At 71.6% G+C, this 115343-nt stretch carries 94 protein-coding genes, 5 tRNA genes and 3 pseudogenes (2 of these 102 cut by a window edge); 50 read left to right on the forward strand and 52 right to left on the reverse strand.

What is annotated here, in order from left to right; genetic code table 11:
- On the reverse strand, positions 1–1704 hold the 5' portion of the coding sequence (asnB, locus tag ABGB05_RS06940) for an asparagine synthase (glutamine-hydrolyzing) (protein WP_347652344.1). Its footprint begins 255 nt before the window's first position; 1704 of the gene's 1959 nt are visible here — the first part of the coding sequence; the start codon lies at positions 1702–1704; its stop codon lies beyond the left edge, outside the window.
- A 205-nt stretch (positions 1705–1909) separates the two neighbouring features.
- Between asnB and ABGB05_RS06945 the strand changes: the two genes are divergently transcribed.
- Positions 1910–3502, forward strand: a complete 1593-nt coding sequence (locus ABGB05_RS06945; protein WP_347652345.1) for an aminopeptidase P family protein — start codon at positions 1910–1912, stop codon at positions 3500–3502.
- Between the two features lie 80 nt (positions 3503–3582).
- Here the strand turns inward: ABGB05_RS06945 and ABGB05_RS06950 are convergent, their stop codons facing one another.
- Positions 3583–4566: a winged helix-turn-helix domain-containing protein gene (locus ABGB05_RS06950; protein WP_347652346.1), complete on the reverse strand. Its 984-nt coding sequence runs from the start codon at positions 4564–4566 to the stop codon at positions 3583–3585.
- Positions 4567–4824: 258 nt separating this feature from the next.
- Between ABGB05_RS06950 and ABGB05_RS06955 the strand changes: the two genes are divergently transcribed.
- The 4 genes from ABGB05_RS06955 (at position 4825) to ABGB05_RS06970 (ending at position 15506) form a co-directional block, all read left to right on the forward strand.
- The gene (locus ABGB05_RS06955) at positions 4825–6486 is read left to right on the forward strand and encodes an ABC transporter substrate-binding protein (RefSeq protein ID WP_347652347.1); all 1662 of its coding nucleotides are present in this window, start codon (positions 4825–4827) and stop codon (positions 6484–6486) included.
- A gap of 256 nt (positions 6487–6742) precedes the next feature.
- A complete protein-coding gene (locus tag ABGB05_RS06960) occupies positions 6743–13873 on the forward strand; it encodes an amino acid adenylation domain-containing protein (protein WP_347652348.1) in 7131 nt (2376 codons plus the stop codon).
- 73 nt (positions 13874–13946) lie between these two features.
- Positions 13947–15092 (forward strand): branched-chain amino acid aminotransferase, encoded by a 1146-nt coding sequence (locus ABGB05_RS06965; RefSeq protein ID WP_347652349.1) that lies wholly within the window; start codon positions 13947–13949, stop codon positions 15090–15092.
- A gap of 48 nt (positions 15093–15140) precedes the next feature.
- On the forward strand, positions 15141–15506 hold the full coding sequence (locus ABGB05_RS06970; RefSeq protein WP_347652350.1) for a nuclear transport factor 2 family protein: 366 nt from the start codon (positions 15141–15143) through the stop codon (positions 15504–15506).
- A gap of 143 nt (positions 15507–15649) precedes the next feature.
- Here the strand turns inward: ABGB05_RS06970 and ABGB05_RS06975 are convergent, their stop codons facing one another.
- Positions 15650–16864: a cytochrome P450 gene (locus tag ABGB05_RS06975; RefSeq protein ID WP_347652351.1), complete on the reverse strand. Its 1215-nt coding sequence runs from the start codon at positions 16862–16864 to the stop codon at positions 15650–15652.
- Positions 16861–18870 carry an amino acid adenylation domain-containing protein gene (locus ABGB05_RS06980; protein WP_347652352.1) on the reverse strand — a complete coding sequence of 670 codons (2010 nt, stop codon included), beginning with the start codon at positions 18868–18870 and terminating at the stop codon, positions 16861–16863. The genes ABGB05_RS06975 and ABGB05_RS06980 overlap by 4 nt, the downstream gene beginning before the upstream one ends.
- A 413-nt stretch (positions 18871–19283) precedes the next feature.
- On the opposite strand from ABGB05_RS06980, the gene ABGB05_RS06985 reads away from it, so the two are divergent.
- Complete coding sequence (locus ABGB05_RS06985; protein ID WP_347652353.1) at positions 19284–22418, forward strand: AMP-binding protein; 3135 nt, start codon at positions 19284–19286, stop codon at positions 22416–22418.
- A gap of 689 nt (positions 22419–23107) precedes the next feature.
- Here the strand turns inward: ABGB05_RS06985 and ABGB05_RS06990 are convergent.
- Together ABGB05_RS06990 and ABGB05_RS06995 are read right to left on the reverse strand one after the other, a co-directional pair.
- Positions 23108–25150 (reverse strand): Hsp70 family protein, encoded by a 2043-nt coding sequence (locus ABGB05_RS06990; RefSeq protein ID WP_347652354.1) that lies wholly within the window; start codon positions 25148–25150, stop codon positions 23108–23110.
- 56 nt (positions 25151–25206) lie between these two features.
- Positions 25207–26079, reverse strand: coding sequence for an alpha/beta hydrolase (locus ABGB05_RS06995; RefSeq protein WP_347652355.1), 873 nt, complete (start codon positions 26077–26079; stop codon positions 25207–25209).
- A gap of 119 nt (positions 26080–26198) precedes the next feature.
- On the opposite strand from ABGB05_RS06995, the gene ABGB05_RS07000 reads away from it, so the two are divergent.
- On the forward strand, positions 26199–26714 hold the full coding sequence (locus ABGB05_RS07000) for an NUDIX domain-containing protein (RefSeq protein WP_347652356.1): 516 nt from the start codon (positions 26199–26201) through the stop codon (positions 26712–26714).
- 12 nt (positions 26715–26726) lie between these two features.
- A complete protein-coding gene (locus ABGB05_RS07005; protein WP_347652357.1) occupies positions 26727–27731 on the forward strand; it encodes a GNAT family N-acetyltransferase in 1005 nt (334 codons plus the stop codon).
- A gap of 65 nt (positions 27732–27796) precedes the next feature.
- On the opposite strand, the gene ABGB05_RS07010 is transcribed toward ABGB05_RS07005, so the two are convergent.
- The 4 genes and pseudogenes from ABGB05_RS07010 to ABGB05_RS07025 form a co-directional block, all read right to left on the reverse strand.
- Positions 27797–28906: a winged helix DNA-binding domain-containing protein gene (locus ABGB05_RS07010; RefSeq protein WP_347652358.1), complete on the reverse strand. Its 1110-nt coding sequence runs from the start codon at positions 28904–28906 to the stop codon at positions 27797–27799.
- A 69-nt stretch (positions 28907–28975) separates the two neighbouring features.
- Positions 28976–31030: pseudogene (locus ABGB05_RS07015) on the reverse strand (alpha-1,6-glucosidase domain-containing protein); the annotation flags it as partial.
- 231 nt (positions 31031–31261) lie between these two features.
- Positions 31262–31963 (reverse strand): cellulose binding domain-containing protein, encoded by a 702-nt coding sequence (locus ABGB05_RS07020; protein ID WP_347652359.1) that lies wholly within the window; start codon positions 31961–31963, stop codon positions 31262–31264.
- Positions 31960–32604 (reverse strand): hypothetical protein, encoded by a 645-nt coding sequence (locus ABGB05_RS07025; RefSeq protein ID WP_347652360.1) that lies wholly within the window; start codon positions 32602–32604, stop codon positions 31960–31962. Before ABGB05_RS07025 ends, ABGB05_RS07020 begins: the two co-directional genes overlap by 4 nt.
- Positions 32605–32656: 52 nt before the next feature.
- Between ABGB05_RS07025 and ABGB05_RS07030 the strand changes: the two genes are divergently transcribed.
- The 4 genes from ABGB05_RS07030 (at position 32657) to ABGB05_RS07045 (ending at position 38012) form a co-directional block, all read left to right on the forward strand.
- On the forward strand, positions 32657–32827 hold the full coding sequence (locus ABGB05_RS07030) for a hypothetical protein (RefSeq protein ID WP_347652361.1): 171 nt from the start codon (positions 32657–32659) through the stop codon (positions 32825–32827).
- A 422-nt stretch (positions 32828–33249) separates the two neighbouring features.
- Positions 33250–36066, forward strand: a complete 2817-nt coding sequence (locus tag ABGB05_RS07035) for an aconitate hydratase (protein WP_347652452.1) — start codon at positions 33250–33252, stop codon at positions 36064–36066.
- A gap of 172 nt (positions 36067–36238) precedes the next feature.
- The gene (locus tag ABGB05_RS07040) at positions 36239–37147 is read left to right on the forward strand and encodes an NADP-dependent oxidoreductase (RefSeq protein WP_347652362.1); all 909 of its coding nucleotides are present in this window, start codon (positions 36239–36241) and stop codon (positions 37145–37147) included.
- 82 nt (positions 37148–37229) lie between these two features.
- On the forward strand, positions 37230–38012 hold the full coding sequence (locus ABGB05_RS07045) for a TIGR03089 family protein (RefSeq protein WP_347652363.1): 783 nt from the start codon (positions 37230–37232) through the stop codon (positions 38010–38012).
- A 166-nt stretch (positions 38013–38178) separates the two neighbouring features.
- Here the strand turns inward: ABGB05_RS07045 and ABGB05_RS07050 are convergent, their stop codons facing one another.
- Positions 38179–38823, reverse strand: a complete 645-nt coding sequence (locus ABGB05_RS07050) for a hypothetical protein (protein WP_347652364.1) — start codon at positions 38821–38823, stop codon at positions 38179–38181.
- Positions 38824–39214: 391 nt separating this feature from the next.
- Between ABGB05_RS07050 and ABGB05_RS07055 the strand changes: the two genes are divergently transcribed.
- Positions 39215–39460, forward strand: coding sequence for a DUF2630 family protein (locus ABGB05_RS07055; protein ID WP_347652365.1), 246 nt, complete (start codon positions 39215–39217; stop codon positions 39458–39460).
- Between the two features lie 6 nt (positions 39461–39466).
- Here the strand turns inward: ABGB05_RS07055 and ABGB05_RS07060 are convergent, their stop codons facing one another.
- From ABGB05_RS07060 to ABGB05_RS07070, 3 genes are all read right to left on the reverse strand, one after another.
- Positions 39467–40324, reverse strand: a complete 858-nt coding sequence (locus tag ABGB05_RS07060; RefSeq protein ID WP_347652453.1) for an RIO1 family regulatory kinase/ATPase — start codon at positions 40322–40324, stop codon at positions 39467–39469.
- Between the two features lie 339 nt (positions 40325–40663).
- Positions 40664–41308 (reverse strand): HAD-IA family hydrolase, encoded by a 645-nt coding sequence (locus tag ABGB05_RS07065; protein WP_347652366.1) that lies wholly within the window; start codon positions 41306–41308, stop codon positions 40664–40666.
- A gap of 82 nt (positions 41309–41390) precedes the next feature.
- Entirely contained in the window at positions 41391–42248 is an 858-nt protein-coding gene (locus ABGB05_RS07070; RefSeq protein WP_347652367.1) for a carbon-nitrogen hydrolase family protein, read from the reverse strand.
- Positions 42249–42335: 87 nt separating this feature from the next.
- On the opposite strand from ABGB05_RS07070, the gene ABGB05_RS07075 reads away from it, so the two are divergent.
- From ABGB05_RS07075 to mug, 6 genes are all read left to right on the forward strand, one after another.
- Positions 42336–42914, forward strand: coding sequence for a helix-turn-helix domain-containing protein (locus ABGB05_RS07075; RefSeq protein ID WP_347652368.1), 579 nt, complete (start codon positions 42336–42338; stop codon positions 42912–42914).
- A gap of 110 nt (positions 42915–43024) precedes the next feature.
- Positions 43025–43942 carry a TIGR04222 domain-containing membrane protein gene (locus ABGB05_RS07080; RefSeq protein ID WP_347652369.1) on the forward strand — a complete coding sequence of 306 codons (918 nt, stop codon included), beginning with the start codon at positions 43025–43027 and terminating at the stop codon, positions 43940–43942.
- Complete coding sequence (locus ABGB05_RS07085; protein ID WP_347652370.1) at positions 43939–44766, forward strand: DUF692 domain-containing protein; 828 nt, start codon at positions 43939–43941, stop codon at positions 44764–44766. The genes ABGB05_RS07080 and ABGB05_RS07085 overlap by 4 nt, the downstream gene beginning before the upstream one ends.
- A 9-nt stretch (positions 44767–44775) precedes the next feature.
- Positions 44776–45228: a hypothetical protein gene (locus tag ABGB05_RS07090; RefSeq protein WP_347652371.1), complete on the forward strand. Its 453-nt coding sequence runs from the start codon at positions 44776–44778 to the stop codon at positions 45226–45228.
- A gap of 38 nt (positions 45229–45266) precedes the next feature.
- Positions 45267–46028 (forward strand): SDR family oxidoreductase, encoded by a 762-nt coding sequence (locus ABGB05_RS07095; RefSeq protein ID WP_347652372.1) that lies wholly within the window; start codon positions 45267–45269, stop codon positions 46026–46028.
- Positions 46029–46326: 298 nt separating this feature from the next.
- Positions 46327–46896, forward strand: a complete 570-nt coding sequence (mug, locus tag ABGB05_RS07100) for a G/U mismatch-specific DNA glycosylase (protein WP_347652373.1) — start codon at positions 46327–46329, stop codon at positions 46894–46896.
- Here the strand turns inward: mug and ABGB05_RS07105 are convergent.
- The 3 genes from ABGB05_RS07105 to ABGB05_RS07115 all read right to left on the reverse strand — a co-directional run bounded on the left by ABGB05_RS07105 (position 46881) and on the right by ABGB05_RS07115 (position 50220).
- On the reverse strand, positions 46881–48836 hold the full coding sequence (locus ABGB05_RS07105) for an ABC transporter ATP-binding protein (protein ID WP_347652454.1): 1956 nt from the start codon (positions 48834–48836) through the stop codon (positions 46881–46883). The two genes, mug and ABGB05_RS07105, sit on opposite strands and share 16 nt — an antisense overlap.
- 336 nt (positions 48837–49172) lie before the next feature.
- The gene (locus ABGB05_RS07110; RefSeq protein ID WP_347652374.1) at positions 49173–49946 is read right to left on the reverse strand and encodes an enoyl-CoA hydratase/isomerase family protein; all 774 of its coding nucleotides are present in this window, start codon (positions 49944–49946) and stop codon (positions 49173–49175) included.
- Between the two features lie 46 nt (positions 49947–49992).
- Positions 49993–50220 carry a helix-turn-helix domain-containing protein gene (locus ABGB05_RS07115; RefSeq protein ID WP_007462679.1) on the reverse strand — a complete coding sequence of 76 codons (228 nt, stop codon included), beginning with the start codon at positions 50218–50220 and terminating at the stop codon, positions 49993–49995.
- 473 nt (positions 50221–50693) lie between these two features.
- Here ABGB05_RS07115 and ABGB05_RS07120 point away from each other — a divergent pair, with 473 nt between their 5' ends.
- Complete coding sequence (locus ABGB05_RS07120; RefSeq protein WP_347652375.1) at positions 50694–51290, forward strand: cadmium resistance transporter; 597 nt, start codon at positions 50694–50696, stop codon at positions 51288–51290.
- Between the two features lie 74 nt (positions 51291–51364).
- Here ABGB05_RS07120 and ABGB05_RS07125 read toward each other — a convergent pair whose 3' ends face one another.
- The gene (locus ABGB05_RS07125; RefSeq protein WP_347652376.1) at positions 51365–52969 is read right to left on the reverse strand and encodes an ABC-F family ATP-binding cassette domain-containing protein; all 1605 of its coding nucleotides are present in this window, start codon (positions 52967–52969) and stop codon (positions 51365–51367) included.
- Between the two features lie 204 nt (positions 52970–53173).
- Here ABGB05_RS07125 and ABGB05_RS07130 point away from each other — a divergent pair, with 204 nt between their 5' ends.
- Both ABGB05_RS07130 and ABGB05_RS07135 read left to right on the forward strand, forming a co-directional pair.
- Positions 53174–54082 (forward strand): neutral zinc metallopeptidase, encoded by a 909-nt coding sequence (locus tag ABGB05_RS07130; protein WP_347652377.1) that lies wholly within the window; start codon positions 53174–53176, stop codon positions 54080–54082.
- Positions 54079–54570, forward strand: coding sequence for a hypothetical protein (locus tag ABGB05_RS07135; protein WP_347652378.1), 492 nt, complete (start codon positions 54079–54081; stop codon positions 54568–54570). Before ABGB05_RS07130 ends, ABGB05_RS07135 begins: the two co-directional genes overlap by 4 nt.
- 80 nt (positions 54571–54650) lie before the next feature.
- Here the strand turns inward: ABGB05_RS07135 and ABGB05_RS07140 are convergent, their stop codons facing one another.
- Together ABGB05_RS07140 and ABGB05_RS07145 are read right to left on the reverse strand one after the other, a co-directional pair.
- Positions 54651–55298, reverse strand: coding sequence for an acVLRF1 family peptidyl-tRNA hydrolase (locus ABGB05_RS07140; RefSeq protein ID WP_347652379.1), 648 nt, complete (start codon positions 55296–55298; stop codon positions 54651–54653).
- Between the two features lie 92 nt (positions 55299–55390).
- A complete protein-coding gene (locus ABGB05_RS07145; RefSeq protein ID WP_347652380.1) occupies positions 55391–56020 on the reverse strand; it encodes a LysE family transporter in 630 nt (209 codons plus the stop codon).
- A 357-nt stretch (positions 56021–56377) separates the two neighbouring features.
- Between ABGB05_RS07145 and ABGB05_RS07150 the strand changes: the two genes are divergently transcribed.
- Positions 56378–59251: a penicillin acylase family protein gene (locus tag ABGB05_RS07150; protein ID WP_347652381.1), complete on the forward strand. Its 2874-nt coding sequence runs from the start codon at positions 56378–56380 to the stop codon at positions 59249–59251.
- Positions 59252–59313: 62 nt separating this feature from the next.
- On the opposite strand, the pseudogene ABGB05_RS07155 reads toward ABGB05_RS07150, so the two are convergent.
- The 8 genes and pseudogenes from ABGB05_RS07155 to ABGB05_RS07190 all read right to left on the reverse strand — a co-directional run.
- Positions 59314–59646 (reverse strand): annotated as a pseudogene (locus tag ABGB05_RS07155) (metal-sulfur cluster assembly factor); the annotation flags it as partial.
- Positions 59647–59684: 38 nt separating this feature from the next.
- Positions 59685–60173: a Fe-S cluster assembly sulfur transfer protein SufU gene (sufU, locus tag ABGB05_RS07160; protein ID WP_347652455.1), complete on the reverse strand. Its 489-nt coding sequence runs from the start codon at positions 60171–60173 to the stop codon at positions 59685–59687.
- Positions 60173–61477, reverse strand: a complete 1305-nt coding sequence (locus ABGB05_RS07165) for a cysteine desulfurase (RefSeq protein ID WP_347652382.1) — start codon at positions 61475–61477, stop codon at positions 60173–60175. The genes sufU and ABGB05_RS07165 overlap by 1 nt, the downstream gene beginning before the upstream one ends.
- 32 nt (positions 61478–61509) lie before the next feature.
- On the reverse strand, positions 61510–62283 hold the full coding sequence (gene sufC / locus ABGB05_RS07170; RefSeq protein ID WP_347652383.1) for a Fe-S cluster assembly ATPase SufC: 774 nt from the start codon (positions 62281–62283) through the stop codon (positions 61510–61512).
- A complete protein-coding gene (locus ABGB05_RS07175) occupies positions 62280–62609 on the reverse strand; it encodes a non-heme iron oxygenase ferredoxin subunit (protein ID WP_347652384.1) in 330 nt (109 codons plus the stop codon). Before ABGB05_RS07175 ends, sufC begins: the two co-directional genes overlap by 4 nt.
- Entirely contained in the window at positions 62609–63778 is a 1170-nt protein-coding gene (gene sufD / locus ABGB05_RS07180) for a Fe-S cluster assembly protein SufD (protein WP_347652385.1), read from the reverse strand. The genes ABGB05_RS07175 and sufD overlap by 1 nt, the downstream gene beginning before the upstream one ends.
- A 55-nt stretch (positions 63779–63833) precedes the next feature.
- Positions 63834–65264 (reverse strand): Fe-S cluster assembly protein SufB, encoded by a 1431-nt coding sequence (sufB, locus tag ABGB05_RS07185; RefSeq protein ID WP_347652386.1) that lies wholly within the window; start codon positions 65262–65264, stop codon positions 63834–63836.
- Positions 65261–65896: a metalloregulator ArsR/SmtB family transcription factor gene (locus ABGB05_RS07190; RefSeq protein ID WP_347652456.1), complete on the reverse strand. Its 636-nt coding sequence runs from the start codon at positions 65894–65896 to the stop codon at positions 65261–65263. The genes sufB and ABGB05_RS07190 overlap by 4 nt, the downstream gene beginning before the upstream one ends.
- Positions 65897–66132: 236 nt before the next feature.
- On the opposite strand from ABGB05_RS07190, the gene ABGB05_RS07195 reads away from it, so the two are divergent.
- Complete coding sequence (locus tag ABGB05_RS07195; RefSeq protein WP_347652387.1) at positions 66133–67083, forward strand: COX15/CtaA family protein; 951 nt, start codon at positions 66133–66135, stop codon at positions 67081–67083.
- A gap of 60 nt (positions 67084–67143) precedes the next feature.
- Here the strand turns inward: ABGB05_RS07195 and ABGB05_RS07200 are convergent, their stop codons facing one another.
- The 3 genes from ABGB05_RS07200 to ABGB05_RS07210 form a co-directional block, all read right to left on the reverse strand.
- Positions 67144–68055 (reverse strand): hypothetical protein, encoded by a 912-nt coding sequence (locus tag ABGB05_RS07200; RefSeq protein WP_347652457.1) that lies wholly within the window; start codon positions 68053–68055, stop codon positions 67144–67146.
- Positions 68055–68390, reverse strand: a complete 336-nt coding sequence (locus ABGB05_RS07205; RefSeq protein WP_347652388.1) for a hypothetical protein — start codon at positions 68388–68390, stop codon at positions 68055–68057. Before ABGB05_RS07205 ends, ABGB05_RS07200 begins: the two co-directional genes overlap by 1 nt.
- Positions 68391–68589: 199 nt before the next feature.
- Entirely contained in the window at positions 68590–69534 is a 945-nt protein-coding gene (locus ABGB05_RS07210) for a heme o synthase (protein WP_347652389.1), read from the reverse strand.
- Between the two features lie 259 nt (positions 69535–69793).
- Here ABGB05_RS07210 and tkt point away from each other — a divergent pair, with 259 nt between their 5' ends.
- The 6 genes from tkt to pgl are packed head-to-tail and all read left to right on the forward strand — an operon-like array spanning position 69794 to position 78089.
- Positions 69794–71932: a transketolase gene (gene tkt, locus ABGB05_RS07215; RefSeq protein WP_347652390.1), complete on the forward strand. Its 2139-nt coding sequence runs from the start codon at positions 69794–69796 to the stop codon at positions 71930–71932.
- A gap of 15 nt (positions 71933–71947) precedes the next feature.
- A complete protein-coding gene (gene tal, locus ABGB05_RS07220; RefSeq protein WP_347652391.1) occupies positions 71948–73129 on the forward strand; it encodes a transaldolase in 1182 nt (393 codons plus the stop codon).
- Positions 73126–74823 (forward strand): glucose-6-phosphate isomerase, encoded by a 1698-nt coding sequence (locus tag ABGB05_RS07225; RefSeq protein ID WP_347652392.1) that lies wholly within the window; start codon positions 73126–73128, stop codon positions 74821–74823. Before tal ends, ABGB05_RS07225 begins: the two co-directional genes overlap by 4 nt.
- Positions 74820–76334, forward strand: coding sequence for a glucose-6-phosphate dehydrogenase (gene zwf, locus ABGB05_RS07230; RefSeq protein ID WP_347652393.1), 1515 nt, complete (start codon positions 74820–74822; stop codon positions 76332–76334). Before ABGB05_RS07225 ends, zwf begins: the two co-directional genes overlap by 4 nt.
- 19 nt (positions 76335–76353) lie before the next feature.
- Positions 76354–77358 (forward strand): glucose-6-phosphate dehydrogenase assembly protein OpcA, encoded by a 1005-nt coding sequence (locus tag ABGB05_RS07235; RefSeq protein WP_347652394.1) that lies wholly within the window; start codon positions 76354–76356, stop codon positions 77356–77358.
- Positions 77355–78089, forward strand: coding sequence for a 6-phosphogluconolactonase (gene pgl / locus ABGB05_RS07240; RefSeq protein ID WP_347652395.1), 735 nt, complete (start codon positions 77355–77357; stop codon positions 78087–78089). Before ABGB05_RS07235 ends, pgl begins: the two co-directional genes overlap by 4 nt.
- Positions 78090–78097: 8 nt before the next feature.
- Here the strand turns inward: pgl and ABGB05_RS07245 are convergent, their stop codons facing one another.
- The 8 genes from ABGB05_RS07245 to rapZ form a co-directional block, all read right to left on the reverse strand.
- A complete protein-coding gene (locus tag ABGB05_RS07245; protein WP_347652396.1) occupies positions 78098–78442 on the reverse strand; it encodes an RNA polymerase-binding protein RbpA in 345 nt (114 codons plus the stop codon).
- 128 nt (positions 78443–78570) lie between these two features.
- Positions 78571–78825 carry a preprotein translocase subunit SecG gene (gene secG / locus ABGB05_RS07250; RefSeq protein WP_331211998.1) on the reverse strand — a complete coding sequence of 85 codons (255 nt, stop codon included), beginning with the start codon at positions 78823–78825 and terminating at the stop codon, positions 78571–78573.
- Between the two features lie 51 nt (positions 78826–78876).
- Positions 78877–79674: a triose-phosphate isomerase gene (gene tpiA, locus ABGB05_RS07255; protein ID WP_347652397.1), complete on the reverse strand. Its 798-nt coding sequence runs from the start codon at positions 79672–79674 to the stop codon at positions 78877–78879.
- On the reverse strand, positions 79674–80873 hold the full coding sequence (locus ABGB05_RS07260; protein WP_347652398.1) for a phosphoglycerate kinase: 1200 nt from the start codon (positions 80871–80873) through the stop codon (positions 79674–79676). The genes tpiA and ABGB05_RS07260 overlap by 1 nt, the downstream gene beginning before the upstream one ends.
- A 52-nt stretch (positions 80874–80925) precedes the next feature.
- Positions 80926–81930, reverse strand: a complete 1005-nt coding sequence (gap, locus tag ABGB05_RS07265) for a type I glyceraldehyde-3-phosphate dehydrogenase (protein WP_347652399.1) — start codon at positions 81928–81930, stop codon at positions 80926–80928.
- A gap of 245 nt (positions 81931–82175) precedes the next feature.
- Complete coding sequence (whiA, locus tag ABGB05_RS07270; protein WP_347652400.1) at positions 82176–83156, reverse strand: DNA-binding protein WhiA; 981 nt, start codon at positions 83154–83156, stop codon at positions 82176–82178.
- Between the two features lie 53 nt (positions 83157–83209).
- Positions 83210–84178, reverse strand: a complete 969-nt coding sequence (yvcK, locus tag ABGB05_RS07275; protein ID WP_347652401.1) for a uridine diphosphate-N-acetylglucosamine-binding protein YvcK — start codon at positions 84176–84178, stop codon at positions 83210–83212.
- A gap of 74 nt (positions 84179–84252) precedes the next feature.
- Positions 84253–85101 carry an RNase adapter RapZ gene (gene rapZ, locus ABGB05_RS07280; protein WP_347652458.1) on the reverse strand — a complete coding sequence of 283 codons (849 nt, stop codon included), beginning with the start codon at positions 85099–85101 and terminating at the stop codon, positions 84253–84255.
- A gap of 343 nt (positions 85102–85444) precedes the next feature.
- Between rapZ and ABGB05_RS07285 the strand changes: the two genes are divergently transcribed.
- The gene (locus ABGB05_RS07285) at positions 85445–86164 is read left to right on the forward strand and encodes a helix-turn-helix domain-containing protein (RefSeq protein ID WP_347652402.1); all 720 of its coding nucleotides are present in this window, start codon (positions 85445–85447) and stop codon (positions 86162–86164) included.
- Between the two features lie 50 nt (positions 86165–86214).
- Entirely contained in the window at positions 86215–87456 is a 1242-nt protein-coding gene (locus tag ABGB05_RS07290; protein WP_347652459.1) for an MFS transporter, read from the forward strand.
- Between the two features lie 108 nt (positions 87457–87564).
- Here ABGB05_RS07290 and ABGB05_RS07295 read toward each other — a convergent pair whose 3' ends face one another.
- Positions 87565–88215, reverse strand: coding sequence for a hypothetical protein (locus ABGB05_RS07295; RefSeq protein WP_347652403.1), 651 nt, complete (start codon positions 88213–88215; stop codon positions 87565–87567).
- A 453-nt stretch (positions 88216–88668) separates the two neighbouring features.
- Here ABGB05_RS07295 and ABGB05_RS07300 point away from each other — a divergent pair, with 453 nt between their 5' ends.
- Together ABGB05_RS07300 and ABGB05_RS07305 are read left to right on the forward strand one after the other, a co-directional pair.
- Positions 88669–88929 (forward strand): hypothetical protein, encoded by a 261-nt coding sequence (locus ABGB05_RS07300; protein ID WP_347652404.1) that lies wholly within the window; start codon positions 88669–88671, stop codon positions 88927–88929.
- A 52-nt stretch (positions 88930–88981) separates the two neighbouring features.
- The gene (locus ABGB05_RS07305; protein WP_347652405.1) at positions 88982–90268 is read left to right on the forward strand and encodes a DUF222 domain-containing protein; all 1287 of its coding nucleotides are present in this window, start codon (positions 88982–88984) and stop codon (positions 90266–90268) included.
- Between the two features lie 23 nt (positions 90269–90291).
- On the opposite strand, the gene uvrC is transcribed toward ABGB05_RS07305, so the two are convergent.
- The 4 genes and pseudogenes from uvrC to rsgA all read right to left on the reverse strand — a co-directional run bounded on the left by uvrC (position 90292) and on the right by rsgA (position 97163).
- Positions 90292–92217, reverse strand: coding sequence for an excinuclease ABC subunit UvrC (uvrC, locus tag ABGB05_RS07310; RefSeq protein ID WP_347652406.1), 1926 nt, complete (start codon positions 92215–92217; stop codon positions 90292–90294).
- Between the two features lie 94 nt (positions 92218–92311).
- Positions 92312–92797, reverse strand: coding sequence for a Rieske (2Fe-2S) protein (locus ABGB05_RS07315; RefSeq protein ID WP_347652407.1), 486 nt, complete (start codon positions 92795–92797; stop codon positions 92312–92314).
- 251 nt (positions 92798–93048) lie between these two features.
- Positions 93049–95979, reverse strand: a pseudogene (uvrA, locus tag ABGB05_RS07320) (excinuclease ABC subunit UvrA); the annotation flags it as partial.
- 107 nt (positions 95980–96086) lie between these two features.
- Positions 96087–97163, reverse strand: a complete 1077-nt coding sequence (gene rsgA, locus ABGB05_RS07325; RefSeq protein ID WP_347652408.1) for a ribosome small subunit-dependent GTPase A — start codon at positions 97161–97163, stop codon at positions 96087–96089.
- A 328-nt stretch (positions 97164–97491) separates the two neighbouring features.
- Here rsgA and ABGB05_RS07330 point away from each other — a divergent pair, with 328 nt between their 5' ends.
- The 11 genes from ABGB05_RS07330 (at position 97492) to ABGB05_RS07380 (ending at position 102565) form a co-directional block, all read left to right on the forward strand.
- Positions 97492–98148, forward strand: a complete 657-nt coding sequence (locus tag ABGB05_RS07330; RefSeq protein ID WP_347652409.1) for an MBL fold metallo-hydrolase — start codon at positions 97492–97494, stop codon at positions 98146–98148.
- A 119-nt stretch (positions 98149–98267) separates the two neighbouring features.
- Entirely contained in the window at positions 98268–98519 is a 252-nt protein-coding gene (locus ABGB05_RS07335; RefSeq protein ID WP_347652410.1) for a hypothetical protein, read from the forward strand.
- Between the two features lie 120 nt (positions 98520–98639).
- Entirely contained in the window at positions 98640–99188 is a 549-nt protein-coding gene (locus ABGB05_RS07340) for a hypothetical protein (RefSeq protein WP_347652411.1), read from the forward strand.
- A 23-nt stretch (positions 99189–99211) separates the two neighbouring features.
- Positions 99212–100018, forward strand: coding sequence for an alpha/beta hydrolase (locus tag ABGB05_RS07345; protein ID WP_347652412.1), 807 nt, complete (start codon positions 99212–99214; stop codon positions 100016–100018).
- A gap of 638 nt (positions 100019–100656) precedes the next feature.
- Positions 100657–100729, forward strand: a tRNA-Gly gene (locus tag ABGB05_RS07350).
- Positions 100730–100768: 39 nt separating this feature from the next.
- Positions 100769–101209, forward strand: a complete 441-nt coding sequence (locus tag ABGB05_RS07355) for an HNH endonuclease (protein ID WP_347652413.1) — start codon at positions 100769–100771, stop codon at positions 101207–101209.
- A gap of 36 nt (positions 101210–101245) precedes the next feature.
- Positions 101246–101317: transfer RNA gene (locus ABGB05_RS07360), tRNA-Gln, on the forward strand.
- Positions 101318–101321: 4 nt separating this feature from the next.
- Positions 101322–101394: transfer RNA gene (locus tag ABGB05_RS07365), tRNA-Leu, on the forward strand.
- Positions 101395–101472: 78 nt separating this feature from the next.
- Positions 101473–101545: transfer RNA gene (locus ABGB05_RS07370), tRNA-Leu, on the forward strand.
- A gap of 58 nt (positions 101546–101603) precedes the next feature.
- Positions 101604–101676: transfer RNA gene (locus tag ABGB05_RS07375), tRNA-Arg, on the forward strand.
- A gap of 142 nt (positions 101677–101818) precedes the next feature.
- Positions 101819–102565, forward strand: coding sequence for a hypothetical protein (locus tag ABGB05_RS07380; protein ID WP_347652414.1), 747 nt, complete (start codon positions 101819–101821; stop codon positions 102563–102565).
- A gap of 549 nt (positions 102566–103114) precedes the next feature.
- On the opposite strand, the gene ABGB05_RS07385 is transcribed toward ABGB05_RS07380, so the two are convergent.
- Both ABGB05_RS07385 and ABGB05_RS07390 read right to left on the reverse strand, forming a co-directional pair.
- Positions 103115–103390: a hypothetical protein gene (locus ABGB05_RS07385; protein ID WP_347652415.1), complete on the reverse strand. Its 276-nt coding sequence runs from the start codon at positions 103388–103390 to the stop codon at positions 103115–103117.
- Between the two features lie 83 nt (positions 103391–103473).
- Complete coding sequence (locus ABGB05_RS07390; RefSeq protein WP_347652416.1) at positions 103474–104085, reverse strand: VTT domain-containing protein; 612 nt, start codon at positions 104083–104085, stop codon at positions 103474–103476.
- Between the two features lie 228 nt (positions 104086–104313).
- On the opposite strand from ABGB05_RS07390, the gene ABGB05_RS07395 reads away from it, so the two are divergent.
- Positions 104314–104517, forward strand: coding sequence for a cold-shock protein (locus tag ABGB05_RS07395; protein ID WP_331218561.1), 204 nt, complete (start codon positions 104314–104316; stop codon positions 104515–104517).
- Positions 104518–104546: 29 nt separating this feature from the next.
- Here ABGB05_RS07395 and ABGB05_RS07400 read toward each other — a convergent pair whose 3' ends face one another.
- On the reverse strand, positions 104547–105845 hold the full coding sequence (locus tag ABGB05_RS07400) for an MFS transporter (RefSeq protein WP_347652417.1): 1299 nt from the start codon (positions 105843–105845) through the stop codon (positions 104547–104549).
- Complete coding sequence (locus tag ABGB05_RS07405) at positions 105842–106414, reverse strand: metalloregulator ArsR/SmtB family transcription factor (RefSeq protein WP_347652418.1); 573 nt, start codon at positions 106412–106414, stop codon at positions 105842–105844. The genes ABGB05_RS07400 and ABGB05_RS07405 overlap by 4 nt, the downstream gene beginning before the upstream one ends.
- Positions 106415–106580: 166 nt before the next feature.
- Between ABGB05_RS07405 and ABGB05_RS07410 the strand changes: the two genes are divergently transcribed.
- Positions 106581–107621, forward strand: a complete 1041-nt coding sequence (locus ABGB05_RS07410) for an NAD(P)-dependent oxidoreductase (protein ID WP_347652419.1) — start codon at positions 106581–106583, stop codon at positions 107619–107621.
- A gap of 141 nt (positions 107622–107762) precedes the next feature.
- Here the strand turns inward: ABGB05_RS07410 and ABGB05_RS07415 are convergent, their stop codons facing one another.
- From ABGB05_RS07415 to ABGB05_RS07425, 3 genes are all read right to left on the reverse strand, one after another.
- Positions 107763–108653, reverse strand: coding sequence for an N-acetylmuramoyl-L-alanine amidase (locus tag ABGB05_RS07415; protein WP_347652420.1), 891 nt, complete (start codon positions 108651–108653; stop codon positions 107763–107765).
- 151 nt (positions 108654–108804) lie between these two features.
- On the reverse strand, positions 108805–109662 hold the full coding sequence (locus ABGB05_RS07420) for a transglycosylase SLT domain-containing protein (protein ID WP_347652421.1): 858 nt from the start codon (positions 109660–109662) through the stop codon (positions 108805–108807).
- Between the two features lie 62 nt (positions 109663–109724).
- On the reverse strand, positions 109725–111155 hold the full coding sequence (locus tag ABGB05_RS07425) for a DedA family protein (protein WP_347652422.1): 1431 nt from the start codon (positions 111153–111155) through the stop codon (positions 109725–109727).
- Between the two features lie 135 nt (positions 111156–111290).
- Here ABGB05_RS07425 and typA point away from each other — a divergent pair, with 135 nt between their 5' ends.
- Both typA and ABGB05_RS07435 read left to right on the forward strand, forming a co-directional pair.
- Positions 111291–113159 (forward strand): translational GTPase TypA, encoded by a 1869-nt coding sequence (typA, locus tag ABGB05_RS07430; RefSeq protein WP_347652423.1) that lies wholly within the window; start codon positions 111291–111293, stop codon positions 113157–113159.
- Positions 113160–113175: 16 nt separating this feature from the next.
- On the forward strand, positions 113176–114015 hold the full coding sequence (locus tag ABGB05_RS07435) for a serine hydrolase (RefSeq protein ID WP_347652424.1): 840 nt from the start codon (positions 113176–113178) through the stop codon (positions 114013–114015).
- A gap of 56 nt (positions 114016–114071) precedes the next feature.
- Here the strand turns inward: ABGB05_RS07435 and ABGB05_RS07440 are convergent, their stop codons facing one another.
- Entirely contained in the window at positions 114072–114644 is a 573-nt protein-coding gene (locus tag ABGB05_RS07440) for a helix-turn-helix domain-containing protein (protein WP_347652425.1), read from the reverse strand.
- 242 nt (positions 114645–114886) lie between these two features.
- On the opposite strand from ABGB05_RS07440, the gene ABGB05_RS07445 reads away from it, so the two are divergent.
- Positions 114887–115343, forward strand: the 5' end (the start) of a protein-coding gene (locus ABGB05_RS07445; RefSeq protein ID WP_347652426.1) for an MMPL family transporter. 1724 nt of this gene lie beyond the right edge of the window; only the first 457 of its 2181 coding nucleotides appear in the window; it begins with the start codon at positions 114887–114889; its stop codon lies beyond the right edge, outside the window.

Below are 115343 nucleotides of genomic sequence, written 5' to 3' on the forward strand. Positions count from 1 at the left end.
CAGCCAGACCCGCGTCGGGGTCGGGAAGCCCAGCTTGCGCCGGTTCACGATGGCCGGCGGGACGACGCCGTTGAGCGCCTGCCGCATCGCGTACTTGGTGGCGTCGGAGCGCGGCGGCAGCTTCAGGTCCACCGGGATACCGGCGGCGACCTCGAAGACGTCCCGGTCCAGGAACGGCACCCGCACCTCCAGCGAGTGCGCCATCGAGATCCGGTCCGCCTTGACCAGGATGTCGCCACGCAGCCAGGTGTAGAGGTCGACGTACTGCATCTTGGTGACGTCGTCGAGTTCGGTGCACTCGGCGTAGATCGGCGCGGTGACGTCGGTGTAGCGCACCGAGGGGTCGTACCGGCGCAGCAGGTGCTGCTTCTCCTCCTCGGTGAACATCCGGGCGTTGCCGTAGTAGCGCTGCTCGATCGGGGTGGTGCCGCGCTCCAGGAAGCTCTTGCCCTTGACCCCCTGCGGGATCGCCTTGGAGACCGCCCGCAGGCCCTTCTGCACCCCGCCGGGCAGGCCGTTGACCGCGCCGAGCGAGAGCGGCTCCCGGTAGATGGTGTAACCGCCGAAGAACTCGTCCGCGCCCTCGCCGGAGAGGACCACCGTGACGTGCTCGGCGGCCTTCTTCGCCACGAAGTAGAGCGGCACCAGGGCCGGGTCGGCCACCGGGTCGTCCAGATGCCAGACGATTTTCGGCAGCGCGTTGATCATGTCGTACGGCCCGATCTTGGTCGGGATGGTGGTGACCCCGAGGTGCCGCGCGGAGTCCTGGGCCACCTCGATCTCCGAGTAGCCGGGCACGTCGTAGCCGACGGTGAAGGTCAGGATGTTCGGGTTGAAGTCCCGGGCCAGCGCCACCACCGCGGTCGAGTCGATACCGCTGGAGAGGAAGGCGCCGACCGGCACGTCGGCCCGCATGTGCATCCGGACGCTCTCCCGCAGCGTCTCCCGGATCTGGTGGTAGAGCCGCTCCGGCTCCGGCACCGGCGCGGGCCGGAAGACCGGCCGGTACCAGCGGCGGATCTCGATCTGCTGCCCCGGTGACCAGGTCAGGTACTCCCCCGACCCGATCCGGTTGATGCCCTGGTGCAGGGTGCCGGGCTCGGGCACGTACTGCAGGGTGAGGTAGTGCGACAGGTTGGCGTGGTCGACCCCGGCGTCGCCGTGGTGCGCCGACGGCGCGAACGGCAGCAGCGCCTTCTTCTCCGACGCCAGGTAGACCCCGTCCCGGGTCTGCAGGTAGTGCAGCGGCTTGATCCCGAAGTAGTCCCGGGCGCCGAAGGCCCGGCGGAGCTGCCGGTCCCAGATCACGAAGGCGAACATGCCCCGCAGCCGGTTGAGGACCTGTTCTCCCCAGTAGTGGAAGCCGGCGACGATCACCTCGCCGTCGCCCTGGGTGGCGAACTGCGCGCCGTAGTTGCGGGCCAGCTCCTCCCGCAGCTCGATGTAGTTGTAGATCTCGCCGTTGAAGGTCAGCAGGTAGCGGCCGTTCGCGTACGGCAGCGGCTCGTGGCTGAGCGCCACGTCGATGATCGACAGGCGCTTGTGCGCGAAAACGGCGTCGGTGTACCCGTCCGGGGTCGAAATCACCTCCACACCGGTCTCGTCCGGTCCTCGGTGGTGCAGGCATTCCAACGCGCCGGCCAGGGCGTCGCGGTGTGCGCCGGCGTTGCCGTGCGCGCTGAAGAAGGCCAGGAGTCCGCACATGGCGGTCATCTTTCCACGCGGGCCCCACGGGCGTGCCGGCACCGCCGGCACACGCGGCCCCCGTACGCCCATACGCCGACGGCCGCCCCGGCGCGGTACGGTCGCATCAGGCAGGGTGCGTGATCAACACCCCGACGCCGGGCTCGACCAGTCCGGGGCGGGTCGAGCGGCCGGGACACCCGGCCGGCAGCAGGGAGGAGCGGCGATGTCAGACGAGCGGACCGACATCACGTCGGAGCCGGCGCGGACCGAATCGGCGCAGTTCGGCTCAGCGCCGGCCCCGGTCGGCACGGCGCCGGCCGAGGAGGCGCAGACCTCGGCGGCGCAGACCGACACGGCGCGGACCGAGTCACACGACCCGGACTTCCCGGAGAAGTTCCTCGCCTTCATGCGGCAGGGCTGGCAGGACAGCACGCTGCCGGTCGGTCCGCGGCCCGAGGTACCGAACCACGCCAAGCGCCGGGCGGCGCTGTCGGCCGCGTTCTCCGGCGAGACGCTGGTGGTCCCGACCGGCCCGGAGAAGGTACGCGCCAACGACACCGGATACCCGTTCCGTCCCGGCAGCGACTTCGTCTACCTGACCGGTGACCACGACCCGGACAGTGTGCTGGTGATGCGGCCGAACGGTTCCGGGCACGACGCGGTGCTCTACATGCGCCCCCGGTCGTCCCGGGAGAACGACGAGTTCTTCCGCAGCCGGGACGGCGAACTCTGGGTCGGCCGCCGGCACACGCTGGCTGAGAAGGCCACCGAACTCGGCATCGAGACCCGGCCGCTGACCGAACTCGCCGACGCGCTGGCCGACTGCGCACCGGGTCGCACCCGGGTGCTGCGGGGCCTGGACCCGTCGGTCGACGGCGCCGTCCGGGCGTACGAGCCCCGGCAGGCCGACGGCGACCCGGCTGCCCGGCTCGGCCGGGACCGGGAACTCGCCGCGGTCATCTCCGAGCACAAGCTGGTCAAGGACGAGTGGGAGATCAGCCAGCTGCAGGAGGCGATCGACGCCACGGTACGCGGCTTCGAGGACGTCGCCCGGATCCTGCCCGCCGACCGGCCGGTCGCCGAACGGCTGCTGGAGGGCGTCTTCGGGCTGCGCGCCCGGCACGACGGCAACGACGTCGGCTACAGCTCGATCGTCGGGGCCGGCGAGCACGCCACGATCCTGCACTGGATCCGCAACACCGGCCACACCCGGCCGGGTGAGCTGCTGCTGATGGACATGGGGGTGGAGGGCCGGAACCTCTACACCGCCGACGTCACCCGGGTGGTCCCGGTCTCCGGCACCTTCAGCCCGCTGCAACGGCAGGTCTACGACATCGTGTACGCGTCGCAGCAGGCCGGGATCGACGTCATCCGGCCGGGCGTGACGTTCAAGGACGTGCACCGTACCTGCATGCGGGTGCTCGCCGAGGGCCTCGCCGACCTGGGGCTGCTGCCGGTCAGCGTGGACGAGGCGATGGACGAGCAGTCGATGCTCTACCGCCGGTGGACGCTGCACGGCTTCGGTCACATGCTCGGCCTGGACGTGCACGACTGCGCCAACGCCCGCAAGGAGCAGTACCGGGACGGCACCCTCGGCGAGGGCTACGTGCTGACCGTCGAGCCCGGGCTCTACTTCCAGCCCGAGGACGAACTCGTTCCGGCGGAACTGCGCGGCATCGGGATCCGGATCGAGGACGACGTACTGGTCACCGCGGACGGTGCGGTCAACCTGTCGGCGGGGCTGCCGCGTCGCGCCGACGAGGTCGAGGAGTGGCTGGACGCCCAGCGCGCCGCCGGCCCGCGACTGCCCGGCTGAGCCTGCCGTGCCGGCCGGTCGGGACCGTTCCCGGCCGGCCGCCCCGGTCCCGCACCAGGCCGACGGCCCGGGGTCACGGTTCAACGGCGGACCGGGGTCTCGTACCCGGTCAGCAGCGCCCGGGCCAGCGGGGTGAGTGTGTGGTGTGCGGCCCTGCCGTGCCGGGTGGTCCGGAGCAGTCCGGCGTCGCGCAGCACACTCGCGTGCTGTGACGCGGACGGGGTGCTGATCCCGGCCCGCCGGGCCAGGTCGGTGGTGTTCGCCCCGACCAGGGCGGCCCGCAGCACCGCGGCCCGGGACCGACCGAGCAGCGCGATGAGCGGGTCGGCGGCTTCCGGGGCGTACGCCGGGACGGGTGGCCCGCTCCGACGCGGCTCGTCGGGTCGGCCGCATCCCCCGGACCGGCCCCGCACCGGGTGGGCCTCCGCCGCCCGGCCGTTGCGCACCGCACGCGGGCGACGCACCGGGAAGACCACGACGGCCGGATCCGGCTGGTTGCCGACCCAGAGGTGGCGGGCGAAGACGGACGGCACCAGTACCAGTCCGGTGCCCTCCGGCCGAACGTCGAGGTCGACCGGGGACGCGACGGCGAGCACCGGGCTACGCCAGGCCGCCGACGGGTCGAGCAGACCCAGCAGGGTCTCCACCCCACCGGTGGCCAGCGACCGGCTCCGCTCGGCGACGTCGAGCCGGACGACCGACTCCCAGGCGGCGAGTTCACCGGCCACCCCGCGCTCGTAGTAGGCCCGGACGGCGGCCGCCCGGCTCCGGCAGGTCGAGTTCGTGACCAGCCACGTCAGCGCGCGCTCGAGGCTGGGCTCCTCGGGCAGCGGAGCGAGCAGGTGGGCGGTACCCGGGTCCGCACTGTTGCCGCGCCCGCCGAATCCGCCGTCCCGGGTCGGCCCCACCCGGCCGGGGCGCAGGTCACGCAGCAGCCGGGCCAGTTCCGGGTCGTCGACGACGGGTGCGGTGGCGAGGCTGACCAGGATCTCGTGCAGCGGCAGCGGGGCCGGGGCGAGCCGGGTCCGGGCGATGTCGTCGGGCCCCAACCAGATCCGGATCATCACCACCTCCACCTCGCGTCGACGCGGTCGCCGTTCCTGCCGGACGGCTGTCGCCCGGCGGTACCGTCGCGCTCTGATCACGAGACGCTGTCGCCCCGACCCCCAGTTGTCGGTCTCCCGGATGGTTTGGCCTCGGCCAAAAGCATTGCCGAACCGGGTCGACCGGCTCGTAACTGGTGGGACGTTGCCGCGCGAGGCGCGGCGCCGCCGCCGGCGCCCGCGGTCGCGTCGGCGGCGATCTGTGAAGGAGGCTGCCCCATGCCGGTATCCAGACGCCTGACCTCGAAGGGTCCGGGGCGACGCCCGGGCCGGGCCGTAGCGGTGGCGCTCGCCGTGGTCCTCGCCGCCACGGCGTGCAGCGACAGCGGTGACGATCCCACCGATCCGGGTGGCGGTACGGTCCGAATCGGACTTGTCGAGCCGCAGCACCTGCTGCCGGCGAACACCACCGAGAGCGCCGGCGCCCAGGTGCTCGCCGCGCTCTTCACCCCACTGGTCGAGTTCGACGCCGACCGGCGGCCGGTGGAGGTGGCCGCCGAGTCGATCGAGTCGACCGACAACGTCCTCTGGACGGTACGCCTGAAGCAGGGCTTCACCTTCCACAACGGCGAGCCGGTGACCGCCGACAGTTACCTCAACGCCTGGCACCACGCGGCGTACGGGCCGAACGGCAACGGCGGCTCGTACTTCTTCGAGAAGATCGCCGGGTACGACGACCTGCAGTCACCCGACCCGGACGGCGACGGGCCGCAACGGGCACCCGAACCGAAGGCCCGGAAGCTGACCGGGCTTCGCAAGATCGACGACCACACCTTCACCATCACGCTCTCGGGTTCGTTCGCCGAGTTCAAGTCGGTGCTCGGCTACCACGTCTTCGCCCCGCTGCCGAACGCCGCCTGGGCCTCCGACGGGGTGCTGAAGGAGGGCTTCGAGGAGGCGCTGATCGGCAACGGTCCGTTCCGGATGAAGGGCACCTGGCAGCACGACTCCCGGATCGAGGTGGAGCGGTACGAGGCGTACGCCGGGGCCAAGCCGAAGATCGGCGGGGTGGTGTTCCAGATCTACCAGCAGCTGCCCGCCGAGTACGCCGACCTGGTCGCCGGCAACCTCGACGTGGTACGACAGATCTCGACCGAGAACATCAGCAGCGCGCCGACCGATCTCGGCGACCGGTTCCGGCGCAGCCCGCTGTCGTCCTTCCAGTTCCTCGCCTTCCCGACGTTCCAGTCGGAGTTCGCCCGGCCCGAGGTGCGCAAGGCGATCTCGATGGCGATCGACCGCGACGAGATCGTCCGGACCATCTTCAAGGACACCCAGACGCCGGCCCGGTCCTTCGTCTCCCCGGCGGTGGCGGGCGCCCGGCCGGACACCTGTGGCGAGGCGTGCCAGTTCGATCCGGCCCGGGCGAAGGCGGCGTACCAGGCTGCGGGCGGTCCAGCACGCCTGCAGATCTCGTACAACGGCGACGGCGGCCACAAGGAGTGGATCGACGCGACCTGCAACCAGCTCCGCAACAACCTCGGGGTGGAGTGCCTCGGCACCGCCGAGCCGAGGTTCGCCGACCTGCTGACCAAACTGGAGGAGAAGACCCCGGTCGGGATGTTCCGGCTCGGCTGGTCGATGGACTATCCGTCGATGCAGAACTACCTCGGTCCGCTCTACACCACCAACGGGTCGTCGAACTACTACGGCTACAGCAACCCCGACTTCGACCGGCTGGTCGAGGAGGGCGTGGCCGCGCCGAACCAGACCGAGGCGATCACGAAGTACCAGCAGGCCGAGGAGATCCTCGTCCGGGACATGCCGGTGATCCCGCTGCGGTTCGGGCAGAACAACTACGGCCACTCCGCGCAGGTCCGCGACGTCGAGTTGGACCTGTTCGGCCAGGTCGACCTGCTGAAAATCGACATGACGGGGTAGTCGGGGCCGCGGCCCGTACGGCACAGGTCCGGGCGATGGCCGCTGACGGGAGCGTTGTCGTGCGTCGCCACCGGGTCCGGCCACCGGTGGCGGCGCCGCGTCACCGTCCTGTCCGGACGGTCTTTGCCTTCTCGTCAAGCTCGACTATCTATGCAATAGTGATCACGTCCGAGGAGAGCAACGGGGGCTTGACATGGACCGTCAGCGTGTGCTGCAAGCACGGCCGGATGTGCCGGAAACAGCTTCTCCAGAGACGGTGCCGGCCTCGGCCGCCCAACGGCGGATGGTCTTCTCCGAACGGTTGCACGGCGGCACCGGCACCTACCTCATACCGGTGGCCTGGCGGCTGGACGGCCCGTTGGACCTGGCGGGCCTGCGGTCCGCACTCGACCGTGCGGTGCACCGACACGACGCACTGCGGATGGCGTTACCCGACGACGGTCTGCACGTCGTGCTCCATCCGGCGAGACCGATCCCGCTGGTCGTCGAGGACATCAGCGGCCACGACGAGGCCGAGCGGCGACGCCTGGTCGACGACGCGCTGCTGCGCGAGGCGGAAACTCCGTTCGACCTGGCCAGGCCGCCCCTGGTTCGGGCCCGGGTCCTGCGGACCGGGCCGGAGGAGCACGTAATCGTGCTCACCGCGCACCATGCCATGGTGGACGGCCGCGGGCTGGAGGTCGTCCTCGCCGACCTCGGCGCCGAACAGACCCCGCGACCACTGACGCCGGCCCATGGCTTCGCCGGGCACCTGCGGTCGGCGCAGCAGCGCCCCGAGCCCGGCCGGGAGTTCTGGCGGGCCGAGTTGGCCGGCTCCTCCGGGGTGCTGGCGGTGCCGGTCGACCACCCCCGGCCACGGGTGCTGCCGGACACCGGCGCCACGCTGCGGCGTACGGTGCCGATCGGGTTGCGCCGGGCGGTGGCCGAGCTGGCCCGCACGGAACGCGGCACGGTGCCGATGGTGTGGCTCGCGCTCTACGCCCTGCTGCTGGCCCGCTGGACCGGCACCGACGACCTGGTCGTCGGGATGCCCGCCGAGAACCGCCCGGAGGACGCCGAGGACCTGGTCGGCATGTTCGTCTCGGTGCTGCCGCTCAGGATCCGGGTGGATCGCGGGGCGACCGTCCGCGAGCTGGTGCGGAGCGTCCGGAACACCTGCATACAGGCATACGGCGAGCAGGACGTCCCGCTCGAGGCGATCATCGAGGATCTGGGGCTCTCCCGCGACCTGAGCCGCGCCCCGCTGGTGCAGGTGATGTACACCCACCGGGCGCCCCATCCGCGGCTCGACCTCCCCGCCATCGTCGCCGTGCCGCTCGAGGTGCCACGGCGGTACGCCAAGCTGGACCTGACCCTGGAAACCTGCGACACCGCCACCGGCACCGAACTGCTGCTGGAGTACGCCTCGGCGATCTTCGCGCCCGAGTCGGTACGACGGCTGCTGGACAGCCTCGTCACGCTGGCCCGTAACGCGACCCGTGACCCGGACGTGGCCGTGGGCGACCTGCCGGTTCTCTCGCCCGAGCAGGAGGAGATGATCGGCTCCTGGCAGGGCGACACCGTGCCGATGGCCGCGGAGACCCTCGCCCGGGCGGTCGCGGACCAGGCCGGAAGCCGTCCCGACACGGTCGCGCTCGTCGACGGCACCGGCACGAGCACCGCCGGCGAGGTGCTGGCGGCGGCCGGGGCGTTGGCGGCGCGACTCCGGGCGGCGGGCGCCGGGCCGGGCCAACGGGTGGCGGTCTGCCTGCGACGCGGTCGGCCGCTACCGGTGGCACTGCTCGCCGTGGCGGCCAGCGGGGCGGCCTACGTACCACTGGATCCGGACCACCCGCCGGCGCGTACCCGGCTCGTGCTCGACGACAGCGCACCGGTGGCCGTCGTCACCGAGCCGGGGCTGCGGGACCGGCTCGGTGCCGGGACGGTGCCGGTGTTCGAGGTGACCGGGGCCGACCTGCGGTCGTCGACGGCCTCGTTCCCCCCGTGCCCGGCCGGCCCGGACGACCCGGTGTACGCCATCTACACCTCGGGATCGACCGGCCGCCCGAAGGGTGCGCTCAACAGTCACCGGGCGGTACTGAACCGGCTGCGCTGGGGAGTCTCGGCTCTCGGCATCGGGCCGGACGACGTACTGCTGCAGAAGACCCCGTTCTCGTTCGACGTCTCCGTGCCGGAACTCTTCACCCCGCTGCTGACCGGCGCCCGGCTCGTACTGGCCGAACCGGGCGCGCACCGGGACCCGGCACGGCTGGCCGCGCTGATCGCCGGGCACGGCGTCACCATCGTCCACTTCGTACCCTCCATGCTCGCCCCGTTCCTGGACGAGCCGGCGTCGGCGGACCTGCCGTCGCTGCGACACGTGATCTGCAGCGGCGAGGCACTCCCGGCCGGTCTCGCCCGACGGGTCGTCGACCGGTACCCCGGGGTCAGGCTGTGGAACCTGTTCGGCCCCACCGAGACGGCCATCGAGGTGACCGCCCACCAGTACGACCCGGACCGCGACTCGACAACCGTGCCGATGGGACGCCCGGTCTGGAACACCGTGGCGCACGTGCTCGACGAGCGGATGCGCCCGGTTCCGGTGGGCGGGGTGGGCGAACTGTGCATCGGCGGCATGCAGGTGGGGATGGGTTACCTCAATCGACCCGAACTCACCGCGGAACGGTTTTCCGGACACGACGGCGGGCGGGTGTACCGCACCGGCGACCGCGTCCGGTGGCGCGCGGACGGATCGCTGGAGTACCTGGGCCGGCTCGACGACCAGGTCAAGATCCGCGGTCAGCGGGTCGAACCCGGTGAGGTGACGGCGGCACTGCTGCGCCAACCGGGCGTGGCCGACGCGGCCGTGGTGGCCCGGACTGACGGCGACGGCCCACCCAGGCTGGTCGGATACGTGGTCCCCACCCCGGACGCGGACTGTGTGCCGGCCTCGCTGCAGGCCGCGCTCGCCGCCGAACTGCCCCCCGGGCACGTTCCCTCGGCGCTGGTCACCCTGGACGCGCTGCCGTTGATGCCGAACGGCAAACTTGACCGGATGGCGCTGCCGGCCCCGGCGCCCGTGTTCGCCACGGGTGAGCCGGTCCCGCCGGCCCCCGGTGCCGAACGGACCCTCGCCGACATCTGGGCCGACGTGCTGGGGCTGACCACTGTCGGCGCGACCGACAACTTCTTCCAACTGGGTGGGGACTCCATCCGGGCCTTGCAGGTGATCGGTCCCGCCCGGGCCGCCGGCCTGGGGCTGGACGTGCCACGCATGTTCAGCCACCCGACGGTACGCGGCCTCGCCGCGGTGGCGACCCGGCTGCGCCCGGCCGGGGCCGCCCCGGAATCGACGGCCGAGCCGACCGGCCCGGAAACCTTCGGGCTGCTGTGCGCCGGCGACCGGGCGAGGTTGCCGGACGGCCTCCAGGACGCCTACCCGGCGACCTACCTGCAGCGGGGCATGCTCTTCCACGGCTCGTACCGGCCGGGGGAATCCACATACCACGAGGTCTTCTCCGTCCGGGTCCGGCTGCCCTGGCAACCCGAGACGTTCGTGGCGGCGTCGCGGGACTGTCTCGCCACCCACCCGGTGCTGCGTACCTCCTTCGACCTGGCGACCTTCTCGGTGCCGATGCAGTTGGTCCACGCGGAGGTGACGGTGCCGGTCGAGCTGGCCGACCTGCGCGCACTGCCGGAGCCCGAGCGGGAGTCGTTCCTCGTCGAGCTGTTCGAGACGGAACGGCGTCGTCCCTTCGACTGGAGTCAGGCACCGCTGCTGCGGATACACCTGCACCGGTTACCGGACGAGCAGACCCAGCTCACCCTCAGCTTCCACCACGCCGTACTCGACGGCTGGAGCGCGTCGTCGCTGGTGGCGGAACTCGTGGACCGACACCTTGCGGCCTGTGACAACTCGCCCAGGGTGCTGCCCGACCCGGTCCAGCCGTTCCGCGACTACGTGGCCGCCGAACAGGCCGCCGCGGCCGATCCCGAGGCGGGGGCCTTCTGGGCGGACCTGCTGGCCGACACGACCGGCAGCCCGCTGCCCCGGTGGCGCCGGCCGTCGCCGGCCGGCGGTGAACGGGTGCGCCTGGTGCGGGTGGGCCTCGACCCGCAGGTGGCGGCGGGTCTCACCCGGGCCGCCGCCAGCATCGGGGTGCCGCTGAAGAGCGTGGTGGTGGAGGCACACGTCACGGCCGTCGCCCTGGCGACGGGCCGGACGGAGGTGGCGGTGGGGCTGGCGACCAACGGCCGCCCGGAGTCGCCCGGCGCCGAACGGACGCTGGGTCTGTTCCTCAACACCGTGCCGCTACCTCGTCGGCTGCGGCCGGGCACCTGGGCGGACCGGGTCCGCGCGACCTTCGACGCCGAACGCGCGATGCTGCCCCACCGGCGGCATCCGCTGGCGTTGATCCAGCGTGCCGGAGGCCGGCTGTTCGACACGTTGCTCAACTTCAACGACTTCCACGTGTACGAGCAGGTCCGGGCCGCCGGCCGGTTCGACCCGGTGGGCACGCCGTCGGTCTACGGGGAAACCGACCTGACACTCGTGGTGCACCTGGTCCGGGAGTTCGACGGCACCCTCGCCCTGCACGTGGCGAGCAACCGGGCAGAACTCTGCGACGAGCAGGCCGACGCCCTGGTCGACCTTCACCTGACCGTGCTCGCCGCGATCGCGGCCGACCCGTTCGCGCCGGCGGGGCCGGGCGTGCTGCTCCCGGCGCCCGAACGGAACCGGATACTGGCCCGGGGACGCCGGGGTGGCCCACCGGTCGCCGGTCTGACCGTCAACGCGCTGGTGACGGCCAGGGCCACGGTCACACCGGAGGCGGTGGCGATCCGTTCCGGGCACCGGCTGATCCGGTACGCCGAGTTGCAGACAGCCGCGACGACGCTGGCGGCGCGGTTCGCCGCGGCCGGGGTACGCCCCGGCGACCGGGTCGGACTGCTGCTGGAGCGCTCGCCCGAGTTCGTGGTGGCGGCGTTGGCCGTGCTGCACAGCGGAGCGGCGTACGTGCCGCTCGACCCGGCCTTCCCGCCGGCCCGGCTGCGGTTCATGGTCCGCGACTCGGGCGCCTCCCTGGTAGTCACCACGACCGCGCTGCACGACCTGCTGGACGGCACGCCGACCGACCTCCTGCTGCCGTTCGACGCCGACACCCCGGACACACCGGTGTCACCCGTCATCCCGCAGACGCCGGCTCCAGACGTGCTGGGCGCCACGCCGGGGTCGACGACGACCTGCCCGGACGCTGTCCGGACCGGCCCCGACGACCTGGCCTACCTGATGTACACGTCGGGTTCGACGGGGACGCCGAAGGCCGTCCGGGTGCCACACCGGGCGATCGTCCGTCTGGTGCACGGCAGCGACTTCGCGCCGCTGCGCCCCGGGGACGTGGTGGCCCAACTGTCGAACACCGCTTTCGACGCCGCCACCTTCGAGATCTGGGGTGCCCTGGTCAACGGCGCCGAGCTGACCATCGTCGACCGGGAGACCCTGCTCGCCCCGGACGCCCTGGCCGACGCGCTGAAGCGGCTCGGCGTCACCGCGATGTTCCTCACCACCGCCCTGTTCAACGAGACCGTACGGGTCCGGCCCGACGCCTTCGCCGGAGTCGGGACGGTCATCGTCGGCGGTGAGGCGCTCGACGCTCCGCTGGTCCGGACGGTGCTGGCCGGTGCGGCGCCGGGCCGGCTGCTCAACGGGTACGGCCCGACCGAGACCACCACGTTCGCGGCCTGGCACCACATCCGGCACCTCGATCCGGACGCGCCGTCGGTACCGATCGGCATCCCGATCGGCAACACCGACCTGTACGTCCTCGGCGACGGCCTCGACCCGGTGCCGGACGGCGCGGTGGGGGAACTCGTCGTCGGCGGCCCCGGCGTCGCCCTCGGGTACCACGAGCGGCCGGAGTTGGACGCCGAGCGTTTCGTCCCCGACCCGTGGCGGCCGGACGGGCTGCTCTACCGCACCGGTGACCTGGCCCGGTGGCGTCCGGACGGCACGTTGGAGTACCACGGCCGCCTCGACGACCAGGTGAAGATCCGGGGATTCCGGATCGAGCCGGGTGAGGCCGCGGCGGCGCTCTCGGCGCGCCCCGGGGTGGCGGCGGCCACGGTGCTGGTCCGCGAGGATCGACCGGGCGACCGGCGTCTGGTCGGCTACGTGGTCGCGGAACCGGGCGTGGACCCGGATCCGGTCGGGTTGCGGGAGGCGCTGCGGGAGACTCTTCCGCGCTACCTGGTGCCGGCCGCGATCGTGGTGCTGCCCGCCCTGCCGGTCACCGTCAACGGCAAGTTGGACCGTCGGGCGCTGCCCGCCCCACCGGCGGACTCCGGCGGTCCGGTGGTGGAGCCGCGCAACCCGGCGGAGGAGCGGGTCGCGGCGATCTGGGCGGAGACGCTCGGCGTCGAGCGGCTCGGCGTACACGACGACTTCTTCGATCTCGGCGGGCACTCGCTGCAGGTCGCCCGGGTGGTGGCCCGGATCGGCGCCGAGTGGGGGCTACGGCTGCCGATGTCGATCCTGGCCGAGCAGCCCACGGTGGCCACGCTGGCCGAGGAGCTGGTCCGACTCGCGGCGCGACGGGACGCGCAGCCCGACGTCCCCACCGTGCTCCGGCTGCAGTCGGGGCCGGAGTCCGGCGGCGGTGTGCCGGTGGTGCTGGTGCATCCGGTCGGCGGGACCTGTTTCCTGTACGGGGAACTGGCGAACGAGTTGGGCCGGGACCGACTGGTGCTGGGTCTGCAGGCACCGGGCGTGGAGGGCGAACGCGAGCCCTGCGACAGCATCGCCGCGTTGGCCGACTACCACGTGACCGCGCTGCTCGGACATCTGCCGGCCGGGCCGTTCGTGCTGGCCGGGTTGAGCATGGGCGGCAACATCGCCTACGAGATGGCCCGACTGCTCGCCGCCCGGGGCCGGCCGCCCGTGCTGGTCGCCCTGCTGGACAGCCCGGGCCCGGGGCAGGTGCCGAAACGCTTCGCCGACGACGCCGAACTCATGGCGGCCGCGTTCGCCGACGGAACGCCGGCCACCGCCGAGCTGCTGCGGACGATGCCACCCCGGCAACGACTGATCCACGTCCTGACGGCGGCCCGAGCCGCGGACCAGGTGCCGGCCGACTTCGACGTGTTGGACGTCGACACCGTCCTGGGGGTCTGGCGGGCCCACACCGCGGCGCTCTACGCCCACGTGCCGGGTCCGTACGACGGCGACGTGGTGTACTTCCGCGCCTCCGAGACCGTACCGCCCTATCCGCCGCACCCCGAGCTGCCGTGGCGGCGGCTGCTCGGCGACCGGATGCCGGTCGTGCCGGTGCCCGGAGACCATGTCGGCATGGTGACCGGCGATGGGGTCTCGGTGATCGTGAGCTGGTTCCGGCGCCACGTCGTCAGGTAGCGGACGGGCCCGGGCGGCAGGAGACCGGCCGGGCCCGTCTCCCGTAACGCCCTTACCCCGCGAGGTGATCACCATGTCCAACGGCGTGGAAACGGGAACGCCCGGCGCGGTCGTCGGGTGGGCCCGCGAGCAGAGCCCACCGGCGGTCGAGTTCGACGCGGGGTCCGACCTCGCCTTCGGCAACGCCTTCACACCCACCATGGTGTCGCTGCGCTGGACGGTGGAGCGCGGCTGGCACGACGGAACCGTCGGCCCACACCGCCCGATTCCCCTGCCGCCGAGCATGGTGGGCCTGCACTACGGCCAGGTGGTGTTCGAAGGGCTCAAGGCGTTCCGGACCCCGGACGGCGACGTGTCCGTGTTCCGGTTGACCGACCACGCCCGCCGGTTCGCCAGGTCGGCCGCCCGGCTCGCCATTCCGACCCTGCCGGAGGAACTGTTCGTCGCCGCGGTCGAGGAACTGGTCCGCGCCGACGCCGCCGCGCTGCCGAAACATCCCCGCCAGAGTCTCTACCTCCGGCCGATCGTGTTCGCCGACGATCCCTGCCTGGCGCTGCGGCCCGCCCGGTCGTACCGGTTCGTGCTGATCGCCTTCGTGACCGAGGAGTTCTTCGAGGGCAGCGAAGGCGTCTCGGTCTGGGCGTCCGACACGTACGTCCGCGCCGTCCCGGGTGGCGTCGGCGCCGCCAAGTTCGCCGGCAACTACGCCCCCGGTTACCTGGCCCAGGCGGAGGCCGCCGAGCATGGCTGTCAGCAGGTGCTCTGGCTCGACGCGGTCGAGCGACGCCGGGTCGAGGAGATGGGCGGCATGAACGTGTTCCTGGTCCAACACGGCCCGGCGGGAACCAGTCTGGTGACACCGCCGCTGAACGGGACCATCCTGGCCGGCGTCACCCGTGACTCGCTGCTGACCCTCGCCCGGAGGCTCGGGTTGCGCGGGGTCGAGCGGCCGATCGTGCTGGACGACTGGCGTACGTCGGCCGCCGAGGGTGTGACCCGGGAGGCGTTCGCGTGCGGAACCGCCGCGGTGCTGACACCGATCCGACAGGTGGTGACCAGGCAGGGCGCCTGGACGGCCGGCGCCGACCCGGATCATCCGGTCACCTCGATGCTGCGCCGTGCCCTCACCGGGATCCAACGCGGACCGGCCGACGACCCGTACGGCTGGCGGCACGTCATCAGGAGCGGTCAGGCGGGGACGGGGGTCGATCCACAGTGACTCGTCAACCAGATCGGTTGACGGTGCCAACGGGGAGAGTGGTGCCGAATGTCGCATGCCGAACGGTGGTCGGACCGGGTCCGACGCTATTACCAACTCGTCGACGAGGGTGACGTGCCGGGGCTCCTGCAGCTCTTCTCGCCCGACGTCGTCTACGAACGGCCAGGGTACGAGCCCATCCGGGGTCGGGCGGCGTTGGAGGACTTCTACCGCGACGTCCGCGTCATCGTCTCCGGCCGACACAGTCTCCGGAGTCTGGTCTGCGCAGACGAGGAGGTGGCGGTGCAGGGCGACTTCGCGGGCGTCCTGCGGGACGGTGACAACGTCCGGCTCCGCTTCGCGGACTTCTTCCAGGTGACCGCGGACGGCCTGTTCAGCCGCCGGAACACCTATTTTTTCCAGCCTCTGGTGTAGCTCGGCCGGGCCCACCTGGTCGGCGGCCCGGGCGGACGATCCTCCCGTCGCCGGCCGCCCGACCGGGTGCGGCGCGGTCCCGGCCGGAGGGGTGCCGCGGCGCGGACCGCGGCCCCCCTTCGCCCGGGTGGCGGCCGGCCGACTCAGCCGACCACCCGCACCGGCATCGACGTGACACCGAGGATGAAGTTCGACCGTAGCCGTTGCACGGGACCCGCGAACTCGAACCGGATTCCCCGCCGCACCAGCGGCCGAAACACGCTTGCCAGTTCCACCATCCCGACCGGCGCCCCGACGCAGCGGTGGATGCCGCTGCCGAAGGTGAGGTGCCGGTTGGGCGAGCGGGCGATGTCGAACCGGTCCGCCCAGGGGAACTGCCGCTCGTCCCGGTTGGCGGAGACGTTCCACAGGGTCACGGAATCACCAGCCCTGATCCGCTTGCCGCCGAGTTCCACGTCGCGGGTCGCGACCCGTTGCACGTAGGCGTTCATCGACGTCCAGCGCAGGATCTCCTCCATGGCCGGACCCAGCAGTTCCGGCTCGGCCAGCAGCCGTGCGTACTGGTCGGGGTTCTCGATCAGGGCGCAGATCCCGGCGCAGGTGGTGTACGAAGACGTCTCGTTGCCGCCGACGGCGACGTTCATGCAGTTGTAGAGGATGTCCTCCTCAGACAGGCGCCGGCCGTTGATCTCGGCCCGGAGCAGCATGCTGACCAGGTCGTCGCCCGGGCGGGCCCGCCGTTCCCGGACCAGTTCGGCGAAGAACTCGAAGATCTCGCTCTGGATCCAGGCCAGTCTGATCCGCTCGTCGTCGTCGGTGGCCACCAGCGCGGGATCCCGGAAGCCGATCATCCGGCGGGTCAGTGATACCAGTTCGAGCGCGTCGGAGTGGCCGATGTCCACCATCGTCATCAGCGCGCCGGCGGGCAGCTCCGGGGCGATCTCCGTGGCCAGGTCACCGCCGCCCCGCGTGAGCAGGTTGTCGAGTGCCTTGTCCACCAACGTGGCGACCTGCTGCTGGATCCGGTCGGCCATGGCGGGAGAGAACGCGGGATGCATCTGCTGGCGAAGCAGTCGCTGCCGGGGCAGGTCGCTGGCGACCAGCATCTTCCCGGCAGCGCTGTCGGTGCCGCTGCGGAAAGAGCCGCCGAGGATGGCGCCGCACGACGAACTGAACGTCGTGTGGTCACGATAGGCGTTCAGTACGTCGTCGTACCGGGTAAGCGCCCAGAAGCCCCCGCCGCTCATGGGATGCCAGTACACCGGATCGTTCTCGCGCAGCCAGGCGAGGACCTGGTGGTGTTCGTTGCGGACAAAAACGTCGAGGTCGGTCAGGTCCACAGTTGTCGCGTCGGTCATCGAACGTCCTCGGTCCGCGCTTCTCCCGAGCTGACCGACTCCTGCCGTTTACGGCCCATCACCGCGGCGAGCGCACCGAGGACACTGTTGTCGAGCAGGTCGCGGAACTCGAGGTTGATGTTCAGGTCGCGGCGGATCTTCCGCTGTGCCCGGAACGCGAGCAACGAGTGGCCGCCGAGGTCGAAGAAGTCGTCGGAGGTGCCCACCCGGTCGGCACCGAGGAGGTCCTCCCACAGCGCGGCCAGGTACCGCTCGGTCTCGGTCTGTGGCGGGTCATACCGCTGCGCACGGAGCCGGTGCTCCTCGAGTAGTTCGCCGAGCCGGCGCCAGTCCCGCTTGCCGTGGTCGTTGGCGGGGATCTCCGGCAGGATCAGGAAGGAACTGGGCACCATGTAGTCGGGCAGCAGCTCTTCGGCGTAGGTCCGCAGTTCGCTCGGCTTGACTGTCTCCTCCAGCACCACGAACGCGACCAGGTGCTTGTCCTGCCCCTCCCCCGCCGCCGTCACGGCGATCTCGCGGACAAGCCGGTGCCGGGACAACATCTGCTCCACCTCACCGGGCTCCACCCGGTATCCCCTGATCTTGACCTGGTCGTCGACCCGGCCGACGAACTCGAGCAGCCCGTCCGTGCGCTCCCGCACCAGGTCACCGGTGGCGTACATCCGGGCTCCGGCGGCACCGAACGGGTCCGGGAGGAACCGCTCCGCGGTCAGCGCCGGGAGACCGTGGTAGCCGAGTGCCACCCCGGCCCCGCCGATGTGCAACTCACCTGGTTCTCCCGGTGGCACCGGCGCGAGGGCGGCGTCGAGGACGTACACCTGCGCACCGGCCAACGCGGTGCCGATCGGCACCGAGGTGACGACGTCGGCGGCAGAGACGACCTCGTAACCGGTGCACGCCGTGGTGCCCTCGGTCGGGCCGTACAGGTTGACGAACCGGCCCTGGAACGCGCTGCCCAGCACGTCACGGGCGGCCGCGGGGAGCAGGACGTCGCCGCCGGTGTGCAGCACCCGCAACGGAGCGAACGCGTCGCGGTCCTCCTTGATGACCTGGTTGACCGCCATTGTCGGGACGAGCATCGCGGTGACGCGGCGCCTGCGCAGTTCGCGCTGCAGGTCGGCGGCGATCAGGTCCGTGATGGCCGGGAGCACCACGATCTCCGCACCGTGGGCGAAGCTGCACCAGGTCTCGAAGTGGAAGGCGTCGAACGAGAGGCTGGAGATCTGTCCGGTGCGGTCCCCCGGACCGAGCGGTGGGAGCGACGCGTTACGTCCGAACCCGACCAGGCCGCGGTGCCCGAGGACGACGCCCTTCGGGGTACCCGAGGAGCCGGATGTGAAGAGCATGCACGCCGGGTCGTCCGCCCGCACCGGCCGGCCGGGCCGCCGACTGTCGGCCTGCTCCGCGCCGGGATCGGACGGACCGCTGCGCCACTGCCACACCTCGGTCGCGAGCGGGGACAGCCGGTCACCCCAGCCCGGCTCCGTCAGTGTCAGCCGGGCGCCGCTGGTGGTGATCATGAGATCGCGGCGCTGGTCCGGATAGCGGGCGTCCACGGCCACGTAGACCGCACCGGCCTTGAGTATGCCGAGCATCGCCACGAACACGTCGACGCCCCGCTCCAGGTAGATTGCCACCCGGTCCCCGGCCCGTACGCCACGGGCGACCAGCTCCCCGGCCAGCGTGTCGGAGCGGTCGGCAAGCTCACGGTAGGTGAGCGACCGCGTGTCGTCGGTCACCGCCGGCCGTGCGCCGTGCCTGTCGACGGTGTCCGCGAACATCCGGACCAGGGTCTCCGGATCGTCCTCGGCGTCTTCGGGCCGGGAGTCCTGATCCGGCCTCGACTCAAGTGCCCGGATCCGGGCGTCGTCGAGGCACTCGGTACGCGAACCGAGGAATCCGGTGTCGTACCAGCCGGGCGGTGGGGAACTGCCCGCCGCCCAGAGGCTGACCTGGTCACGATCGTTGCGGACCAGGCGGAACGTGGGTTGGATCGAATTTTCCATCGACCGAGGTCCTCCATTGTGCTGCCCGGTGTCGAGGGTGAGGCCCGCACATCCGCGGTGGCGGCGGACGTCGTGGCACCAGCCGGACCGGCACGGTCGATGACCTCCGCGGGCGTGGGCCGAACTGGCCGGCTCCGGCACTGAGTCGATCTTAGGCACAACGGACCGTCCACGATGTCCCCGAGATCGAATTCCGTCGCGTCAGCCCGGCATCCACGTCCTCGCCGCCGACCCGTACCGAACCACCGGCCGTACCGAGCGGCCCTACGGCCGGCAGGGTGTGGAGGGGTTGCCGCGATCAACAAACGGCGGCAGACTCGGATCCCGGCCGCTGGTCGGAACGGCCTCGTGGCCGTCGATACGCCTGTCTGTGTGCGGTGTGCGCACTGTTGGAGCTGAACACGGTGGAGACGGTGGGAACGACGGCCGAGGTCCGGGACCAGGACCCGACATCAGCGGAGCTGGCGGTGCTGGCCGGAGCCCCGGCCGCGTACCCGTTCGGGTCCGCCGTACACGAGGTCTTCCTGAGGATCGCGGCCCGGTACCCCGACAGACCGGCGCTGGTCACCGGGGACCGGAGCGTCAGCTACGCCGCGCTGGCCGAGGCCGGTCGGCAGGCCGCCGCCGGACTCGCCGCGGCAGGGGTGACGCGCGGCGACGTGGTACCGGTGCTGCTACCCCGTTCGCCGGACCTGGTCGCGGTCCTGCTCGGCGTACTGATGCGCGGCGCGGCGTACGCGGTGTTCGACGTCCGCTGGCCGGACGAGCGGTCCGCAGCCCTGGCGACGGTCGTCGACGCCCGCACCGTCGTCGCACGGCGGCCCTTCGGCGACATGCCCACCTGGATTCCGCCCTCCGACCTGTTCGCACGCGTCGGAGCCGACGTCCAGGTCGTCACCGTGCCCGGCGACGCCGCCTGCTGCGTCTTCTTCACCTCGGGATCAACCGGCACACCCAAAGCGGTTCTCTCGCCGCACCGGGCGACCACCCGGCTCTTCGCACCGGGGGCGATGAACGGCGAGTTCGGCCCCACCGCACGAATGCCGCAGTGGGCACCGCTGCCCTGGGACGGCCTCACCCTCGAACTGTGGTCGATGCTGCTCACCGGCGGCACCTCGGCACTCTGCGAAGATCGGTTACCCACCACCGGGGTGCTGCGGCAACTCGTCGGCGACGGCGTCGACTCGCTGTGGCTCACCAGCTCCCTGTTCAACCTGATCGTGGACGAGGACGTCACCGCGTTCGCCGGTCTGCGTCGCCTGTGGACCGGCGGAGAGCGACTGTCGCCGACCCACGTGCGCCGCTTCCTCGGCGCGCATCCCGGCATCACGCTCGTCAACGGCTACGGACCGGCCGAGTCGTGCGTGTTCGTGACGACGCACGAGATCCACCGGGACGACTGCGACGACCCCGACGGGATACCGCTGGGCACGGCGGTCGCCGGGACCGTCGTCGTCATCCTCGACGGCGACCGGGTCTGCCGGGTCGACGAGGGCGGCGAGATCTGTGTGGCCGGCGACGGGCTGGCGATCGGTTACCTGGGCGACCGGGAACTCACCGACCGCCGGTTCGTCACGGTCGCGGTCGACGGTGTCGACCTGCGTCTGTACCGGACCGGCGACCGCGGCAAAATCGGCAGGGACGGCCTGCTGCGCTTCCTCGGACGAGAGGACCGCCAGGTCAAGGTCCGTGGCTTCCGGGTGGAACTCGGCGACGTGGAGACCCTGCTCCGCGCGGTCGACGGCGTCACGAGCGCGGTTGTCCTGCCGGACCGTGATCCCGCCGGCTCGTGTGTCGGCCTGACCGGTTACTACACCGCGGCCGCCGAGCAGACCCACGACCCGGACTCGGTACGGGCGGCCCTGCTCGCCCAGGTGCCCCGGTACCTCGTTCCCGACCGGCTGGTCGCGGTGCCGCACATCCCCGTCACGGCGAACGGCAAGGCCGACCACTCGGCGCTACGAAGCCTCGCCGGCGAGCGGACGGTCAACGAGGCCTCCGGGCCACCGTCGGACGAGACGCCGGATCCGGTGCTCGCCGAGGTGGTGGCGGTGGTGTCCGCGGTCAGCGGAGTCCCCTGTACGGCCGCAACCCCGCTCGACAACGGAACGCTGACCTCGCTGCAGGCGATGCGGGTCTGCATCAGACTCAACGAGCGGCTCGGCGTGTCGGTCCCGCCGGAACGGGTGTTCGCGGCGTCCACCGTCCGGCAGCTCGCCGAACAGCTGGGCGACGGCGATCCGGACCGGGTCGTGCCCGGGCCCCCGGCGGCCGGCGAGGAGGTGCTGTTGGCCGACACCCAGGTCGGCTTCCTGGTGGAGCACGAGATGCGCCCGGACAGCAAGGCCGGCCACTGCCTGATCGGCTGGCTGGTACGAGGGCCGTTCGAGACCCAGGTGTTCCGGGCCGCGATGGCTGACGTACAGGCACGACACGAAGCGCTCAGAGCCTGCTACGAGGCGGACCTCGAACCGTTCCTGACCCCCGTGGACGAGGTGCCGGTCGGCTTTCCCGAGCTGGGCACATTCACCGACCTCGCCGATGCCTGGGCCGCTGCCCGGGCGGATCTTCTGCGCCCGCTCGCCCTCGACACCGGCGAGGTGTGGCGGGGCAACCACGCACGCTTCGGCGACCAGCATCTCGTCTCGCTGGTGATCCACCACGTCGCCTACGACGGTTGGTCGGAGTCCGTGCTCGCCGACGACCTCTCCACCGCCTATGCCGACCGCCTGGCGGGGCGGGTACCCGCCTTTCGCACGTCCGCGCCACGGCTGGCCGAGGCGATCGCCGCACGACGGGCGGAGGCCACCCGTAAGGCCTCCTCGTCGGTCACCCGGGAGTACTGGGCCCGGCTGCTCCGTGACCTCCCCGAGCACCGGGCGCTCAAGGGGGCGGCCGAACTCGGCTCGCTCGCCGTGGCCGTACGCTCCTGCCGGTTGTCGGCCGAGACACTCGACGGTGTGGACCGGCTGGCCCGCGAACTCGGCATCGCCCGGTTCCCGGTGCTCGTCGCCGGGTTCGCCGCGGCGCTCGCCGACGCGCTCGGGCAGGAGGACTTCGGCATCGGGGTGCCGGTCTCGGTACGACGACACGCCAGCCAGGCCAACGTCGTCACGTGTCTCGTCGACACCGTCTGCCTGCGTCTGGGCGCACCACCGGCCGGGTCGGTACGGGAGTCCGCGTTGCGGGCACACCAGCAGATGACGGCCGGCCGGGGTGCGTACGCCCTTTCCTTCCCGGAGGTCGTCAGGGCGGTCAACCCGCCGCGTCAGCGCGGCCGGAACCCGCTGTTCAGGACGATGTTCGTGCTCCAGGACAACACCACACCGGTGCTCGCCCTGCCCGCGGCGGAGGTACACCTGCACCGTCCGGCCGTGCCGGAGCCGATGAGCGAGTTGCTTGTCGAGGTGTGGCCCGACGAGACGGGCGCCCGGCTGGACGCCACCTTCTACCCGGAGGCGCTGTCGGCGGACTCGGTGCTCACCACCTTCGCGGCGTACGAACGGATCCTGGCCCGGATCCGGCCTCCGGAGCCGACCGCGACGTAACGACGTCGACGGCGAGTGTCCACACCGGCGGGCCGCACCGCTGGCACAGCTCGTTCGAATCGAGCTGCCCGGCGCCGCGCGGTATCCGGACCTGAACGCCGCGTCGTTGGTGAACCGCCTGCTCAGCACCGCGACACCGCTGGCCGACAGAGAGGCGTCCGAGACGCGCGCCCTTCGTCGCTGTCGCCGCCGCCCCCCGCTCAGCCGCCCGGTCCGGTCGGCTGACCCTGCGGGCCCTTCGGCGTGAGCTGTTCCTCGGCCGCGGTCTCGTCGAACAAGAACGCCTCACCGGAGCGGACCACGGTGCCCTCCGGCTCGTCGGCGAGCCGCAGTCGCTCGTGCCGGATCGCCCCCCCTCGACCATCACCACCGCACCCCTGGACGCCGCGTGGTCGTGGTAGCCGGTGTCGTGCACGTCCGCCATCCAGGAGATCGCCCAGACGCCGAGGTGGTCGCTGGTGTGCACGTCGACGTACGTCCGCTCGCGGCTGGTCCGACGCAGGTCGTCCGTCCAGAGTTCGGGGCGACCCGCCACGGCGCCTTGCCGCAAACCTCGGTGGTCCCCTGAACCTGGCGACTGGTCCGGTCGGGAGTCCGCCGATCCAGGCAGGGGGTCGGCCGATCCAGGCATGGGTCGACCCGCCCCGGTCAGGGCTTCGGCCTGGCCGGTCAGAGGGTTGGCCGGCTGGTCAGGGCTTTGGCTGGTCGGCGTCCAGCGGCCGGTGTCGGGCGAGGGCTCCGGAGAGCCGTGGCAGGTCGCGGTTCGGGTCCCGGGTCAGCCGGGGCAGGTCGTCGATGACCAGCGCGCCGACTTCCGGGTGCCACAGCCACGCGTACGCCGGATCCTCGGCGAGCCGGGACCCGGGTGCGGGTACGGCGACCAGCGCCGGCGGCAGGCCGGGCCGGAGCGGTACAAGATCGATCCGGACGACCTCCGACCACGGCAGGTGATACAGGTGTTCCCGGTCCGGCTGGTATCCGATGCCGTCCGGGTCGACCCACAGCCGGGGGTACGGACGCACGGACCGCAGCAGCAGGGCGACCCCACCGGTGCCGAGGGCCAGCCCGAGCCCGCCGGCGATCCCGGCGACGCCACGCAGGGTTCTCTGGTCCTCCTGGTCGAGTCCGAAGAGGAGGCTGAGCGCGAGGTACCCGGCAGCCATGAACATCCCGGCCGCCCCGAGCGCGGTCAGCGGCGTACCGGCCACGGCGCTGCCGGGTCGAATCCGGACGAACCCGGAGCCGCTCCGGGGACGCCAGCGCAGCGCGGGTCGGAGCAGGAGCGCGATGGCCGTTCCGCCGAGGAGTCCGCCGACCACGCCGGTCAGGGTGCTGAGGGTGCACGGCGCGGTCACGATCGCCGCCAGCACAATGAAGGTGATCCAGAGCGCCCGGGGTACGGGTTGCGGCTCGACGGCCGGGAACGCCTGGCTGTGCGGGGGAACATTGGTCGGCGGCTGGGCCGGCCATCCGGGAGGTACCGGACTCTGCGGGACCGGACCGGGCGGCATCGCGCCGACCGGCAGCGGGGCGGCCTGCGCCCCGCTGACCGGCACCGCGCTGACCGGGTTCATGCCGACCGGCGGGCCGACGACCTGGTGCGTGCCGACCGGCGGGCCGACGACCGGCGAGGGTGACACGGCCGCCGCCGGAGCTGGCGACACCGGCCGGACCGCGTGCAGGGCGCCCTCGGCGACCACGATCTCCGGCTGCTCCAGCACGGTCGCCGCCACCCCGGTCACCTGGTGCAGGGTCGTGGCGGCGAGCGGCACCCGCGACGCACCGCCGACCAGGAACACCCCGGCCAGGTTGTCGGCGTCGACACCGGCCCGGGCCATCACCTGCCCGGTCAGCGTGGCGGCACGTTCCAGGTACGGGCGGGCGAGCGCCTCGAACTCCTCCCGGCTGACCGAGACCTCCCGGTCGACCACGGGCACGTACAGCCCGGCGTGGCTCTGCCGGGAGAGCATCTCCTTGGCGGTCCGGGCGTCCTCCCAGAAGGCCAGGAAGTGCCGACGGTCGGCCGGGTCGGTCGGCGCGGTGACCCGCTGCCACGCCTCCGGATGTCCGGGCCGGACGGCGGCGGCGACCCGCTCGACGACCAGCGCGTCGAGGTCCAGCCCGCCGAGGTCGGCAAGGCCGTCCACCTCACACACCTCAAAACCGTCGCCGGTACGGCGTACCACGCTGACGTCGAAGGTGCCGGCCCCGAGGTCGTAGACGACGAGCAGGTTTCCCGGCCGGACCGCGTGTCCGAGCACGGCGGTGAAGTAGCCGGCCGCCGCGACCGGCTCAGGCACCAGGGTCGGGGCGGGCAGTCCCGCCCGGACGGTCGCCTCGGTCAACACGTTCCGGCGTACCGCGCCCCATCCGGCGGGATAGCACACCACGACGTCGTCCGGCAGGTCGCCACCGGCCCGGACCGCCTCCTCGGCGATCCGGCGCAGCGTGGCGGCGACCGCGTCGCCGACCGGTACCCCACGGTCGGCGAGCAGCAGAGTGCCGTCGTCGATCCGCCGTTTCGGGTGCGGCTCGAACCGGGTCGGGTCGAGCCGGGCACTGTGCAACGCGTCCCGGCCGGGAAGCAGCTCGCCGTCCCCGGTCAGGAACACCGCCGACGGCAGCAGCGGCGACCCGTCGAAGAGCAGCGGCCGGTTACGGCCGTCCGGCCAGCGAAGCACCGCGACGGTGTTCGAGGAGCCGTAGTCGATTCCCAGTCGGTTGCCGGCCACTGCGGCAGTGTACGCACCACACGTACCACGCTCACCGGGTCGCCCGTCCCGGGCAGTCAGCAGGCGAAGACGACCCGGCGGAGCAGGAAGTCGGCGGTCAGCCGGGACACCTGCTCCGGCTGCTCGTCGAGCGCGAAGTGGCCCGCGTCGAGCAGGTGGATTTCGGCCTCCGGCGCGTCCCGGCGGTACGCCTCGGCCTCCTCGGTCTGGAACGAGGTGTCGTACCGTCCCCAGAGGACCAGCAACGGCGGCCGGTGCCGGCGCAGCCACTCCTGCCACCGTGGATAGCTCGCGACGTTGTTCCGATAGTCGTGGAAGAGGTCGAGCTGGATGTCGGCGATGCCGGGGCGGTGCAGGAACGCCAGCTCGTCGTCCCAGAGGTCCGGGTCGTACGCCTCGGGTCTGGGACTGGTGCCGACGTGCCGTTGCCGGGTGGCCGCCGGGGAGAGGAAGTTCTCCCGCAGTTCGGCCTCGTGCGCGGCCCGGTCCGCCCAGAAGGCCCGGCGGACCGCCCAGTTCGGGCCGAGCCCGACCTCGTGTGCGACCGCGTTCTGCACGACCAGCGCGGCGAGCCGCTCGGGGTGTGCGACCGCCAGCCGCATACCGATCGGCCCACCGTAGTCCTGGACGAAGAGGCTGTACGTCGACAGTCCGAGGATCTCGCTGAACCTGCCGACGACCTCGGCGAGATGGTCGAAGGTGTACGCGAAGTCGCGCGGGCTCGGCGCGTCGCTGTGCCCGAAGCCCGGATAGTCCGGGGCAACGAGGTGGAACCGGTCGGCGAGCCGGTGCAGCAGCGGTTCGAACATCCGGGACGAGGACGGGAAGCCGTGCAGGAGCAGCAGCGTCGGTGCCTCCGGGGACCCGGCCTCCCGGTAGAAGATCGAGATACCGTCGACGTCGGCCAACCGGTAGGTCGTACCGCTCATATCACCGTCCTCCCGGCGGCTTCCCCGCCCGCCGCCCGCTCGCGCCGGGACACCCGAGCCGGTGTCTACCCGTTGGCCGGCCGGACACACCCGCCGTCCGGGCGGGTTAGCCTGTTCCGGTGCCAGAGCCTGAACCGACGTACCGGCGCCGGTCCGCCCGGGTGCTGGTCCTCGACCGAGCCGGACACGTCCTGCTGCTGCGCTGCCGATTCGGCGACGGCGATCCCGGACCGGACGCCGCGCACTGCTGGCTGACGCCGGGCGGTGGGGTCGACGAGGGTGAGACGTTGGCCGAGGCCGCCGCCCGGGAACTGCACGAGGAGGTCGGCCTGCGGGTCGAACCGGGTGCGCTCGGCGACCCGGTCGCCTACACCACCGGGTACGCGAGGATGAGCTGGGCCGAAGGGATCTTCCGGGACGACTTCTTCCGGTACCGGGTCGACTCGCACCTGGTGGACACCGACCGGATGGAGGCGCTGGAACGCGGCTACCACGCCGGTCACCACTGGTGGAGCGTGGCGGAACTCGCCACCACCGACGAGGTCGTCTATCCACTCGAACTCGCCCCGCTGCTGGTCGAACTCTGCGCCGGACGGATCCCCGCCCAGCCCGTACGGCTGCCCTGGCACCACTGAGTGGAGATGGGAGTGAACGGCCGGCAGAGGGCCCAGGTCGACGTGCATCTGATCCTGCGCCGTAACAACAGGATCCTGCTCGGCGAGCGGGCCAACACCGGCTGGGCCGACGGCTGCTGGCACCTGCCGTCCGGGCACGGCGAGGCCGGCGAGTCACCCACGACGACGCTCGTCCGCGAAGCGGCCGAGGAGATCGGGATCCGCGTCAAGCCGTCGGAGGCCCGCTTCGTCCACCTGCTCCACCACCGGACCGACTCGCCGCGGATGGCACTTTTCTTCGAGGTCGTCCGCTGGGAGAACGAACCCGTCAACCGCGAGCCGGACAAGTGCACGGGATGGTTCTGGTTCCCGGTCGACGACCTGCCCACGCCGATGGTCCCGTACGGCCGGCAGGCGCTCGATCACTACCTCGCCGGCGAGCCGTACGCGGAACACGGCTGGCCGGACACTGAGCGGCGGCTGAATCCCGTCGCGCCGGCCGAGGTCGACGGGCAGCATGAGCACATGGCGCCGATCACCGTACGTCCGCTGGCCCCGGCCGACGTCGACGTGCTTCCTCCGGCGTTCGCCGAGGTGAACTGGCCCGGCAAGACCGCCGACCAGTATCGCCGCTACCTCGCCGAACAGGAGGCCGGCACCCGCTCGGTGCTGGTCGCGTCGGTGGACGACACCTTCGCCGGGTACCTGACCGTGGCCTGGCAGAGCGGTTACCGCCCGTTCCGGCTGGCCGGCATACCGGAGATCCAGGACCTGAACGTGCTGCCCCGGTTCCGCCGGCGCCGGGTCGCCTGGACCCTGATGGACCGGGCCGAGGAGCTGATCGCGGAGCGGAGTACCACCGCCGGGATCGGCGTCGGGCTGTACGTCAACTACTCCGCCGCCCACCTGATGTACCTGCGACGCGGTTACCTGCCGGACGGCCGGGGCGTGACGTACCGGGGCAGCGTCGTCCTGCCCGGAACCTCCGTTCGCGTCGACGACGATCTCGTACTCATGCTGGTCCGCCGCCTGGGTTAGACGGCGCCTGCGTTCGCCATGCCGCACGCGTCCGGCCGGACGCGGCGGTGGCCTGCCGGTCCCGCTCAGTCCGGCGACGCGGCGATCCGTACCCGCTGGCTGTCGCCGTCGGTGAGGAGCGACGCCAGGGCCTGCCCCTGCTCTGCCATGTCGTCGCGCTCGGTCCGGGAGAACGGCCGCAGCGGGGTGACGGTCACCGTGTCGGCCTCGACGGTCCAGGTCGCGGAGACCCGGCCGTCGACCAGGACCACCCGGGCACCGGCTACCGACAGGTAGCGGTCGGCGTCGTCGATGATCCGGGTCCGGTCGTGGTAGCCGAGGATCGAGTTGTCGAAGGCCGGCAGGAACCGTACCGGGGCGGGGGTGTCGGGGTCGGGGCGCGGCGCATCGGGCAGGTCCAGCAGCTCGCGGCCCCGCTCGTCGCGGAAGCTGACCAGTTCGTCGCGGATCGCGGCCACCACCGCCGGCAGTCCGGCGAGACCGGACCAGGCGCGCAGGTCGGCCACGGAGGCGGGGCCGAACGCGGCCAGGTAGCGCCGCGCCAGTGCCGCGCCGACCGGGTCGGCGCCGTCCGGGGCCGCCGGGTCGATCTCCCGCCCGAGCCACGAGGAGAGCATCCGGTACTTCGCGCCGCCCTTCGTCCGCCACAGCCCGCGCGGCGGGAGTTGCGCCACCGGGACGAGGGCGGCGAGCAGCAGCTCGCCCAGGGGCCGGGGTCCGGGTGCCGGCCAGCGTTCGGCCAGCTCCCGGGCGAGTTCTCCCATCGAACGGGGCTGGTGGTCGGCCAGCACCGCCCGGCCGGCCGCGGCGAGTTCGTCGAGGTCGACCCCGGCGAGCTCCTGGCGGTAGGTGCCGAGTACCCGCTGGCGCAGCATGCCGTCGTGGCGGGCCCGCCAGGCCAGGGCGTCGTCGGCGGTGACGAGGTGGACGGTACGTCGCATCAGGTGCAGCCGTACCACGCTCCGCCGGGTCAGCAGGTCGGAGAGCACCCGCGGGTCGAAGCCGCGCAACCGCGACCAGAGTCCGACGTACGGTTCCTGGGGTTCCTGCGCCTGCAGGCCGCACAGGTGCGCGACGGCGTCGAGGACGGGCAGGTCGGCGGGGTCGAGCAGGAACTGTCGGGCGAGGGTGGCGCGGTTGAGCGCCCGGTTGTCGAGCACGGTTGTCGTCGGCACCCGACAACTCTCGCGGAAGAAGCGGTCAGGTTCTGACCGCTCCTCCCGGGACGATGCGCGGATCGTGACTCAGTACGGCTCGACGTAGACGGCGATGCTGCGGGGTGGGACGGTGACCGTACCGGTCGCCCGGTCGAACGCGGCGGTCCGCAGCACCGGGTCGGCCGACTGCCGCAGCACCGGATGCAGGGACGTTGCGGTCCCACGCAGCCCCGGCACGGTCTGGGTTGCCGCCGCCGGGGTGGCGTTGACGACCACGGTCAGCGAGCGCCAGCGCCGGTCCAGTCCGGTTCCGTCCAGCCGCATCGTGATCACCCCCGGTGTCTCGTCCACTCCGGACAGCGGGAACGTCACCCGGCGCTGCACCTGCGCCCCGTCGGCCAGCCCGAAGACCGGTGACGACGCCCGGATCCGGAGCAGTTCCCGGTAGCGCGCGTCGGTCAGCTCGACCGCCGCGCAGTCCGGTGCGAGTCGGGGATCGGCGAGCAGTGGACGGGCGTACGGCCACTTGTCGGCGTTGTCGGTGGCCGGTGGCAGTCCGATCCCGAACCCGTTCCCGTCCGCGCAGTCCCAGCGGATCTGGTTGAACCAGTCCCCACTGTTGTACGAGTTCCGGTCCAGCGACTTCGACCGCAACCGCTCACTGCCGGAGGTCACGAAACCGGTCCCCTGACTCAGCACCGGCGTGCCGAGCGCGAGCACCTGCATCCGGGACCGGTCCTGCGCCGACGTCCCGGCCGGCAGCTTGTACGCCAGGGCGTCGTACAGGATCTCGTTGTCGTGCGCGTCGACGTAGCTGACCGCCTCACCGGGCGCGGCGGTGTAGCCGGCCGGTGCGCCGTTGTAGTCGACGTCGGCCCCGGTGACCGTCTCGCCGGACGACGCCACGAACCGGTACGACGCCAGGTTGCCGACCAGCCCGACCTTGATCTGGTCCTGCTGGTGCAGCAGCCGGGCCCGCTGCTGGTCGAGGGTGCCGTTGACCGGGTCGCCGTTCGGGTCGGTGAACAGCCCGGAGCCGAAGCCCTGCACCCTCGGGTTGGCGTCGACCTTGTAGGCCTTCGCCCACTCGACCACCGAGTCGACCACCAGCTTGCCCATCATCAGGTGCTCGGACGCGGTGTTGGCGCAGCAGGTCGAGGTGGCCAGGGTGCCGTCGTCGAGCAGCCGGTGGTAGTAGCCGGGGACGATCTGGTCCAGCACCGACTTCGGGTCGGTGCCGGCGGCCGACGTGTGGTTGTAGACCACGTCCAGCACCACCCGCAGCCCGGCCCCGTTCAACCCGGCCACCATCTGCCGGAACTCGGTCGTCCGGCGCTCCGGGTCGACCGCGTACCCGCCCTCCGGCACCGTGTGGTGCAGCGGGTCGTACCCCCAGTTGTAGCCGTCGGTGTCGCGGACCGTACCGACGCACTCCTGCTGGCGCGCGGAGTCCGGCCAGGTCGCAGGCCGGCACCGCCTGGTCGGCCCGGCGTTCCGGGATGGTGGCGAAGTCGAAGGTCGGCAGCAGGTGCAGGTGGGTGACCCCGGCGTCGGCCAGGCCACGTAGGTGACGCATGCCGGTGGTCGCCGGGTCGGTGAAGGCCAGGTAGGTGCCCCGGCGCTGCGCCGGCACCGAGGCGTCCGCGATCGAGAAGTCCCGGACCGAGACCTCCTGGATCTGGGTACGGCCGGCCGGCACCGCCGCCGGCTTGCGCAGCCCCGCCCAGCCGGGCGGCGCGGTCGCCGGGTCGGCGAGGTCGACGAGCCGGCTGTGCGTGGAGTCGACCGCCAGGGCCAGCGAGTACGGGTCGGTGACCGAGGCGGTGACGATCCGCTGCGCGGCCGGCTGCCACACCTCGACCCGGTACCGGTAGTACCTGCCGACCCAGTCCCGGTCGCCGCGTAGCGACCAGACCCCGGTCCGGTCGTCCCGGCGCATCGGCACCGTCGTCGTGGGGGTGCCGGTGGGCGCGTCGTACAGTTCCAGCGCCACGGTGCGGGCGGTCGGCGCCCAGAGCGCCAGGTCGGGTCGCCCGCCGTGGAGGGTCGGACCGAGCCGGGCCTGCGCCGCCGCGGAATACACCTCGTCGAGCACCCCGGGGATCTGCACGCCTCGATGCAAGACCTTGCAGCGCCAGCGCCCAGCATCCATCATCTTGCGCAAGCAAGCATCCATCGGCTGGTTCGGACCGCAGCGCCTGGCAGTGGGGCTGCGGCAGCAGGAGGCGGGGAGCGGCCCGGGGGCCGGGCGCGATGTCAGGAGCGCGAGGACCCGCGAGCCGAGCAGCCGGAGGCCGGGAACGACAGCCGGTGGCCCGGCGGCGCGGGACGCGGGGCGGCGGCCGACGCCGGCCGCCGCGACACGTGGGCGGCTCAGCTGATGCTGCAGGCCGCGCCGTTCACCGTGCAGACGGTGGGACGGGTCGTCCGGCCGTCGTGTTCGAACTGGACCCGCAGCGGCACCGTGCCACCGGCCGGCGCCGACTGGGTACCGGTGAAGACGTAGCTCTCCCCGGACCGGCGCAGCATCGGCTGCGGTGCCCCGTCCACCCAGAACGCCCGCAGCCGTCCCACCCCGGACGGGAAGCGCAGCTCGACGGCCCACGGCCGGGCCGAACTGGCCTGGTTGCGGATCCGCACCTCGGCCATGAACAGGTTCCGCCAGTCGTTCGTCACCCGGTAGTTGGCGGTGAGTTCACTCTGCTGCGGCGGAGGACCGGCGGGCGGCGAGGAGGTGGTCACCGGGCGCCCGGCCGGTGTGGTGGGGCGGGGCGCTCCGGTGCGGGACGGCGTCGCGCCGGCGCCGGTCGGGCGGGCGGTCGCCACCGGGGACCGGCTGGCCGGCCCGGTCGACGGGGTCAGGTCCGCCGACGCCTCGGCGGTGACCTCCGGAGTGGGGGTGTTGCCGGGCACGAACGGGAAGACCGGCTCGGGGGCGCTGGCCGGTCGCCGGTCACCGGTGAGGTAGCCGGTGGCGGCGACGAGCAGCACGATCATCACGAGTACGCCGGCCGAGACGACGATCCAGGGCGCCGCGGCGAACAGTCGCCAGCGGGGCGTCTGCGGGGCGCTCACCGGGCCGGGATCCGGACCGCGATCTCGTCACCAAGCCGTGCGCCGCGCGACAACTCCAGTTCGTCGCCGCTCCAGAACCGGCCGGGGTCGTACCAGCTCGCCCGGCGACCGGTCGGCAGCAGGCCCATCGCCTGGTACGTGACGGCCACCACCTCGGCGCAGTACGCCGTCTCCAGCGCGAGTTCCCTGGCCCGCTTCCCGCCTCCGGGAACCCGACCGCGCGCCCACCGCCAGGCGAGCTGTGCGGTGGACGGGAAGGGCGTGCCGTCCAGGCGGGCGATGGTACGCAGCACCCCGTTCTCCATCTCGTGATCGGCCGGTGGTTCCAGCTGGCGGAGCCAGGCCCGCTGACCGTACCGGACACCCCAGACCCGGACCGCATCCCGTAGGTCGTGCAGTTGCACACCCCGGTGATGGTTGCCGGACCACAGGTCCGGCAGTGATCGGCCGAGCTCGGCGTGCCACATTAGCGGTGGCAGGTCCTCGAGAACCACGGACATTCCGACATGGTTGACCGGACTGTTCGTGGTCAACTGGATCGCCCGATCCGGCACACTGCGGCCCCGGAAGACCCACACGTCGCCGGTCCGGGTCAGCTCGACCGCCTCGTCGAGGCTGAGTTCGCTCTTCTGCTCGCCCACTGCCCCACCTCGTACGCCCACCGTCTGTCGGCCCGGCGACTACCCTAGGCGGATGCGCTGGTGGAAGGTAATCGGTGTGGCGGGTTTTGTCGGGGTGGCCGCGACCGGGGTGGTGCTGGCCCGGGCCGAGCGGCGGCGCCGCGCCTACACCCCGGAGCAGATCCGGGATCGGCTCCAACAGCGGCACGCCCAGGCGTTGACCTCACCGTCCACTCTCGACTGACGAGGACTGCCGGCGGCGGAGGGTTCCCGGGCGGACACGCCGGTCCCGGGACGGGCGCGAGGACCTCGAGCCGGTTGCCGCGCGGGTCGTCGGTGCGGCACCGCCTCAGCCCGGGCAGCTCGTTGTTGCCCCAGCTGACCCGCGCCCCGCGTCGGTGAGCCGGGCCGCCAGTTCCGGAGGCTTGGCCGGCTCGGTCATTCCCAGCAGATCGCGGCCCACCAGCTGAGCCGAGGCTTGCGCGAATAGCAAGACGGACGTACGGTTTTATTGCAGCGACACTTTGGTAAGGGTTACCTGACCCGGGCCGGCCGGGAGTGGGTAGGAAAGACTTGGTCAAGGGCCGTCCGCCCCGCCCGCCGGTCGAGCGGGCCCGGCCGGACGGACCGCCCGGGTTGGCCGGTGTCGGCCGGGACGAAGACAGCGTGAAGGAGTACGACGTGGCGAGCCTCGACACCTTCGGTGCGAAGAGCCAGCTGCGCGTCGCAGACGCGAGCTACGAAATTTTCAGAATCAGCACGGTGGCCGGGCACGAACGCCTGCCGTACAGCCTCAAGATCCTGCTGGAGAACCTGCTCCGCACCGAGGACGGCGCGAACATCACCGCCGAGCACATCCGGCAGCTCGGCGCGTGGGACCCCACCGCCGACCCGAGCGTGGAGATCCAGTTCACCCCGGCCCGGGTCCTCATGCAGGACTTCACCGGCGTGCCCTGCGTGGTCGACCTGGCCACCATGCGCGAGGCGGTCCGTGACCTCGGCGGCGACCCGACCAAGGTCAACCCGCTCGCCCCGGCCGAACTGGTCATCGACCACTCGGTCATCGCCGACCTGTTCGGCCGCGAGGACGCCTTCGCCCGCAACGTCGAGCTGGAGTACGGCCGCAACCGCGAGCGCTACCAGTTCCTGCGCTGGGGCCAGACCGCGTTCAACGAGTTCAAGGTCGTACCGCCCGGCACCGGCATCGTGCACCAGGTCAACATCGAGTACCTGGCCCGGACGATCATGGCGCGGAAGGGACCCGACGGGAGCCAGACCGCGTACCCGGACACCGTGGTCGGCACCGACTCGCACACCACCATGGTCAACGGCCTCGGTGTGCTCGGCTGGGGCGTCGGCGGCATCGAGGCCGAGGCCGCGATGCTCGGCCAGCCGGTCAGCATGCTCATCCCCCGGGTCGTCGGTTTCAAGCTGCACGGCGAGATGCCGGCCGGCACCACCGCCACCGACCTGGTGCTGACCATCACCGAGATGCTCCGCCGGCACGGTGTGGTCGGCAAGTTCGTCGAGTTCTACGGCCCCGGCGTCAGCGCGGTGCCGCTGGCCAACCGGGCCACCATCGGCAACATGTCGCCCGAGTACGGCTCCACCGTCGCGATCTTCCCGATCGACGAGGAGACCGTCCGCTACCTCAAGCTGACCGGCCGCACCGAGCAGCAGGTGGCGCTGGTCGAGGCGTACGCCAAGGAACAGGGCCTCTGGCACGACCCGACGGCCGAGCCCGACTACAGCGAGCGACTCGAACTCGACCTGTCGACCATCGAGCCGTCGCTGGCCGGCCCGAAGCGCCCGCAGGACCGGGTGCCGCTGGGCAACGCCAAGACGCTGTTCCGCTCCGCCCTGATCGACTACGTCGGTGACGGCGCCACCGCGCACGGACCGGCCGACGAGGCGAGCGAGGAGTCCTTCCCGGCCAGCGACCCGCCGGCCAACGAGGTCAACGACCCGGCCGACGCGCCCCGCGAGCTGATCTCCGCCGCCACCGGCGCCAAGGGCCGGGCCAGCAACCCGGTCCGGGTCACCGGCGACGACGGCAACGAGTACGAGCTCGACCACGGCGCGGTGGTGATCGCCGCGATCACCTCCTGCACCAACACCTCGAACCCGCAGGTGATGATCGGCGCCGCCCTGCTCGCCCGCAACGCCGTCGAGCGCGGGCTGGCCCGCAAGCCGTGGGTGAAGACCACCCTGGCCCCGGGCTCGAAGGTGGTCATGGACTACTACGAGCGCGCCGGCCTCACCCCGTACCTGGAGAAGCTCGGCTTCCACCTGGTCGGCTACGGCTGCACCACCTGCATCGGCAACTCGGGCCCGCTGCCCGAGGCGGTCTCCGCGGCGGTCAACGAGCACGACCTCTCGGTGGTCTCGGTGCTCTCCGGCAACCGGAACTTCGAGGGCCGGATCAACCCGGACGTCAAGATGAACTACCTGGCCTCGCCGCCGCTGGTGGTGGCGTACGCGCTGGCCGGCACGATGGACATCGACCTGGCCAACGAGCCGCTCGACACCGGCGCCGACGGGCAGCCCGTCTACCTGCGGGACATCTGGCCCTCCTCGGCCGAGATCCAGGAAGTGATCAACGCCGCGATCGGCGCCACCGGCTTCGGCCAGGCGTACGCCGACGTCTTCGCCGGCGACCAGCAGTGGCAGTCGCTGCCGACGCCGACCGGGGACACCTTCGCCTGGGACGCCGAGTCGACGTACGTACGCAAGCCCCCGTACTTCGAGGGCATGCGGCGGGAGCCGCAGGCGGTCACCGACATCACCGGCGCCCGGGTGCTGGCGAAGCTCGGCGACTCGGTCACCACCGACCACATCTCGCCGGCCGGCTCGATCAAGGCCGACTCGCCGGCCGGGACGTACCTCGCCGAGCACGGCGTGGCCCGGCACGAGTTCAACTCGTACGGCTCGCGGCGCGGCAACCACGAGGTGATGATCCGGGGCACCTTCGCCAACATCCGGCTCCGCAACCAGCTCGTCCCCGGGGTCGAGGGTGGCTTCACGGTCAACCACCTGACCGGTGAGCAGACCTCGATCTACGACGCCTCGGTGGCGTACCAGGAGGCCGGCATCCCGCTGGTGATCCTGGCCGGCACCGAGTACGGCTCGGGATCGTCCCGGGACTGGGCGGCCAAGGGCACCATGCTGCTCGGCGTCCGGGCCGTGGTCGCCCAGTCGTACGAGCGGATCCACCGCTCGAACCTGATCGGGATGGGCGTGCTGCCGCTGCAGTTCCCGGCCGGCACCGACGCGGCGTCGCTGGGGCTGACCGGCACCGAGACGTTCTCGATCACCGGCGTGACCGCGCTCAACGACGGGCAGATCCCGCGCACCGTCTGCGTCACCACGGACACCGGGGTCGAGTTCGACGCGGTGGTCCGGATCGACACCCCCGGTGAGGCCGACTACTACCGGCACGGCGGCATCCTGCAGTACGTGCTGCGCAAGATGCTCACCAACTGAGTTCCGGCAACACACACCACCCGGGCCGGGGTCCCGGTCGCCGTTCGCGGCGACCCGGGGCCCCGGCCCGGCGCCGTCGTGCCGTCGGCCCCGTCCCACCGGGGGTTGACCTCAACCATGGTCGAGGAAGCAGACTCGGGCCGTACCGACCGACCATGGAGAGGACACCCGGATGCGCGCGGCAGGCTTCACCGAACCCGGCGGACCGGAGGTGCTCCGGCTGCTGGAACTACCCACCCCGGAACCGGGCAGCGGCGAGATCAGGGTCCGGATCCGGGCGGCGGGCGTGCAGCCGTACGACGCCCGGATCCGGGCCGGCTGGACGCCGCCCGGCGTCCCGCCGACCCTGCCGAGGATTCCGGGCAACGAGTTCGCCGGAGTAGTCGACCGGCTCGGGCCGGACGTCACCGACATCACCGTCGGCGCCGAGGTGCTGGGCTTCGGCAACCTCGGCGCGTACGCCGAGTACCTGGTGGTCCCGGCATCCCAGGTCACCGCCAAACCGCCGACGATGCCGTGGGAGGTCGCCGGCGGCTTCAGCGCCGGGGCGCAGACCGCACACATCGCCCTGGAGGCGCTGGATGTCGGTGCGGGCGACACGCTGCTGGTGCACGCGGCGGCCGGCGGGGTCGGCACGGTGGCCGTACAGCTCGCGGTGGCGGCCGGTGCGACCGTGCTCGGCACCGGCCGCGAGGAGAACCACGACTACCTGCGTACGCTCGGCGCGATCCCGGTGACGTACGGGCCGGGGCTGGTCGAGCGGGTCCGCCGGCTCACGCCGGACGTCACCGCCGCGCTGGACGGTGCGGGTGGTGAGGCACTGCGGGCCTCGCTCGACCTCGTCGCCGACCGGAAACGGATCCTCACCCTGGTCGAGCACGGCAGAGCCGAGGAGTTGGGCATCCGGGTCACCTCGAACCTCCGCTCCGCGCAGCGGTTGGCCGAACTGGTCGAGTTGCACCGGCAGGGTCGGCTCCTGATCCACGTCCGTCGTACGTTCCCCCTCGACCGGGCCGCCGAGGCGCACCGCGAACTGGAGACCCGGCACGGCCGGGGCAAACTGGTGATCGTCGTCGACTGATCGCATCCGGCCCCTGACCGGTGGGGTCGGGTCGGGCTCCCCGGCCGGTATCGTCGGTGCGTCGACAGGAAGGGGCTGGCCCGTGCGGCAGACCACCGGCCGGGTGAGCGGGGTGCCGGCGCTGTTCGCGTCCGCGTTGGCGGCGGCTCCGGCCCGGCCGCTGCTCACCTACTACGACGACGCGTCCGGTGAACGCACCGAACTCTCCGCCGAGGCGCTGGGCCGGTGGGTGGCCCGCACGGCGAACCTGCTCGTCCGGGGCTGCGGGCTGGGCATCGACGCGCGGGCGGCGGTGCTGTTGCCGCCACACTGGCAGACCGCCGCCGTGCTGCTCGGCACCTGGTCGGCCGGGGTGTCGGTGAGTTTCCACGGCACCGCGACCGCCGGGCTGCCCCGACTCGGGCCGGGCGTCGAGGAGCCGTTCGACGTCACGTACGCCGCCCTGGGCCGGATCGACGACTGGCTCGACCACGTCCCCGAGGCGACACACCGGTTCGTGCTGGGCTTCGCCCCGGACGCCGCGCCGCTGGCCGAGCCGCCGACCGGCTACCGGGACTACCTCACCGAGGTACGCGGGCACGACGCCAACCTGCACCCGTACGTGCCGCTCCACCCGGACGACGCGGCCAGTGTCGACGGCACCAGCTACGCCGAGTGGGGCCGGTTGGCCCGAGGGCTGGCGGAAGAGGTCTTCGACCTCAACCCCGGTGACCGGGTGCTGGTCGACGCGGCCGCTCACGAACATCCGGTGAAGTGGCTGCTGGCGCCGCTGGTCGCCGGCGCCACGATCGTGCTCTGCGCCAACCTCGACCCGGCGACCGTGCGCCGACGCGCCGAGGAGGAACGGGTTACCCGGGTGCTGTGAGGTCCACCGACCGACCGGCCGGCGCAGCGAGGTCTGACCACCGGGCGGTGGCGGAGGGGGCCGACGAACGGGCCGGCGAACGGGAGGTTTCTGGCCGGCCGGGGGATCCGAGCGGCGGGAACTGGGCGATGCCACGACCCGACGGCGGGTCTCCCCGGCCGGCGGGTCACCCGCCGAGTTCCGCGGCGCGGCGTCCGACCTCGGCGGGGGGCAGCACCTCACCGTCGAGCACCACGCCGACGAACGTCTCCAGCGGGATGTGTTCGAAGACCGGGGCGCCCAGTCGGGCGAACACCGGCTCGGGGACGAGCTTGAGCGCGGTGGTGACGACCAGGGTCGGCAGCCGCTCGGCCAACTCCCTGGTGCCCCGGATGTTGAGCACCGTGGTCGGTCCGATCGCGTCGGCGCCGGCCAGCGCGACCATCGGTTCACCGGTACGGAATCGGGCGGGGAGCTGCGCCAGCACCTGGGTCACGATCGAGCTGCTCGGGGCGGAGGTGACCGGTTCGCCCCGCTCGGCGACCCAACCGACGGTCGCCTTGACCGTGTTGTCCACCGCATGGTCGAGTTCCGCCCGGATCCGCCGCAGTGCCTCGGCCGGTTCGGCGGACCGGACGGCGTTCGCGATGTGCCACATCGGGGCGTAGCCCGGCAGCCGGGCGATCAGGTACCCGGTCGCCTGGTCCGCGGCGACCGGGTCGTGGACCAGTTCGAGCAGGCCCTGGATGACCAGTCGGGCCACGCCGGTGGCCCCTGCCGTGGTGACCGTCACGGCCTCCCGCAGCGGTGTCGGCAGCGTCGCTTCGTCCATGATGGTGGCTCTTTTCGTTCGGGATCCGGTCCCTGCGGGCAGGGCTGCTCCCCTGGCATCGAAGATGCCCTATCTGTGGGCTTTTCCGGCACCAGGACTGGTAGTTCATATCAAAAGACCAACCTTGTCGGCCGGGAATGACCAAATGGCAGCAGGACGGCGATCCGGTGACGGACAACGGGTCTGCCGTCGCGGTCGGTCGGCCCGGAACACCCCGGGTGCGCGCGGGTCGGCTACCGGGGGCGCCGGGAACCGGGACCGGCCCGGTTCCCGGGCCGAGCGCCGCACCGCCGGGCTGGGTGATCGCCGGCACGGCGGCGCTGGCCACGATGTTGTCGCGCGGTACGCCGTTGGTGGGCGAGCACCCTCACGCTGTGCCAGGATCTTGGACATGGACGACAGGACGATTCTCAGCCGGATCAACGAACTGGTCGACGAGGAGCACCAGCTGCGCTCGCACGCACAGCAGGTCGAGGCGACCTCCGAGGAGGAACGGACCCGACTGCGGGAACTCGAGGAGTCCCTCGACCAGTGCTGGGACCTGCTCCGCCGGCGCCGCGCGACCCGGCAGGCCGGTGGTGATCCGGACACCGCCGGGACGCGCAGCGTCAACGAGGTGGAGAAGTACCTGCAGTAGCGCCGGTCAGCGCAGTCCGGCCTCGCGGAGCAGGGACGCGGTCAGCGCCGCCGGGTCGGCCAGGTCGGCCGGCAGGCCCCGGGCCACGAACCAGGTCGACACCACCCGTACGTCCCGGGCCAGGAACTCGGGTCCGGTCGGGTTGGCCACCACGTCGACCACCTGTGGCAGGTCGATCAGCACCAGCCGGTCCCCGTGCACCAGCAGGTTGTACGGCGACAGGTCGCCGTGCGCCAGCCCGGCCCGGGCCAGTACGACCAGCGCGTCGACGAGTTGGTCCCAGAGCCGCCGCAGCAGGTCGGGTTCGGGCCGCAACGCCGCCAGCCGGGGTGCCGCCAGCCCCTCCTCGGCGTCTCCGACAAACTCCAGCATCAGCTCGGTGCCGAGCAGCTGGACCGGGTACGGCACCGCGATGCTGCCGAGTTTGTTGCCCAACTCCCACAGTTGGGAGAGCGCGGCGAACTCGGCGGCCGCCCACTGCCCGGCGATCATCTTGCGGCCGAACGCGGTCCGTCCCTCCATCGCCCGGTTCTCCCGGGACCGGCGTACCCGGCGTCCCTCCAGGTAACCGGCGTCCCGGTGGAAGAGCCGGTGCTCGGGCTCCCGGTAGCGCTTGACCGCGAGCAGACAGCTCCGGTCGGTGTCCGGGATCCCCCGCCGGACCAGGTGCACGTCCGCTTCCTTGCCGGTCTTGAGTACGCCCAGTTCGGTGTCGGTGGCGGCCAGTTCGGTGACCAGCCAGTCCGGGTACGGCGTCGGCCCGTGCACCGCCTGGTCCCAGCTGGACCACTGGTCGCCCTCGTCGGGCCGGTCCAGATCCGGGTCGACGGCGGCGATCGGAGCGGGCCGGGTCCGTTTCAGCAGAAGTGGTTCGTCGTCGTCGAAGCGCCGGGCGCGTCGACCGCCGCCGGAGCGGCCACCCCCACGACGGGCATGGGTGGCGTGATCGTCGTCGAAATCATGTACGGACACAGCAGGAATCCCTCGGTCGAGTAGGAAGAAGGCAGGCGGAAGCGCACGACAGTGACGGCCATTTCGCTCTCCTCCCTCCACTCGGCCGGAGCGGTGCCCCGGACACATCTCTGACGGGGACGATGATGGTCAGCCCACCGGAGGTTCGTCAACGGAATTAACCGGGCGGCGACGGGATCAGCCGGCACGGAGACCGTACGAGCCGACGGCGACAGCTGGCGAGGACCGGAATCAGCTGGCGAGGACCGCGGCGAGGGCCGGGATCAGCCCGTCGGCCGTCCGGGTGGGTGCGTACCGGCGCTCCATCCAGCGGCGACCTCGGTGCAGCCAGACACTGGGCAGACCCACCGCCGCCGCACCGCCGATGTCGGCCTCCGGGCTGTCGCCGACCATCCAGGCGCCGCGCAACCGCATCCGGACCCGTTCGGCGGCCAGCGCGAAGATCCGCGGGTTCGGTTTGCTCACCCCGGCCTCTTCGGAGATCACCCAGTCCGCGAGGTAGCGGTCCAGACCGGTCTCCCGGATCTTGCGCTCCTGCTGCCGGGTGGTGCCGTTGCTGATCGCCACCGGCACCCAGCCGGCGTCGTCGGCGATCCGCAGCGCGCACGCGATCAACGGGTCGAGCCGGGTGTTCTCCACCACCCCGTCGTACAGCGCCTCGACCAGGTCGATCGACGGGATCCTGAGCGCGTACCGGTCCCGGATGGCGTCGGCCACATCCCAGCGGTTGGTCAAGCCGTCCGCGTCCACCGAGAGTAGCCATTCGACGTCACTCTTCGGTGCCCCGATCTCGGCCAGGAAGCCCTCCGCCCAGTGTCGGAACGGGCCGGCCCGATCAAGCAGGGTGTTGTCCAGATCAAGGAGCAACAGCGGCACTCGCGAACAGTACGGGACATACCCCGTCGGGCAACAGTCCCAGCATGTAAACAACCGGGTTGCCCGAATAGACAGCAGGTGTTCAGGCGGTCAACAGGGCCCGCACGAGGCCCTGGTCAGGGCGTCGGTCGAGGAGCATCCGGTGGGCGTCCCGGACCCGTAGCAGTTCGGCCGGGTCGAGTCGAGCGACCACCACCGCCTCGCCCCGGTCGCCGGCCCGGCCCACGGTCCGTCCCTCCGGGTCGTGGACCGCGGCGCCCCCGTTGAACCGCCACGGCACCGCCCCGCCGACGGCGTTGGCGAAGACGACGTACATGGTGTTGTCCAGGGCCCGGGCCCGGTAGTAGAGGTCGCGGCGGTGCTCGGAGCCGACCAGGTAACCGCTCGGGCAGAGGTAGGCGTGCGCGCCGTCGGCCGCCGCCGCCCGTCCGTGCTCCGGGAAACACCCGTCATAACAGATGCCGAGCCCGAGCCGCCATCCGTCGACCACCAGGGTCGCGCCCCGGTCCCCCGGGGTGAACAGCGCGTTCTCGTCCGGCCCCCAGAGCTGCTGCTTGGCGTATCCGGCGCAGACCCGGCCGGTCCGGTCCACCACCAGCGCGGAACAGGTCCGCCGGCCGTCCGGGTGCCGGACCGCGGCGCCGACCACCACCACGGCACGGTGGTCTCGGGCCGCCGCGCGCAGCGGGTCGAGCCGGGGGTCGGCGATCCCGCCGTCGGAGTCGGCGGGGACGTGGGTGCCGTCCGGGTCGGCGGCCAGGGTCGGCGGGTGGTACGCCGGCAGGAACAGTTCGGGCAGGACCACCACCCGGGCGCCATCCCCGGTGGCCTGGCCGACCAGCCGGGCCGCGGTGCGGGCGTTGCCGGCGACGTCGCCGGGCACCGGCTCGGCCTGGACGGCGGCGACGTCCAGCGGGGCGGCGGGAGTGGGGTACGACACGGCGGCGATGATAGTCACCCGACGCCGAGGTAACCCAAGACGTACGTACGGATTGCATAGCGTGCCCGGGCCTGGCACGATCTACTGGTGCCCAGGGTAAGCCAGGACCAGCTCGACGCCCGTCGTCAGGAGATCCTCGGAGCGGCGCGGGCCTGCTTCGCCCGGCACGGCTACGAGGGCGCCACCGTGCGTCGCCTCGAGGAGGCCACCGGCCTCTCCCGGGGGGCGATCTTCCACCACTTCCGCGACAAGGACTCGCTCTTCCTCGCCGTCGCCGAGGACGACGCCGCCGCGATGGTCGAGACGGTGGCCCGCAACGGCCTCGTCCAGGTGATGCGCGACCTGCTCGACGACGCCACCTCGCCGGAGACCACCGGCTGGCTCGGCAGCCAACTGGAGGTGTCCCGTCGGCTGCGCACCGATCCCGCCTTCGCCCGCCGGTGGGCGGAACGCTCGGCGAGTCTCGCCGAGGCGACCCGGGAGCGGCTGGCCAGGCAGCGGGACGCCGGGGTGCTGCGCGACGACGTACCGATCGAGACGTTGGCCCGGTTCCTGGAGTTGGCGTACGACGGCCTCGTGCTGCAGCTGGCGATGGCCCGGCCGGCGGGCGACCTCGGCCCGGTCCTCGACCTGATCGAAGAGGCGGTACGCCGACCCGGTGCCTGAGCCGGACGTCCGGCGGTACGTCCCCGGCCAGCGCCCGGCGCCGGGTCGACGGGCTGGCGCGGCCGATCCACAATGGGCGGCACCCACCCCGTACGGCAGGAGCAACCGCGATGGACGTTCTCGGGCAACCCGACACCTGGGGCATCCCCGGGCCCACCTTCCTGGTGTTCTTCCTTTCGACCGCCGCGGTGCTCGTGGTCGGCACCCTGGTCCACCGGTCGGTACGGTTCGCCGGGCGCACCCCGTCCGACCTCGATCACCTGCATCCGGTCCAGGTCGCCTGGCTGAACGGCGGCGACTCGCTGGCGGTCTACACCGCGCTCGGCGCACTCCGCGCCGCCGGCGCGGTCGGCACCGGAGCCGACCGGCGACTGCACCGGACCGGGCCGTTGCCAACCGGCGCCAGCAGGTTGGAGTGGGCGGTGCACGAGGCGACCGGTCGACGGATCCGGGCCGGCCAGCTGACCGGTGACGGCGGTGTCCGGACGGCGCTGACCGACCTGCGGTCCGGGCTGGAACGGGACGGGCTGGCCCCGACGGCCGACGCCCGCCTGGCGGCGCGGACCGGGCCGTTGCTGCTGCTCGGCCTGGTCGCCCTCGGCGCGGTCCGACTCGGCGCGGGCCTGGCCGCCGACCGGCCGGTCGGTTTCCTGGTGCTCGCCCTCGCCTTCCTCCTCCCCACCAGTCTGGTGCTGCTGTTCATGGTGCCCCGGCAGACCCGGGCGGCGAAGACCGTGCTGCGCCAGATGCGTGTGCGCTACCAGCACCTCTCCCCCGTCAACTCTCCCGCCTACGCCACCTACGGGGTGGCCGGCGCCGCGATGGGTGTCGCCATCTTCGGCACCGCCGCGCTCTACGATCTCGACCCGGCCTTCGCCGCGCAGGCGGAGATCCAACGCACGGCGGCGTCCGGGGCTGGCGGGTCGGGCGACTCCGGCGGAGGCGGTGACTCCGGCGGTGGCTGCAGCGGCGGCAGCGGATGCGGCGGCGGCTGCGGCGGGGGCTGCGGCGGGGGCTGCGGCGGATGACCGGCGACGGGGCCACGACGTACGGGGTGGGCATCGGCTGGCGCCCGGAGATCTCCGGTTTTGTCGCCGACCTGCCCGGCCTGCGGTTCGTCGAGGTGATCGCCGAGTCCGTGGCCAGCACTGGGCCGCCGCCGGCCCTGGCCGAACTCCGCGACCGGGGGGTGGCCGTGGTACCGCACGGGGTGCGGCTCTCCCTCGGCGGCGCGGAGCCGGTCGAGCCGGACCGGGTCCGACACTTCGCCCAGGTGGCGCGACTGCTGGACGCGCCACTGGCCAGCGAACACATCGCGTTCGTCCGGGCCGGCGGGGTCGAGGCCGGACATCTGCTGCCGTTGCCGCGTACCCGGGAGGCGGTCGACGCGGTGGTCGCCAACGTCCGCCGGGTCCAGGCCGAACTGACCGTGCCGTTGGCCCTGGAGCCGATCGCCGCGCTCTTCGACTGGCCGGACGACGAACTGGACGAGGCGCAGTTCCTCACCGAGATCCTGGACCGTACCGGGGCGCTGCTGCTGCTCGACATCGCCAACGTCTACGCCAACGCCCGCAACCGGGGCAGCGACCCGCTGGCCCTGCTCGACCGGCTTCCGCTGGACCGGATCGGCTACGTACACGTCGCCGGGGGTGCCGCGCACGACGGGATCTACCACGACACGCACACCGACCCGGTCCCGGACGCGGTCCTCGACCTGGTCACCGACCTGTGCGCGCGGCACCGGCCACCGGCGCTGCTGCTGGAGCGCGACGGGCACTATCCGGAGGCGGCGGCGTTGCGCGGTGAACTCGACGCGATCGCCGAGGCGTCCGGTTATCCGGCGATCACCTGAGGAGGCGACGTGACCGGATCGTTGGCCGACCGGCAGGCCGCACTGGTGGCGACGCTGGTCGCCGGGGCACCGGTGCCGCCCGGCTTCGACGACCGGCTGGTCGGCGTCGCCCGCGCCGCGTTGCTGCGCAAACGGGCCGGCGAGACGGCCCGGCAGTGGCCGATGCTCGCCGCCGGCCTCGGTCACCGCTGGTTCCCGGTCTTCGCCGGCTGGGCCACCAGCCGCCCGACCCGGGGATCGCTGCGCGACGGGTGGGACCTGGCCCGCGGGCTGGTCGCCAAGGGGCAGCTGCCGACCGTGGCCGCCGAGGAACTCGCCGTCCGGGAGGCCAGCTGGCGGTACGACGGCAGCACGGCACCGCGCCGCCGCCGGTGGCCGGCGGTCCGGCGGGTCGACGGTGCCCTGGTCTGCCAGGTCGCCGGCCGGATCCGGGTGGTGCCCCTGCGCCGACGCCGAGGGTGAAGATCCACTGACCGGTGCCGGGGCATAGGATCACGCACATGGATCTCGGACTCGCGGACCGGGTGTACGTGTTGACCGGCGCGTCGAAGGGCCTCGGCTTCGCCACCGCCGAGTGTCTGGTCGCCGACGGCGCCCGGGTGGTGCTCTCGTCTCGGAACGAGGCGCAGGCGGTCGCCGCCGCGCGGCGGCTCGGCGGCGCCGACCGGGCGGTCGGGCTCGCCGCTGACCTGGCCGACCCGGAGACGGCGACCCGACTGGTCGGGACCGCCCTGGACCGGTTCGGTCGGCTCGACGGTGCGCTGGTCTCGGTCGGCGGGCCACCGAGGGGCAGCGCCGCCCAGGTGACCGACGCGCAGTGGCGGGACTGGTTCGAAACGATCTTCCTGGGTACGGTCCGGGTGGCCCGTACGGTGGCGACCACGCTGGACGGTGGCGGGGCCATCGGACTGGTGCTCTCCAGTTCGGTGCGGGCCCCGATCCCCGGACTCGGCATCTCCAACGGCCTCCGCCCCGGGCTGGCCGGCGTCGCGAAGGACCTGGCCGACGAGTACGGCCCGCGCGGCGTCCGGGTGGTCAGTCTGCTGCCGGGACGGATCCTCACCGACCGCAACCGGGAACTCTTCGCCGCCAGCGGAGACCCGGAACGGGCCCGGGCCGCCGCCGAGGCGGAGATCCCGCTGCGGCGGCTCGGCGAACCGGCGGAGTTCGGCCGGGTGGCGGCCTTCGCCCTCTCCCCCGCCGCCGGCTACCTGACCGGGGTCACGATCCCGGTCGACGGCGGCGCCCTACGCACCATCTGAGCCCGTCCCGGCCCGGGCCGGGGCCGCGGCCAGCATGACCGGGTAGCGTTGCCAGCCGTTGTGAAGGGAAGGCCATCAAGGTGACCAAGCTGATCCTGATCGTGGGCGGCGGCGTCTGCTGCCTGGCGGTGGTGTCGGCGGTGGCGCTGCTGGCGGTGTGGGCGGTCAGACGCGGCCGGCGGACGTGACCGGGGCGGCGCGGCAGCCCCGCCGCACCACAGCACCGGGCCGCGCGTCGTTGCCGCACCGTCCCCCGGCCGCACCTACGACCGTCGACGGGCCGACGTCCGGGAAGGCCGTGGCGCGGCCGACGATCGTGCGACCGACTCCGGCCGAGGTGGCCGCGGCGGCCGACCGGCTGCTGCCCGACCTGATCGCACCCGGTCTGCACGTACTGTTCTGCGGCATCAACCCGGGGCTCTACTCGGCGGCGACCGGCTGGCACTTCGCCCGCCCCGGCAACCGGTTCTGGCCGGCACTGCACCGTGGCGGCTTCACCCCTCGGCAGTTCGACCCGGCCGAGCAGACAGAACTGCTCGACCACGGCCTGGGCATCACGAACCTGGCGGCCCGGGCCAGCGCCCGGGCCGACGAGTTGACCCGCGACGAACTCGTCCGGGGCGGACGGGAACTCGTCGACAAGGTCGAACGGTACCGGCCACGCTGGGTCGCCGTGCTGGGCGTCACCGCGTACCGGGTCGCCTTCGATCGACGTACCGCCCGGCTGGGCCGGCAGCCGGAGTCGCTGGGTGGCGCCGCGTTGTGGGTGCTGCCGAACCCGAGCGGACTCAACGCCCATTTCACCGTGGACGGGCTGGCCGCCGCGTTCGCCGAACTCCGGGCCGAGGTCGCTCAGACCGGGTCGTAGTCGGGTCGGGGCATGGTGACGACCGGATCCGGGCCGACCGCGTCGGTGTACGGCGCCGGCGAGTCGGCGACCGCGAACTGGGTCCGGTACAGCTCGGCGTAGAGGCCGCCGACCGCGACCAGTTCGTCGTGCCGGCCACGTTCGACGATCCGTCCGCCGTCCAGCACCAGGATCTGGTCGGCGTCCCGGACGGTGGAGAGCCGGTGGGCGATGACCAGCGCGGTACGTCCCTGCAGGGCGACCGCGAGCGCCCGCTGCACCGCCGCCTCGGACTCGGAGTCCAGGTGCGCGGTCGCCTCGTCAAGGATGACGATCGACGGGGCCTTGAGCAGCAGTCGGGCGATCGCGATCCGCTGCTTCTCGCCGCCGGAGAACCGGTACCCGCGTTCGCCGACCATGGTGTCCAGCCCGTCCGGCAGCTCCCGGACCAGGTCCTCGACCTGTGCGCCGCGCAGCGCCGCCCAGAGTTCGTCGTCGGTGGCGTCCGGTTTGGCGTACCGGAGGTTCTCCGCGATCGTCTCGTGGAACAGGTGCGAGTCCTGGGTGACCACACCGATGGTGTCGCGCAGCGAGTCGAGGGTGGCGTCCCGGACGTCGACCCCGCCGACCCGGACCGCGCCGTCGGTGACGTCGTAGACCCGGGAGAGCAGCATCGACGTGGTCGACTTGCCGGCACCGGAGGGACCGACCAGGGCCACCATCTGCCCGGGCTCGACGGCGAACGAGACCCCGCGCAGCACCGGCTCGGAGACCGTCCGGTCCAGGGCGGCGACGTCCTCCAGGGAGGCGAGCGACACCTCGGCGGCGCTCGGGTAGCGGAACCGCACGTCGCGGAACTCCACCCGGCCGGCACCGTGGGGAATCCGGACCGCGTCCGGCTTCTCGGCGATGGACGGGGCGAGGTCGAGCACCTCGAAGACCCGGTCGAACGAGACGAGCGCGCTCATCACGTCCACCCGGACGTTGGAGAGCGCGGTCAGCGGCCCGTAGAGGCGGGTGAGCAGCAGGGCGAGGGTGACCACGGTGCCCGCGCTGACACTGCCCCGGACGGCCAGCCAGCCGCCGAGCCCGTACGTGAGGGCCTGGGCGAGCGACGCGACCAGCAGCATCGCGACGAAGAAGGTCCGGGAGTACATCGCGGACTGGATGCCGATGTCCCGGACCCGCTCGGCGCGGTCGGCGAAGCGCCGCGCCTCGACGTCGGGCCGGCCGAAGAGCTTGACCAGCAGCGCGCCGGAAACCCCGAACCGCTCGGTCATCGTGGCGTTCATCTTCGCGTCGAGGTCGTAGGACTCCCGGGTGATCTCCGCCAGCCGACGGCCGACCCGACGCGCCGGCACGATGAAGATCGGCAGCAGCACCAACGACAGCAGGGTTATCTGCCAGGAGAGGGTGAACATGACCCCGGCGGTGAGCACCAGCTGGATGATGTTGCTGACCACCCCGGAGAGCGTGGTGGTGAAGGCCCGCTGCGCGCCGAGTACGTCGTTGTTGAGCCGGCTGACCAGGGCACCGGTCTGGGTCCGGGTGAAGAACTGCAGCGGCATCCGCTGGACGTGGTCGTAGACCCGGGTCCGTAGGTTGAGGATGATCCCCTCGCCGATCCGGGCGGAGTACCAGCGTTGGGCCAGCGAGAGCAGCGCGTCGACGATCGCCAGGCCGGCGATGACCAGGGCGAGTTGGACGACCAGCCGGCCGGCGCCCGCGTCGCCCCCGGAGATGGCGTTGATCACGTCACCGGCCAGGACCGGCGTGGCGACCCCGATGACCGCGGCGAGCACCACGGTGATCAGGAACACAACGATGTCCCGGCGGTACGGGCGGGCGAACTCGACGATCCGCCGTACGCTGCGCCGGCTGACCCGGTGCGCCGTGACCTCGTCGCGGTTGCGCAACGAGCGCAGCATGCTCCAACCGCCCATGCTGCCACCGGACCCCATCGGGTTGACCACGCGCGACCTCCCAGTCTCCAACCTCTACGACAACCGGAGCGGCGGCGCGAATCTTCCCGAAAGATCCTTCCGCGCCGCCGGACCGTCGGCGTCGGCGTCGGCGTCGGATCGGCGTCGGATCGGCGTCGGCGTCGGATCGGCGAGGTTGCCGGGTCGGCTCGACCGGTCGTCAGGGCGGGCCCGGCCGGGTGGGCGTCGTCGGGCCGGCCGGGGCACCGACCCGGTCAGGGCCGACCCGGTCAGGGCCGCACACGATCGGGCTCCACCGGGGCGGGGCTGATCCGTTCGGAGCGGAACCGGCGTCACCGGCCGTCCGGTCCCAGCCTATTCGCCCAGCCCGGCAAGATCACGTATCCGGCGCGTCTGCGCCTCCCGCTCGGCCCGCTGCTGTGCGGCCGCGGTACGTCCGGTCGCGCCGGCCAACAGCGCCTTGATCTCCACCACCGCGTCGCGGTTGCCGGCCAGAACCGCCGCGGCCAGGTCGTGGACGGCCGCGTCGAGGTCGGCCCGGGGCACCACCACGGTCGCCAGGCCGAGCCCGACCGCCTCGGTGGCGTCGACCCGTCGGCCGGTGACACAGAGTTCCAGGGCGCGGGAGTACCCGAGCAGCTCCACCAGCCGTTGTGTGCCGGCGAGATCGGGGACGAGGCCGAGCATCACCTCGGCCATGGAAAACACCGCGTCGTCGGCGAGCACCCGAAGATCACACGCGAGGGCGAGTTGGAAACCCGCGCCGATGGCATGACCCTGCACCGCCGCGATCGAGATGAGGTCGGGGCGGTGCAGCCAGGTGAATCCGGCCTGGAATCCGGCGATCCGCTCCGCGCACTCTTCCGGTGCCAGGGTGGCGAGCTCGGCGAGTGCGCCGCCGGACGTCCCGTCCTCGCCGGCACCGGTCGCCACCGACAGGTCGAGCCCGGCGGAAAATGCCCGACCCTCACCCCGCACCACGACAACTCGTACGTCCCCCGGCAGCTCCCGGGAGAACTCACGCATCGCCCGCCACATCTCGGGCGTCTGCGCGTTGAGTACGTCGGGCCGGCACAACGTCATCGTCGCGACCGGCCCGTCGCAATTCAGTCGTACGCCAGCGGTCACGAATGATTCCGCGGGCGTTCGGCTCCGGACCAGGCTGCTGAGCGGGTCACGCCTTCTTCCGTCGACGTGCACCGCCACGCTGGCGAAGCTGTACACCAGACTCGGTGAGCACCCGGTGGATGAACCCGTAGGAACGGCCGGTCGAGGCCGCCAGGGCGCGGATGCTTTCGCCGGAGGTATACCGCTTGACCAGGTCCTTGGCGAGCGTCTGACGCTCGGCCCCGACGATCCGGCGACCCTTCTCAGTGCTGGTGGCTGTGCCAGTGGCTGCCATGTTGATTCCTCACGTCCCAGACTGTGCGGTTCGATACGGTCCCACCTATTAGACCGCCTCGAACGATCATGCGCTAGATATCAACTCTTCGCCAACCGACACGCACAGCAGTGTCAGTTTCCCGATTGAGTGATTGCGCCGACGGCGCGCTCCGGGCTGAGGTCGGGGTGTGGTTTCCACGCCCCTGCGCGGGTTTCGCGCGACGCCGTACAGGTTTCCCTCGGCCGCCTCCCAGTTTTCCGCCCACCAGCCATGTTCGGCAGCACCGCCGGTCCGGTTTTACCGGCCATCGGTTCGGTTCGGTGCGCCACAGGTCGGGATAACTTCCCCCGTCCGGAGAGTCGGGGTAACCAACCGTCGAGTTTCCGTGCCCACCCGGCAAGTTTCGCCACCAGCGGCGACTTTCCGAGGACCGCTCGGATTCAGTGCAGTGGATTCCGCAGAATGGTGATCCAGCCCCTAGGGTGTCGCATGTGGCGGATCAACTCGCGACGGCGGCGGGGGCCGCCGCCGTCTTCGCGGCCACCAACGTCGACGACATTGTCGTACTGACCGTGCTCTTCGTCGCCGCGCGTACCGCCGGACGGCCCCGGCCCTGGCAGATCGTCGTCGGTCAGTACGCGGGAATCGGCGTACTGGTCGGCGCCGGGCTGGCGGCGGGCGCCGGCCTGCTGGTCGTCCCCGAGCCGTGGACCGGGCTGCTCGGACTGCTGCCCCTGGCCCTCGGCGTACGGGCACTGCTGCGCCGCGACGAGGAGGGCCCACCGCAGCCGGTCACCGGCACCCTCGGCGTGGCCGCCGTGACGGTCGCCAACGGCGCCGACAACATCGCCGTCTACGCACCCGTCTTCCGGACCGTCGGTCCGGCCGACGCGGGCACGTACCTGCTGGTTTTTGTCGTCCTGGTCGGGGTCTGGTGCGCGGCGGCGGCCGCGCTGGGCGGACATCCCCGGGTGGTCCGGCTGGTCGGCCGGGCGGGCCGCTGGCTGGTCCCGGCACTGTTCATCACCATCGGCCTGGCCATCCTGGTGGGTTCCGGCGTCCTCGGCCGGCTCGTCGGCCTCGACTGACGGCCGGCGGTTCACCGGTCCGGCACGCCCGCGCGGGTCGGCACACCCGCGCGGGTCGGCGGCGGAGCGACCGGCTACGCCAGCTCGACCAGTTCGAGCAGGTCGTCGCTCCAGGCGTCCTCGTCGCCGTCCGGGAGCAGGATCGCGCGGTCCGGCTTGAGCGCCAACACCGCGCCCGGGTCGTGGGTGACCAGCACGATCGCCCCGGGATAGCGGGCGATGGCGTCCAGCACCTGCTCCCGGCTGACCGGGTCGAGGTTGTTCGTCGGCTCGTCCAGCAACAGGACGTTCGCTCCCGAACAGACCAGGGTGGCCAGGGCCAACCGGGTCTTCTCCCCACCGGAGAGCACCCCGGCCGGCTTGTTGACGTCGTCACCGGAGAAGAGGAAGGCGCCGAGGATCTTGCGCAGGTCGGTGTCGGACTGCTCGATCGCGGCGGCGCGCATGTTCTCCAACACCGTCCGGTCCACGTCCAGCGTCTCGTGCTCCTGGGCGTAGTAGCCCAACCGCAGCCCGTGCCCGGCGTGCACCTCGCCGGTGTCCGGGGCGAGCAGGCCACCGAGCATCCGCAGCAGCGTCGTCTTGCCGGCACCGTTGAGCCCCAGGATGGCCACCCGCGAACCGCGGTCCACCGCCACGTTGACGTCGGTGAAAATCTCCAGCGAGCCGTAGGACTTGGACAGGCCGGTCGCGGTCAGCGGGGTCTTGCCGCAGGGCGCGGGGCTGGGGAAGCGCACCTTGGCCACCCGGTCGGCGACCCGTACCTCCTCCAGGCCGGAGATCAGCTTCTCCGCCCGGCGGGCCATGTTCTGCGCGGCGACGGTCTTGGTGGCCTTGGCCCGCATCTTGTCGGCCTGCGCCATCAGGGCGCCGGCCTTCTTCTCCGCGTTGGCCCGTTCCCGGCGACGGCGGCGCTCGTCGGTCTCGCGCGCCTCCAGGTAGGCCTTCCAGCCCAGGTTGTACACGTCGACCACGGACCGGGTGGCGTCGAGGAACCAGACCTTGTTGACCACCGACTCCAGCAGCGCACCGTCGTGGGAGATCACGATCAGGCCGCCCTTGTGGTTGGCGAGGAAGCCCCGCAGCCAGGTGATCGAGTCGGCGTCGAGGTGGTTGGTCGGTTCGTCGAGCAGCAGGATGCCACCGCCGTTCTCGCCGGCGTCCCGGAACAGGATCCGGGCCAGCTCGATGCGCCGGCGCTGACCGCCGGAGAGGGTGCCGATGGTCTGCGCCAGCGCGCGGTCCGGCAGGCCGAGGTTGGCGCAGATCCGGGCGGCCTCGGCCTCGGCCGCGTACCCGCCCAGGGCGGCGAACTGGTCCTCCAGCGCACCGTAGCGGCGAACCAGCTTCTCGTCGGCGTCCGCGGCGAGCCGCTCCTCGAGCTCCTTCATCTGGGCCATCAGCACGTCCAGACCGCGCGCCGAGAGCACCCGGTCGCGGCCGGTCACCTCCAGGTCACCGGTGCGCGGGTCCTGCGGCAGATAGCCGATGGCGCTGCGCCGGTCGATCTGCCCGGCGTACGGCTGGCCCTCGCCGGCCAGCACCTTGAGCGTCGTGGTCTTGCCGGCACCGTTGCGGCCGACCAGGCCGATCCGGTCGCCGGGCTGGACCCGCAGGGTGGTGTCGGAGAGCAGGATCCGGGCGCCGGCACGGAGTTCCAGACCGCTTGCAGTGATCATCTCGACGAACTCGCTCTCGGGGTCGAAGGCTGACTCAGGGCACACAAACCAGCCGGCGGACCCGTACGTTCCGTCGGCGCGGGGCGTTCAGCCTTCGCAGAGCAGCACGGGACCGAGTGTACCGGGCGACGCCGGGCGGTCGGGTCCGGATTACCGATCAAGATCGCTGGGTATCACCGGTCACACCCACGGATCGGGGGTGTGATGGAACTCAACGACAACGCCGACATCGACACCAGTCAGGTCGAGGACCGGCGCGGCTCCGGCGGCGGGCTGGGCGGGCTGCCGATCCCGATCTCGGGCGGAGGCGGCCTGATCGGCCTCATCGTCACCGTCGTCGCCGTACTGGTCGGCGGCGGTTTCGGACTCAACGCGCTGACCGGCGACGGCGGCGGGTCCGGTGGCGACAACACCGCGATCGAGCAGCGATGTGACGCCCAGGACGCGCTGCGGCAGCTCGACTGCCGCAACGCGCTGTACGTCAACTCCATCCAGGCGTACTGGGAACGGGCGATGCCGGAACACTTCGGCCGGCCGTACCAGGAGTCGGACACCGTCTTCTTCGCGCAGGTGGTGAACAGCGGCTGCGGTCAGGCGGACTCGGGCGTCGGCCCGTTCTACTGCCCGCTCGACGACAAGGTCTACCTCGACCTCTCCTTCTACCGGGTGCTGGCCGAACAGCTCGGCGCGCCGGGTGAGTTCGCCCAGCCGTACGTGCTGGCCCACGAGTACGGCCACCACGTGCAGGACCTGCTCGGCACCGAGGCCCAGGTCCGGCGCGAGCAGGAACGGACCCCGAGCCGGGCGAACGATCTCTCGGTGTTGATGGAGCTGCAGGCCGACTGCTACGCGGGCGCCTGGGCCCGCAACGCCACCGGCACCGCCGACGAGCGGGGTGTGAAGATCTTCGACAGCCTCACCCAGCGGGACGTCCAGGAGGGACTGGACACCGCGGCGGCGATCGGTGACGACGCGATCCAGCAGCGGTCCGGCGGCCGGATCGACGAGTCGCAGTTCACCCACGGCACGTCGACGCAACGCCAGCAGTGGTTCCGGCAGGGCCACGACAGCGGCGACCCGAAGTCCTGCGACACCTTCGGCGCCGCCGGTTGACACGTCCGGCGGTCAGCGTCGCCCGCCGCGGCAGCCGGACCCGCTCCTCCCTGCACCGTCAGGGCCACCGACAATGTCGTGGTGGACGGGACGGACGGCCCGGCGGCCAGCTGTGGTCCACGGACCGGGACGGCACGTACGCCGAGGAGCTGGCGCTGGTCGGCACCGACCCCCGGCCACACCGGCAGCGGACGGTGGTCGCCGCGTACCGGGAACGGATCGCGGCCGGAGTACGGCCGGCGGTGGTAGCGCTGTTTACGACGCCGGAGAGCCTGGTCGGCTATCTGCTCGACGGGCACCACAAGATGGTCGCCGGTGCGGAGGCCGGCGTCGTGCCCCGGGTCCTCGCCGTGACCCCGGAACGTCCGGTCCGGCCGGACAACGCCGGACTACGCCGGGCGGTTCCGGCGGTCGTGGCCACGGTCGCCGGGCACCACCGGCATCCGACGACCACGGTCCTGGACCATCTCCGACGGCTCTCCCGATGACCGCGTCGTCGGGCCCGGGCGGTGGACCGGTCGAGTGCCGCCAGGCGCGGCCGCGGTACCGACCACCGGCCCGGCCCCGTTCAGTCGGGGTCGCGGACCAGGATCTGCACCGCCCGGGCGGCGTCGACCGCCTCGACCAGGACCGCGTGCCGGGGTTCCGGTACGTCGAGGAGCCGCTCGGCGCGCAACGGGGTCAGCGGAGCGAGTCGCCGGTCGGCCAGGATCGCCTCCACGGTGCGCCGGTCGCCGCCGGTCACCAGCGCGGCGAGCGTACCGGCCTCGGGCAGCAGCAGGCGTACCGCCAGTTCGGCGGCGTCCCCGGCGGCGGCCTTCGCCTGGTTCTCCCGACGTCGGGCGAACCGCTGCTGGGACCAGCCCCCGGCGGCGGTGCGACTCTGCACGTACCGGCTGTCCACCTTGGAGCTCACCAGCCGCTCGCCGTCGGCGATCCCGACCGCCACCGCGCTCTTGCGGGCCAGCAGCAGGCCGATCCGGCGTGATGTCCGGACCGCCGCCAGGAATCCGGACAACTCGGCGGCGGCGGGCATTCCCGGCGGGGCGTGCAGCACCGCGACGGTGCCGTCCGGGGTGCTGAGTCGCAGACCGGGCTCGACGGGTTCCACCTGCGGCGTGCCGTGCCGGGCCGTGAAGTTGTCGATCCACCGGGCGATCCGGGCTGGCGGCACCTCCACCCACCGACCACCGCCGGCGGCGGGACGACTGCTCACCCCGTGACGGTACGCCTCGCGCCCGCCGACCTGACAGACGACCCGGTCCCGGCAGCCCGCCGGCCACTCCAGCCGAGCAGCCGCCGCCCGGTTCACCACCCCAGCAGCAGGCCGACCGCCAGGGCGGTGATCAGCACGCTGGAGGCCAGGGCGGTGCCGAGCCGCCCACGCGGTCCGGCCAGGAGCCGACCGACCAGGGAACCGCCGGTCGCGACCAGCAACTGCCAACTCGCCGAGGCGACGAAGGCGGCCAGCGCGAACAGCCCCTCCTGCGCCGCCGTCCAGTCCGCTCCGGCCCGACGGCCGAGCACCAGTGCGGCGAAGTAGAGGATGGTCATCGGGTTCAGCAGGGTCAACGCCAGCAGTCCGAGGTACGCCCGCAGTGGCGTACCGAGCCCCCGTTCGGTACGGGCGGCACGCCCCGGATCCCGCCGGTGCCGGATCGCACCGACCGCACCGGTGACCGCGAGCAGCAGCAGGACCGCGACGGCGATCCAACGCAGCGGTACAGCGATCGGCTCGATCACCCCGGCCAACGCGGCCCCGCCGAGTACCGCGACGGCCGCGTAGAGCCCGTCGGCGGTGGCGACCCCGAGCGCGGCGGCCGCGCCGACCCGGATCGACGTACGGGCGGTCAGTCCGATGACCAGGATCGCGATGGCGCCGACCGGTACGGCCACCCCGTAACCGGCGAGCAGGCCCGCGACGAACGCGTCGTTCATGGCGTCGGGAGCGCAACGACCGCCGCCGACGCGGTGGACCGGCGCTGTCGCCGCGTCGGCACGACGACGATCCGGCTGGTCCGCGACTTCGGCACGATCATGGCGGTCAGTGTGTCCCGGCCGGTCCGGTCGGGTCGACCGAATTTCTCCGTACCGCCGAGACGCCGGCGCCCGCCGCGACGAACACTGCATCGACCGGCCCGAATGGTTACCATCCGGTAGTCGAACATCGAACCCTTCTTCCGTCTCCCCTGCGGTCCGTCGTGGTCGCAGGGGGAAGTCGGAGCGTATGCGCCGCGTGGTTCCGGTGGAGAAGGTTCGTTCTTCACGTGCCACCGCCGCCGCGAGGAGCACCGAATGTCCCGACCCGCCCCGCCCCGCCGGTTCACCGCCGTCGCGACCGCCGTCCTGACCACCGCCGCCGTCGCCCTGACCACGCCCACCGCCGCCCCGGCCGCGCCGGCACCCGCCGCCCCGGCCGCGCCGGCACCCGCCGCCCCGGCCGCCGGATCCACCGTCGGCCCGGCCGTTGTCGACCACTGCCTCGGATCGTGCGCCGACATCCTGCCGCCCGGACAGAACGGCAACGCCACCCTCGTCGACATCCTGGCCAACCAGACCCTCGGTCTGCTCCCCCCGCACTCCGCAGACCAGCTCGGCCGGTACGCCGACCTGGTCTACGGCTACGCCGGACTGCGCGAGGACCAGATCGACACGTTCTTCACCAGCGCCGCCTTCGGCGTCCCCGCCGGCCAGGTCGAACGCAGCTACGCGCCCCGCGCCGACGTCACCGTGGTCCGCGACCGGGCCACCGGAGTGCCGCACGTCACCGGAAGCACCCGGGGCGGCACCATGTTCGGCGCCGGCTACGTCGGCGCCGAGGACCGCCTCTTCACCATGGACCTGCTCCGGCACGTCGGCCGGGGCACCCTCACCTCGTTCGCCGGTGGGGCACCCGGCAACCGGGCGCTCGAACAGAGCGTCTGGCGGAACTCCCCGTACCGGGAGGCGGACCTGGCCGCCCAGGTCGACGCGCTGCGGACCCGGGGCCCCCGGGGTGAGCAGCTGTACGCGGACGTCCGCGACTACATCGACGGGATCAACGCGTACATCCGACACTGCATGAGTCGACGGAACTGCCCCGGCGAGTACGTGCTCACCGGCCACCTCGACGCGATCACCAACGCGGGCGGCCCCGAACCGTTCCAGATGACCGACCTGATCGCCATCGCCGGCGTCGTCGGCGGGTTGTTCGGCGGCGGTGGCGGCACCGAGATGCAGTCCGCCCTGGTCCGGCTCGCCGCCCGGGCCCGGTACGGGCCCGTCGAGGGCGACCGGGTCTGGACGGCGTTCCGCTCCCAGAACAACCCGGAGACCGTACTCACCCTGCACGACGGGCAGAGTTTCCCGTACGGTGCCGCCGACCCGGACGCGCCGAGCGTGGTGCTCCCGGACCCCGGCTCGGTACGGCCCGAACCGGTGACCACCGACCCGACCGGCTCCGCCGGCGACAACACCCCGACCCGGGGTGCCCAGCTCGCCGCCGCGCTCTCCGGACTGACCATCGGACCGGCGCAGCGTGGCATGTCGAACGCCGCCGTCATCTCCGCGGCGCACTCCGCCACCGGTCACCCGGTCGCCGTCTTCGGGCCGCAGACCGGCTACTTCGCACCGCAGCTGTTGATGGTGCAGGAGTTGCAGGGGCCGGGGATCAGCGCCCGGGGTGCCGCGTTCGCCGGCATCAACCTCTACGTGCTGCTCGGCCGGGGCCAGGACTACGCCTGGAGCGCCACCTCGGCGACCCAGGACATCACCGACACGTACGCGCTGCCGCTGTGCACGGTGGACGGCAGCACCCCGACCCTGGCCAGCAACCGGTACCGCTACCGGGGCGCGTGCCGGTCGATGGAGGAACTGTCGCACGTCAACTCGTGGCAGCCGACGCTGGCGGACAGCACCGCCGCCGGGTCGTACCGGCTGGTCGCCCGCCGTACCGAACTCGGCCTGGTGGCCTGGCGCGGCACGGTGGACGGTCAGCCGTACGCGTTCACCCGGCTCCGGTCGACGTACCGGCACGAGGCCGACTCGGCGATCGGCTTCCAGATGTTCAACGACCCGGCGGTGATGGGCGACGCCGCGGCGTTCCAGGCCGCCGCCGCCGAAATCGGGTACGCCTTCAACTGGTTCTACGTCAACTCCACCCAGGCGGCGTACCTCAACTCCGGGCTGAACCCGGTACGCGCCCCGGGGTCGAACCCGAACCTGCCGATCCGGGCCGAGCCGGCGTACGAGTGGCAGGGTTTCGACCCGGCGACGAACACCGCCGACTACCTGCCGGCCGAGGCGCACCCGAACTCGGTCGACCAGGACTACTACGTCAGCTGGAACAACAAGCAGGCCGCCGACTTCGGTGCCGCCGACGGCAACTTCAGCTTCGGCGCCGTACACCGGAGTGACCTGCTGGACCGGCCGATCCGGGCGGCGCTGGCCGACGGCCGGAGATTCGACCGGGCCTCGCTCACCGCCCTCGTGCAGCAGGCCGGGCTGACCGACCTGCGCGCGGTCGAGGTGCTGGACGAACTGCTCCGGGTGCTGGAGAGCCAACCGGTCACCGACGCCCGGCTCGCCGACGTGGTCGGCACGCTGCGGGCCTGGCGGGCGGCGGGCGGGTTGCGGGTGGAGACCGCGCGCGGATCGCGGCGGTACCAGCACGCGGAGGCGATCCGGATCTTCGACGCCTGGTGGCCGCTGCTGGTCCGCGGCCAGTTCGCCGGGCCGCTCGGCCCCGAGCTGTACCAGGCGTTGGTCAACACCCTCCAGGTCAACGAGTCACCCTCCGGCCACCAGCGGGGCGACGACTCCGACCTGCCGGGTTCGGCCGCGTCGGCCCAGACCCACAAGGGCTCGTCGTTCCAGTACGGCTGGTGGGGGTACGTCGACGCCGACCTGCGGGCGGTGCTCGGCGAACCGGTCGCCGGCGGACTCGGGCGGACGTACTGCGGGGACGGCGACCTGGCGGCGTGCCGGCAGATCCTGCTGGCGACGCTGCGTGACGCGGCCGCCCGACCGGCCGCCGAGGTGTATCCGGGTGACGAGCACTGCGCGGCCGGCGACCAGTGGTGTGCCGACGCCATCGTGCAGTCCCCGCTCGGCGGGATCCGGCACCGGCTGATCGCCTGGCAGAACCGGCCCACCTACCAGCAGGTGGTGTCGTTCCCGTCCGGCAGGTGACGAACGTACGAAAGGGCTCCCCCGGTACGCGAAACGACCGGAGGAGCCCTCACGTACAGACCTCAGACGTTGAAGCCGAGGGCGCGGAGCTGGTCCCGACCCTCGTCGGTGATCTTGTCCGGGCCCCACGGCGGCAGCCACACCCAGTTGATCCGGATGTCGGAGACGAGGCCGCCACCGGGGCCGGTGGTCAGCGCCGTCCGCGCCTGGTCCTCGATCACGTCGGTCAGCGGACAGGCCGCCGAGGTGAGCGTCATGTCCAGGGTCGCGACGTTCTCGTCGTCCACGTGAATGCCGTAGACCAGCCCCAGGTCGACCACGTTGATCCCCAGCTCGGGGTCGACGACGTCCTTCATCGCCTCTTCGATGTCGGCGATCGCCGTCGCCCTGCCCGCCGGCCCGGTCGACTCCATCGCCATCTCCTGCTGATCAGTCACGCCGTCTTCACCTCGCTCCGTTCGTAACCATCGGCACCGCTGGCCTCGACGACCACCCCGGCCCGGGCCGCGGCGTCCTTGAACGCCATCCAGGGCAGCAGCGCACACTTCACCCGGGCCGGGTAACGGGCGACACCGGCGAACGCGACCGCGTCCCCCAGCACCTCCTCGTCCGGGTCCACCTGGCCCCGGCCCGACATCAACTCGACGAACGCGGCGTGCACCGCCGAGATCTGGTCGGTGTCCCGGCCGGTCAGCAGCTCGTGCAGGACACTCGCCGAGGCCTGGCTGATCGAGCAGCCCATGCCGTCGTACGACACGTCGCGCAGCACGTCACCGTCGAGCGCGACCCGGATCGTCACCTCGTCACCACACGTCGGGTTGACGTGGTGCGCCTCGGCGGCGTACGGCTCCCGCAGTCCCCGCCCGTGCGGGTGCTTGTAGTGGTCCAGGATGATCTCCTGGTACAGCTGGTCTACCTGCATCACCCGAACACCTTCCGTACCTGTTCCAGCCCGCGCACCAGAGCGTCGATCTCGCCGGTCGTGGTGTACAGGTAGAACGACGCGCGGGTGGTCGCCGGTACGCCGAACCGGACACAGACCGGTCGCGCACAGTGATGACCGACCCGCACCTCGACACCCTGCGCGTCGAGGATCTGCCCGACGTCGTGCGGATGGACCCCGTCCAGCGCGAACGAGATCGTGCCGCCCCGGCCGACCGGCACCCGGGGACCGAAGATCCGCAGCCCGGGCACGGTCTCCAGGGCGTCCAGCGCGTACGCGGTCAGTTCCTTCTCGTGCCACTGGATGGCGGGCATGCCGACCGCGGAGAGGTAGTCCACCGCGGCGCCCAGCGCGACCGCCTCGGCGATCGGCGGGGTGCCGGCCTCGAACCGGGCCGGCGGCGGGGCGTACGTCGAACCGCCCATCGCCACCGTCTCGATCATCGACCCGCCGCCGAAGACCGGCGGCATCGCGGCGAGCAGCTCGGCCCGCCCCCACAGCACCCCGATCCCGGTCGGTCCGCACATCTTGTGCCCGGTGAAGGCGATGAAGTCGACGTCCAGGTCGACCACGTCGATCGGCATGTGCGGCACCGACTGCGAGCAGTCGAGCATCAGCAGCGCACCAACCTGGCGGACCCGTTCGGTGATCCGCGCGGTGGCGTTGACCGTGCCGAGGATGTTCGACATGTGCACGAACGAGACCAGTTTGGTCCGCTCGTTGACCAGCTCCGCCAGGTTCGACTCGTCGAGCCGGCCCTGCTCGGTGAGGCTGAACCAGCGCAGCGTGGCGCCGGTCCGCTCGCAGAGCAGCTGCCACGGGACGAGGTTCGAGTGGTGCTCCATCTCGGAGATCACGATCTCGTCGCCGGGGCCGAGCCGGAACCGTGGGTCGCCGCCGAGGCCCAGCGAGGCGTTCGAGAAGGCGTACGCGACCAGGTTGATCGCCTCGGTGGAGTTCTTGGTGAAGACCACCTCGTCCGGGCTCGACGCGTTGATGAACGCCGCGACCTTCGCCCGGGCCCCCTCGTACGCCTCGGTCGCCTCGGTGCCCACGGTGTGCACCGACCGGGACACGTTGCCGTTGTGCCGCTCGTAGTGCTCCCGCAGCACGTCGAGCACCTGGCGCGGCTTCTGCGAGGTGTTCGCGCTGTCGAGGTAGACCATCGGGTGGCCGTTGACCGCACGTCCCAGGATCGGGAAGTCCGCGCGTACCGCCTCGACGTCGTACCGGGGCACGTCGTCGTACTGGGGCATCCCGGGTGGGATCGCGATCGTGGTCATCTCGACGACGCCCTTCTCCTCAGCCGTCCCGCTCAGGCCCGGGCCGAACCGGCGCCGGCGACGTACCGCTCGTAGCCCTCGGCCTCGAGCTTCTCGGCGAGCTCGGGGCCGCCCTGCTCGACGATCCGCCCGGCCACGAAGACGTGCACGAAGTCCGGCTTGATGTAGCGCAGGATCCGGGTGTAGTGGGTGATCAGCAGCAGGCCGGTCTGCCCGGTCTCGCGGACCCGGTTGACTCCCTCGCTGACCACCCGCAGGGCGTCGATGTCGAGGCCGGAGTCGGTCTCGTCGAGGATGGCCACCTTCGGCTTGAGCAGCTCGAGCTGGACGATCTCGTGCCGCTTCTTCTCACCGCCGGAGAAGCCCTCGTTGACGTTGCGCTGGGCGAACGCCGGGTCCATCTGCAGCCGCTCCATCGCGCCGCGCAGTTCGCCGGCCCAGGTGCGCAGCTTCGGCGCCTCGCCGTCGACCGCGGTCTTGGCGGTACGCAGGAAGTTCGCCACCGAGACACCGGGGACCTCGACCGGGTACTGCATGGCGAGGAAGAGGCCGGCGCGGGCCCGCTCGTCGACGGCCATGGAGAGCACGTCGACGCCGTCCAGGGTCACCGAGCCACCGGTGATCTCGTACTTCGGGTGGCCGGCGATCGAGTACGCCAGGGTCGACTTGCCCGACCCGTTCGGTCCCATGATCGCGTGGGTCTCCCCCGCCCGCACGGTGAGGTCGACCCCGGCCAGGATCGGCTTGAGCTCGCCCTCGGGCAGCTTGACCGACACCTGCAGGTCACGGATCTCCAGAACGCTCATGGTGCGGTAACTCCATTACTCGGCGTGAGACTCAGGTAGATGTCGCCGTCGCGGATCTCGACGGGGTAGACGGGTACGGGTTGGGTCGCGGGCAGGCCGCTGGGTTCCCCGGTCCGCAGGTCGAAGCGGGAGCCGTGCAGCCAGCACTCCAGGGTGCAGCCGTCGACCTCGCCCTCGGAGAGCGCGACCGCGGCGTGCGAGCACTCGTCGCGGACGGCGTAGAAGTTGCCGTCCTCGGCGTGCACCACCGCGACCTCGGTCCCCTCGACCTCGGCGGAGATCACGGTTCCCTTCGGGATGTCCTCGGTGGAGCAGATCCTGATCATCAGGAGCCCGCCTTGAGGAGCCGCGCCTCGATCTGGTCACCGAGCCGGTCCCGCAGCTCCTCGACCGGGATCCGGTTCAGCAGTTCGGCGAAGAAGCCCCGGACCACCAGCTTGCGCGCCTCGTCCTCGGGGATGCCCCGGGCCATCAGGTAGAAGAGCTGCTCGTCGTCGAAGCGGCCGGTGGCGCTGGCATGCCCGGCCCCGGCCACCTCGCCGGTCTCGATCTCCAGGTTCGGCACCGAGTCGGCGCGGGCGCCGTCGGTCAGCACCAGGTTCCGGTTGATCTCGTACGTGTCGGTGCCGGTCGCCTCGGCCCGGATCAGCACGTCGCCGACCCAGACGGTGTGCGCGCTGGCGCCCTGCAGCGCACCCCGGTAGCCGACGTAGCTGCGGCAGTCCGGCACGCTGTGGTCGACCAGCTGCCGGTGCTCCAGGTGCTGGCCGGCGTCGGCGAAGTAGAGGCCGTACAGCTCGGCCTCACCACCCCGGCCGGTGTACTCCACGCTGGTGTACTGCCGGACCAGGTCCCCGCCGAGGGTCACCTGCAGGTGGCTGACCTTGGCGTCCCGGCCCAGCCGTACCCGCAGGTGCTGGGCCTGGACCGCGTCGGCGGCCCAGTCGGCGACGGTGACCAGGGTGAGCTTCGCACCCTCGGCAACGTCCACCTCGAGGTTGTCGGCGAGCGTCGGCGAACCCTCCTGCCAGAGGACCAGCGACGCCTCGGCGAACCGACCCACCCGCAGCTGGGTACGGGCGAAGGAGAGTTCCTCCGGGAAGTTGCCGATCAGGCGTACCACGACCGGTTCGGCCAGCACCGCCTCCGGGGCCACCTCGACCAGGTTCACCCGGTCGGCGGCACCGTGGGCCAGCGCGCTGATCCGGTCGAACGGGGTCAGCACCCGCTCGGCCTCGGCGGCCGGGGTGACCCGGACGGAGAGCCCGGCGGGCAGGTCGCCGTGTTCGACGACCAGCCCGCGCGGGCCGCCCTCGGGTACGTCCGCCGAGCCGGCGGTGGCCAGGCCACGCAGCCGCTTGAGCGGGGTGAACCGCCACTCCTCCTCCCGCCCGGTCAACGCCGGATAGTCACCGACGTCGTACGAGCGGAGCGTCTGCGCCTTGGTGGTCACCGGCGCGGCCTGCGTGGCGGGCGCGAATGCTTCGGTAGTCATCTCTTCCTTGGTCTGTCTCGCGAGGGACCGGGGCGGGGTCGTCGGGCGGGCGGCGTCAGCCGACCGCGCCCTCCATCTGCAGCTCGATCAGCCGGTTGAGCTCCAGCGCGTACTCCATCGGGAGTTCCTTGGCGATCGGCTCGATGAAGCCACGCACGATCATCGCCATCGCCTCGTCCTCGCTCAGGCCCCGGCTCATCAGGTAGAAGAGCTGGTCCTCGCTGACCTTGGAGACGGTCGCCTCGTGTCCCATCGCCACGTCGTCCTCGCGGATGTCGACGTACGGGTAGGTGTCGGAGCGGGAGATGGTGTCGACCAGCAGCGCGTCGCACTTGACCGTGCTCCGGCTGTGGTGCGAGCCCTCCATCACCTGGATCAGGCCCCGGTACGAGGTCCGGCCGCCGCCCCGGGCGATCGACTTGCTGACGATCGTGCTCGAGGTGTGCGGGGCCAGGTGGACCATCTTGGCGCCGGCGTCCTGGTGCTGGCCCTCGCCGGCCATCGCGACCGAGAGCACCTCGCCCTTGGCGTGCTCGCCCATCATGTAGACGGCCGGGTACTTCATGGTCACCTTGGAGCCGATGTTGCCGTCGATCCACTCCATGGTCGCGCCCTCGTGGCAGACCGCCCGCTTGGTGACCAGGTTGTAGACGTTGTTCGACCAGTTCTGGATGGTCGTGTAGCGGCAGCGCGCGTTCTTCTTGACGATGATCTCCACGACCGCGCTGTGCAGCGAGTCGGAGGAGTAGATCGGCGCGGTGCAGCCCTCGACGTAGTGCACGTACGCGCCCTCGTCGACGATGATCAGCGTCCGCTCGAACTGGCCCATGTTCTCGGTGTTGATCCGGAAGTAGGCCTGCAGCGGGATCTCCACGTGCACGCCCTTCGGCACGTAGATGAACGAGCCACCGGACCAGACGGAGGTGTTCAGCGCGGCGAACTTGTTGTCGCCGACCGGGATCACCGTGCCGAAGTACTCCTTGAAGAGGTCCTCGTGCTCCTTGAGCGCGGTGTCGGTGTCCAGGAAGAGGACGCCCTGCTCCTCGAGGTCCTCGCGGATCTTGTGGTAGACCACCTCGGACTCGTACTGGGCGGCGACACCGGCGACCAGCCGCTGCTTCTCCGCCTCCGGGATGCCCAGCTTGTCGTAGGTGTTCTTGATGTCCTCGGGGAGGTCGTCCCAGCTCGCGGCCTGCTTCTCGGTCGAGCGGACGAAATACTTGATGTTGTCGAAGTTGATCCCGCTGAGGTCGGCACCCCAGGCCGGCATCGGCTTGCGGTCGAAGAGGCGCAGCCCCTTGAGCCGCAGGTCGAGCATCCAGGCGGGCTCGTTCTTCTTGGCGGAGATGTCCCGCACCACCGCCTCGTTGAGGCCACGCTGCGCGACCGAGCCGGCCGCGTCCGGGTCGGCCCAACCGTATTCGTAGCGGCCCAGGGCGGCGAGCTGCTCCTCCTGCGTCATGGGCTGGACGATCTGCTCGGTCATGTATCAGTCCTCACACTGGTGACGGAAGGTTTCGGCTGGGCTGGGATGTGCGTGGTGCACACCCCGTCACCGTGGGCGATGGTGGCGAGGCGCTGCACGTGGGTGCCGACCAGGCGGGAGATGACCGCCGTCTCGGCCTCGCACAGCTGGGGGAACTCCGCGGCCACGTGGGCCACCGGGCAGTGGTGCTGGCACAGCTGCCCGCCGGAGGCGATCGTGGACGCGTTGGCAGCGTAACCCTCCGCGGTCAGCGCCCCGGCAAGTGCCTCGGCCCTGGCCAGCGGATCGTCGCCGGCGCCCTCCATGGCGGCCCGGCAGCGGGCCTCCAGGGCGGCGACCTGGTCGGCGGCGAACGCGCCGACCGCGTCGTCGCCGAAGTGCCGGGCGATCCAGCGCAGCGCGGCGGTGGCCATCCCGTCGTAGGTGTGGGTGCCGCAGCGCCGCCGTCCGGACTCGGTGAGCCGGAAGACCTTGGCGGGTCGGCCCCGGCCACGCTGGCCCTGCACGACCTGCTCGCGGGCGAGCACGTCGCCGTCGGCGAGCATCGCGTCGAGGTGCCGGCGGATCGCCGCCGGGCTGAGCCCGAGTTCCGCGCCGAGCTGGGCGGCGGTGGCCGCGCCGTGCTCGAGCAGGAGCTGGGTGACCCGGTCCCGGGTGGTCCGCCCGTCCTGGCCGGCGGTGTTCCCGACGGCAGCGCCGAGGTGGCCGGTGACCGACTCGGTCACCCGCCTCCGCTCGGAGTACGCCGCCAGGTTTTTCACTACGCCAACGTTACGTATTTCCGCCAAGATCCGCAAACCACGACTCCGGTGATCCGGACCACCGGAGAGCAGACGCGGCGTCCGCCATGATCACATTTGCACGTACGATGTCCGTCGTGAGCCGATTTGGCGAATTTCCCGGCAAACCCACCCTAACGCGACTGGCCCTCGCCTCCGTGGTGGGCAACGTCCTCATCGTCGGCACCGGCGGCGCCGTCCGGCTGACCAAATCCGGGCTCGGCTGCCCCACCTGGCCACGGTGCACCGACGAGTCGTACACGACCACCCCGGAAATGGGCCTGCACGGGGTGATCGAATTCGGCAACCGGCTGCTCACCTTCGTGCTCGCCGCCATCGTGATCGCCGCGGTGGTCGCCGCCTGGCGGCAGCGGCCCCGCCGCCGTGGCCTGGTCTGGCTCGCGATCGCGGCCGCCTTCGGCATCCCGGCACAGGCGATCATCGGCGGCATCACCGTGCTCACCGACCTCAACCCGTGGGTCGTCGGGCTGCACTTCCTCTCCTCGATGGCGGTGATCGCCTTCGCGTACGCCTTCTGGCGCGCCGCCCGCGAACCGGACGGTCCGACCCGGCCCACCGTGCCCGGACCGCTGCGTACCCTCGCCTGGCTCACCGTGCTCGTCACCGGGGTGGTACTGCTGGTCGGCACCTGGGTGACCGGCAGCGGCCCGCACTCCGGCGACTCCGGGGCGGCCCGCAACGGTCTCGACCCCGAATCGATCTCCCAGGTGCACGCCGACTCGGTCTTCCTGCTGCTCGGTCTCTCGATCGCGCTCTGGTTCGCCCTGCGGGCGGTCGCCGCGCCGGCCGGCGCGGTCCGGGCCGCCGGGCTGCTGCTCCTCGCCGAACTGGGTCAGGGGGTGATCGGCTTCGTCCAGTACTTCACCGGCCTGCCGGTGATCCTGGTCGGTGCCCACATGCTCGGCTCCTGCCTGGTCTGGCTCGCCGCCCTGGCGGTGCTCTGGTCGACCCGGGAACACCAGCCGCTGCCGGTGCCGGTCTCGCCCGCCGCGCCCACCCGCTCCCTCGAGACGGTGTGAGGAAGGGCCCAACGTGCCACCTGGCGGCAGCCCGTGGTGCGGAAGGGCCCTTCCGACGGCTCAGCCGAGGCGGGCGAGGATGGCGTCGGCCAGTCGCCCGGCGGCACCCGGACCGTGCGCCAGGAAGAGCGACGGCTCGGTCAACTCCACCTCGATGACGATCGGCGCCCCGTCCGGGCCCGGAATGAGGTCCACCCGGGCGTAGAGCGGCCGCCCCGGACCGCCGGGCAGCACGGCCAGAACCTGCTCCGCCACCGCCAGTTCGGCGCCGGCCGGAACGCGTGGCGAGATCTGCTCCGGCCGGGACAGCCCTTCGACGCCGTGGTCCGGCCCGTCCAGCATCGGCCCCTTGCGGATCCCGTGGCTGAAGGCGAGGCCGGCGGGGCCGGCGAAGAAGAGCAGCGCGGTCTCGCCGGCGGTCTCCACCGCCCTCAGGTACGGCTGCACCATGGTGTGCCGGCCCGCCGCGCGTAGCCGTTCGACGTGGGCGACCGCGAGCCGGCGGTGTTCGGGATCAGCCAGGTCGTACCGGCCGGCGTCGAGGCTGCCCGCACCGACGGCCGGCTTGATCACGTATTCGCCGGTCTGGGGCGGGTGCCACTCGCGGTCCGGGGCGAGCCACTCCGTCGGTACGGTCGGGATCCCGGCGGCGGCGAGGTCGCGCAGGTAGCGCTTGTCGGTGTTCCACCGGACCAGGTCGGCCGGATTGGCCAGACCGGGCACGGTGGCGGCCCAGGCGACGAACTCGGCGCGTCGGGTCGGGTAGTCCCAGGGCGAACGGAGCACCGCGAGCGGATAGCCGGCCCAGTCGACCGTCGGGTCGTCCCAGATCCTCGGCTCGACGACCACGCCACGCTGGGCGAGCGCCGCCGCCAACAGCCGGTCGTCCGGGTCGAGTTCGGGTAGTTCGGTACAGGTAATGAGAGCGACCCGGGGAAGACCCCGGGTCGCACGGTTGTCGGACAAATTTATCAACGAGCCAGGGTGCGACGAGCCATCGACCGCCAGAGATCGTTACTCGGCCGCATCTGATCCATCAGTTCCCGCTCCCATTCGTTTTCCACGGCCACCCCCGCTGTGGCGCAGGCCTGCCGCGCGACGTCGGTGCCGTCCGCGAACTGGTCCGCCCACACGCCGTCCTCCCCCACCAGGACGATGCGGGCTCCCCGCTTGCCGACGTATTCGATGACCGCCTTCGCACCGCCGTGGCCGGCGGCGAACGCCTTGATGCCGGCCACCAGACCGTTGTGGGTCTGGCCTGCGACGGTCTGATCCCCCGTCGGCGTCGTATCGGAACCATCTGCCATAACGCGCAGCCTAAGCAGACCTGGCACGCCATGCCTGGCACCTACCGATATTTTGTGATGCCAATTACGGCGAGGTTTCAAGCATCAACGGGGTGTGTTCGGGCGATTTTTCGGGCTATAGCCCGGCAAAACAATTAGCTGATTCACGTTTCAATCGCGCCGAACGGGACGAACGGGCAGAAAACCGGACGTTCGAGGCTCAGAGCAGCGCGTCCACCGCGACCGCGGCAAAGACGACCGTCAGGTAGGTGATCGACCAGTGGAACAACCGCATCGGCTTCAGCGGCTCGCCCCGCCCGGCCCGCTGCTGCAGCCGGTGCGCCTCGACGATGAACACCCCGCCGGCCACCAGAGCGACCACGCCGTAGATCGGCCCCATGCCCAGCGGCCAGACCGCCACCGAGGCCGCCACGGTCAACCAGGTGTAGAGCACGATCTCCAGGTTGACCCGACGCACCGACCGCACCACCGGCAGCATCGGGATACCGGCCCGGGCGTAGTCGTCCTTGAACTTGATCGCCAGCGCGTAGAAGTGCGGCAGCTGCCAGAAGAAGACCACCAGGAACAGCCCCCACGCCCGCGGCGACAGGGAACCGGTCACCGCCGCCCAGCCGATCAGCACCGGCGCCGACCCGCAGACCCCGCCCCAGAAGGTGTTCTGCCAGGTGGTCCGCTTCAGCCAGAGCGTGTAGACCAGGTCGTAGTAGAGGATCGCCCCCAGGGTCAGCCCGGTGGCGAGCCAGTTGGTGAAGACCGCCATCAGGCTCACCGACACCACGGCGAGCACCAGGCCGAAGACCAGCGCGTTGCGGGGCGCGACGCTGTGGGTCGGCAGCGGACGCCGCTTGGTCCGCTTCATCACCTGGTCGATGTCCCGGTCGATGTAGCAGTTCAACGCGTTCGCCGCACCGGCCGCCAACGAACCGCCGACCAGCACGACCAGCACCAGCCACAACGACGGGATCCCGTCGGCGGCCAGCATCATCGTCGGCACCGTGGAGATCAGCAGCAGTTCCACGATCCGCGGTTTGGTCAGTGCGACGTACGCCCGGACCCGGGCGGTGACGGTGCCTCGCCGGGACGCCTCCCGGTCGGCCGCCACCTCGGCGGGACCGGTCGCGGGGCGCTCGGTGATCATGCTCACGGAATGCCACCTTCCGGCGTATGCGCAGGGGAGAGCGGTGTGGAACATCGGCCAGGCGGCCGACCACACCGGGCCGGCATACCGACCGACAGCCTACGCGTCGCCGTTTGCGCTGCCCGGGCGACCCTTGATCGGTGCGGACGATCACATCTGTGGCGAAGCCGCTCACTCGTGCCGTCATCCGGGGCTTGGGTTTCGGAAGCGGTCGCTAGGGTCATCAGTGAGGGTTCCGCCCATCTGCCGAGGAGCACACACGATCGTGGCTGAAAATCGATCCGCGAAGACTCCGCTGACCTGGTCCGACCTTGACCAGCGCGCCGTCGACACCGTTCGCGTGCTGGCCATGGACGCCGTAGAGAAATCCGGCAACGGCCATCCGGGTACCGCGATGAGCCTCGCGCCCGCCGCCTACCTGCTGTTCAACCGGGTCATGCGGCACGACCCGACCGACCCCGACTGGACCGGGCGCGACCGCTTCGTCCTGTCCGCCGGACACAGCAGTCTCACCCTCTACATCCAGCTCTACCTCAGCGGCTACGGACTGGGGCTGAGCGACCTCAAGTCGTTGCGCCAGTGGGGTTCGCTGACCCCGGGCCACCCCGAACACGGCCACACCCGGGGCGTCGAGACCACCACCGGCCCGCTCGGCCAGGGCCTCGGCAACGCGGTCGGGATGGCGATGGCGGCCCGCCGCGAACGCGGCCTGCTCGACCCCGACGCAGCCCCCGGCACCTCGCCGTTCGACCACCACATCTGGTGCATCGCCTCGGACGGCGACATCGAGGAGGGGATCAGCCACGAGGCGAGCGCGCTCGCCGGACACCAGAAGCTCGGCAACCTGGTCCTGATCTACGACGACAACGAGATCTCGATCGAGGACGACACCCGGATCGCCAAGAGCGAGGACGTCGCCGCCCGGTACGCCGCGTACGGCTGGCACGTGCAGACCGTCGACTGGCGTACCGGTGACGCCGACGAGGGCCACTACCACGAGAACGTCGAGGCGCTGTACGACGCGCTGCTCGCCGCCAAGGCGGAGACCAACCGCCCCTCGTTCATCGCACTGCGCACCATCATCGGCTGGCCGGCCCCGACCAAGCAGAACACCGGCAAGATCCACGGCTCGGCGCTCGGCGCCGACGAGGTGGCCGCCACCAAGAAGCTGCTCGGTTTCGACCCGGCCACGACCTTCGAGGTCGCCGACGAGGTGCTCGCGCACGCCCGCCAGGTGCTGGAGCGGGGCCGGACCGCGCACACCGAGTGGGAGACCGCGTACCAGTCCTGGGCGCAGGCCAACCCGGAGGGCAAGGCGCTGCACGACCGGCTCGCCACCCGTACGCTGCCGGCCGGCTGGGCCGACGCGCTGCCGACGTTCCCCGCCGACGCCAAGGGGATCGCCACCCGGGCCGCCTCCGGCAAGGTCCTCCAGGCCCTCGCCCCGGTGCTGCCCGAACTCTGGGGCGGCTCGGCCGACCTGGCCGAGAGCAACAACACCACCATGGAGGGCGAGCCGTCCTTCATCCCGTCCGAGTACGCCACCAAGGCGTTCCCCGGCCACGAGTACGGTCGCAACCTGCACTTCGGCATCCGTGAGCACGCCATGGGCGCGATCCTCAACGGCATCGCCCTGCACGGCGGCACCCGGCCGTACGGCGGCACCTTCCTGGTCTTCAGCGACTACATGCGTCCCTCGGTACGACTCGCCGCGCTGATGAAGCTCCCCGTGACGTACGTCTGGACGCACGACTCGATCGGCCTCGGCGAGGACGGCCCCACCCACCAGCCGGTGGAGCACCTCAGCGCGCTGCGGGCCATTCCCGGCCTGGACGTGATCCGGCCGGCCGACGCCAACGAGACCGCGTGGGCCTGGCGGGGCGCGCTGCAGAACACCGACCGGCCGGCGGCGCTGGCGCTGAGCCGGCAGCCGCTGCCGACCGTGGACCGCACCGAGCTGGCCGGGGCCGAGGGCGTGCTCAAGGGCGGCTACGTGCTGGCCGAGGCGTCGAACGGGCTGCCGAAGGTGATCCTCATCGGCACCGGCTCCGAGGTGCAGCTCTGCCTCACCGCCCGGGACCGGCTGGAGGCCGAGGGGACCCCGACCCGGGTCGTCTCGATGCCCTGCCAGGAGTGGTTCCGGGAGCAGGACGCGGCGTACCGGGAGTCGGTGCTGCCCCGCGACGTGAAGGCCCGGGTCAGTGTCGAGGCCGGGATCGGGATGTCCTGGCGCGACCTGGTCGGCGACCACGGCGAGACGGTCAGCCTGGAGCACTACGGCGCCTCCGCGCCGCACACCGTGCTCTTCGAACAGTTCGGATTCACGCCCGACCGGATCGTCGCGGCCGCGCACGCGTCGCTGACCCGGCTCGGGGACATCACCGGTTCCACCACAGGCAACTGAGGGAAGTGAGACGACATGACGGACCGGTTGGGTGAGCTGACCGCCGCGGGTGTGGCGGTCTGGCTCGACGATCTTTCCCGGGTACGACTGAGCTCCGGCGGCCTGGACCAGCTGCGCCGGGAGAAGCACCTGGTCGGGGTGACCACCAACCCGACCATCTTCGCCAAGGCGCTCAGCGACGCCGGCGAGTACAACTGGCAACTGCGTGACCTGGCCAGCCGTGGCGTGACCGTCGAGGAGGCGGTCCGGATGCTCACCACGTACGACGTCCGGTGGGCCTGCGACGTGATGCGCCCGGCGTACGACGCCAGTGGTGGGGTCGACGGTCGGGTCTCCATCGAGGTGGACCCGCGGCTGGCGTACGAGACCGACAAGACCGTCGCCGAGGCGAAGGCGCTGTGGTGGCTGGTCGACCGGCCGAACCTGTTCATCAAGATCCCGGCGACCGAGGCCGGCCTGCCGGCGATCACCGCGACCCTGGCCGAGGGGATCAGCGTCAACGTCACCCTGATCTTCGGCCTGGAGCGGTACTCGCAGGTGATGGAGGCCTTCCTCGCCGGCCTCGAGCAGGCGAAGGCGAACGGGCACGACCTGACGAAGATCGCCTCGGTGGCGTCGTTCTTCGTCTCCCGGGTCGACACCGAGGTGGACAAGCGGCTGGAGAAGGCCGGTTCGGCCGAGGCCAAGGCACTGCGCGGCAAGGCCGCGGTCGCCAACGCCCAGCTGGCGTACGAGCGGTACGCCGAGGTCTTCTCCTCGGCCCGCTGGCAGGCCCTGGCTGACGCCGGCGCCCACCCGCAGCGGCCGCTCTGGGCCTCCACCTCGACGAAGAACCCGGACTACCGGGACGTGATCTACGTCGAGGAGCTGATCGCCCCCGGCACCGTCAACACCATGCCGGAGCCGGTGATCCACGCCTTCGCCGACCACGGCGACGTCCGCGGCGGCGACACCGTCACCGGCGCGTACGACGACGCCCGGACGGTCTTCGCCGGGATCGCCTCGGCCGGCGTCGACTTCGACGACGTGATCGACACCCTCGAGCGTGAGGGTGTGGAGAAGTTCGAGGCCAGCTGGCAGGAGCTGCTCGACGGGGTCCGCAAGTCGCTGGAGGCGGCCGCCGGGGGCGTCGGGCAGCCGAACCGCGCCGCCCGGGACAACGCGGCTGCGGCCGCCCGTGCGGGAGGCAACGCGTGACCGGGAAGGATCTGCTCGACGGCGGCTGTGAGGGCGCGGCCGGGCTCGCCGTCTACGGGGCGGAGACCGTCGACGCGGCGGCGCCCGCCTCGGCCCGGGCCGCGCTGCTGGCCGACGACGTACCCGGCCGACTGGTCCGCAAGGACCCGACGCTGTGGGGGCCGGAGGCGCAGGACGAGGCGGCGATCCGGCTCGGCTGGGTGGACACCTTCCGGCGCAGCCGGGAACTCCTCCCCCAGCTCGCCGAGCTGAAGGCGGAACTCGCCGACCTCGACCACGTGGTGCTCGCCGGCATGGGTGGCTCGTCGCTGGCCCCCGAGGTGATCACCCGTACCCTCGGCAAGCCGCTGACCGTGCTCGACACCACCGACCCCGGGCAGGTGCGGGCGGCGCTCGGCGACCGGCTGTCGCGGACCGTCGTGGTGGTCGCCAGCAAGTCCGGTTCGACGGTGGAGACCGACAGCCACCGGCGGGCGTACTGGCAGGCGTTCCTGGACGCCGGGCTGACCGAGGCCGAGGCCGGACGGCACTTCGTGATCGTCACCGACCCCGGCTCGCCGCTGGCCAAGACCGGGGCGGAGATGGGCGCCTTCGTCCTGCTCGCCGACCCGGACGTCGGCGGCCGCTACTCGGCGCTGACCGCGTTCGGGCTGGTCCCGTCGGCGCTGGCCGGGGTCGACGTGGCCGAACTGCTCGACCAGGCCGAGGCACTCGCCGCCAATCTGGGTGGGGACCGGGACAACCCGGGCCTGGCCCTCGGCGCCGCGCTCGGTGCGGCGGCCACCACCGGCCGGGACAAGGTCGCGCTGGTCGCCGACGGCACCGGCATCGACGGCCTCGGTGACTGGATCGAACAGCTGATCGCGGAGTCGACCGGCAAGAGCGGCGTCGGCATCCTGCCGGTGGTGGTCGAGGAGCCGACCAGCCCCGGCGCGACCGCGTCCGACGTGCTGACCGTCACCTACGGTGGCGGCCTGCCGGCCGGCGCGGTCCCCGGCGGCGGCGTCCCGGCCCAGCTGGCGGTCAACGGCCCGCTCGGCGCCCAGTTCCTGACCTGGGAGTACGCGACCGCGGTCGCCGGTGTGGTGCTCGGCATCGACCCGTTCAACCAGCCGAACGTGACCGAGTCGAAGGAGAACACCAACCGGCTGCTCGACGGCGGCCTGCCGGTCGAGTCGCCGACCTTCGTCGACGCCGGGATCGAGGCCTACTGGTCCCCCGGTGAGAGCCAGCGGGACGCCCCGGTCCCCGGTGACCTGGCCGGCGCGCTGCGGCTGCTGCTGGCCGGGCTCGGCGGGGACGGCTACCTGGCCGTGATGGCGTACCTGGACCGGTTCGCCGACGCCGACGCGGGACGGGTCCGGCCCGGACTGGCCGCCGCCTCCGGCCGGCCGGTCACCTTCGGCTGGGGACCCCGGTTCCTGCACTCGACCGGCCAGTACCACAAGGGCGGGCCGCAGCTCGGCTCGTTCCTGCAGATCACCGGGGACGTCGTCGACGACCTGCCGGTGCCCGGCAAGCCGTACACCTTCGGTCAGCTGCAGGCGGCGCAGGCCGCCGGTGACCGACAGGCGCTCGCCGAGCGGGGCCGGCCGGTGCTGCGGCTGCACCTGACCGACCGGGCCGCCGGAGTGCCCCGGCTGGTCGACGTGGTGCGCGGCCTGGCCGGGGTGAGCGAGGAGGGACGACCGTGAATCCGCTGCGCGACCCGCAGGACCGGCGACTGCCGCGGATCCCGGAGCCGTGCGCGCTGGTGATCTTCGGGGTGACCGGGGACCTGGCGCAGAAGAAGCTGCTGCCCGCGGTCTACGACCTGGCCAACCGCGGCCTGCTGCCGCCCGGCTTCGTGGTCCTCGGCTTCGCCCGCCGGGACTGGGGCGACGGCGACTTCGAGTCGCTGGCCCGGGAGGCGGCCCGGGAACACGCCCGGACGCCCTGGCGGGACGAGGTGTGGGGCCGGCTGGCCGGCAACATCAAGTTCGTCGGTGGCTCGTTCGACGACGACGCCGCCTTCGACCAGCTCGCCGCGACCCTCGACGAACTGCGCGACACCCACGGCATCGCCGGCAACGCCGCGTTCTACTTCTCCATCCCGCCGGCGGCGTTCCCGACGGTGCTCAAGCAGCTCGCCCGGACCGGGATGGCGGACAACGACAAGTCCGGCGGCTGGCGGCGGGTCGTGGTGGAGAAGCCGTTCGGCCACGACCTGCCCTCGGCGAAGGCGCTCAACGACCTGGTCGACGACGTCTTCACCCGGGAGGACGTCTTCCGGATCGACCACTACCTGGGCAAGGAGACGGTCCAGAACATCCTGGCCCTGCGGTTCGCGAACAGCCTCTTCGAACCGCTGTGGAACTCCCGGTACGTCGACTCGGTGCAGATCACCATGGCCGAGGACGTCGGCATCGGCTCCCGGGCCGGCTTCTACGACGCCACCGGCACCGCCCGGGACGTCCTGCAGAACCACCTGCTGCAGCTGCTCGCCCTGGTCGCGATGGAGGAGCCGACCAGCTTCGACGCCGACGAGATCCGGGCCGAGAAGCTGAAGGTGCTGCGCGCGATCACCCTGCCGAAGGACATCGCCGCCGGCACGGTTCGTGGCCAGTACCTGCCCGGCTGGGTGGCCGGCAAGCGGGCCGTCGGCTACCTCGACGAGAAGGGGGTGCCGAAGGAGAGCACCACCGAGACGTACGTCGCGGTCCGGCTCGGCATCCAGAACCGCCGCTGGGCCGGTGTGCCGTTCTACATCCGGGCCGGCAAGCGGCTGCCGCGTCGGGTGACCGAGGTCGCCATCATGTTCAAGAAGGCGCCGCACCTGCCGTTCAACCCGGCCGACATGGAGATGCTCGGCAACAACCAGCTCGTCATCCGGGTCCAGCCGGACGAGGGCGTGGTGCTGAAGTTCGGCTCCAAGGTTCCCGGCACCACCATGGAGGTCCGGGACATCGCGATGGACTTCCAGTACGGCGAGGCGTTCACCGAGTCCAGCCCCGAGGCGTACGAGCGACTGGTGCTCGACGTGCTGATCGGCGACCGGACGCTGTTCCCGGACGCGGCCGAGGTCGAACAGAGCTGGCAGGTCATCGACCCGCTGGAGGCCTTCTGGCAGGACACCCGCCCGGAGCCGTACCGGGCCGGCGAGTGGGGCCCCCGGGCGGCGGACGAGATGCTCGCCCGCGAGGGCCGGTCATGGCGGCGGGCGTGATGATCCCAGGGAGGCACCGTTGATCGGCTTGTGGGACACCACCGGCAACGAGGTGGTGAAGGCGCTGGCCGCCGAGCGGCGCAGCGCGGGTGGGGTGGCCAGCGGGATGGCCCTCACCCTGATCGTGGTGGTCGACGAGCCCCGGGTACGGGAGGCCGAGGCGGCGGTGACCATCGCCTCGGCCGCACACCCGTGCCGGATGGTCGTCGTCGTCCGCTCCGACATCGAACGCGACCGGAGCCGGCTCGACGCCGAGATCGTGGTCGGCGGCCGGCTCGGACCGGGCGAGGCGGTGGTGACCCGGATGTACGGGCGGCTCGCCCTGCACGCCGAGTCGGTGGTGATGCCGCTGCTGGTACCGGACGTGCCGGTGGTGACCTGGTGGCACGGCGAGCCACCGGTGGAGATCGCCAACGACTTCCTCGGAGTGGTGGCGGACCGGCGGATCACCGATTCCGCGCAGGCCGCCGACCCGATCGCCGCGCTGCGGCAACGAGCCCGGGACTACGCCCCCGGCGATACCGACCTGGCCTGGACCCGGATCACCCCGTGGCGCACCCTGGTCGCCGGTGCCTTCGACACCACCGAGGGCAACCAGGTCACCTCGGCCACCGTGGTCGGACCGCGGACCGACCCGACCGCGGCGCTGATGGCCGGCTGGCTCAAGTCCCGGCTGGGGCTGGAGCCGGAGTGGCGGCACACCGACGAGTTCCCCCGGATGCGGGAGGTCACGCTGCGCTGTGTCAACGGCGACGAGATGGTGCTGACCCGGGAGGACAGCATGGCGGTCTTCCGCCGTGCCGGGCAGGCCGACCGGCAACTGCCGCTGGTCCGCCGGCCGCTCGGTGAGGAGCTCGCCGAGGAACTGCGGCGGCTCGACCCGGACCAGATCTACGCCGAGGCGCTGGGTGCGGTGGCCGGGATCTCCGGCCTGGACTCCCGCCCCCAGCAGCGGGTGCACATCTGGAAGGACCCGAGCCAGCAGCAGGTCACCGCGCAGCCGGCGGGGTCAGGAGCGGCGTGACCACAACACGCGTGGTACACGCCGACCCGGACCAGCTCGCCCAGGCGGTCGCCGCCCGACTGGTCGTGACAATCATCGACGCGCAGGCGGAACGGGGCACGGCGGGGATTGTGCTGACCGGCGGCCGGATCGCCGCGGCGGTCTACCGGGCGGTCCGCGACCTGCCGGCCCGGGACGCGGTCGACTGGTCCCGGGTCGACGTCTGGTGGGGCGACGAGCGGTTCCTGCCGTCCGGCCACCCGGACCGCAACGAAACCCAGGCCCGGGCCGCCCTGCTCGACGTCCTGCCCGGGGTACGGCTGCACCCGATGCCGGCGTCGGACGGCCCGGACGGCGCCGACCCGGAGGCCGCCGCGCAGCGGTACGCGGCCGAACTGGCCACGGCGGGCCGACCGGCACCGCTGCCCCGGTGGGACGTGCTGATGCTCGGGGTGGGCGAGGACGGCCACGTCGCCTCGGTCTTCCCCGGGCATCCGGTCGGCGACGAGACCCGGCCGGTCTCCGCGGTCCGGGACAGCCCGAAGCCGCCGCCGGTCCGGGTCACCCTGACCGTGCCGACGATCAACACCGCCGACGAGGTGTGGCTGGTCGCCGCCGGCGCCGACAAGGCCACGGCGGTCCGGACGGCGCTCGACGCCGCCGCCCCGGTCGCGCTGCCGGCGGCCCGGGTGCACGGGGTGACCGCCACCCGGTGGCTGCTGGACCGGGCCGCCGCGGCCGAACTCGGGTAGCCGCTGCCCTACCGCTCGCCGCGGCGCTGGCGCAACGCCGCCAGCGCCTCGGCGAGCAGCGCCTCGGCGTCCGCCTCGGTACGCCGTTCCTTCACGTACGCCAGGTGTGACTTGTACGGCTCGGTCCGGGCCCGCCCCGGCGGGTTGTGTACGTCCTGCCCGGCCGGCTGGCCGCAGTGCGGACAGTCCCAGACCGGGGGGATCTCGGCCTCGGCCGCCAGCCGGATCTCCACCATGTGCCCGTTGGCACACCAGTAGCTGACCGCGCGGCGGGGGGCGGGTTCACATCGTTCGCTGGGCCGGGCTGGGCCGGCACCGACTCGGCTGCCACGGATGGCGCTGCCACTTGGCACGACTGCTCGCTCCGTTCGTCATGGGGGGTCCGTCGGTGGGGCGACGGTGTGACGCGGTGCAAGCGCAGACGACTGCGCGCGGCCCACAGTAGCGGACCGCGCGCAGTTGGTGTGACCTCGGTGGGGATTCAGGTGGTCTGGGCGAGCCGCAGCCAGAGGCCGAGGCCGACGATGCAGGCGAACCAGACAAGACCCACCAGAACGGTGTATCGGTCCAGGTTCTTCTCGGCGACCGAGGAGCCGGCCAGGCTCGAGCTGACCCCTCCACCGAACATGCTCGACATTCCGCCACCCTTGCCCCGGTGCAGCAGGATCAGCATGGTGAGCAGCACGCTCGTGATGACCAGCAACACGATCAACGTGTATGCGAACCAGGTTGGCATGGCAGGGGTCAGTCCTCTCAGCTACGGGGGCCCGTCAAGGATAGCGACACCTCAGCGGGTGATGTGCTCCGGGAACCGGCAGATCTGCGCGAACTCCTCGGCATCCAGACTCGCCCCGCCGATCAGTGCGCCATCCACGTCGGGCTGCGCCATGATACCGGCGATGTTGGCCGCCTTCACCGACCCGCCGTAGAGGACCCGGACCTGGTCGGCGGTCGCCTGCCCGTACCGCTCGACAAGCTGGGCCCGGAGCGCGCCACAGACCTCCTGGGCGTCCTCCGGGGTGGCGGTCTTGCCGGTGCCGATCGCCCAGACCGGCTCGTACGCCACCACCAGCTTGACCACCTGCTCGGCGGTCAACCCGGCCAGCGCCGCGTCCAGCTCCTCGCGGCAGTACGCCACATGCCGCTGCTCCTCGCGGACGTCCAGTCCCTCGCCGACGCAGAGGATCGGGGTCAACTCGTTGCCCAGCGCCGCCTTGACCTTGGCGTTGACCAGCCTGTTGTCCTCGTTGTGGTAGGCCCGCCGCTCGGAGTGGCCGACCACGACGTACTGGCAGCCGAGCGCGGCCAGCATCGCACCGGAGATCTCCCCGGTGTACGCCCCGGACTGGTGCGGCGACAGGTCCTGCGCCCCGTAGCCGATCAGCAGCTTGTCGCCCTCGACCACGCTCTGCACGGTGCGCAGGTCGGTGAAGGGCGGCAGGACCACCGTCTCGACGTCGGTCAGCTGCTGCTCGGTGAGGCTCGCCGCGAGCTTCTGGATGAGCAGGTTGGCTTCCCGGTGGTTCAGGTTCATCTTCCAGTTGCCCGCCATCAGCGGCCGGCGGGTGACAGTCGGGCTGCCCACTAGTTCTCCAGAGCGACGATGCCGGGGAGGGCCTTGCCCTCCAGATACTCCAGCGAGGCGCCCCCGCCGGTGGAGATGTGCCCGAACGCCGCCTCGTCGAGGCCGAGCGCCCGGACGGCCGCCGCCGAGTCACCGCCGCCGACCACGGTGAAACCCTTCACCGAGGTGATCGACTCGGCGACCCCACGGGTGCCGGCGGCGAACGGAGCCAGCTCGAAGACGCCCATCGGACCGTTCCAGAAGACCATCCGGGCGGTACCGACGGCGTCGGCGAACTCCGCCACGCTCCGCGGGCCGATGTCCAGACCCAGCCGGTCGGCGGGAATCTGGTTCACCGGCACCGCCTCGTGCTCCGCGTCCGCGCTGAACGCGGTGGCGGCCACCACGTCAACCGGGAGGACGATCTTGCCGGCGCCCCGTTCGAGCAGCTCGCGGCAGGTATCGACCATCTCCTCCTCGAGCAGCGACTTCCCCACCTCGTGCCCCTGGGCCTTGAGGAAGGTGAAGCACATGCCGCCACCGATCAGCAGCTTGTCGACCGACGGCAGCAGCGCCTCGATCACCGCGAGCTTGTCGGAGACCTTCGAACCGCCGAGCACCACCACGTACGGGCGGTCCGGCTCGTGCCGCAGCCGGGCCAGCACCTCCACCTCACGAAGCACCAGCCGGCCCGCGAAGTGCGGCAGCCGGGCCGGTACGTCGTACACACTGGCGTGCTTGCGGTGCACGGCGCCGAACGCGTCGTCGACGTACGCCTCCGCGAAACCGGCGAGCTGGTCGGCGAAGGCGCCCCGCCCGGCCTCGTCCTTGCTGGTCTCCCCCGGGTTGAACCGCAGGTTCTCCAGCAGTGCGACCTGCCCGTCGGTCAACGCCTCGACGGTCGCCCGGGCCGACTCGCCGACCGTGTCGGTGGCGAATCCGACCTCGGCGCCGAGCAGCTCACCGAGCCGCTTCGCGACCGGGGCGAGGGTGTACTTCGGGTCGGGCGCACCCTTCGGACGACCCAGGTGGGAGCAGACGACAACCGCCGCGCCCCCGTCCCGCAACGCGGTCAGCGTGGGCAGGACCGCACGGATCCGGCCGTCGTCGGTGATCGCGCCGGTCTCCTTGTCGAGGGGCACGTTCAGGTCGGCGCGCACCAGGACGCGCCGACCCGAAACCCCCTCGGCGAGGAGATCGTCGAGGTTGCGGATGCTCACCCGGCTACCTCTCCGTTCGCGATTGCGGGGCTCGCAAGCTCACTCCTCACGCTCACAGCCCGGCACCGACCAGCTTGACCAGGTCGACGAGGCGGTTCGAGTAGCCCCACTCGTTGTCGTACCAGCCGACGACCTTGACCTGGTCGCCGATCACCTTGGTCAGACCGGAGTCGAAGATGCAGGAGGCCGGGTCGGTGACGATGTCCGAGGAGACGATCTCGTCCTCGGTGTAGGTCAGGATGCCCTTCAGCGGGCCCTCGGCGGCCGCCTTCATCGCGGCGTTGACCTCCTCGACCGAGGTCTGGCGGCCGGCGGTGATGGTCAGGTCGGTGGCCGAGCCGGTCGGAATCGGCACCCGCAGCGCGTAACCGTCCAGCTTGCCCTTCAGCTCCGGCAGCACCAGACCGATCGCCTTCGCGGCACCGGTCGAGGTCGGCACGATGTTCAGCGCGGCGGCCCGGGCCCGGCGCAGGTCCTTGTGCGGGCCGTCCTGCAGGTTCTGGTCCTGGGTGTACGCGTGGATCGTGGTCATCAGACCACGCTCGATGCCGAACGTGTCCTGCAGCACCTTGGCCATCGGGGCCAGGCAGTTCGTGGTGCAGGAGGCGTTGGAGATGATGTTGTGCTTGGCCGGGTCGTACTGGTCGTGGTTGACGCCCATCACGACCGTGACGTCCTCGTTCTTGGCCGGAGCCGAGATGATGACCTTCTTGGCCCCGCCGTCGATGTGCGCCTTGGCCTTGGTCGCGTCGGTGAAGAAGCCGGTCGACTCGATCACCACGTCCACGCCCAGGTCGGCCCAGGGCAGCTTGCCCGGGTCCTTCTCGGCGAACACCTTCACGGTGTGGCCGCCGACGGTGATCTCGTCGGCGGTCGCCTTGACCTCGTGCGGCAGACGACCAAGGATGCTGTCGTACTTGACCAGGTGCGCCAGCGTGGCGTTGTCGGTCAGGTCGTTCGCGCCGACCACCTCGACGTCGGCGCCCGACGCGAGCACCGCGCGGAAGAAGTTGCGGCCGATCCGGCCGAAGCCGTTGATGCCAACCCGGATGGTCACTGAGTCCATCTCCTCGTGTTTCGGTTCGCCGCCGTCAGCCAGTTCGGCAGCGAAGATGGGTGCGCCGACCCCATGGAAGGTCGGCCGCTGCTAGGTCATCCCGGCCCGCCCCGAGGCGAAATTGCACGGCGGAGAGCCGGTTCCGGCCCCGTCGCCGTACGCTGCGACCCTATCCGAGCTCAGAACGTCGCGTTGCGTCGGGGGAGAATCCGTACGGGTCCGATCACACCACCGGTGACCCGCGGTCACACCGTGAGCATGTCCGGGGTCACCGCCGCCTCGGTGTCCGGGATGCCGAGGTCACGAGCCCGCTTGTCGGCCAGCGCCAACAGTCGACGGATCCGGCCGGCGATGGCGTCCTTGGTCAGCGGCGGGTCGGCCAGCGCGCCGAGCTCCTCAAGCGACGCCTGCCGGTGCTCGAGCCGTAGCCGGCCGGCCGAGGTGAGATGGTCGGGGGCGTCGTCGGCGAGGATCTCCAACGCCCGGGTGACCCGGGCGGCGGCGGCGACCGCGGCCCGGGCGGACCTGCGCAGGTTGGCGTCGTCGAAGTTGGCCAGCCGGTTCGCGGTCGCCCGCACCTCGCGACGGACCCGGCGCTCCTCCCAGGACAGCACGCTGGAGTGTGCGCCGATCCGGGTGAGCAGCGCCGCGATCGCGTCACCGTCCTTGACCACCACCCGGTCGACGCCCCGGACCTCGCGGGCCTTGGCGGTGATGCCGATCCGCCGGGCGGCGCCGACCAGGGCGAGCGCGGACTCCGGCCCGGGGCAGGTGATCTCCAGGGCGCAGGACCGGCCCGGCTCGGTCAGCGAGCCGTGCGCCATGAAGGCGCCACGCCAGGCCGAGACCGCGCAACAGACGTTGGCCGCCACCACGTGCGGCGGCAGGCCCCGCACCGGTCGACCGCGTACGTCGAGCAGGCCGGTCTGCCGGGCGAGTGCCTCGCCGTCCTTGACCACCCGGACGATGTAGTGGCTGCCCTTGCGCAGCCCACCGGAGGCGAGCACGTGAATCTCGCTCGGATACCCGTACACCTCGGCGATCTCCCGGCGGAGCCGGCGCGCCACCGCGCCGGTGTCGAGTTCCGCCTCGACCACCACCCGGCCGGATACGATGTGCAGGCCGCCCGCGAACCGCAGCAGCGCGGCCATCTCCGCCCGGCGGCAGCAGGGTTTGGGCACGTCGACCCGGCTCAGTTCGTCCTTGACCGCAGCGGTCATCGCCATCTTCTCGTCACCTCATGGGCCGGTTCCGGCGGGTGCCGGTGATTCGTACGTGCTTAACGATCGGCGCCCAGGAGAGGCACCAGTGCGGCTCCCAGCGCTGCGGGATCGTGTCGGGGTCCACCGTCCGGGACGGCCACCGGGGCGAGCACGAGCCGCGCACCCAGCGATTCTGCCGCACGGTGCACCGGTTCGGGGTCACCCACCGCCTTACCGTCCGCGACCACCACGTCGATGCCGAGGGCCGGCAGGTACCAGTTGAGTGCCGCCAGGTGGTCGGCGAGGGAGAGCCCGAGGGTCTCCGCCTCGTTGGCAAGGTTGAGCGTGACCAGCCGGCGGGCCGGGCTGGCGACGATCGCGGCGGCCAGCTCGGGCACCAGCAGGTGCGGGATCACGCTGGTGTACCAGCTGCCCGGCCCGAAGATGAGCCAGTCGGCGACGCCGACCGCCTCCACCGCCTCCGGGCAGGCCCGTGGCCCTTCCGGGGTGAGCCGGACCAGCTCGACCCGACCGTCGGTGACCGCCACCGCGTGCTGACCTCGTACGGTCTGCACCGCACTCGGTCGACGTGGGTCGGCGCCGCGGACCCGGGCCTCGATCCCGACCGGTTCGCAGGACATCGGCAGTACCCGGCCGACCGCGCCGACCATGCCGGCGGCGTGGTCGAGGGCGGCGACCGGGTTGCCGAGCATTTCCATCAACCCGCAGAGCACCAGGTTGCCGACCGCGTGACCGGCGAGCGGGTCCCGACCCGGACCGCCGTCGACGAACCGGTGCTGGAACAGGTCGGCGCTGCGCTGGCTGGCCGCTTCGTCGGCGGCGAGGGCGGCGAGCGCCTGGCGCAGGTCACCGGGGGGCAGCGCACCCCGTTCCGCGCGCAACCGGCCACTCGAACCACCGTCGTCGCCGACGGTCACCACGGCGGTGATCTCCAGATCCAGTTCGGGTGCGCAGTGCCGCAGCGCCCGCAGCGATGCCGCCAGGCCGTGCCCGCCCCCGAACGCGACGACCCGTAGGCCGCTCACTCGCGCCCCAGGTCGCGGTGCTGGGCGTTCGCCGCTCACTCGCGCCCCAGGTCGCGGTGCTGGGCGTTCGCCGCTCACTCGCGCCCCAGGTCGCGGTGCTGGGCGTTCGCCGCGAGCCGGGCCTGACGCAGCCGGCTGGCGAGTTCCTCGGCGATCGCCACGCTGCGGTGCTTGCCGCCGGTGCAACCAACCGCGACGGTCAGGTACCGCTTCCCCTCCCGTTCGAAGCCGGGCGCGGTCGCGTTGATCAACCGGGCGTACGTCTCGACGAAGGTGACCGCACCACGTTGGCCGAGGACGTACCGGCTGACGCCCTCCTCACGGCCGGTGTGTTCGCGCAGTTCCGGAACCCAGTAGGGGTTCGGCAGGAAGCGGGCGTCGAGCACGAAGTCGGCGTCCGGCGGCAGGCCGTACTTGAAGCCGAAGGAGAGCACGGTGACCCGCAGCCGGCGGGCGTCCTCGGCGCCGAACAGCTCCTCGACCCGGCTGCGGAGCTGGTTCACGTTCAGGTGGCTGGTGTCGATGATCACGTCGGCCTGGTCGCGGGCCTCCTCGAGCAGGCCGCGCTCGATCGCGATCCCGTCGGCGAGCCGGCCGTCGCCCTGCAGCGGGTGGGAACGGCGCACGCTCTCGAAGCGCCGGATCAGCACCTCGTCGTCGGCGTCCACAAACACCACCCTGGGCTGGAAGCCCCGCTCCTTGAGCGCCCGGATCGCGCCGGCAAGGTCGGTGGAGAAGGCCCGGCTGCGTACGTCCAGCACCATCGCGGTACGCCGGGCGGCGCCGCCGGCCTGGAAGGCAAGCTCGGCCATGTCGAGCATGAGCGCCTGGGGAAGGTTGTCGACCACGTAGAAGCCGACGTTCTCCAGAGCGCGGGCGACGGTGCTGCGGCCGCCGCCGGAGACGCCGGTGACCACGACCAGCGTGGTGTCCGACCGGTTCGGCCCTTCGCCGTCCGGGGACGGTTCCGGCTCCGCGACCGTCGGCTCGACGTCAGCGGTCTTCGGCTCGATCCCGGCCGTCTGTGGCTCCACCGGGTTCCCCTCGGCCACCGGGTTTCCCTCGGCCGCCGAATCGCCCTCGGCCACCGAACCCCCCTCGGCCACCGGCGACCGGTCGGTCGCCACCCACGTCTCGCGCACGTTCCACCCCCAGCCGCGGTTGGGTTCGTAATCTACCCGCCCGTCGGAATCCGACCGGCCGACGGGCTCGAGGGACGATGATACGGCTTTGCTAAAGCTTTCTTTCTAGAACTATCTTTAGGGTATGAGCCATCCCGAAGTCAGGTTGACCGATCCACGAGCCCTGCGGGGGTACGCGCACCCGCTGCGCCTCGCACTGGTCGGACTGCTCCGACGCGAAGGCCCGCTGACCGCCACCCAGGCGGCGGAGCGACTGAACGAGAGTGTGCCGAGCTGCTCGTACCATCTTCGACAGTTGGCCAGATACGGCCTCGCCGAACGGGTCCCCGGCGCCGACGAGCGAGAGCGCCCCTGGCGGGCGACCGCCCTCATGACCTCCTGGGACGACACGTCGGACGACCCGGCCCTGCGGGCCGCGGCCGACCAGCTCAACGCGGTGATCCTGGAGCACTACCTGGAGCGCGCCCGCGCCCACCTGGCACAACGCGCGCACGAACCGCCGCAGTGGCGCGCGCTGACCGGCTTCGGCGACGCCCTCGTCTACCTGACCGCCGAGGAACTGGCGGCGCTCACCCGACAGTTCGAGACGCTGCTGGCCGCGTACGACGACCGGCTGACCGACCCCACCAGGCGTCCCGCCGGGTCCCGTCCGATCAGCATCATCCAACTGCTGCTGCCCACCGAGGCTGCCCCGCCCGGCGCCCCGGCGCCGCCGTCCGGTACTCCGGCGCCCTCAGCCGGTACCCCGGCGCCCTCAGCCGGAGAACCGGCCGGACAGCCAACCGGCCAGCCCGCCGAACCGACGGACCGGTCCGGGGCGGAGACCCAGGGGGAACCGGAGTGAGCGGCACGCTCGCCCCGCCGGAGGCTCCGACGGCCAGAAACCGACGGTGGCTGCCGGTGCTGCTGCGTCAGCCACCGTTCCGGCGGTACTGGTCGGCACAGACCGTCTCACTGTTCGGCGACCAGATCTCGGTGCTGGCCCTGCCACTGCTCGCCGTGCTCGGCGCCGGGGCTGGCCCAGCCGAGATGGGCTACCTCACCGCCGCCACCCTGCTGCCGAACCTGCTCTTCTCCCTAATTGCCGGCGCCTGGCTGGACCGGTACCCGAACAAGCGGCGGGTGATGATCCTCGCGGACCTCGGTCGGGCCGTCCTGCTGGCGGCGGTCCCGATCGCGTACCTGTTCGGCATCTTCAGCCTGGGACAGCTCTACCTCGTCGCGTTCCTCAGCGGCACCCTGGCCGTGCTCTTCGAGGTGGCCCACAGCGCACTCTTCGTGTCACTGGTGCCGAGGAAGGACTACGTCGACGCCAACGCACTGGTCAACGGGAGTCGCGCGATGTCGTTCGTCGCCGGTCCGAGCGTCGGCGGGCTGCTGGTGCAGGTGCTCGGCGCGCCGGTCGCACTGCTGGCGGACGCGCTGTCGTACCTGCTATCCGCCCTGTTCCTGGGTCGACTCCCCCGGACGGCACCGGCGCCCGCCGGGCCGGCTGCCGAGACCAGCCGCGGACTCGGCCTCGCCGCGGGCCTCCAGTTCGTGGCCCGGTCCCGGATCCTGCGTGCGACCGTGCTCGGCACCACCACACTGAACCTCTTCAACTACATGTTCGCCGCGTTGTTCGTGCTCTACGCCAGTAGTGAGCTCGGGATCTCCCCCGGACTGCTCGGCCTGGTGGTCGGTACCGGTTCGTTGGGTGCCCTGCTCGGCGCGGTGGTCACCAGTCGGCTGGTACGACTGTTCGGCCTCGGCCGGACCGTGGTGTTGGGCTTCATCCTCTTCCCGGCACCGCTGATACTGGTACCGCTCGCGGACGGCCCCACTCCCCTGCTACTGAGCGCCCTCGTCGCTGCCGAGTTCCTTTCCGGCCTCGGCGTCATGGTCCTCGACATCACCGTGGGGTCGATGCAGACGGCGACCATCCCGGAGACGCTGCTCGCCCGGGTGACCGGCGTAAAGCGGACCATCAACTACGGCATCCGTCCGCTGGGGGCACTGCTCGGCGGCGCCCTGGGCACCGCGCTCGGCGTACGTCCCACGCTGTGGATCGCCACCGTCGGCGCGCTGGCCGGGGTGCTCTGGGTGCTGCCGTCGCCGATCCCGAAGCTGCGTGACCTGCCGGAGCGGGAGGGATAACCGGGCGGATACGCCGCTGGCCGGGTCCCCGTGGTGGGGACCCGGCCAACGGTCGGAAGTCCTTACGTCTTCAGCTGTTGTTCCAGGCGTCAGCTGTTGTTCCAGGCGTCAGCTGTTGTTCCAGGCGTTGGCGACCAGGTCAGCAGCCTGGTTCTCCCACTTCGCGTACGCGTCCGGGTACGCCGACACCTGCACCTTCTGCGCAGCCACGGTCAGCGGCAGATCATGCCAACCGTCCACCTGCTTCAACCCGTCCAGGAACGCCGTCGTGGCATGCTCCCGGTCCATGATCTGGTCCGGCGAACCCCAACCCGAACTCGGACGCTGCTGGAACAGACCCAGCGAGTCATGATCGTTGTTCGCACCCAGGTCACCCAGGTTCTCCAACTTCGACTCCTGAAGGCTGGTGCCCACCGCGATCACCGCGGCCCGCTCGTCCAGACCAGCCTTCTTCGTCGCCTTCACAATCGCCTTCACGTTGTCCGCCTGCTCAGGCGAGATCGGAATCGACGCCTGCGCACCCTGCACACCATGCGGAACCAGCTTGTCCCGCGACGGCTTGTGATCGCCCTTGTCCACAGTCACCGACTGCGCCACCAGGTTCACCCCGTGATGCTCGGGAGCGGCCTGCGCGGCAACCGCCGGACCAGCGACAGCGCCACCAACAAACGCCAGACCAGTCAGACCCAGCGCCGTCCTACGAACCAGAGAAGTCTCAGCGATGGCCGGAATCCACCGACCGAACAGCATCCTGTTCATGATCGTCGTTCCTTCCAATCGGGGATGAACACCCACACACGCAAGGGGGGCGCATGCAAGTGCCAGAGAAAAGAAAGAGAACGGCCCACACCAGAAGAAGCTCTCCCGGGGACCAGAAGCTCGATCGCCACGTACCAAAGAGGGGCTGGTACTCAAGCGAACGCCATATGTAACGACCGGCAACCCCGGATCATTCCCAGACCCGAGCCCATCAGCCCAGCTCACCAGCCGTGCTACTCAGTCGTACGCGTAATGTAACGACCCCCAGCCCGCCAGCATTCCACCGGACCGGGTCGATCATGAACCGGAACCGGACACCGGCAAACAAGAATTGACAAGCGTACGGTCAGCACATCCGACCTTCCTGCCCAAGTCCGCGATCCAGACATCCGGCGACGGTCGACAGAGCCACTACCATCACGGCGTTCGTGCGACCGACATCATGGAGGGGACATGGGCGACCCGCGACACGGTCGCGACAAGCGTCGACTTGACCGGACAAAGATGATCAACTTGGTCACCCGGATCACGGCAGGCAACGGAACCGAGGAGGAGATCCACTCTTGGCTGGACCTGCTGGACAGCCAGATACCGCTGCCGAGTGGTTACACCGCAAGCCTGATCTTCTATCCAAACCGACACGGACTCGACCCCGAACCCGATCCGTCGGAGGTCGTCGACCGGATGTTCGGGTACCGGCCCATCGCGTTGTGAGGGCGGGTCGCGGTCGGAAATTCTGTCGGTGGGTCGCTTTAGCCTCGAACATGTGATCGAACGAGTGATGGTCCCTGAGAACCTGGCGGAGTTGCCGCCCGGTCCGGAGCTGGGTCTACTCCTCGCCACCATCGACCGCGCGAAGCTTAACGGTCACGACGCCGTGACGATGCTGCAGGCCCGTGCCCGCCAGGTGGCGTACGACCAGGCCCAACTCCTTGCCGACCTGGTCGAGGTCGCGCACTGTCCACCCGGTGACGCCGACGCGCCGGCGGCCCGGGTCGAACAGGTGGACGAGTTCGCCGCCGACGAGATCCGGATGGCGCTGCGCCTGACCCGACGCGCGGCGGAGCACACACTCCACCTCGCCGCCGACCTGCTCCGGCGACTCCCCCAGGTGCATGCCGCGTTGGCGGCCGGAGACATCGACCTGCCCCGGGCGCGCGTGTTGAGTGAGGGAACCCTCGCGTTGCACGAGGAAACCGCCCGACGGCTGGTCAGCCAGGTCCTCGAGACGGCCGCCGGCCTGACCCCCCACCAGCTGGCCGCCCGGCTGCGCGCCCTGGTCATCGCCAGCGATCCGGAGGCCGCGCGACGCCGGCAGGCCCGCTCGATCCGGCACCGACGGTTGGTGTCGGAGACGGATTCCGAGGGCACCGCCACCCTGGCCGGCTACCAACTGCCGGTCGAGCGTGCGGCGATCGCCGCGGCCAGGGTGGATGCGCTGGCCCGGGCGGCCAAACGGGCCGGTGACGGTCGGAGCCTGGACCAACTCCGCGCGGACACGTTCCTGGACCTGCTGGAGGGTGTCGGGGCCGCCGCGGCAGGCGTGGCGACGGATGCCCGGCCGCACAGCACAGGCGGCGTCGACCTTCGGGTTCCGCTGACCACCCTGATGGGGCTGACCGACCTGCCGGGTGAGCTGTCCGGCTGGGGCCCGGTGGTGGCCGAGACGGCCCGGCAGATCGCCTCGCGCAGCCGCAAATCCGCGTGGCGGATCAGCGTCTACGACCGCAACGGCCGGCTGATCCACAATGGTCCGGTCCGTCGTCGACCCAAGATCCGGGATGCCGCGTTCGTCAGGTCCCGCGACCAGACCTGCCGGGCCCCCGGTTGTCGGGTCCCGGCCAGCCACGCCGACCTCGACCACGTCCGGCGGTACGTCGACGGTGGCCCCAGCACACCCGACAACCTTGCGGTGCTGTGCCGTCACGACCACCGGCTGAAGGACGAGGGCGGCTGGCGGCTACGGCAGCTCCAACCCGGGGTTTTCGTGTGGCACAGCCGACTCGGCCACCAGTACGTGGTGCCGCCGGAACCTTCGGTGCCCCCGGACTGACCGTCACCGTGTCCGGGGCGGGATCACTCCCGGCTCGGACGCAGCGCTGCCACGATCGCCTCGGCGGTACGTCGACCAATGCCGGACACCTCGGTGATCTCCTCGACCGTCGCCGCCGACAGTCGCTTCATCGAACCGAAGTGCCGCAGCAGCGCCTTGCGACGTACCTCGCCGAGACCAGCGACCTGGTCCAGTCCTGAGGTGGTCATCCGCTTGGAACGCTGCTGCCGGTGGTAGGTGATGGCGAACCGGTGTGCCTCGTCCCGTACCCGCTGCAGCAGGTAGAGCCCTTCGGAGGTGCGGGGCAGGATCACCGGGAACTCGTCGCCGGGCAGCCACACCTCCTCCAGCCGCTTGGCGAGGCCGCAGAGCGCGATGTCGTCGATGCCGAGTTTCGCCAGGACCGCTGCCGCCGCCGCGACCTGGGGTTGGCCACCGTCGACCACCACCAACTGCGGCGGGTAGGCGAACTTCCGGGGCCGGCCGGTGGCCGGGTCGATGCCGGGGCGGTCCGGGTCGGAGGCCATCTCGTCGCCGATCTCCCCGGTTTCGCCCCGGGCCTGGAGATAGCGACTGAACCGTCGACGCAGTACCTCGGAGAGCGCCGACAGGTCGTCGGTGGCGCCCCGGACCGCGAACCGCCGGTATTCGCTCTTGCGGGCCAGGCCGTCCTCGAAGACGACCATGCTCGCCACCACGTCCGTGCCCTGGATCTGGGAAACGTCGTAGCATTCGATGCGCAGCGGCGCCGTCCGCAGGCCCAGCGCCTCGGTGAGTTCGTCCAGTGCCTCGCTGCGGGTGGTCAGGTCGCCGGCCCGACGGAGCTTGTGCTGGGTCAACGCCCCGGCGGCGTTGCGCGCCACCGTCTCCAGCAGCGCCTTCTTGTCACCACGTTGTGGCACCCGCAGGGTCACCCGGCTGCCCCGACGCGTGGACAGCCAGTCGGCCAACGCGTCGACGTCGCCCGGCAACGCCGGCACCAGCAGTTCCCGGGGGACGTCGCTCTCGCCTTCCTCACCGCCGTACACCTGGGTGCAGAAGTGGTGGACCAGGTCGCCGGTGGTCAGGTCCTCGACCTTCTCCACGACCCAGCCACGCTGGCCGCGTACCCGACCGTCGCGGACGTGGAAGACCTGGACGGCGGCCTCGAGGGGATCCTCGGCGAACGCGACCACGTCCGCGTCGGTGCCGTCGCCGAGGACCACGGTCTGCTTCTCCATGGCCCGACGCAGCGCCACGAGGTCGTCGCGAAGTCGGGCCGCCCGCTCGAATTCGAGGTGTTCGCTGGCCTCGCCCATCTCCCGCTCGAGTCGGCGGACCAGTCGGTCGGTGCGGCCCGCCATGAAGTCGCAGAACTCGTTGACGATGCCCCGGTGTTCCTCGGCGGAGGCCCGCCCGACACAGGGTGCCGAACACTTGCCGATGTCGCCGAGCAGGCAGGGTCGGCCGATCTGGGCCTGCCGTTTGAAGACCCCGGAGGAGCAGGTCCGGGCCGGAAAGACCCGCAGCAGCAGGTCCAGGGTCTCCCGGATCGCCCAGGCGTGCGAGTACGGCCCGAAGTAGCGGACCCCCTTGCGCTTGGCGCCCCGCATCACCTGCAGCCTCGGGAACTCCTCGTCGAGGGTGACCGCCAGGTACGGGTACGACTTGTCGTCGCGGTAGCGCACGTTGAAGCGCGGGTCGTACTGCTTGATCCAGGTGTACTCCTGCTGGAGCGCCTCGACCTCGGTGCCCACGATGATCCAGTCGACCGAGGCGGCCGTGGTGACCATCTGCCGGGTGCGGTCGTGCAGTGACCACGGGTCGGCGAAGTACGAGTTGAGCCGGCTCCGCAGGCTCTTCGCCTTGCCGACGTAGATCACCCGGCCGGTCGGGTCGCGGAAGCGGTAGACGCCGGGGGCGTCCGGGATTGTGCCCGGTGCGGGGCGGTAGGTAGCGGGGTCAGGCACGTCGACAAGCCTAATCTGTGATCAACGGGAGCGACCGGCGGCGACGCGGCGATGCGAGCTGGCCGCGTCGCCGCGTCGGTACGCCGACCGGGCCTCAGGCCAGGACGATGTTGTCCCCGTCGACCGTGATGTTCTTCTCGGGCAGCTTCTTGGTCGCCGGGCCGCCCTTGACGGAGCCGTCGGCGATGGAGAACTTGCTGTTGTGGCAGCTGCAGTTGATCGTGCCGCCCTCCACACTGGTGACCGGGCAGCGCTGGTGGGTGCAGATGGAACTGAAGGCCTTGAACTCGCCCTCCGTCGGCTGGGTCACCACGGTCTCCTGATCCGTGAGGATCTTGCCGCCGCCGACCGGGATGTCGGCCGTCTTGGCCAGCGCCGCGCCGCCGCCGGCCGGGGCACTCTCCGAGGCACCGCCGCTGGGCGTACCCGGGTTGTCGCCGCCGGTCGTCCCGTCCAGGGCATCGTCGTCGCCCGTGCCGCACGCGGCCAGCACCACGGAGGCGCCCACCGCGCCCACGCCGGCCAGCAGTGCCCGTCGGGTCTGCGTGCCCGGCCCGGTTACGGTCTGCTCGTCACTCATGCCTAGCCTTCCTTGATCGACGCCGCGCTCCTGGTCGTCCGCGGCCATGCCCGAAGACACGGATATGTCCGGCAACCGGTTCAACCGTCCCATCATCAAGACGATGCGACGCGCCGCCCCCGGGCCGGGCTCTTTCCCTGTCCCGAGCCGCCGGCCCGGGTGGCCGGCTTCGCGGCGGCCGCGTCACCGGCGGCCTTCGCCGTCCCGTTCGCCTTCGCCGCCCCGTTCGCCTTCGCCGCCCCACCGCCGGCCGCCTTCGTGGCGCCTCCGCCGTTGGCCTTCACGCCGTTGGCCTTCGCCGCCCGGGCGGTGGCCGTGGCGGCTCCCGCCGCCGGTCCGGTCAGGCCCAGCACCGGCCGCAGGAACGCCCCGGTGTGGCTCTCCGCCGCCTCGGCCAGTTCCTCGGGGGTGCCGGCCGCGAGCACGGTACCGCCCCGGTGGCCACCCTCCGGACCCATGTCGATCAACCAGTCGGCAGTCTTGATCACGTCGAGGTTGTGCTCGATGACGATCACCGTGTTGCCCTTGTCGACCAGGCTCTCCAGCACCCCGAGCAGTTTGCGGATGTCCTCGAAGTGCAGTCCGGTGGTCGGCTCGTCGAGCACGTACACGGTCCGTCCGGTGGACCGCTTCTGCAACTCGGAGGCGAGCTTCACCCGCTGCGCCTCGCCACCGGAGAGGGTCGGCGCCGACTGGCCGAGCCGTACGTAGCCGAGGCCGACGTCGACGAGGGTCTTCAGGTGCCGGTGGATGGCGGGGATCGCCGAGAAGAACTCGGCCGCCTCCTCGATCGGCATCTCCAGGATGTCCGAGACGGTCCGGCCCTTGTAGTGGACCTCCAGGGTCTCCCGGTTGTACCGGGCGCCCTTGCAGACCTCGCACGGCACGTAGACGTCAGGCAGGAAGTTCATCTCGATCTTGATCGTGCCGTCACCACTGCACGCCTCACAGCGGCCGCCCTTGACGTTGAACGAGAACCGCCCGGGACCGTACCCCCGGACCTTCGCCTCGGTGGTCTCGGCGAAGAGCTTGCGGATGTGGTCCCAGACCCCGGTGTACGTCGCCGGGTTGGACCGTGGGGTACGCCCGATCGGTGACTGGTCGACCCCGACCACCTTGTCGACGTGCTCCAGACCGGTGATCCGGGTGTGCCGGCCCGGCACCAGCCGGGCGCCGTTGATCTGGTTGGCCAGTACTGCGTACAGGATGTCGTTGACCAGGGTCGACTTGCCGGAGCCACTGACCCCGGTGACCGCGATGAACTGCCCGAGCGGGAACGGCACGGTCAGGTTGCGCAGGTTGTGCTCGCGGGCCCCGTGCACCACCAGTTCCCGGCCCGGGGTCTGCGGCCGGCGGCTCTTCGGCGTGGGAATCGACCGGCGTCCGGACAGGTACGCCCCGGTCACCGACTCCTCGTTCGCCAGCAGGTCCGGCACCGAGCCGCTGTGCACGATCTTGCCGCCGTGCTCGCCGGCGCCGGGCCCGATGTCGACGATCCAGTCCGCGGTCCGGATGGTGTCCTCGTCGTGCTCGACCACGATCAGGGTGTTGCCGAGGCCCCTGAGCCGGACCAGGGTCTCGATCAGCCGGTGGTTGTCCCGCTGGTGCAGGCCGATCGACGGCTCGTCGAGTACGTAGAGCACGCCGACCAGGCCGGAGCCGATCTGGGTGGCGAGCCGGATCCGCTGCGCCTCCCCTCCGGAGAGGGTGCCGGCCGGCCGGTCCAGCGACAGGTAGTCGAGTCCGACGTCGACCAGGAACCGCAGCCGGGCGTTGATCTCCTTGAGCACCCGCTCGGCGATCATCTTCTGCCGGTCGGTCAGGGTCAGTCCGCCGAGCAGTTCGGCGCACTCGCCGACCGACAGGGCGCAGATCTCGGCGATGTTGCGCCCGCCGAGGGTGACCGCCAGCACCTCCGGCTTGAGCCGGGAGCCACGGCAGACCGGGCAGGGCACGTCCCGCATGTAGCCTTCGTACTTGTCCCGGGACCACTCCGACTCGGTGTCGTTGTGCCGCCGCTCGATCCACTGCACCACACCCTCGAAACCGGTGTAGTAGGAGCGTTCCCGGCCGTACTTGTTGCGGTAGCGGACGTGTACCTGGTCGTTGGAGCCGTGCAGGATGGTCTTCTGGACCCGGGACGGCAATGCCCGCCACGGGGTGTCGAGGTTGAAGTGCTCGGCGTCGCCGAGCGCCTCCAGCAGGCGCAGGAAGTACTCCTGGGTCTGCCCGCCGGCCCACGGCTGGATCGCGCCCTCCCGCAGGCTGCGTTCCGGGTCCGGGACGACCAGTTCGGCGTCGACCTCCTTCTTGGTGCCCAGACCGGTGCACTCCGGGCAGGCACCGTACGGGGCGTTGAAGGAGAAGACCCGGGGTTCGAGGTCCTCGATCGCCAGCGGGTGGTCGTTGGGGCAGGCCAGGTGTTCGGAGTAGCGCCGTTCCCGGTTCGGGTCGTCCTCCGGCAGGTCGACGAAGTCGAGCAGGACCAGCCCGCCGGACAGCCCCAGGGCGGACTCGACCGAGTCGGTGAGCCGCTGCTTCGCGCTCGCCTTCACGGTGAGCCGGTCCACCACCACCTCGATGGTGTGCTTCTCCTGCTTCTTCAGCTTCGGTGGCTCGGTCAGCGGGTGGACGACACCGTCGACCCGGGCCCGGGCGTACCCCTTGGCCTGCAGTTCGGCGAAGAGGTCGACGTACTCGCCCTTGCGGCCCCGGATGACCGGAGCGAGCACCATGAACCGGGTGCCCTCCTCCATCGCCAGCACCCGGTCGACGATCTGCTGCGGGCTCTGCCGGCTGATCCGCTCGCCGCAGATCGGGCAGTGCGGCTCACCGACCCGGGCGTAGAGCAGCCGGAGGTAGTCGTAGACCTCGGTGATCGTGCCGACGGTCGAGCGCGGGTTGCGGGAGGTCGACTTCTGGTCGATCGAGACGGCCGGGCTGAGCCCCTCGATGAAGTCGACGTCCGGCTTGTCCATCTGGCCGAGGAACTGCCGCGCGTACGACGACAGCGACTCGACGTACCGCCGCTGCCCCTCCGCGAAGATCGTGTCGAAGGCGAGGCTGGACTTGCCCGAGCCGGAGAGCCCGGTGAATACGATCATGGCGTCGCGCGGCAGGTCGAGGTTGACGTCGCGCAGGTTGTGCTCCCGCGCACCACGGATGATCAGTCGGTCGGCCACTGTCCGCGCACTCCATACCTTTTGTCCGGCTTCTCGGCGCAGAAAAGCGCCTCGGCAACTCTAGCCCCGGGGTATGACAGTTTTCCGTACCCGACCATTCCCGCAGCTCAGCGGCCTGCTGTCCCCCACCGTGCGCCCCGCTGCTCCTTGCGGATCCGCCGCCACCGGTTGCGCTCCTCGGCGGCCAACCGGGCGTCCCGGCGACGTGACTCGTACGCTACCTCGCGCTGCAGTTTCTGCCAGTTCGCCCACCGGCGCGGCGCCAACTCGCCGGAGTCGAGGGCGGCCCGGACGGCACACCCCGGTTCGTCCCGGTGTCCGCAGTCGGCGAACCGGCACGCCGCGACCAACTCCGCCACGTCGGCGAACGCCTGGTCGAGGCCGGCCGCCGCGTCGAGCAGGCCGACCGCCCGCACCCCCGGCGTGTCCACCACGGCACCACCGCCCGGGATCAGGATCAACTCCCGGTGGGTGGTGGTGTGCCGGCCCTTGCCGTCCACCCCGCGTACCCCCTGGGTGGTCATCACCCTCGCCCCGGCGACCGCGTTGACCAGCGTCGACTTGCCCGCGCCGGAGGGGCCGAGCAGGGCGAGCGTACGGCCGACCGCCAGCCACCGCCGCAGCCGGTCCAGTCCGGTACCCCGGTGGGCGCTGACCGGCAGCACCTCCACCCCCGGCGCCACCTCACGCAGTTGCGCGGCGACCGCCCCCGGGTCGGCGACCAGGTCGCACTTGGTGAGCACCAGCAACGGCTGGGCACCCGACTCCCAGGCCAGCGCGAGCAACCGCTCGATCCGGGCCACGTCCGGCTCCGGATGCAGCGGTTCGATCACCACCGCCACGTCGACGTTGGCGGCCAGGACCTGACCGCTCGAGTCCTTGTCCGCGGTCCGGCGCACCACCGCGGTCCGCCGGGGCAGCACCGCCTCGACGGTGACCCGCCGGTCCGGCCAGTCCCGCAGTACCACCCAGTCGCCCGCGCACGGCAGGTGGACCGCGTCCCGGGCGGCCGAGACCAGCACGGCGCCGCCGAGGCTGGCCCGGACCGTGCCGTCGGCCGCCAGCACCGTGCAGACCCCCCGGTCCGCCCGGAGCACCCGGCCGGGTCGGTGGTCGTCGCCGCGTCCCGGGTACGCGGCGGCCAGCGACGCGTCCCAGCCCAGGAACGCGAGATCAACAGTCATGTCAGTCCTTGCCGTCGAAAGTGCCGGACACGTCGCGAAGGCACCGGACACGTCGCGAAGGCATCGGAACGTGTCGTCGGAAGCCCGGTCCCCAGGGTGCCCGCGTCGGCACCGACGGTAGGCGGTGGCACGACCGCCCGAAACCCAATTCCGCTCCGCCCGCCCGCTATGGTCGTAGACCGTGACCGTCGAACCGCTCGGGTCGCCGCCGGTGGTGGATCGGACGCCGGACCGACCGCGTCCGGTCGTCGACCGCGACGCCTCACCCGATCTCCGGGCCGCCCCCGCCGCCCGACCAGACCCGTGCACCTGACTCGGAGGTACGCCCATGACCGCCTACACCGGGAACGTCTCCCCCGGCGGCCCGCCCGACGTACGGGAACTGGCCGGCCTGACCATCAGCAAGCTCTCGGTAGGCCCGATGGACAACAACGCCTACCTGCTGCGCTGCGCCTCGACCGGGGACCAGGTGCTGATCGACGCCGCCAACGAGGCGCCCCGGCTGCTTGAGCTGATCGGGGACGCCAATCTGTCCGCGGTGGTCACCACGCACCGGCACATGGACCACTGGGTCGCGCTGGAGGAGGTGGTGGCCACCACCGGCGCCCGGTCGCTGGTGCACGGCGACGACGTCGAGGGCCTGCCGATCCCGTCCGAGTCGCTCGCCGACGGCGACCGGATCCGGGTCGGTGACCGGGAACTCGAGGTGATCCACATCGTCGGGCACACGCCCGGTTCTGTGGTGCTGCTCTACGCCGACGACACCGACGGCACCCACCTGTTCACCGGCGACTCCCTCTTCCCGGGTGGGGTGGGGAACACCGACCGGGACCCGGTCCGGTTCCGTTCGCTGATCGACGACGTCGAGAAGAAGATCTTCGGTCGGCTGCCTGACCAGACCTGGTTCTACCCCGGCCACGGCAAAGACTCGACGCTGGGCGCGGAACGGCCGTCGATCCCGGAGTGGCGGTCGCGCGGCTGGTAGCCCCCTGCCATCCCGGCCGACTGAATGCCCTGCTCAGGGCCGTTGTCCTGGCCGGTTGTTCACCTTGTCGTCACCTGCCTGGCGGGGTCGGCGTCAACCGGGGGAGCGACGATCGGGCCATGACATTCCTGCAGCGCCGCAGGTGCGCGACATGTGACCGACCGATCACCGAACTCGCCCGCCTCGTCGCCTACCCCGCCACCGCCGTGTTGGAGCGGTTCACCGTCACGACGCCGGCCGGGGTGCCGGCGGAGGCGGTCGACGTGACCTGGTTGACGTACCCGTGTATGCACGAACTCGCCGAGGTGGATGCCTGGGACATCGCCGTCGGTGCCGGCTGGGCCGCTGTCCCGCACGCCCGGGCGGCCTGAGCGCGCGGTGCCGCGCGACGGCACGGCACCCCGTGCGGGATCGACCGGCCACCGGTGCGGGTCGCCGGAGGTGATCCGTCAGCGCCCGGCCACGGCGGCCGGAGAGCGGAGGCGTACCCGATGACGGACCTGCCACCGGTATGGCTGCTCGACGTGGACGGGGTTGTCAACGCCGCCCGGCCCGGTTGGGGTGGGCCGCCGCGCCGTGACACCGTCTGGTCCGCCAGCGACTCGTGCCACTACCCGATGCGGTGGGCGCCACCGCTGGTCGACCGGATCCGCACCCTGCACCGGTCGGGTCTGGTCGAGGTCCGCTGGTGCTCCACCTGGTGTCCGGACGCGGAGGCGTTGGAACGGCTGTGGCTGCTGCCGCCGCTGGAGCGGGCGTTCGTGGATCCGGTGAAGGGCATGGCCGCGTCGATGGCGAAGCTCGCGGCCGCCCGCCGGGTCCTCGCCGGGGTGCGTCGGCTGGTCTGGACCGACGACGCCGAGGTGCCGGAGCCTGGTGATCCGCGGTACGACGAACTGTCGGCCGACGGTCGGGCCCTGCTGGTGCGGCCGTCCCCGCGTCGCGGTCTGCAGCCGGCGGACCTGGACGCGATCGAGGCGTTCGCCCGGGTGGGGGTGAGGGCGGTACCGGGCGCCACCGAACCGACTGGCACTCACTAGCTAATGAGTGTAGCTTTAAGGCTATGACTGATGTTCGGTACCTTGCGCGTCCCGCCGGACGGATCGCCTACGACCTCCTCGACGGCGACGGCCCCCTCGTGGTCTGCGTGCCGGGGATGGGCGAGCTGCGGCAGTCCTACCGGCTGCTCGTCCCGCTGCTGGCCGCCGCCGGCCACCGGGTCGCCACCATGGACATCCGCGGGCACGGGGACAGCGACACGACCTTCCCGGCGTACGACGACGTGGCGCTGGCCGGCGACATCCTCGCGCTGATCGAGGAACTGGGCGAGCCGGCGTTCGTGGTCGGCAACTCGATGGGTGCCGGTGCCGGCGTGATCGCCGCGGCCGACAACCCCGCCCGGGTACGCGGCCTGGCTCTGCTCGGGCCGTTCGTCCGGGAGCCCGCTGGCGGCGCGGCGCAGAAGCTGCTGCTCCGGGCGCTCTTCCTCCGCCCCTGGGGGCCGACGTTCTTCAACAGTTACTACCCCCGCTGGCTGCCGGGCACCAAGCCTGAGGGGTACCAGGAGCACCGGGCCCGGGTCCGGGACAACCTGCGCCGCCCGGGACACTGGCGGACGTTCGTCCGGACCACCCGTACCTCGCACGAGCCGGCCCGGCGGCGGCTGGGCGACGTACGGACGGCGAGCGTCGTGGTGATGGGAGCGGACGACGTGGACTGGAGCGATCCGGCCGCCGAGGCCGCGTGGATCGGTGGCCAACTGGGGGCTGAGGTCGTCATGGTCCCCGGCGTCGGCCACTTCCCGCAGGCGCAGGCCCCGGAGGTGGTCGCCGCCGCCGTGTCGCGACTGGTGCACCGGGTCACCGCCTGAACGGACCGGACCGGCCGGGCAGTCGCACCCCGACCGGCCGGGTCCGGCCATGTTGACGGCTCTGTCGGTACGTCCGGAACCGTTGCCGGAAAAGACGTTGCCCGTGCCCGGGCCGCCGCCTACCGTGGTCATCACAAGCGATCAACCAGATCGAACAGAACCAAACCGGCGACACCGATCCGACAGGGAGCATCCGATGTTGTGGCAGGCCTCAACCCGACCGCTACGGCAGGCGCCGTGCGGTCCGGCGGGTGCCGCCCGACCCGGCCACCTGCTCACCGATGAGCGCGTCAGCCTGGGCGGCTGGCGGACGTAGCGCGGAGCGCACCGCGTTGACGCCGCCCTCCCCCACCGGGACCGGGCGGCGTTTCTTGTCGGGTCGTGGCGCCATCCGGTAGCGCGGCAACCCTCGGATTCGGATGTCGCCGCTCCGGCTCCTGACACCCCTGCGCATTTTCCCCGACCTCGGCCGGCGGAACTGGTACACCTGACAAGTCCACAATGGATGTCAATAGCCCGGCCGGGGCGGCCGCGCCGTACCGAACGGGCGTTTTCCGGGGCGAGGGAGACGGCTGACCCGCCTGTTTTGGGAACAGGAGAAACCGAGTTCGATCCCGGCACGGTCCACGTACGGCATCGCGGCTGTAGCTCAGTCGGCAGAGCGCGACATCGCCATTGTCGAGGCCCCCGGTTCGAACCCGGGCAGCCGCTCAGGAATCACCCGTCACGACAACGCAGAGGAGGAATCCGGTGGACGTCCTGGTCATCAACGCCGACCTCGGCCCGCTCCACCGGGTCAGTCTCCGGCACGCGGTACGGATGCTGGTCCGCCGGGTCGCCGAGATCCACGAGGCCGAACCGGACCAGCTGATCGGGGTCTACCCGGTGCCGAAGGTGCTCCGCCTGGTCCGGTACGTCGTCACCCGCTGGCGGTTCGGCGCCGGGCCGGCCTGGTCACGGGCCGGGGTCCTGGTCCGCGACGGCCGTCGGTGCGCCTACTGCGGCGGCCACGCCAGCACCGTCGACCACGTCCTGCCCCGTTCCCGCGGTGGCCGGAACACCTGGAGCAACACCGTCGCCGCGTGCGGCGGCTGCAATCAGCGCAAGGCGGACCGCACCCCCGGCGAGGCGGGTCTGGTGCTGCGGTTCGAGCCGTCGACCCCGAGCTGGGCCACGCTCACCCGGCGCTGATCGCGGCCGGCGGGCCTCGTACCCGCCGGCCGCCCTTCCCGGATCGTCCAACCGGCAGGACGCCTGACTCTGGTTCAGGAAACCGAGGTTCGAATCCTTGTCCGGGAGCAATGCCCTCGTAGCCCAACGGTAGAGGCAACGGCGTGAGGCGCCGTACGGTGCGCGTTCGAATCGCGCCGAGGGTACGTCGGGGTGGGTGCAGGTGCACAGCGTCGCCTTGCAAGCTACGCGTGCGCGGTTCGATACCGCGTCACTCCACTCGGGCCCGGGTAGCCCAACGGAAGAGGCCGCCGGCTCAGAACCGGTGTGTTGCAGGTTCGACTCCTGTCCCGGGTACGCATCAACACCGGCACGGAGACAGCATCACCGTGAGCGGGCCGAGTCGCCCGCGCACGCCCCTGTAGCTCAGTGGAGAGAGCGCCTGGCTACGAACCAGGAGGTCGGACGTTCGAGTCGTTCCAGGGGTACGCGGCGCACCGGGGCGGGACGCGGTGGCACCGCCGTACCGGAGAGGCCAGGTCCTCGGTGCGCTGCCGGCCGTCCCGGCCAGACAGGGGTCGCCGGCGGCGACGACGGCGGATATCGTCTGCCCGACGAATCGGAAGGATCATGGTGCCCGAGCAGACCGCACTCCACAAGATCAACGCACTCGTGCAGGGTTTCAAACCGCAGGCGAAGCGGGAACTCACCGACGCGCACCGACGTACCCAGAAGGCGCCGCCGCTGTCCGGCATCTCCCGGACGTACCAGCCGTTCGCCGACGACATCCGGGAACAGCTGCCGCCGGAGTCGACCCGGGTCCAGTACACCGTCCGGGAGGTCCTCGACGAGGTCGCGACCACCATGGGGCGGCTGTTCGACCTGCAGTTCCTGCAGGACGTCGGCAACTCGCAGGCAACCGCGGACGTGGTCGTCGACGGGCAGCTCCTCGTCCGGGACGCCCCGGTCACCTACCTGCTGTTCCTGGAGAAGCAGCTGGTCGACCTGCGGACCTTCGTGGACGGTCTGGCCGTGCTGGACGCCGCGGAGAAGTGGGAGTTCGACCCGGACCGCGGGTGCTACGCGTCGGCACCGAGTCAGACCCAGAAGATGCGCAAGGTGCACCGCAACCACGTCAAGGCCGAGGCGACCGAGAAACACCCGGCGCAGGTCGAGGTCTACACCGAGGACGTACCGGTGGGCACCTGGACCACCGTCAAGCTCTCCGGCGCTCTGCCGGCGGAGCGGGTCAAGCAGCTGCGCGGCCGGGTCGACTCGCTGCTCGAGGCGGTGAAGGTGGCCCGGGAGGAGGCCAACAGCACCACGGTCGAGGACCGCAAGGTCGGCGACCAGATTTTTGGCTACCTCTTCGGGTAGTCTCCCAGGCGCCCCTCGGAGCGGGGGTGGACGCGCGAGCGCGCGTCAGGTTGAGACTGAGAATTCAGACTCATCGAGGTGACGGTTCCAGTGGAGGTTCGAGTCCTCCTCTCGGCACGGCACGAGCCGAGATAGCCCAACTGGCAGAGGCAGATCGTCACCGGTCAGGCTGAGGCTATCGCTCCAGACTCAGCACCCCCACCCATCGCCAGATCCACCGGCCACGACAACCTCGACGAGATGCTGGTTCGAGTCCAGTCTGCCGCTCCAACCTGCGGCGGTCGCTTAATGGCAAAGCACGTCGACCGGAACCTGATCGTCGGCCTTAAACGTCGCTGGCGTGCGAACGGGTGGAAATCGAGGGGCCCCGGGGCAGGGCATACCCCGGGGCTCCACCATCTCCACGGCGACCGGTGTCGCCCGATCCGGTAGTCCCACGGGGCCCCGGCTCCGCCCCCCGGCCCGACGCGGCGCGAACCGGCGCGACACGGACCGGGCGGGATGCGGACCGGGCGGGATGCGGCGCGGACCACGCCGGAACGGAGTGCGTCAGGAGTCCCGCGCCGGCCCGGCCGGCTGTGCGGACCGGCGGGCCACCCACAGTGCGCGTACGCCGAGCAGGCCCACCGTCGTACCGATCGCGAGCGAGGCACCGATCAGCAGCGCGTGCACCCACAGGAAACCGGTCGGGCTGCCCTGACCGATCTCCCCGGTCGACCAGGCCCGGCTGTCGTTCCAGATGGCGACCGCGAACCGGGGCCAGATCACCCAGGTCCAGATCCCGACCAGGATCAGGAACCACGCCCAGCGCCTCGACAACACCATGGCTGGTGAGTATGCCAGCCGGCCTGGTCAGCGCCGCCGGCCCGGGACCGGTGGCAGACCGCCCGGCTGCCGGGCGTCCCCGCTCAGCTGCCGGTCGCGGCGGCACCGAGTCGGCGACGGACGCCGAGCAGGACCAGCCCTCCGAAGAGCAGCCCGATGCCGAGCGTGCCGAGCATGGCGAAGGTCTCGCCGGGCAACAACCCGCCCAGTGACCGTGCCAGGGTGCCGAGGACCACGTACAGGCCGGCCCAGAGCACCGCGCCGACGGTCGCGAACCCGAGGAACCGGCGGTACGACATCCGCAGCCCCCCGGCGGCGAGCGGCAGCAACGCGTTCAGCACCGGAAGGAACGGCGCCACCATCACCATCCGGCCGCCCCCGGTGCCCAGCAGCCGCTCGGCGGCCGACCAGCGCGCCTCCCCGATCCACGCCCCCGCACGACTGCGCCGCAGCCGCCCCCCGAACCGGCGTCCGGCGAGGAAGGTGAGCGACCAGCCACCGAGGCAGCCGACGATCACCACGAGGAATGCACCGGCGCTGGCCGGCCGTCCGACCCCCACTGCGGCGAGCACCGCGACGTCGCCGGGCACGAGTACACCCAGCAGCGGAATCGCGTCGAGCATCATGACCCCCGCGAGCACCGTCAGGAACACACCCGCCGGCAGCTCCCCCACCTGAACCAGCCAATCCGCCACGTGAGGAACGCTACGCGGCACCGGCGGCCCGGACCTCCGGGTCGTTCCCGGACCCCACCCTGACCCCGTCTCGGGGTCGCGTCCCCCGATCGGCGTAGGCCGGAGGAGATCGGATGCCGACGACAACCGGGCGACTCACGACTTCCGGCCGCACCCGGCAGCCGGGACAGCTACTGTCGGTGGCGTACGGGGCGCGCCGCGAACAGACGCGCCGCTAAGGAGACACGCATGGCAACCGGCACCGTGAAGTGGTTCAACTCGGAAAAGGGATTCGGCTTCATCGAGCAGGACGGCGGAGGACCAGACGTCTTCGTCCACTACTCGGCGATCGCCACGTCCGGTTTCCGGGAGCTCAACGAGGGACAGAAGGTCGAGTTCGAGGTGACCCAGGGCGAGAAGGGTCCGCAGGCGGCGAACGTCCAGCCGCACTGAGCCGCTGGCGTGTGGGCCGAGCCCGGCCGTCAGCCCCGGTGCGGGGCCGGACGGTCGGGCAGGTCCCGTCGTCGGGCGAGCGGGCCGACCAGCAGGACCAGCCCGGTCAGCGCGAGGTAGCCGGTGATGCACCACATCGCCGGACGCAGCCCGAGGGTGGTGCCGAGCAGTCCGCCGACCACCGCGCCGAGCGGCATCGGGCCGAGGTTGACGACCTGCATGGTCACCATGACCCGCCCGAGCAGTTCCCGGGGGACGTAGGCCTGCCGGAACGCGCCACGGAGCACGTTGCCCGAGACCGCGCCGGCGCCGATCGCCATTCCGGCGATCACCACCAGGCCCAGTCGGGGACCGGGCCCGGTCAGCGGAATGAGCAGCCCGAACGGCAGAGTGCCGAGGCTGCCGACCAGCAGTGCCCGGGCACTGCCGAACCGGCGGCGCAGCACCCCGGTGAGGGCGGCGCCGAGCACTCCGCCCACGCTCATCCCGGCGGTGACCAGGCCGACCGTGCCGGGGCTGGCCCCGACCTCGCGGACCAGGAAGACCACCAGGATCGCCTGGTAGCTGACGAGTCCCAGGTTGGACAGCGCGCCGAACAGGGCGAACACCCGCAGGTAGGGGTCACGGGCGGTGAACCGTACCCCTTCGGTGATCTCCCGCCACAGGTTGCGGGCCGGACGGACGCCGGTCTCCCGCGGCTCCCGGGTCCGGATGGCCAACAGGCAGATGGCGGATCCGACAAAGCTGGCCACGTCCACGAGCAGCGCGTTCACCACGCCGACAAGCTGGGCGAGCAGCCCGGCGGCACCGGGGCCGGCGACGTGGGCCACCGATTCGGTGCCCTGCAGTTTCGCGTTCGCCTCCGGCAGGTCCGGTCGGGCCAGCAGCGCCGGCAGGTAAACCTGGTAGGCGGTGAAGAAGAAGATGTGTACGACGCCGCCGGCAAACGCGACGACCAGCAACTGGCCGACGGTGAGCACACCCAGCGCCGCCGCGACCGGCACACTGAGGAAGAGCACGGCCGCGAAAAGGTCGCAGGTCACCATCAGGGGCCGGCGCGGCAGCCGGTCCACCCAGGCACCGGCGGGTAGTCCGACGAGCAGCCACGGCAGCCAGGTCGCCGCGGTGAGCAGGGCCACCTGGAAGGTGCTGGCCTCGAGGGTGGCGACCGCGACCAGGGGCAGCGCCACACTGGTCACGCTGCTGCCGAAGCTGCTGGCCGTCTGGCCGATCCAGAACAGCCGGAAGTCCCGCTGCCGCAGCAGTCCGCCCCGGCGGCGCGGCGGGTGGCCGTGGGTGGGCGGCGGGGCGGTGGCGAGGCCGGTCACGGCTGGGCCGGTACGGCGTGGGCGAAGAAGAACACCGGCTCGCGGCGCTCGCCGTCGTCCGGCAGTTCGCGCTCACTCCACCGGTTCATCAGGGCGACCACCTCGCGTTCGAGTTGGTGCAGTTCGGCCGGGGTGAGCCGGAGCCACCGGTCGGCGGAGAACGGCGCCTGGTCCCAGGCCGCGCGTTCCTCGTCGCTGGCGGCGTACCACTCGCGGACGATGCGATCCTGACTGTCGAGGTTGAGTGAGAGGGCGGCCTGGAGGACGGCCTCCGAGGCCGGGTCGCCGACGAAGTCGGCGCTGGTCCAGCGCAGCCCGGGAGAGGCGAGTTTCCACCATCGTTCGCGGCGGTCCCGGGCCAGTTCGGGTGCCTCCCGGACCAGGTCGGAGTTGGCGAGCACCCTCAGGTGGTGGCTGACGTTGGCCACCGCCTGGTCGGTCCGTTCGGCGAGCATGCTGACGGTCGACGGGCCGTCGACCTTGAGCACGTCCATGAGCCGGCGTCGCAGCGGGTGGGCCATCGCCGCGAGCACCCGCGAGTCGGTGATCTGACGGATCTCTCTCTCCATGCCGCCAGCCTGATATGTGCAAGAACTCTTGCGCAACTAGTGTTGCAAAAATCTTGTTGTTTACCTCCGCTGCCGGGCCGGCACGCCGGCCGCCAGATCCCGGCGCCGGTTCGGCTGGCGGCGAAAGCCGGGCGACACCCCGGCCGGGCAGCCCTAACCTGGGCCCATGGAGAAGCTCGCCCTGGTGCTCGGCGCCACCGGACAGATCGGCCGCGCCGCCGTACGGGCACTGGTCGCCGACGGCTGGCGGGTCCGGGCCGCCGCCCGGGGCCTACGGGCCGGCGCACCCTGGCCACCGGCCTGGGACGTCGAACTCGTGCCGCTGGACCGCGAGGACGACGCCGCGCTGGCCACCGCCGTCGGCGACGGCTGCGACGTGCTGGTCGACACCGTCGCGTACGACGGACGGCACGCCGGCCAGCTTCTCGGGCTCGCCGACCGGATCGGCTCGGCGGTGGTCATCTCCAGTGCCGCGGTCTACGTCGACGAGGCCGGCCGGGGCGTCGGCGACGACAACGCCCGCTTCCCCGTCCCGATCACCGAGGACCACTCGACGGTGACGCCGACCGACGGCAGGCCCGACACCGGCTACGCCACCGGCAAGGCAACCCTGGAACGGCAACTGCTCGCCGCCGGGGCGATCCTGCCCACCACCCTGCTCCGGGCCGGCGCCGTCCACGGGCCGCACACCGTGCACCCGCGCGAGTGGCACTTCGTCAAGCGTGCCCTGGACAACCGGCCGGTCCGGATCCTCGCCTACCGGGGCGAGTGCCGCTTCCACCCGGTCTCCACCGCCAACCTCGCCGAACTGGTCCGGCTCGCCGCCGCCGAGCCCGGCGCCCGGGTGCTCAACGCCGCCGACCCGGAGCCGCCGACCGTACGGGAGATCGGCGCGGCCGTACACGAGGTGCTGGACCACCACGCGGAGGAGGTGCTCATCGACGGCCCGTCGCCGGCACCACCGGTCGGCGACACGCCGTGGTCCGTGCCGGAACCCCTGGTGTTGGACATGAGTCTGGCGCAGCGGCAGCTCGGCTACCGCCCGGTGACGAGCTACCTGGACGCGCTGCCGGAGACGGTCACCTGGCTGGTGGACGCGGCGCGCGGCCGGGACTGGCGGACGGTCTTCCCCGACCTGGTCCGCCACTACCGGACCGACTACTTCGACTACCTCGCCGAGGACGCCTGGCTCCGCCGACGGAGCTGACCCGGGCCGACCCGCCGCCACGCCCCCCGCCGACACGACCCGACACGATCCGACACGACCCGACCCAATCCGAGCCGAGCCGAGCCACGCCGACGCGATCCGAGCCGGGGCAGCCGGAGGCGGCACCGGCGGTGCCGCCGGTCAGGACGCCGGGGTACCGGTGGCCGCGGCGAGCCGGGCGGCCAGTTCCGCCGTCCGGTCCCCGAAGGCCGCCCGCAACGCCGCGACCGCGTCGTCCAGGTCCTTCGAGCCGAGCCCGTTGAGGACGCCGTCGACGATCTCCTGCTCGTTGACCCAGTCCTTGCCGAGCATCGTCATCTGGTTGGCCTTGATCTCGGTCAGCATTCCCTCGATGTTGTAGAAGTGCTGCCGGATGTCGGTACGGCCACTGCCGTCCGGCTTCTGCGCACCCTGCCACAGCAGGTAGTTGTTGTCCTTGGCGAACTTGAGCAGCTGCTCCTGCTCCGCATCGGACAGTGCCGGCATGGTGTTCTCCTCTCCGGACAACAGCGCGGCGACGTCGCGCCGGAACCGGTCCATGTTGAAGCTGGGATCCGCCTTGACACTGGCGTGTCCGTAGCCGCCCGGCTGGTGCTCCTTGTGGCCGGCGACGCCCCAGCCGGTACGCCGACGAATCGCCGCCACCCCGCGCACGTACGAGTCGTACTGCCGGTCCGTCCACGGCTCACCGAGCGCGTGCTGCGCCTCGATGCCGAGCAGGCCGGAGTTGCCGACCCCCTTGAACGGCCCGGCCCAGCCGACCCGGACGTGGTTGCACCGTCCGGAGGCGACCACGTGCCAGTGCCCGGTACGGGACAGGTAGAGCTGGGCGATCGGTGGCGGCGCGGTGGCGGACCCGTTCAGCAGGACGTAGATCTCACCGGCGTCGGTACTGGTCCGGGAGCCCCGGGTCTCGTGGCAGATGATGCCGTGCGGGTCGAAGGAGGTCGAACCTCGGCTGCGCCACCCACCGACCTCGTGCACGGTGAGCCCGGCGGAGCGCAGTACGTCGGGGAGCCAGAGCAGTCGCAACGGTCGGCCCTCCTGTCTCGGAGGTGATGTTCCACTACCGACCGTATCTGCGGCATCGAACGGCGTCCAGTCGGCGAACCTGCCAATCTGAACAAAAGCAATGGTCAACGTGGGTGAGTTGGCATCCCCGACCGAACCGACCCGCCCCGACTCAGAACGCCAGGCACTCACACTCCGTCATCAACGCTCGGACGTTGCGGACGTACTGCGGATTGGGGATGGTCAGCGGTTCACCCTCGACCGCCACCGCACCGTGCCCGTAGTTGTACGCCGCGATCACCGCGTTCAGCAGGCAGGAGTTCAGTTCACTGGTGCACAGGTCGGCGTCGAGCCGGTAGTCGGCGTCGAAGTACATGTCGCCGATGTACTTGGTGGTCCAGGCCAGATAGGTGGCACCCAGGTAGGCGTTGTCCTGGTAGTCGTCGATGTCGTACGACTTCTCGAAGCGCTGGTTCATCCACGTCGCGGTGTCCGGCATGACCTGCATCAGTCCCCGGCCGCCGTCACACGCGATGATGTTGGACTGCCAGCCGCTCTCCTGCCAGGCGGTTGCCTTGAGCAGGTCGAGCGGGATCCGGATGCTGGGCGCCGAGACCGGCCAGTAGACCCGGCCCGCCGCGTTCGTCAGCGCCTGCCCGACCTCGGCCCGGCTGGCCTGGCTGCCCTCGTAGCGCGGCTTCGTGCACCCCTCGTCCGGCGGCTTCGGTGCGGGCGGCACCTGCGTCTCGGTCGGCGGTTTCGGGGTTCTGCGCGGCGTCGGCCGCTGGCTCGGCTTCCTGGCGGGAGTGGCGGACGGCGTGGGCTTGGCGCCCAGCCCCACCACCGACGGCGGCTCGGGGGTCGCCGGTTCCGTCGTCGTCGCCACGGTCTCCGGCTCCCCCGCCGACGGGACACCGGCCGCCGAGTCGGTCTGCCCGGTACCCCCACGATCGGCGCAGCCGGTCGCCAGCATCGCCACCGCCACCACCGCTGCCAGCACCGAACCGGCCCGGCGTCCCCGCTTGGTCATCCGCGTGCCCCCGATCTCCCGGCGCACCCTAACAGTTGTGCCCGGACCTCGGGGGTCGCCGTTCAGGGGGCGTCGGACCGGGCGACACCGGCGGGTTCGACGGCCGGGTCGGCGGGCGCGACAGCGGCGGACGGTTCGGCGGCCGTCGCGGCGGCGCCGACGGCCCGGTCCCGGGTCGCCCAGGCGACCATGAAGACCGCGGTCCAGAGCACGCCGAGCAGAATCGAGGTGACCGTCTCGCTCGCCGAACTCCAGCCGACGTAGAGCCGGGCACCGGCGACGGTGACCGCGCCGACCGCCGCCACCGTCCAGGCCGCCACCGCGACCGGCCACCGGCTCTGCCGACCGAGCAGCCAGGCCAGGGTGCAGAGGCTGGCCGCGACGACGGCGTTCTGCGCCGGAAACAGCACCACCGGGCTGTCCCCGGTCGGCCCGGTGACATCGGCGACCAGGCTCAACACCACCAGCGGCACGAACGCGCCGACCGTACCGAGCACACTGAGCAGGTCGGCCCGCCAGGGTCGGGCACGCCAGCCGAGCACCGCGGCGACCACCGCCACCACCAGGATCAACGCCGGGCCCCGCAACGCGGCGATGGCACCGTGCGCCAACTCGGCCACCCCGTCGGTACGCCGGGCCGCGAACCACTCCGCGATCGTGTGGTCGACCACCGCCAGCCCACTCTGCGCCACCACCAGTTCGAGCAGCGAGGCCAGGGCGACCCCGATGCCGAAGAGCAGCGCCAACCCGGCGACCAGGTTGGTCAGCAGCGTCCAGCCCGGCCCGATGTGCACCGACAGCATGAAGAACAGCACCCCGTACCGGCGACGCATCCCGCGCAGCGGCGGGGTCGCCACCGCCCGGGCCAGCAGCGCCCGCACCGGATCCGGGTTGCGGCCGAGCCAGCGACCGACGAACACGATCACCACGACGAAGACGATCAGCAGCAGGACCGCTCCGGTCGCCCGACCGAGGTAGTGGGAGACGGTCTCGTACGACTCCCCGGCCAGATAGCCGGCGAGCACCGACCCACCGACCCAGCTGGCCACCCCGGCGAGGTTCCAGGGCAGGAACCGCCGGTACGGCATCCCGGCGCTGCCGGCCAGCCGGGGCACCAGGGTCCGGGCGAACGCCACCCAGCGGGCCGCGAGCACTCCCCGTCCGCCGAGCCGGCTCAGCATCGCGTCCGCCCGTTGCCAGCGCTGCGGGCCGACCCGGCGGCCCCACCGGCCGGCCCGCAGCCGTGGACCGTGCCGCCGCCCGCTGCGGAACGCCAGTGTGTCACCGACCGCCGCTGCGACAATCATCACCACCAGGGCCGGCCCCAACCGGAGCAGACCGGTGTAGGCGAGGAACCCGACCAGCAGCAGGGTCGCCTCGGCCGGCATCACCAGCCCGACGATCAGCGCGGTCTCGGTGGCCACCAGCAGCGCGGCGGCCAGGTAGACGAGCAACGGGGGCAACTCCTGCACCACCGTCAACACATCCTGCACGTGGACCCCCCGGACACCCGGCCAGCATGCCAGGCCGGCGACGGGACAGCTCCATGATTACGGCTCCTCCACCCGGTCGCCTCAGGGGGAACCCGGACACCGGCCCGGAGAACCCGGCCTGGGAGGATGGGAACCATGCAGACCCGCGCCGACCTCCGTAACGTCGCCATCATCGCCCACGTCGACCACGGCAAGACCACCCTGGTCGACGCCATGCTGCGACAGGCCGGCGCCTTCTCCGCCCGGGCCGAGCCGGCCGACCGGGTGATGGACTCCATGGACCTGGAGCGGGAGAAGGGCATCACCATCCTGGCCAAGAACACCGCCGTGCGTTATCTGCCGCCGGACGGTTCCGACCCGGTCACCATCAACATCATCGACACCCCCGGCCACGCCGACTTCGGCGGCGAGGTGGAACGCGGCCTGACCATGGTCGACGGCGTGGTCCTGCTGGTCGACGCCAGCGAGGGCCCGCTGCCGCAGACCCGGTTCGTGCTGCGCAAGGCGCTCAAGGCCCGACTGCCGATCATCCTGGTGATCAACAAGGTGGACCGGCCGGACGCCCGGATCAAGGAAGTGGTCGACGACACGTACGAGCTCTTCCTCGACCTGGACGCCGACGAGGAGCAGATCGACTTCCCGATCATCTACGCCTGCGCCCGCGACGGCATCGCCTCGCTGACCCAGCCGGCCGACGGGACCGTACCCGAGGACAGCAGCTCGCTGGAGCCGCTGTTCCGGACCCTGCTCGACACCATCTCGCCGCCCGCCTACGACGAGGACCACCCGCTGCAGGCGCACGTCACCAACCTCGACGCCTCGCCGTTCCTCGGCCGGCTGGCGCTCTGCCGGGTCCGCCAGGGCACCATCCGCAAGGGTGAGAGCGTCGCCTGGTGCCGCACCGACGGCACCGTCGAGCGGGTCCGGGTCTCCGAGCTGCTGATGACCGAAGGGCTGGAGCGCACCCCCGCCGAGTCCGCCGGACCGGGCGACATCATCGCGGTCGCCGGCATCCCGGAGATCATGATCGGCGAGACCCTCACCGACCCGGAAGACCCCCGTCCGCTGCCGTTGATCACCGTCGACGAGCCGGCCATCTCGATGACCATCGGCACCAACACCTCGCCGCTGGTCGGCAAGGTCAAGGGCGCCAAGGTCACCGCCCGGATGGTCAAGGACCGGCTGGAGCGGGAACTGATCGGCAACGTCTCGCTTCGGGTCCTGCCCACCGACCGGCCGGACGCCTGGGAGGTCCAGGGCCGGGGCGAGCTGGCGCTGGCCATCCTGGTGGAGCAGATGCGCCGCGAGTCGTACGAGCTGACCGTCGGCAAGCCGCAGGTGGTGACCAAGGAGATCGACGGCAGGACGTGTGAGCCGGTGGAGCGGCTCACCATCGACGCCCCGGAGGAGTACCTCGGCGCCATCACCCAGCTGCTGGCCACCCGCAAGGGTCGGATGGAGCAGCTGGTCAACCACGGCACCGGCTGGATCCGGATGGAGTGGCTGGTCCCGGCCCGCGGCCTGATCGGTTTCCGGACCGAGTTCCTCACCGCCACCCGCGGCACCGGCATCCTGCACCACGTCTTCGAGTCGTACGAGCCGTGGTTCGGCGAGCTGCGGACCCGCAACACCGGTTCGCTGGTCGCCGACCGCAGCGGCGTCGCGACCGCGTTCGCCATGCTGAACCTGCAGGAGCGCGGCACCCTCTTCGTCGAACCGACCACCGAGGTGTACGAGGGCATGCTCGTCGGCGAGAACTCCCGCTCCGACGACATGGACGTCAACATCACCAAGGAGAAGAAGCTCACCAACATGCGCTCCTCCACCAGCGAGGAGACCGAGAAGCTGATCCCGCCACGCAAGCTCTCCCTAGAACAGGCTCTGGAGTTCTGCCGGGAGGACGAGTGTGTCGAGGTCACCCCGGCCGCCATCCGACTGCGCAAGGTCATCCTCGACGCGCAGTCCCGGGCCCGGGCCACCGCTCGGCGCAAGCACGCGAACTGAGCGCCGCCGTACCGGCATGACCTGGGACGAACTCGACAGCGTGTTCGCCGCCGCGCCCGGCACGGTCTCGGTGTACGTCGGCCGGCCGGGCGTCCGGCCGGCGTACACCCGGCGGCCGGACGCGCCGCACTACGCGGCGAGCACGATGAAGGTGGCGGTGCTGGCCGCCCTCCACCGGGCCGCCGAGGCCGGCGCGCTCGACCTCGACGCCCCGGTGCCGGTGCGCAACGACTTCGTCTCGGCGAAGCCGGGGGCGGACCGGTTCTCCTGTCGGCCGGACCACGACAACGACGGTGCCGTCTGGGCCCGGCTCGGCGGCACCGCGTCCCTGCGCTGGCTCGCCGAACGGATGATCGTCCGGTCCAGCAATCTCGCCACCAACCTGGTCCTCGGGCACGTCGGGCTGCCCGCCGTCGCAGCGGTCTGGGCCGACAGCGGCGCCCGGCACAGCCGTACCGGCCGGGGAATCGAGGACCTCGCCGCCCGGGATGCCGGGCTGGACAACCAGGTCACCGCCGCCGACCTGGCCGGACTCTTCGCCGCGATCACCCGGTCCCGGCTCGCCGGACCGGCCGCCTGTACCAGCATGCTGGAGGTGCTGCTCCGCCAGGAACGGGGCGAGGATCTCGCCGCCGGGCTGCCGGCCGGCACCCGGATCGCCCACAAGAACGGCTGGATCCGCGGGGTCCGGCACGGCGCCGGAATGATCTTTCCGGACGACGCCCCGCCGTACGCGGTGGTGGTCTGCACCAGCGCCACACCGGGCGGTGCCGGCGACGACGCGGCGGCCTGCCGGCTGATCGCCCGGGTTTCGGCGACCGCCTGGGCGGCCCGGCACCGGCTCGCCAGCGACTGACCTGACGAACCGGGCAGCCGACCGCCCCGACGGTGGGGGGGTTGCCCGACCGTCGGCTACCGGCCCTGATCCGGCGGCGGCAGACCGAGCACCGCCGCGGCCGCCTCCAGCAGGGTGGCGTGGAGCACCGTCTGGTCGACGTCCGGCACCGCGCGGGCCGAGGAGAGGGCCACGCCGAGCACCTCCGCGGCGGCCACCGCCCGGATCTGGTCCACCGTGGTCGGCTCCGGGCCGGCGAGCCAGGCGTGCAGCCGCGCGGCGAGCTGGCTCACCTCCTCCCAGATCGTCTCGATCGAGGCCAACACGGCAGGGGTGTCCCGGAGGAAGATCGCGGCGGCCTGCCGGTGCCGGAGTACGATGTCGAGGAACTCGCCCAGCGTCGCCCGTACGTTTTCCGGGTTGTGCGCGGTGGTGTCCAGCCGCTCCACCGCCCGGCGCCAGTCGTCGACCAGCGGCTGCACCAGAGCCAGTAGCAGCGCCTGCTTGGACGGGTAGTGGTAGTAGAGCGAGGCCTTCGTCAGGCCGACCCGGTCGGCGATCTCCCGCAGACTCGTCTGGTCGTAGCCGTGCGCGGTGAAGAGTTCCACGGCGACCGTCAGGATCCGGGTCTTGGTGTCCTCGTTCCGCACGCCGTACCACCTCCTCCGCCCCGCTGACCGGTGCTGGATCTTAACCAGCAACATCCCTGTTACGCATTCTCAGGCCCACCTCAGCAGGACTGTCCGAAGATGACAGTTGCTGGTCGGGTTCGCCTGGGTGCGGGTCCGTGCTTGACACGGTTGGCTACCGTGCGGCAGGTAAGTCTCTACCTGCCGACAGGTAAGTACCGGCGACAGCGGATCCGGGCCGCCGGACGACACGAGGGGGAGTCATGTTCGAACGGTTGGGACGCCTTGTCGTCCACAACCCGTGGAAGGTCATCCTGGCCTGGCTGGTCGCGGCCGTGGTGATCGTGCTGTTCGCTCCCGGTCTGCACGACGTGACCAACCAGGACCAGGCGGACTTCCTACCCGACGACTACGAGTCGTCCCAGGCCATGCGGCTGGCCGAGGAGAAGTTCGCTCAGTCCAACGACGCCAGCGCCACCATCGTGATCAAACGCGCCGACGGCCGGCCGCTGGACGACGCCGACCAGGCCACGGTCGCCGAACTCGCCGGCCGCGTCTCCTCGGCCGGCATCGACCGGGTCACCGGCCTCGCCGGCCCGCCCACGGTCTCCCCCAACAGGCAGGTCCAACTGGTCACCGTCGGGCTGGAGGGCCTCGCCGACGACCAGGCCCTGCTGGACGCCGTCCCGGCCCTGCGCGAGGTCGCCGAACAGAGCCTGG

Source organism: Plantactinospora sp. B5E13, assembly GCF_039871775.1.
GTDB lineage: Bacteria > Actinomycetota > Actinomycetes > Mycobacteriales > Micromonosporaceae > Plantactinospora.

Coding starts and splice junctions, on each gene's coding strand:
- ABGB05_RS06945 (WP_347652345.1), top strand. CDS start 1,910: ATGTCAGACGAGCGGACCGACATCACGTCGGAGCCGGCGCGGACCGAA.
- ABGB05_RS06950 (WP_347652346.1), bottom strand. CDS start 4,566: ATGATCCGGATCTGGTTGGGGCCCGACGACATCGCCCGGACCCGGCTC.
- ABGB05_RS06955 (WP_347652347.1), top strand. CDS start 4,825: ATGCCGGTATCCAGACGCCTGACCTCGAAGGGTCCGGGGCGACGCCCG.
- ABGB05_RS06965 (WP_347652349.1), top strand. CDS start 13,947: ATGTCCAACGGCGTGGAAACGGGAACGCCCGGCGCGGTCGTCGGGTGG.
- ABGB05_RS06970 (WP_347652350.1), top strand. CDS start 15,141: ATGTCGCATGCCGAACGGTGGTCGGACCGGGTCCGACGCTATTACCAA.
- ABGB05_RS06975 (WP_347652351.1), bottom strand. CDS start 16,864: ATGACCGACGCGACAACTGTGGACCTGACCGACCTCGACGTTTTTGTC.
- ABGB05_RS06980 (WP_347652352.1), bottom strand. CDS start 18,870: ATGGAAAATTCGATCCAACCCACGTTCCGCCTGGTCCGCAACGATCGT.
- ABGB05_RS06995 (WP_347652355.1), bottom strand. CDS start 26,079: ATGAGCGGTACGACCTACCGGTTGGCCGACGTCGACGGTATCTCGATC.
- ABGB05_RS07030 (WP_347652361.1), top strand. CDS start 32,657: ATGCGCTGGTGGAAGGTAATCGGTGTGGCGGGTTTTGTCGGGGTGGCC.
- ABGB05_RS07040 (WP_347652362.1), top strand. CDS start 36,239: ATGCGCGCGGCAGGCTTCACCGAACCCGGCGGACCGGAGGTGCTCCGG.
- ABGB05_RS07050 (WP_347652364.1), bottom strand. CDS start 38,823: ATGGACGAAGCGACGCTGCCGACACCGCTGCGGGAGGCCGTGACGGTC.
- ABGB05_RS07055 (WP_347652365.1), top strand. CDS start 39,215: ATGGACGACAGGACGATTCTCAGCCGGATCAACGAACTGGTCGACGAG.
- ABGB05_RS07080 (WP_347652369.1), top strand. CDS start 43,025: ATGGACGTTCTCGGGCAACCCGACACCTGGGGCATCCCCGGGCCCACC.
- ABGB05_RS07085 (WP_347652370.1), top strand. CDS start 43,939: ATGACCGGCGACGGGGCCACGACGTACGGGGTGGGCATCGGCTGGCGC.
- ABGB05_RS07095 (WP_347652372.1), top strand. CDS start 45,267: ATGGATCTCGGACTCGCGGACCGGGTGTACGTGTTGACCGGCGCGTCG.
- ABGB05_RS07105 (WP_347652454.1), bottom strand. CDS start 48,836: ATGGGGTCCGGTGGCAGCATGGGCGGTTGGAGCATGCTGCGCTCGTTG.
- ABGB05_RS07115 (WP_007462679.1), bottom strand. CDS start 50,220: ATGGCAGCCACTGGCACAGCCACCAGCACTGAGAAGGGTCGCCGGATC.
- ABGB05_RS07125 (WP_347652376.1), bottom strand. CDS start 52,969: ATGATCACTGCAAGCGGTCTGGAACTCCGTGCCGGCGCCCGGATCCTG.
- ABGB05_RS07130 (WP_347652377.1), top strand. CDS start 53,174: ATGGAACTCAACGACAACGCCGACATCGACACCAGTCAGGTCGAGGAC.
- ABGB05_RS07145 (WP_347652380.1), bottom strand. CDS start 56,020: ATGAACGACGCGTTCGTCGCGGGCCTGCTCGCCGGTTACGGGGTGGCC.
- ABGB05_RS07150 (WP_347652381.1), top strand. CDS start 56,378: ATGTCCCGACCCGCCCCGCCCCGCCGGTTCACCGCCGTCGCGACCGCC.
- sufU (WP_347652455.1), bottom strand. CDS start 60,173: ATGCAGGTAGACCAGCTGTACCAGGAGATCATCCTGGACCACTACAAG.
- ABGB05_RS07165 (WP_347652382.1), bottom strand. CDS start 61,477: ATGACCACGATCGCGATCCCACCCGGGATGCCCCAGTACGACGACGTG.
- sufC (WP_347652383.1), bottom strand. CDS start 62,283: ATGAGCGTTCTGGAGATCCGTGACCTGCAGGTGTCGGTCAAGCTGCCC.
- ABGB05_RS07175 (WP_347652384.1), bottom strand. CDS start 62,609: ATGATCAGGATCTGCTCCACCGAGGACATCCCGAAGGGAACCGTGATC.
- sufD (WP_347652385.1), bottom strand. CDS start 63,778: ATGACTACCGAAGCATTCGCGCCCGCCACGCAGGCCGCGCCGGTGACC.
- sufB (WP_347652386.1), bottom strand. CDS start 65,264: ATGACCGAGCAGATCGTCCAGCCCATGACGCAGGAGGAGCAGCTCGCC.
- ABGB05_RS07195 (WP_347652387.1), top strand. CDS start 66,133: ATGTCCGTCGTGAGCCGATTTGGCGAATTTCCCGGCAAACCCACCCTA.
- ABGB05_RS07205 (WP_347652388.1), bottom strand. CDS start 68,390: ATGGCAGATGGTTCCGATACGACGCCGACGGGGGATCAGACCGTCGCA.
- tal (WP_347652391.1), top strand. CDS start 71,948: ATGACGGACCGGTTGGGTGAGCTGACCGCCGCGGGTGTGGCGGTCTGG.
- secG (WP_331211998.1), bottom strand. CDS start 78,825: ATGCCAACCTGGTTCGCATACACGTTGATCGTGTTGCTGGTCATCACG.
- whiA (WP_347652400.1), bottom strand. CDS start 83,156: ATGGCGATGACCGCTGCGGTCAAGGACGAACTGAGCCGGGTCGACGTG.
- ABGB05_RS07285 (WP_347652402.1), top strand. CDS start 85,445: ATGAGCCATCCCGAAGTCAGGTTGACCGATCCACGAGCCCTGCGGGGG.
- ABGB05_RS07295 (WP_347652403.1), bottom strand. CDS start 88,215: ATGAACAGGATGCTGTTCGGTCGGTGGATTCCGGCCATCGCTGAGACT.
- ABGB05_RS07300 (WP_347652404.1), top strand. CDS start 88,669: ATGGGCGACCCGCGACACGGTCGCGACAAGCGTCGACTTGACCGGACA.
- ABGB05_RS07315 (WP_347652407.1), bottom strand. CDS start 92,797: ATGAGTGACGAGCAGACCGTAACCGGGCCGGGCACGCAGACCCGACGG.
- rsgA (WP_347652408.1), bottom strand. CDS start 97,163: ATGACTGTTGATCTCGCGTTCCTGGGCTGGGACGCGTCGCTGGCCGCC.
- ABGB05_RS07330 (WP_347652409.1), top strand. CDS start 97,492: ATGACCGCCTACACCGGGAACGTCTCCCCCGGCGGCCCGCCCGACGTA.
- ABGB05_RS07335 (WP_347652410.1), top strand. CDS start 98,268: ATGACATTCCTGCAGCGCCGCAGGTGCGCGACATGTGACCGACCGATC.
- ABGB05_RS07340 (WP_347652411.1), top strand. CDS start 98,640: ATGACGGACCTGCCACCGGTATGGCTGCTCGACGTGGACGGGGTTGTC.
- ABGB05_RS07345 (WP_347652412.1), top strand. CDS start 99,212: ATGACTGATGTTCGGTACCTTGCGCGTCCCGCCGGACGGATCGCCTAC.
- ABGB05_RS07380 (WP_347652414.1), top strand. CDS start 101,819: ATGGTGCCCGAGCAGACCGCACTCCACAAGATCAACGCACTCGTGCAG.
- ABGB05_RS07385 (WP_347652415.1), bottom strand. CDS start 103,390: ATGGTGTTGTCGAGGCGCTGGGCGTGGTTCCTGATCCTGGTCGGGATC.
- ABGB05_RS07395 (WP_331218561.1), top strand. CDS start 104,314: ATGGCAACCGGCACCGTGAAGTGGTTCAACTCGGAAAAGGGATTCGGC.
- ABGB05_RS07405 (WP_347652418.1), bottom strand. CDS start 106,414: ATGGAGAGAGAGATCCGTCAGATCACCGACTCGCGGGTGCTCGCGGCG.
- ABGB05_RS07410 (WP_347652419.1), top strand. CDS start 106,581: ATGGAGAAGCTCGCCCTGGTGCTCGGCGCCACCGGACAGATCGGCCGC.
- ABGB05_RS07420 (WP_347652421.1), bottom strand. CDS start 109,662: ATGACCAAGCGGGGACGCCGGGCCGGTTCGGTGCTGGCAGCGGTGGTG.
- typA (WP_347652423.1), top strand. CDS start 111,291: ATGCAGACCCGCGCCGACCTCCGTAACGTCGCCATCATCGCCCACGTC.
- ABGB05_RS07435 (WP_347652424.1), top strand. CDS start 113,176: ATGACCTGGGACGAACTCGACAGCGTGTTCGCCGCCGCGCCCGGCACG.